Annotated in this window: 100 protein-coding genes, 1 other RNA gene and 6 pseudogenes (2 of these 107 running past the window's edge); 63 read left to right on the top strand and 44 right to left on the bottom strand. The window is 44.9% G+C overall.

Annotation, left to right across the window (positions count from 1 at the left end; translation table 11 throughout):
• Positions 1-485, top strand: partial view of a glycosyl hydrolase family 28-related protein gene (locus tag JXR92_RS16425; RefSeq protein WP_138345296.1) — the 3' portion only. It extends 2,518 nt beyond the left edge of the window; only the last 485 of its 3,003 coding nucleotides appear in the window; its start codon lies off the left edge, out of view; the stop codon is at positions 483-485.
• A gap of 108 nt (positions 486-593) precedes the next feature.
• Here JXR92_RS16425 and JXR92_RS16420 read toward each other — a convergent pair whose 3' ends face one another.
• The 5 genes from JXR92_RS16420 to lnb form a co-directional block, all read right to left on the bottom strand.
• Positions 594-1,040, bottom strand: coding sequence for a hypothetical protein (locus tag JXR92_RS16420; protein ID WP_117964189.1), 447 nt, complete (start codon positions 1,038-1,040; stop codon positions 594-596).
• A 66-nt stretch (positions 1,041-1,106) separates the two neighbouring features.
• Entirely contained in the window at positions 1,107-2,207 is a 1,101-nt protein-coding gene (locus tag JXR92_RS16415; protein WP_117964190.1) for a DUF6340 family protein, read from the bottom strand.
• Positions 2,208-2,377: 170 nt separating this feature from the next.
• Complete coding sequence (secA, locus tag JXR92_RS16410; protein WP_117964191.1) at positions 2,378-5,713, bottom strand: preprotein translocase subunit SecA; 3,336 nt, start codon at positions 5,711-5,713, stop codon at positions 2,378-2,380.
• Between the two features lie 97 nt (positions 5,714-5,810).
• Entirely contained in the window at positions 5,811-7,379 is a 1,569-nt protein-coding gene (locus tag JXR92_RS16405; RefSeq protein ID WP_138345298.1) for an alkaline phosphatase family protein, read from the bottom strand.
• A complete protein-coding gene (gene lnb / locus JXR92_RS16400; RefSeq protein WP_138345300.1) occupies positions 7,379-8,599 on the bottom strand; it encodes a lipoprotein N-acyltransferase Lnb in 1,221 nt (406 codons plus the stop codon). The genes JXR92_RS16405 and lnb overlap by 1 nt, the downstream gene beginning before the upstream one ends.
• A gap of 505 nt (positions 8,600-9,104) precedes the next feature.
• Here lnb and JXR92_RS16395 point away from each other — a divergent pair.
• From JXR92_RS16395 to JXR92_RS16325, 15 genes are all read left to right on the top strand, one after another.
• Positions 9,105-9,836, top strand: coding sequence for a type III pantothenate kinase (locus JXR92_RS16395; protein ID WP_117600440.1), 732 nt, complete (start codon positions 9,105-9,107; stop codon positions 9,834-9,836).
• Positions 9,823-11,085 carry a porin family protein gene (locus tag JXR92_RS16390; RefSeq protein WP_117600439.1) on the top strand — a complete coding sequence of 421 codons (1,263 nt, stop codon included), beginning with the start codon at positions 9,823-9,825 and terminating at the stop codon, positions 11,083-11,085. Before JXR92_RS16395 ends, JXR92_RS16390 begins: the two co-directional genes overlap by 14 nt.
• A 46-nt stretch (positions 11,086-11,131) precedes the next feature.
• Positions 11,132-12,457: a tetratricopeptide repeat protein gene (locus JXR92_RS16385; RefSeq protein ID WP_117600438.1), complete on the top strand. Its 1,326-nt coding sequence runs from the start codon at positions 11,132-11,134 to the stop codon at positions 12,455-12,457.
• Positions 12,458-12,461: 4 nt separating this feature from the next.
• Positions 12,462-13,088 carry an LPS export ABC transporter periplasmic protein LptC gene (gene lptC / locus JXR92_RS16380; RefSeq protein WP_117600437.1) on the top strand — a complete coding sequence of 209 codons (627 nt, stop codon included), beginning with the start codon at positions 12,462-12,464 and terminating at the stop codon, positions 13,086-13,088.
• A gap of 4 nt (positions 13,089-13,092) precedes the next feature.
• Positions 13,093-14,349, top strand: a complete 1,257-nt coding sequence (locus JXR92_RS16375; protein WP_117964194.1) for a hemolysin family protein — start codon at positions 13,093-13,095, stop codon at positions 14,347-14,349.
• Between the two features lie 122 nt (positions 14,350-14,471).
• Positions 14,472-16,610 (top strand): peptidylprolyl isomerase, encoded by a 2,139-nt coding sequence (locus JXR92_RS16370; RefSeq protein WP_138345302.1) that lies wholly within the window; start codon positions 14,472-14,474, stop codon positions 16,608-16,610.
• 152 nt (positions 16,611-16,762) lie between these two features.
• Entirely contained in the window at positions 16,763-17,803 is a 1,041-nt protein-coding gene (gene rlmN / locus JXR92_RS16365; protein ID WP_117600517.1) for a dual-specificity RNA methyltransferase RlmN, read from the top strand.
• 70 nt (positions 17,804-17,873) lie between these two features.
• Positions 17,874-18,929 carry a DUF4837 family protein gene (locus JXR92_RS16360; protein WP_117600434.1) on the top strand — a complete coding sequence of 352 codons (1,056 nt, stop codon included), beginning with the start codon at positions 17,874-17,876 and terminating at the stop codon, positions 18,927-18,929.
• Between the two features lie 5 nt (positions 18,930-18,934).
• Positions 18,935-20,032 carry a 4-hydroxythreonine-4-phosphate dehydrogenase PdxA gene (gene pdxA, locus JXR92_RS16355; RefSeq protein WP_117964196.1) on the top strand — a complete coding sequence of 366 codons (1,098 nt, stop codon included), beginning with the start codon at positions 18,935-18,937 and terminating at the stop codon, positions 20,030-20,032.
• A gap of 1 nt (position 20,033) precedes the next feature.
• Entirely contained in the window at positions 20,034-21,284 is a 1,251-nt protein-coding gene (locus JXR92_RS16350; RefSeq protein WP_117964197.1) for a sigma-54 interaction domain-containing protein, read from the top strand.
• A complete protein-coding gene (locus JXR92_RS16345) occupies positions 21,271-21,795 on the top strand; it encodes an LptE family protein (RefSeq protein ID WP_117600431.1) in 525 nt (174 codons plus the stop codon). Before JXR92_RS16350 ends, JXR92_RS16345 begins: the two co-directional genes overlap by 14 nt.
• Positions 21,796-21,799: 4 nt before the next feature.
• The gene (locus JXR92_RS16340) at positions 21,800-22,573 is read left to right on the top strand and encodes a tetratricopeptide repeat protein (RefSeq protein ID WP_117964198.1); all 774 of its coding nucleotides are present in this window, start codon (positions 21,800-21,802) and stop codon (positions 22,571-22,573) included.
• A gap of 4 nt (positions 22,574-22,577) precedes the next feature.
• A complete protein-coding gene (secG, locus tag JXR92_RS16335) occupies positions 22,578-22,967 on the top strand; it encodes a preprotein translocase subunit SecG (RefSeq protein ID WP_009038088.1) in 390 nt (129 codons plus the stop codon).
• 153 nt (positions 22,968-23,120) lie between these two features.
• Positions 23,121-24,512: an MFS transporter gene (locus tag JXR92_RS16330; RefSeq protein WP_119961318.1), complete on the top strand. Its 1,392-nt coding sequence runs from the start codon at positions 23,121-23,123 to the stop codon at positions 24,510-24,512.
• A gap of 19 nt (positions 24,513-24,531) precedes the next feature.
• A complete protein-coding gene (locus tag JXR92_RS16325) occupies positions 24,532-24,885 on the top strand; it encodes a PqqD family protein (RefSeq protein WP_138345304.1) in 354 nt (117 codons plus the stop codon).
• A gap of 7 nt (positions 24,886-24,892) precedes the next feature.
• Here JXR92_RS16325 and JXR92_RS16320 read toward each other — a convergent pair whose 3' ends face one another.
• The 3 genes from JXR92_RS16320 to JXR92_RS16310 all read right to left on the bottom strand — a co-directional run bounded on the left by JXR92_RS16320 (position 24,893) and on the right by JXR92_RS16310 (position 30,062).
• A complete protein-coding gene (locus tag JXR92_RS16320) occupies positions 24,893-25,942 on the bottom strand; it encodes a DUF4831 family protein (protein WP_138345306.1) in 1,050 nt (349 codons plus the stop codon).
• 70 nt (positions 25,943-26,012) lie between these two features.
• Positions 26,013-27,140, bottom strand: coding sequence for a lactonase family protein (locus tag JXR92_RS16315; protein ID WP_138345307.1), 1,128 nt, complete (start codon positions 27,138-27,140; stop codon positions 26,013-26,015).
• 93 nt (positions 27,141-27,233) lie between these two features.
• Complete coding sequence (locus JXR92_RS16310; protein WP_138345309.1) at positions 27,234-30,062, bottom strand: glycoside hydrolase family 3 N-terminal domain-containing protein; 2,829 nt, start codon at positions 30,060-30,062, stop codon at positions 27,234-27,236.
• Between the two features lie 819 nt (positions 30,063-30,881).
• Between JXR92_RS16310 and ssrA the strand changes: the two genes are divergently transcribed.
• Positions 30,882-31,280, top strand: a transfer-messenger RNA (tmRNA) gene (gene ssrA / locus JXR92_RS16305).
• A 203-nt stretch (positions 31,281-31,483) separates the two neighbouring features.
• Positions 31,484-31,969: a helix-turn-helix domain-containing protein gene (locus tag JXR92_RS16300; RefSeq protein ID WP_118696432.1), complete on the top strand. Its 486-nt coding sequence runs from the start codon at positions 31,484-31,486 to the stop codon at positions 31,967-31,969.
• A 199-nt stretch (positions 31,970-32,168) separates the two neighbouring features.
• Here the strand turns inward: JXR92_RS16300 and JXR92_RS16295 are convergent, their stop codons facing one another.
• From JXR92_RS16295 to JXR92_RS16275, 5 genes are all read right to left on the bottom strand, one after another.
• Positions 32,169-32,966 carry a class I SAM-dependent methyltransferase gene (locus JXR92_RS16295; RefSeq protein ID WP_138345315.1) on the bottom strand — a complete coding sequence of 266 codons (798 nt, stop codon included), beginning with the start codon at positions 32,964-32,966 and terminating at the stop codon, positions 32,169-32,171.
• A gap of 81 nt (positions 32,967-33,047) precedes the next feature.
• Positions 33,048-34,688 carry a sigma-70 family RNA polymerase sigma factor gene (locus JXR92_RS16290; protein WP_118696433.1) on the bottom strand — a complete coding sequence of 547 codons (1,641 nt, stop codon included), beginning with the start codon at positions 34,686-34,688 and terminating at the stop codon, positions 33,048-33,050.
• A 71-nt stretch (positions 34,689-34,759) separates the two neighbouring features.
• On the bottom strand, positions 34,760-35,194 hold the full coding sequence (locus tag JXR92_RS16285; RefSeq protein WP_138345311.1) for a Fur family transcriptional regulator: 435 nt from the start codon (positions 35,192-35,194) through the stop codon (positions 34,760-34,762).
• 5 nt (positions 35,195-35,199) lie between these two features.
• On the bottom strand, positions 35,200-37,140 hold the full coding sequence (locus JXR92_RS16280) for a heavy metal translocating P-type ATPase (protein ID WP_119961313.1): 1,941 nt from the start codon (positions 37,138-37,140) through the stop codon (positions 35,200-35,202).
• Between the two features lie 97 nt (positions 37,141-37,237).
• On the bottom strand, positions 37,238-38,119 hold the full coding sequence (locus JXR92_RS16275; protein ID WP_138345313.1) for a hypothetical protein: 882 nt from the start codon (positions 38,117-38,119) through the stop codon (positions 37,238-37,240).
• A 112-nt stretch (positions 38,120-38,231) separates the two neighbouring features.
• Here JXR92_RS16275 and JXR92_RS16270 point away from each other — a divergent pair, with 112 nt between their 5' ends.
• The 6 genes from JXR92_RS16270 to JXR92_RS16245 all read left to right on the top strand — a co-directional run bounded on the left by JXR92_RS16270 (position 38,232) and on the right by JXR92_RS16245 (position 44,743).
• Positions 38,232-39,689, top strand: coding sequence for a DUF5690 family protein (locus tag JXR92_RS16270; protein ID WP_117600419.1), 1,458 nt, complete (start codon positions 38,232-38,234; stop codon positions 39,687-39,689).
• A 14-nt stretch (positions 39,690-39,703) separates the two neighbouring features.
• Positions 39,704-40,498 carry a phosphonoacetaldehyde hydrolase gene (gene phnX, locus JXR92_RS16265; RefSeq protein WP_117964202.1) on the top strand — a complete coding sequence of 265 codons (795 nt, stop codon included), beginning with the start codon at positions 39,704-39,706 and terminating at the stop codon, positions 40,496-40,498.
• 36 nt (positions 40,499-40,534) lie between these two features.
• A complete protein-coding gene (locus JXR92_RS16260) occupies positions 40,535-41,623 on the top strand; it encodes a 2-aminoethylphosphonate--pyruvate transaminase (protein WP_117600516.1) in 1,089 nt (362 codons plus the stop codon).
• A 223-nt stretch (positions 41,624-41,846) separates the two neighbouring features.
• Entirely contained in the window at positions 41,847-43,193 is a 1,347-nt protein-coding gene (locus JXR92_RS16255) for an MATE family efflux transporter (protein WP_044469012.1), read from the top strand.
• A 31-nt stretch (positions 43,194-43,224) separates the two neighbouring features.
• Positions 43,225-44,331 carry a DNA polymerase IV gene (dinB, locus tag JXR92_RS16250; RefSeq protein ID WP_117964204.1) on the top strand — a complete coding sequence of 369 codons (1,107 nt, stop codon included), beginning with the start codon at positions 43,225-43,227 and terminating at the stop codon, positions 44,329-44,331.
• A 37-nt stretch (positions 44,332-44,368) separates the two neighbouring features.
• A complete protein-coding gene (locus JXR92_RS16245) occupies positions 44,369-44,743 on the top strand; it encodes a YccF domain-containing protein (RefSeq protein WP_005832831.1) in 375 nt (124 codons plus the stop codon).
• 96 nt (positions 44,744-44,839) lie between these two features.
• Here JXR92_RS16245 and JXR92_RS16240 read toward each other — a convergent pair whose 3' ends face one another.
• On the bottom strand, positions 44,840-44,980 hold the full coding sequence (locus JXR92_RS16240; RefSeq protein ID WP_165491341.1) for a hypothetical protein: 141 nt from the start codon (positions 44,978-44,980) through the stop codon (positions 44,840-44,842).
• Between the two features lie 232 nt (positions 44,981-45,212).
• Between JXR92_RS16240 and JXR92_RS16235 the strand changes: the two genes are divergently transcribed.
• From JXR92_RS16235 to JXR92_RS16200, 8 genes are all read left to right on the top strand, one after another.
• Positions 45,213-46,103, top strand: coding sequence for a LytR/AlgR family response regulator transcription factor (locus JXR92_RS16235; protein ID WP_117964205.1), 891 nt, complete (start codon positions 45,213-45,215; stop codon positions 46,101-46,103).
• A 138-nt stretch (positions 46,104-46,241) separates the two neighbouring features.
• Complete coding sequence (locus tag JXR92_RS16230; protein ID WP_117601688.1) at positions 46,242-48,167, top strand: TonB-dependent receptor plug domain-containing protein; 1,926 nt, start codon at positions 46,242-46,244, stop codon at positions 48,165-48,167.
• Between the two features lie 26 nt (positions 48,168-48,193).
• Entirely contained in the window at positions 48,194-48,607 is a 414-nt protein-coding gene (locus JXR92_RS16225; protein ID WP_117601676.1) for a DUF2141 domain-containing protein, read from the top strand.
• Positions 48,608-48,658: 51 nt separating this feature from the next.
• A complete protein-coding gene (locus JXR92_RS16220; protein ID WP_117964207.1) occupies positions 48,659-51,346 on the top strand; it encodes a transglutaminase domain-containing protein in 2,688 nt (895 codons plus the stop codon).
• A gap of 51 nt (positions 51,347-51,397) precedes the next feature.
• Complete coding sequence (locus tag JXR92_RS16215) at positions 51,398-52,195, top strand: TrmH family RNA methyltransferase (RefSeq protein WP_117964208.1); 798 nt, start codon at positions 51,398-51,400, stop codon at positions 52,193-52,195.
• Positions 52,196-52,221: 26 nt separating this feature from the next.
• Positions 52,222-53,259, top strand: coding sequence for an alcohol dehydrogenase (locus JXR92_RS16210; RefSeq protein ID WP_117601679.1), 1,038 nt, complete (start codon positions 52,222-52,224; stop codon positions 53,257-53,259).
• Between the two features lie 218 nt (positions 53,260-53,477).
• On the top strand, positions 53,478-53,621 hold the full coding sequence (locus JXR92_RS16205) for a hypothetical protein (RefSeq protein WP_226791205.1): 144 nt from the start codon (positions 53,478-53,480) through the stop codon (positions 53,619-53,621).
• 524 nt (positions 53,622-54,145) lie between these two features.
• Complete coding sequence (locus tag JXR92_RS16200; RefSeq protein WP_226791203.1) at positions 54,146-54,379, top strand: transposase; 234 nt, start codon at positions 54,146-54,148, stop codon at positions 54,377-54,379.
• A 433-nt stretch (positions 54,380-54,812) separates the two neighbouring features.
• On the opposite strand, the pseudogene JXR92_RS16195 reads toward JXR92_RS16200, so the two are convergent.
• Positions 54,813-54,950, bottom strand: a pseudogene (locus JXR92_RS16195) (GGGtGRT protein); the annotation flags it as partial.
• 20 nt (positions 54,951-54,970) lie between these two features.
• Here JXR92_RS16195 and JXR92_RS16190 point away from each other — a divergent pair.
• The 4 genes and pseudogenes from JXR92_RS16190 to JXR92_RS16175 all read left to right on the top strand — a co-directional run.
• Positions 54,971-55,426 (top strand): annotated as a pseudogene (locus tag JXR92_RS16190) (transposase); the annotation flags it as partial.
• Between the two features lie 160 nt (positions 55,427-55,586).
• Positions 55,587-55,736, top strand: a complete 150-nt coding sequence (locus JXR92_RS17600) for a phage tail protein (RefSeq protein WP_117601680.1) — start codon at positions 55,587-55,589, stop codon at positions 55,734-55,736.
• Positions 55,737-56,429: 693 nt separating this feature from the next.
• Positions 56,430-58,595, top strand: a complete 2,166-nt coding sequence (locus JXR92_RS16180) for a hypothetical protein (RefSeq protein ID WP_117601682.1) — start codon at positions 56,430-56,432, stop codon at positions 58,593-58,595.
• Between the two features lie 17 nt (positions 58,596-58,612).
• A complete protein-coding gene (locus JXR92_RS16175; protein ID WP_117601683.1) occupies positions 58,613-60,391 on the top strand; it encodes a S41 family peptidase in 1,779 nt (592 codons plus the stop codon).
• Between the two features lie 366 nt (positions 60,392-60,757).
• On the opposite strand, the gene JXR92_RS16170 is transcribed toward JXR92_RS16175, so the two are convergent.
• Complete coding sequence (locus JXR92_RS16170) at positions 60,758-60,931, bottom strand: hypothetical protein (protein ID WP_165491354.1); 174 nt, start codon at positions 60,929-60,931, stop codon at positions 60,758-60,760.
• A 68-nt stretch (positions 60,932-60,999) separates the two neighbouring features.
• Positions 61,000-61,629 (bottom strand): transposase, encoded by a 630-nt coding sequence (locus tag JXR92_RS16165; protein WP_117601684.1) that lies wholly within the window; start codon positions 61,627-61,629, stop codon positions 61,000-61,002.
• Between the two features lie 30 nt (positions 61,630-61,659).
• Here JXR92_RS16165 and JXR92_RS16160 point away from each other — a divergent pair, with 30 nt between their 5' ends.
• The 3 genes and pseudogenes from JXR92_RS16160 (at position 61,660) to JXR92_RS16150 (ending at position 63,314) form a co-directional block, all read left to right on the top strand.
• Positions 61,660-61,809, top strand: a complete 150-nt coding sequence (locus JXR92_RS16160) for a hypothetical protein (RefSeq protein WP_165491353.1) — start codon at positions 61,660-61,662, stop codon at positions 61,807-61,809.
• A 174-nt stretch (positions 61,810-61,983) separates the two neighbouring features.
• Positions 61,984-62,370 carry an ISAon1 family transposase N-terminal region protein gene (locus JXR92_RS16155; RefSeq protein WP_117601685.1) on the top strand — a complete coding sequence of 129 codons (387 nt, stop codon included), beginning with the start codon at positions 61,984-61,986 and terminating at the stop codon, positions 62,368-62,370.
• Positions 62,336-63,314 (top strand): annotated as a pseudogene (locus tag JXR92_RS16150) (ISAon1 family transposase). Before JXR92_RS16155 ends, JXR92_RS16150 begins: the two are co-directional and overlap by 35 nt.
• A 578-nt stretch (positions 63,315-63,892) precedes the next feature.
• On the opposite strand, the gene JXR92_RS16145 reads toward JXR92_RS16150, so the two are convergent.
• The 3 genes and pseudogenes from JXR92_RS16145 to JXR92_RS16135 form a co-directional block, all read right to left on the bottom strand.
• Positions 63,893-64,741, bottom strand: a complete 849-nt coding sequence (locus JXR92_RS16145; RefSeq protein WP_131225363.1) for a 5' nucleotidase, NT5C type — start codon at positions 64,739-64,741, stop codon at positions 63,893-63,895.
• Between the two features lie 440 nt (positions 64,742-65,181).
• A pseudogene (locus JXR92_RS16140) lies at positions 65,182-65,417 on the bottom strand (transposase); the annotation flags it as partial.
• A 984-nt stretch (positions 65,418-66,401) separates the two neighbouring features.
• Positions 66,402-66,590 (bottom strand): annotated as a pseudogene (locus JXR92_RS16135) (DUF4372 domain-containing protein); the annotation flags it as partial.
• Positions 66,591-66,756: 166 nt separating this feature from the next.
• Between JXR92_RS16135 and JXR92_RS17595 the strand changes: the two are divergent.
• Both JXR92_RS17595 and JXR92_RS17590 read left to right on the top strand, forming a co-directional pair.
• Positions 66,757-67,260, top strand: a complete 504-nt coding sequence (locus tag JXR92_RS17595; RefSeq protein ID WP_206897514.1) for an IS4 family transposase — start codon at positions 66,757-66,759, stop codon at positions 67,258-67,260.
• On the top strand, positions 67,233-67,697 hold the full coding sequence (locus JXR92_RS17590; protein WP_250646929.1) for a transposase: 465 nt from the start codon (positions 67,233-67,235) through the stop codon (positions 67,695-67,697). Before JXR92_RS17595 ends, JXR92_RS17590 begins: the two co-directional genes overlap by 28 nt.
• A 395-nt stretch (positions 67,698-68,092) precedes the next feature.
• Here JXR92_RS17590 and JXR92_RS16125 read toward each other — a convergent pair.
• The 15 genes and pseudogenes from JXR92_RS16125 to JXR92_RS16055 all read right to left on the bottom strand — a co-directional run.
• Positions 68,093-68,269 (bottom strand): annotated as a pseudogene (locus tag JXR92_RS16125) (GGGtGRT protein); the annotation flags it as partial.
• Between the two features lie 166 nt (positions 68,270-68,435).
• Positions 68,436-69,026: a putative polyvalent protein kinase domain-containing protein gene (locus JXR92_RS16120; protein WP_120137694.1), complete on the bottom strand. Its 591-nt coding sequence runs from the start codon at positions 69,024-69,026 to the stop codon at positions 68,436-68,438.
• Positions 69,027-69,432: 406 nt separating this feature from the next.
• Positions 69,433-70,311 (bottom strand): penicillin-binding transpeptidase domain-containing protein, encoded by an 879-nt coding sequence (locus JXR92_RS16115; RefSeq protein ID WP_138345634.1) that lies wholly within the window; start codon positions 70,309-70,311, stop codon positions 69,433-69,435.
• Between the two features lie 12 nt (positions 70,312-70,323).
• Positions 70,324-70,827 carry a hypothetical protein gene (locus JXR92_RS16110; RefSeq protein WP_117711367.1) on the bottom strand — a complete coding sequence of 168 codons (504 nt, stop codon included), beginning with the start codon at positions 70,825-70,827 and terminating at the stop codon, positions 70,324-70,326.
• Entirely contained in the window at positions 70,824-71,477 is a 654-nt protein-coding gene (locus JXR92_RS16105; RefSeq protein ID WP_138345632.1) for a hypothetical protein, read from the bottom strand. The genes JXR92_RS16110 and JXR92_RS16105 overlap by 4 nt, the downstream gene beginning before the upstream one ends.
• A gap of 10 nt (positions 71,478-71,487) precedes the next feature.
• Positions 71,488-71,940, bottom strand: a complete 453-nt coding sequence (locus JXR92_RS16100) for a hypothetical protein (protein ID WP_138345630.1) — start codon at positions 71,938-71,940, stop codon at positions 71,488-71,490.
• A gap of 621 nt (positions 71,941-72,561) precedes the next feature.
• The gene (locus tag JXR92_RS16095) at positions 72,562-73,236 is read right to left on the bottom strand and encodes a recombinase family protein (protein WP_138345628.1); all 675 of its coding nucleotides are present in this window, start codon (positions 73,234-73,236) and stop codon (positions 72,562-72,564) included.
• Between the two features lie 98 nt (positions 73,237-73,334).
• Positions 73,335-73,781 (bottom strand): JAB domain-containing protein, encoded by a 447-nt coding sequence (locus JXR92_RS16090; RefSeq protein ID WP_120137710.1) that lies wholly within the window; start codon positions 73,779-73,781, stop codon positions 73,335-73,337.
• A gap of 86 nt (positions 73,782-73,867) precedes the next feature.
• A complete protein-coding gene (locus JXR92_RS16085) occupies positions 73,868-74,887 on the bottom strand; it encodes a DUF3871 family protein (protein ID WP_171030434.1) in 1,020 nt (339 codons plus the stop codon).
• A gap of 357 nt (positions 74,888-75,244) precedes the next feature.
• A complete protein-coding gene (locus tag JXR92_RS16080; protein ID WP_138345626.1) occupies positions 75,245-76,051 on the bottom strand; it encodes a hypothetical protein in 807 nt (268 codons plus the stop codon).
• 1,042 nt (positions 76,052-77,093) lie between these two features.
• On the bottom strand, positions 77,094-78,302 hold the full coding sequence (locus tag JXR92_RS16075; protein WP_138345622.1) for a hypothetical protein: 1,209 nt from the start codon (positions 78,300-78,302) through the stop codon (positions 77,094-77,096).
• A 283-nt stretch (positions 78,303-78,585) separates the two neighbouring features.
• Complete coding sequence (locus tag JXR92_RS16070) at positions 78,586-79,428, bottom strand: hypothetical protein (protein ID WP_138345619.1); 843 nt, start codon at positions 79,426-79,428, stop codon at positions 78,586-78,588.
• Between the two features lie 80 nt (positions 79,429-79,508).
• Entirely contained in the window at positions 79,509-80,726 is a 1,218-nt protein-coding gene (locus JXR92_RS16065) for a site-specific integrase (protein WP_138345617.1), read from the bottom strand.
• Between the two features lie 345 nt (positions 80,727-81,071).
• Positions 81,072-82,082: a GGGtGRT protein gene (locus tag JXR92_RS16060; protein ID WP_138345615.1), complete on the bottom strand. Its 1,011-nt coding sequence runs from the start codon at positions 82,080-82,082 to the stop codon at positions 81,072-81,074.
• A gap of 18 nt (positions 82,083-82,100) precedes the next feature.
• The gene (locus tag JXR92_RS16055; RefSeq protein WP_005831848.1) at positions 82,101-82,802 is read right to left on the bottom strand and encodes an iron-sulfur cluster assembly scaffold protein; all 702 of its coding nucleotides are present in this window, start codon (positions 82,800-82,802) and stop codon (positions 82,101-82,103) included.
• A gap of 577 nt (positions 82,803-83,379) precedes the next feature.
• Here JXR92_RS16055 and JXR92_RS16050 point away from each other — a divergent pair.
• From JXR92_RS16050 to metH, 5 genes are all read left to right on the top strand, one after another.
• A complete protein-coding gene (locus JXR92_RS16050) occupies positions 83,380-83,877 on the top strand; it encodes a DMP19 family protein (protein ID WP_117964215.1) in 498 nt (165 codons plus the stop codon).
• An 81-nt stretch (positions 83,878-83,958) separates the two neighbouring features.
• Positions 83,959-84,888: a hypothetical protein gene (locus JXR92_RS16045; protein ID WP_138345613.1), complete on the top strand. Its 930-nt coding sequence runs from the start codon at positions 83,959-83,961 to the stop codon at positions 84,886-84,888.
• A 4-nt stretch (positions 84,889-84,892) separates the two neighbouring features.
• The gene (locus tag JXR92_RS16040; RefSeq protein WP_117601624.1) at positions 84,893-85,465 is read left to right on the top strand and encodes a Yip1 family protein; all 573 of its coding nucleotides are present in this window, start codon (positions 84,893-84,895) and stop codon (positions 85,463-85,465) included.
• 8 nt (positions 85,466-85,473) lie between these two features.
• Positions 85,474-85,926: an SsrA-binding protein gene (gene smpB / locus JXR92_RS16035; RefSeq protein ID WP_005831836.1), complete on the top strand. Its 453-nt coding sequence runs from the start codon at positions 85,474-85,476 to the stop codon at positions 85,924-85,926.
• A 1-nt stretch (position 85,927) separates the two neighbouring features.
• Positions 85,928-88,693 (top strand): methionine synthase, encoded by a 2,766-nt coding sequence (metH, locus tag JXR92_RS16030; protein ID WP_119961306.1) that lies wholly within the window; start codon positions 85,928-85,930, stop codon positions 88,691-88,693.
• Positions 88,694-88,770: 77 nt separating this feature from the next.
• Here the strand turns inward: metH and JXR92_RS16025 are convergent, their stop codons facing one another.
• Both JXR92_RS16025 and udk read right to left on the bottom strand, forming a co-directional pair.
• Complete coding sequence (locus JXR92_RS16025; RefSeq protein WP_171030433.1) at positions 88,771-90,195, bottom strand: MltF family protein; 1,425 nt, start codon at positions 90,193-90,195, stop codon at positions 88,771-88,773.
• A 54-nt stretch (positions 90,196-90,249) separates the two neighbouring features.
• A complete protein-coding gene (gene udk, locus JXR92_RS16020; RefSeq protein ID WP_022401974.1) occupies positions 90,250-90,861 on the bottom strand; it encodes a uridine kinase in 612 nt (203 codons plus the stop codon).
• A gap of 102 nt (positions 90,862-90,963) precedes the next feature.
• Between udk and JXR92_RS16015 the strand changes: the two genes are divergently transcribed.
• The 4 genes from JXR92_RS16015 (at position 90,964) to JXR92_RS16000 (ending at position 94,939) form a co-directional block, all read left to right on the top strand.
• Entirely contained in the window at positions 90,964-91,272 is a 309-nt protein-coding gene (locus JXR92_RS16015; protein WP_117601620.1) for a Dabb family protein, read from the top strand.
• A gap of 24 nt (positions 91,273-91,296) precedes the next feature.
• Complete coding sequence (locus JXR92_RS16010; RefSeq protein ID WP_117601619.1) at positions 91,297-93,330, top strand: protein-disulfide reductase DsbD family protein; 2,034 nt, start codon at positions 91,297-91,299, stop codon at positions 93,328-93,330.
• 62 nt (positions 93,331-93,392) lie between these two features.
• Positions 93,393-94,052, top strand: coding sequence for a CatA-like O-acetyltransferase (locus JXR92_RS16005; protein ID WP_117601618.1), 660 nt, complete (start codon positions 93,393-93,395; stop codon positions 94,050-94,052).
• Positions 94,053-94,276: 224 nt separating this feature from the next.
• Entirely contained in the window at positions 94,277-94,939 is a 663-nt protein-coding gene (locus tag JXR92_RS16000) for a DUF2490 domain-containing protein (protein ID WP_117601652.1), read from the top strand.
• A gap of 27 nt (positions 94,940-94,966) precedes the next feature.
• On the opposite strand, the gene JXR92_RS15995 is transcribed toward JXR92_RS16000, so the two are convergent.
• Positions 94,967-96,070, bottom strand: a complete 1,104-nt coding sequence (locus tag JXR92_RS15995; protein ID WP_370528660.1) for a DUF4421 domain-containing protein — start codon at positions 96,068-96,070, stop codon at positions 94,967-94,969.
• 162 nt (positions 96,071-96,232) lie between these two features.
• Between JXR92_RS15995 and JXR92_RS15990 the strand changes: the two genes are divergently transcribed.
• The 6 genes from JXR92_RS15990 to JXR92_RS15965 all read left to right on the top strand — a co-directional run bounded on the left by JXR92_RS15990 (position 96,233) and on the right by JXR92_RS15965 (position 103,922).
• Positions 96,233-96,724, top strand: a complete 492-nt coding sequence (locus JXR92_RS15990; protein ID WP_016272848.1) for a PaaI family thioesterase — start codon at positions 96,233-96,235, stop codon at positions 96,722-96,724.
• 355 nt (positions 96,725-97,079) lie between these two features.
• Positions 97,080-97,931: an ATP phosphoribosyltransferase gene (hisG, locus tag JXR92_RS15985; protein ID WP_044467625.1), complete on the top strand. Its 852-nt coding sequence runs from the start codon at positions 97,080-97,082 to the stop codon at positions 97,929-97,931.
• Between the two features lie 61 nt (positions 97,932-97,992).
• Complete coding sequence (gene hisD, locus JXR92_RS15980; protein ID WP_119961303.1) at positions 97,993-99,291, top strand: histidinol dehydrogenase; 1,299 nt, start codon at positions 97,993-97,995, stop codon at positions 99,289-99,291.
• A 66-nt stretch (positions 99,292-99,357) separates the two neighbouring features.
• Positions 99,358-100,401, top strand: a complete 1,044-nt coding sequence (hisC, locus tag JXR92_RS15975; protein WP_119961302.1) for a histidinol-phosphate transaminase — start codon at positions 99,358-99,360, stop codon at positions 100,399-100,401.
• A gap of 13 nt (positions 100,402-100,414) precedes the next feature.
• Positions 100,415-101,566, top strand: a complete 1,152-nt coding sequence (gene hisB / locus JXR92_RS15970; protein WP_138345611.1) for a bifunctional histidinol-phosphatase/imidazoleglycerol-phosphate dehydratase HisB — start codon at positions 100,415-100,417, stop codon at positions 101,564-101,566.
• An 85-nt stretch (positions 101,567-101,651) separates the two neighbouring features.
• Positions 101,652-103,922 (top strand): monovalent cation:proton antiporter family protein, encoded by a 2,271-nt coding sequence (locus JXR92_RS15965; RefSeq protein WP_117601648.1) that lies wholly within the window; start codon positions 101,652-101,654, stop codon positions 103,920-103,922.
• Between the two features lie 21 nt (positions 103,923-103,943).
• Here JXR92_RS15965 and JXR92_RS15960 read toward each other — a convergent pair whose 3' ends face one another.
• From JXR92_RS15960 to JXR92_RS15940, 5 genes are all read right to left on the bottom strand, one after another.
• A complete protein-coding gene (locus JXR92_RS15960; protein WP_117601647.1) occupies positions 103,944-104,930 on the bottom strand; it encodes a Gfo/Idh/MocA family protein in 987 nt (328 codons plus the stop codon).
• A 15-nt stretch (positions 104,931-104,945) separates the two neighbouring features.
• Entirely contained in the window at positions 104,946-105,365 is a 420-nt protein-coding gene (locus tag JXR92_RS15955; protein ID WP_117601646.1) for an RNA-binding S4 domain-containing protein, read from the bottom strand.
• Entirely contained in the window at positions 105,362-105,925 is a 564-nt protein-coding gene (gene pth / locus JXR92_RS15950) for an aminoacyl-tRNA hydrolase (RefSeq protein ID WP_117601645.1), read from the bottom strand. The genes JXR92_RS15955 and pth overlap by 4 nt, the downstream gene beginning before the upstream one ends.
• A gap of 162 nt (positions 105,926-106,087) precedes the next feature.
• On the bottom strand, positions 106,088-106,678 hold the full coding sequence (locus JXR92_RS15945; RefSeq protein WP_117601644.1) for a 50S ribosomal protein L25/general stress protein Ctc: 591 nt from the start codon (positions 106,676-106,678) through the stop codon (positions 106,088-106,090).
• Between the two features lie 138 nt (positions 106,679-106,816).
• Positions 106,817-107,224: a PUR family DNA/RNA-binding protein gene (locus JXR92_RS15940; protein WP_117601643.1), complete on the bottom strand. Its 408-nt coding sequence runs from the start codon at positions 107,222-107,224 to the stop codon at positions 106,817-106,819.
• A gap of 219 nt (positions 107,225-107,443) precedes the next feature.
• On the opposite strand from JXR92_RS15940, the gene nusB reads away from it, so the two are divergent.
• The 5 genes from nusB to JXR92_RS15915 all read left to right on the top strand — a co-directional run bounded on the left by nusB (position 107,444) and on the right by JXR92_RS15915 (position 110,914).
• A complete protein-coding gene (gene nusB / locus JXR92_RS15935) occupies positions 107,444-108,370 on the top strand; it encodes a transcription antitermination factor NusB (protein ID WP_117601642.1) in 927 nt (308 codons plus the stop codon).
• A gap of 38 nt (positions 108,371-108,408) precedes the next feature.
• Complete coding sequence (gene yajC / locus JXR92_RS15930; protein WP_009038121.1) at positions 108,409-108,744, top strand: preprotein translocase subunit YajC; 336 nt, start codon at positions 108,409-108,411, stop codon at positions 108,742-108,744.
• 15 nt (positions 108,745-108,759) lie between these two features.
• Positions 108,760-109,776, top strand: a complete 1,017-nt coding sequence (locus JXR92_RS15925) for a CdaR family protein (protein WP_119961300.1) — start codon at positions 108,760-108,762, stop codon at positions 109,774-109,776.
• Positions 109,766-110,374: a dephospho-CoA kinase gene (gene coaE, locus JXR92_RS15920; RefSeq protein WP_119961299.1), complete on the top strand. Its 609-nt coding sequence runs from the start codon at positions 109,766-109,768 to the stop codon at positions 110,372-110,374. Before JXR92_RS15925 ends, coaE begins: the two co-directional genes overlap by 11 nt.
• 108 nt (positions 110,375-110,482) lie before the next feature.
• A complete protein-coding gene (locus tag JXR92_RS15915; RefSeq protein ID WP_005831788.1) occupies positions 110,483-110,914 on the top strand; it encodes a DUF5606 family protein in 432 nt (143 codons plus the stop codon).
• 86 nt (positions 110,915-111,000) lie between these two features.
• Here JXR92_RS15915 and clpB read toward each other — a convergent pair whose 3' ends face one another.
• Complete coding sequence (gene clpB, locus JXR92_RS15910) at positions 111,001-113,595, bottom strand: ATP-dependent chaperone ClpB (RefSeq protein ID WP_117601639.1); 2,595 nt, start codon at positions 113,593-113,595, stop codon at positions 111,001-111,003.
• A 543-nt stretch (positions 113,596-114,138) separates the two neighbouring features.
• Between clpB and JXR92_RS15905 the strand changes: the two genes are divergently transcribed.
• Positions 114,139-114,735, top strand: a complete 597-nt coding sequence (locus tag JXR92_RS15905) for a DUF6621 family protein (protein ID WP_119961298.1) — start codon at positions 114,139-114,141, stop codon at positions 114,733-114,735.
• 14 nt (positions 114,736-114,749) lie between these two features.
• Positions 114,750-115,343, top strand: partial view of a LysR family transcriptional regulator gene (locus tag JXR92_RS15900; RefSeq protein ID WP_035448955.1) — the 5' portion only. The gene runs 294 nt beyond the window's last position; only the first 594 of its 888 coding nucleotides appear in the window; it begins with the start codon at positions 114,750-114,752; the stop codon falls past the right edge of the window.

The following is a 115,343-nucleotide window of genomic DNA, read 5'->3' as shown; positions in this document are numbered from 1 at the left end:
CAGCCGGTATGAAGAATATACAGAAAGTCATTCACCCTTCCAGTCGCTGGAGAGGTGACTTTGACAAGGTGGTTGCCAGTATGCCTGAGTATAGTTTTGTCGCTCCGGATGGCGTGACAATTATTCCGGATACCTATGATTTGGGACGTTCTTGTGCTTTGACTGTTACAGTGCCCGGTCAGTCAGAACCGGTTTATATTGTAAATGAGATGAATAAAACGACAGTACAACTTTCCGTTGGTGTGGATGGCCGTTTGACAGAACAAGGAATAATATGTCCTTATGGCCAATACAGTAATGTGACCGATGCTGATGGGAATGTCTATGTTGCTGATGGTGAAATATTTGTCTATGACAAATATGGTAAAGAGCAGAGACGTATTCAGATAGAAGAACGCCCGATTTCCTTGGCAATTGGTGGAAGGCAGAAGGATATACTTTTTGTTACCACCTCAAGTTCTTTCTATGGAATTAAGATACGTTAGGTATTGGTGTAGGTAAAAAAAGAATTAGCCCCTGCGGTTGTTTTATATCGTAGGGGCTAATTTATTATAAGAAGGTATCTTTTCCTTATAGGCTGATTACTTGGAATATTATTTTTCCAGCAGCTCTTTCAGAAAAGAATCCAGTTCCTCATCCAATCCTTTCAGTAGCTCCTCATTGACCAATAGAGTATCATCATCCATCAGCAGCAGTTCTGCTATTGTTTCTCTATCGTCATCCACCAGTACAAAAGAGAATGGTTTCAGAATTGTCAGCTTGTCGAACTTTCCTTCATTTTTCATGCTGCAGAGCAGTGAGGATAAGATACGCTCTACATTTTCGTAGAAATCATCTCCCTCGTATGTCATCCATTCTTCAATGGTGGTATTGGCTAGCTCCTTGTCTTCATCATCAAAGATAGACAGTTCGCCCGAATTCTGATTCGGTTGCAGATGAATGTCTGTAACGATAGTCTGTTCGCAACCGCAGGTGTATTTGCCGATTGCTTTTTTAAGAGTGTCCTCTAAGAGTGCTAATGACGATTGACTGAGCTTCATAATAACTTTCTTTTCTTAATGGTTGTTCAAAGGTATAAAAAAAACGGTTATCTCTGCATCATTTGACTAAAAATCATCATCAAATCTGTTCATTTGCATGTTCAGGCGTGCCATTCCCTCTTTTCGTTTCTCCAATTCGTCTACATACATGCTGATAAAGATGTAATAGGAGATGGTTCCATCATGTATTTCGCCTGTCTCTTTTTTGTCTGTCTTGCTTTTCTCACGGGCAAGGTTTTGCGCTTTTAATGCCCATTCCAAGGCAGTATCTATGCTGTCTTGCATTTCGTAGCCCAAAGCGGTGTTATAGGCTGCATACATTTTCTGTTTTCCTTTTTTTGTTTCGTAGGTCTGCTTCCAGAGCTCTACTGCTTTACTCCAATTTTCTTCTTTGGCATATACGGCTGCGTCACGCATATTTACAGAACCACCACTGAAGAGATAGCGGTTACCGGTTTTCCAATAGGGGAGTAGATGTCTTACCGGAACCGTTCCTGCAAATTCAGATGCTTGCTTCACCATGTCTTCTTCGCTGATGAGGCGGGAACGTACTGACGCTTCACCATTTCCTGCCTCTTCCCAGAAAATACTGTCATTGCTGTTGACGGTTACCATAGGACCTTTGCGGTTAGGTAAATATATTCTGACGGTAGGATATACCTTTACATCCACTGTGCCGAGGAACACACCCCAGTCGGGCATATAACTTATCTTGCGATTGGAACGCATTTGTATGTTTTCCAGGGCTATCAGGAAATCTACGTCCAAATTCTGTGTAAGTTCCAGTACTTCATCCCTCGATAATGTGCTTTCGCGGGGATTGATGTCTTTACTCCGGAGGGCAGAGTCGCATATCACAACCTCTTCAAAGTAGTTTTCGTTGGCAAGGGCCTCTGCAAGGGATTCGGTTGTTATTGCGGCGTCTCCATTGTAGTAGTTGGTGAGGCGTGCCACCTCATTCTCACTTTTTTTCTGTTCTTCCTCACTGATGATGAGTTTGTTGTCCGGTACGTTTGGCATGTTGTTGACAACAGCCACACGTTTCAATGTTGCCGGGAAACTGACTTCTGCCGGAAGCATGTAATCAATGGACAGTTGTTCTACACTCTGGCAGCTGCCTAACAGCAGAGAACCCATCAATAACAGACAATAGTGATATTTGGTCATAGTCTTTGGTTTTGTTCTTTGGAGCAAAAGTACTCTTTTAGCTGAATATTCAAAAGCTGGAACGAATAAAAAATGTGATAATGTGGCAGGAGAAAAAGTGATAGGGTGATAAAAGATACCTGACGGTATCATCTTATCACCCTATCGCTTTATCATTTTATAGCTTTGATTTATGCATTCCTTCCGTGGCAGTTTTTGTATTTCTTACCGCTTCCGCAAGGACAAGGATCATTGCGTCCTACGGTCTTCTCGGCACGGATAGGTTCGCGTCTTGGTTGTTCACGTGTATCTTGTGCCGCAGCGGCCTGCTGGTTCGGGTCATTCAAATCAACCTTCTGTTCGCGATACTTGCTCATATCCTGGCGTTGTTCCGGAGCAGCCTGGCGCACCTCTACTTGGCGGGGAGCCTGGGGAGCCTCAGGGGCTTCAGCCGGAGCCTCTTGTACCGGGATTTGTCCACGCATCAGGATAGAGATGGTCTGGTTATTGATTTTGTTGACCATTGCATCAAACAAGTTCACAGATTCCAGCTTGTAAATCAGTAGCGGGTCTTTCTGCTCGTAACTTGCATTCTGCACGGAGTGTTTCAGCTCGTCCAGCTCGCGCAGGTTTTCTTTCCATGCTTCGTCGATAACATGCAGCAAGATGGATTTCTCGAATGACTTCACCACCTCCTTACATTCTGTCTCGTAAGCTTTCTTCAGGTTGCAGGAGATGTTGTACATACGTTTTCCGTCTGTGATGGGGATAAGTATGTTTTCGTACATGTGTCCCTGCATTTCGTATACTTGCTTGATGACCGGATAGGCTATCTGTGCCATACGTTCTGTCTTGCGTTTGAAGAGTTCCATGGCAGCGTCAAAAGTTCTGTCTGCCAGTTTTTCTTTCTTCTCATTACGGAATTCCTCTTCGGTGAAAGGTACTTCCATGGCAAGCGTCTGGAGCACATCCATCTTGCAGTTTTCATAGTCGGGTGCTTCGACGGCGTTGGCACAACGGTCCCAAATCATGTTCACGATATCCATACCGATACGTTCGCCCATCAAAGCGTGGCGGCGTTTGGTGTAGACTACTGTACGTTGCTTGTTCATCACGTCGTCATATTCCAACAGACGCTTACGGATGCCGAAGTTGTTTTCCTCAACTTTCTTTTGCGCACGTTCAATGGATTTGGAAATCATGCCGTGTTCAATCATTTCACCTTCTTTGAAACCCAGTTTGTCCATTACACTGGCAATGCGGTCACTGGAGAACAAACGCATCAGGTCATCTTCCAAAGATACGAAGAATACAGAAGAACCCGGGTCGCCTTGACGTCCTGCACGACCACGTAACTGACGGTCCACACGGCGTGATTCGTGGCGTTCTGTACCGATGATGGCAAGACCGCCTGCAGCTTTCACTTCCGGACTCAACTTGATGTCGGTACCACGACCGGCCATATTGGTAGCAATGGTTACAGCACATTTCAAACCGGCAGTAGCCACAATATCCGCTTCTTTCTGATGCAGTTTGGCATTCAATACACTATGTTCAATCTTACGCATGGTGAGCATTTTGCTCAACATTTCAGAGATTTCAACAGAAGTGGTACCCACCAGTACGGGGCGTCCTGCTGCCACCATTTTTTCTATCTCTTCGATGACTGCTTTATATTTTTCACGTTTTGTCTTGTAAACGCGGTCGTTCATGTCGTTACGGGCAATGGGGCGGTTGGTCGGAATAACCACTACATCCAGTTTGTAGATGTCCCACAACTCGCCGGCTTCTGTTTCTGCCGTACCGGTCATACCGGATAGTTTGTGGTACATACGGAAATAGTTCTGTAATGTAATGGTGGCAAAAGTCTGGGTGGCAGCTTCTACTTTCACGCCTTCTTTGGCTTCGATGGCTTGGTGCAAACCGTCAGAATAACGACGTCCTTCCATAATACGTCCCGTCTGCTCATCCACAATCTTCACTTGGCCGTCGATTACCACATATTCGTCATCTTTCTCGAACATGGTGTATGCCTTCAACAGTTGGTTGATGGTATGCACACGTTCGCTTTTGATGGCATAGTTGGTCATCAGGGCATCCTTCTTTTCAAGGCGCTGTTCGTCTGTCAGCTCTGTTTCGTTTTCCAAGGCAGAGAGTTGCGCTGTGATATCGGGGAGTACGAAGAAAGTGGGGTCCTCTACATTGCTACTAATCAAGTCTACGCCCTTGTCTGTCAAATCCACGCTGTTCATTTTCTCTTCGATAACGAAGTACAGCGGGTCAGTCACCTCGTGCATGCGCTTGTTGTTCTGCTCCATGTAGATTTCTTCGGTCTTCAGCATACCGGCCTTGATGCCTTGTTCGCTGAGGAACTTGATGAGTGCCTTGTTCTTGGGCAGGCACTTGTGACTGCGGTACAAAGCGAGGAAGCCTTCTTCCTGGTCTTTCTTATCGTTCGATGCAATCAGGCGCTTGGCATCGGCCAGGTATTGGGTAGCCAGTTTTTTCTGAGCTTCTACCAGACGTTCTACTTGTGGGCGGAGCTGTTCGAAGAGTTGGTCATCGCCTTTGGGAACCGGTCCGGAGATAATCAGCGGAGTACGGGCATCATCAATCAATACTGAGTCCACCTCATCGACAATGGCATAATTATGTTGGCGTTGTACCAGGTCTTTGGGGCTGATAGCCATGTTGTCACGCAGGTAGTCGAAACCGAATTCATTGTTTGTACCGAACGTGATATCTGCCAGATAAGCTTTGCGACGGGCATCAGAGTTGGGCTGGTGCTTGTCGATGCAATCTACACTCAAACCGTGGAACATGTAAAGAGGACCCATCCATTCGGAGTCACGTTTTGCCAGATAGTCGTTCACTGTTACCACGTGCACGCCGTTACCAGTCAGGGCATTGAGGAATACCGGTAGGGTAGCTACCAATGTCTTACCTTCACCGGTTGCCATTTCGGCAATCTTACCTTTATGTAGAACCACACCACCGAATAGCTGTACATCATAATGTACCATGTTCCATACAGTATCGTTACCACCTGCTATCCAATGGTTCTGGTAGATGGCTTTATCGCCTTCGATGCGTACAAAGTCTTTAGTGGCAGCCAGTTGGCGGTCAAAATCGGTAGCTGTAACCACTATTTCTTCATTTTCAGAGAATCGTTTGGCTGTTTCCTTTACAATAGAGAAAGCGGTGGGTAATACTTCGTCCAGCGCTTTTTCATAAATCTCCAATATCTCTTTCTCGATTTTGTCGATTTGGTTGAAGAGGTCTTCGCGTTTTTCCAGTTCGGTATCTTCAACGCTGGCTTTCAGTTCTTCCACTTTGGCGCGTTGTTCGGCTGCCGAATCGTGGATGTAGGCTTTCAGTTCTTCTGTCTTGGCGCGTAGGGCGTCGTTGTCGAGTTTGGCTACTTCCGGGTAAGCGGCTTTGATTTTCTCCACCCACGGTTGTATCTCTTTCATGTCGCGTGTGGATTTGTTGCCGAAAATCGAGCTTAAAAATTCATTAAATCCCATTATATATTTGTTTTTATTATTATTGCTGAGTTAGTTGAGCGTGCAAAGTTACTGATTTCTATACAGATTATCCAGATTTGCACAGATTATTTTAGAATCAAAAGTCGAGGGGAGATGCTGTACTTGCATTAGGGGCGCGGATGCGCATTACACTTGCCAGGGTAGGGGCAATGCGGTCGATACTGATGGGTATACGGATGATTTCAGCCTTCATTCCTCCTCCCAATAAAATGAGGGGAGCAGGAATATCGGCCGTACGTACTACACGGTTATCAATACTATTTTCCTGCATGATAGTCCAGCCCGGAAGTATTTCAATGAGCAAATCGCCAGAGCGCTTGCGGTGAAAACCATTGCGTATACGTTCTATTTGCGGTGACCAGGGGCCCAAAAGCAGGCGATGAGCTGAATATACTTCGCTCACGCCACTGAACTGAACCAGAAATTCGGCAGATTTTTCTTGAATTTCAGTCAGGCTCAGCTGCTTGTTCTCAATAAGTTTATGGTTGAGATAGATTTGTTGGTCATAATAAGCTTCCACATATTGTCCCTCGCCATAGGATGCCATGAGGTACATGTTCAGCAGGGCGGCACAGCGGTTCAGGTAGAATTCACCACCCGGTATCCGATATACGCCCGGGTCGGCAGCTTCCAGGTCGGCATAGCCGGTGGAGGTGATGCAGAAAAGTACGTTGTGGAGCCCAACTTTACGTTCTATGAGCTCTAATAAGGAAGCTATACTACGGTCCAGCCGTACGTAGGTATCTTGCATTTCCATGGCACATTCCTGCGTACTCCGGTGGTTGTAATTTCCTGCGTAGTAAGTCAGCGATAATAGGTCGGGTACGTCATCTTGTCCGATAGTGCTCTTGTTCAGCAGCTCTTCGGTCAGCAGGTTGACTTCCTCATTGATGAAAGGACTGGTAATCAGGCGGCGAAATTTGTTTGCCCGTTCACCGTCCAGCTTGTATTTGAATGGTTCGTTACGCCATTCGGGCAGAAATGTATAGTTGGTAAAAGGAAGTGCAGGTGTCCATACCATATCCTTGATACGGTAGTCGGGAGATTTCCGGTCGTTGTATTGACTCAGCCACCACGGAAATTCATTATAATAAGTTGTACTGCACCATTTTCCGGTATTGTTATTAAGCCAGAAGGCACCGTTCCCCGCGTGTCCGGCACCCAATATGGCGGCATCGCGGAAAGGCGCAATGGCATAAACCAGACCTTTGTTGCGGGTAGCTATTTTTAGCTCGTCGGCAATGGTGGAGGTCAGTAATTGGGAGGGGGAAGTGCTTTCGTCGGTATAGTTGCCCATGAAGTTGGGGTCTTCTACACAGTCTATGGGGCGTAGTGTACCTGCATCCAGCCACTGCTCTGCAATGATGCCGTTCATGGACGGTGTTGTCCCGGTATAGATGGCGGCAATGGCCGAGGCTCGGTCCGTTCCGCAAAAAGGAAATTCTGCTTGACGGAAGACTTTACCTTCACGCAGTAAGCGCTTAAACCCCTTTTCTCCGTATAAGGACGAAAATGCTTCCATATAGTCTGTACGCAACTGGTCAATGGTCAATGTTACCACCAGCTTTGGGGAGGCAGGCAGCGGTTGGGCTTGCAAACCACTGAATGTAAGTGCGAGTATGGAAGTTATCAGTCCTTTTTTCATTACTTTCGTTTGTATGTCAGAATGAGGTTGCTTGCAGAACGTATCAGCAAACACAGTGCCAAAGGTAATATTGCTGGCGGAATTCTCTGCGGAATTATTGCCCAAAGCCCTATAAAAAGTGTTAAAATTGCAAAGTTAACCAGCATATAGCGGCTTATTTCCCTTTTTCGTACCCTGGATAGCATGAATGGAAGGCAAAAAAGGTGAAATGGATGGAATACAAATAGTATATAATTGGGACTTACTGCCGGATGCTGTGAGAATAGTGCTAAAAATGCCAGTATACATCCAGCCATTCCGGCAACCAAGAAGAGTATGAGGTCCATGCCCCAGAGAGTTTTTCCTCTTCGTATGCCGTAAATGCTGATGCCTGCTACAAGTATCAGTAATAGCGAAGCCGACTGCATCGGTGTGATGCCTCTGCTGACGAAGTCGGCTGGTGTTTTACCCGTTACTACGATTTTTTCTTCTTTGGCAACCAGTGGCCGTGCTTGTCCTTCTTTGTCCACAATCTGCGCTTTATTGAAATACTCCTGCATGTAGAAGGGGACGAACATTGCCAGCCGGCGGTTGATGGGTTCGTCTGCTTTGCTGCCCATGCATAAGTCCATGCCGAAACGTGACCACAAATGGCCTTCACTGTATTTATGCAGCAAATCCCTGAAAGAGATTCCCGTACTGTTATCAGTCATATTGTCAGCGTATTGCAGCGTGCCGTTGATGGCACGTTCTATCTGGTCTCGCGGGCGGGTGGCGCAATTGTCGTAGAAAAAATTGTAGCGGTATACTCGGTTTTCGGGGCGGTAGTTCTCTGTCAATAGTGTTATCAGGCGTTCTTTTTCTTCTTCTGTTAGGTTTAACGTCTGTTGCCAGACATCGCGTCCCAGATAGTTATATTCGGCGGCGAAATGCTCATAATCGGTCACTCCAAGTTGATAATCCGTTTCTCCCAAGGCAAAACGGAAGATGAAGTTAGGGGCGTTGAAGTTGAACATGCCGTAATTGAAGACGGCGTCAATGCCGCGCGTATAGTTCTCGTACCGTATGGCAGTGTGTCCGAATAGGGAATAAATCTCTCCTCCTGCAGCGCAAGTCAGTAGACTGACGCGCACGGAGTCTGTTGCAGCACTCTTTTGCTGTTGTGTCACCTGGGCATTCGCTGCAGGCAAACAGAAGAAAAAGATTACTATATATATATGTATAAGTAGGCTTCGTTTCATGCTGCAAACTTACGGAAAAAACTAATATTATCCCAATTTGTGATGAGGAACTAAAGTGGTTATTCGTGTTATCCCAGTCATCTGTGTCCGAAGAATCTTTTTTAATTATGAACTTGATACAATTCTTGATTCGCATAATTGGCTGTTTTGAATCAACTGCCAAGTACGAGCGGTAAGTGTTTTCTATTTACAAATGATATAGGTGAAAGAATAGTGGTATATTGAACCTGGTTCAGCCGTATACTGAATGCCATTCAATCGTATACTGAATAGGGATCGGTCGTATACTGAATGTAATGCATCTCAACTATATTGATAATCAGGTGGTTGTGGTATGGTGTTGTGGTTTTAATAAATCTCAACAAATTATTGGAGTGGCATTGTGCTTGTTTGGTACGGATATGAATAAGAATTCTTGTGCGGTTGCTCTTCTAATAAAGAGGCAGTTTCTGCTGAATTTCAATATTAATGTTATATCTTTGCGCCGCTAAATTTATGCAATACGGTGAATCTCATTATTGATATAGGAAATACAATTGCCAAGATGGCGGTGTTTGATGGTGGACGTATCGTAGAGGTGGTGTATGACTCCAATCTGACGTTGGAACGATTGCCTGAAGTGTGCCGTACATATACGATTGAAAAAGCGATAGTGGCTACTGTCATTGATTTGAGCAGAGAGGTGTTGTCGCAACTGGAAGGTATGGCTGTTCCCATTCTGTGGCTCAATGAAAAGACTTCTCTTCCGGTAGAAAACCTCTATGAAACTCCCCGGACGCTGGGGTATGATCGTATGGCGGCGGTGGTAGGAGCCAATGAGCAATTTCCTGGCAGGGATATACTGGTGATTGATGCCGGTACTTGTATCACTTATGAGTTTGTCGATGCTGCTGCCCGTTATCATGGCGGGAATATCTCTCCCGGCCTGCAGATGCGTTTCAAGGCGCTTCATCAGTTTACCGGACGGCTTCCAATGGTGACTCTTGAGGGGCGGATGGTGCCCATGGGGAAGGATACCGATACGGCTATCCGTGCCGGAGTACTGAAGGGTATTGAATATGAAATTTCAGGTTACGTTACGGCTATGAAGCATAAATATCCTGAACTTTTGGTTTTTTTAACGGGCGGGGATGATTTTTCTTTTGATACAAACTTAAAAAGTATCATCTTTGCAGACAGATTTTTAGTGTTGAAAGGATTAAATAGAATTTTAAACTATAATAATGACAGGCTATAGACAAACACTGTTAGTGCTCTTGCTTACGATATTATCAGGAGCGGCAGTCGCTCAAAATAATACGAATTCTCCCTATACACGATATGGATATGGACAGTTGTCTGAACAAGGCTCAAGTAACAGCAGGGCGATGGGTGGTATTGCCTATGGTTTACGGGACAAGTACCAGACTAACTTTGCTAATCCGGCATCCTATACGGCGGTAGATTCGCTGACTTTTATCTTTGATGGAGCAGTCTCTCTACAGAATACAAACCTCAGTAACGGCACTCTGAAACAAAATGCCAAGAATTCCAGTTTTGATTACATCACGATGCAATTTCGTGCAAGTAAATGGGCTGCCATAAGCTTGGGGTTATTGCCTTATTCGAATGTGGGATACAGCATGGGAGAGTACCGGGAAGATACGGAATTCCCAGACAAATCTACGACGGTAAGCTATTCGGGAGAAGGAGGTCTGCACCAGCTTTATTTAGGTGCAGGCTTTAAAATAATTAAAAATCTTTCCGTCGGTGCGAATTTTTCGTATCTTTGGGGAGATATAACAAGAACCGCTGCGGAAACCTTTCCGTCCAGTTCTAGTGTATTTCCTATTACAATACAGTCTAATGTGGCTGTAAAGAGCTATAAATTGGATTTTGGAGCACAGTACACCCACCAGTTTGGAAAAAAGCATGTTGCAACATTGGGAATCGTATTTTCTCCGGGGCATGATTTGAGCAACGATGCGTACGAAGTTACGCAGACTGGCAATAGTAATACGGGAGTTACCTCGGTAACAAGGGACACTATTGTTACTTGCGGCATTCCAACAACATTTGGAGCAGGTGTGACATACGTGTACGACGATCGTCTGACGGTGGGAGCGGATGTGATGTTTCAAAATTGGAGTAAAGTGAGCTATATGAATAATGACGAGGCGTTTTGCGACCGTGGAAGAGTATCCGTTGGTGCAGAATATCTGCCGAATCCTATGGGACGAAGTTATTTGTCTCATGTGAAGTATCGTTTGGGAGCTTATTACTCCAAGCCTTATTATAAGATAGACGGTGTACGTGCCGCTGATGAATATGGCATTACTGCCGGTTTTGGATTACCTATACCGAGAACCCGTTCCGTATTGAGCCTTTCTGCGCAATACGTGCGAACCAAAGGAACCCAAGCTGCGTTCTTGAACGAAAATACATTGCGTATTTGTATCGGAGTAACCTTTAACGAACGCTGGTTCTTCAAGCGTAAAGTGGATTAATGGAAATTGAATAGACAAAAAATATAACAACTAAAATTTAAATACAATGAAAATTAAGACGCTTGTGGCTGTCTTGCTCCTTTCGGGTGGAGCGACCAGTACTTTCGCACAGACTGAAAATTGTAATTCGAACAGTAGTATCTCTCATGAAGCAGTGAGAGCTGGTAACTTTAAGGATGCATACGCTCCTTGTATGGCTGTATTGAAGGATTGCCCTACACTGCGGTATTATACATTTACAGATGCTCAGAAGATTTTAGTGGGTTTCTTGAGTCAGATTAAAGATAGAAATTCTGCTGATTATAAGAAGTATTTTGATGAGCTGATGGATGTGTATGACTTGAGAATGAAGTACATTCCTGAATTTGTTAACAAGGGAATGAAGGGGGTGCCGAGTGTAGCTGATGCTTTGGGTGCCAAAGCAGTGGATTATCTTCAATTTGCTCCGACTCCGGACCTTAATACAGCTTACAATTGGCTGAAAGAATCTGTCCAAGCAGAAAAGGGCGGCTCCAAAGGTGCGGTTTTACACTATTTCTTGGATGTTTCTATGCAGAAGGTAAAGGCAGATGACAATCATACTGACCAGTTCTTCCAAGACTATATTGATGCTTCCAAGTATGCGGATGATGCTATCGCAGCTGAAACCAAAGAGGCAAAGAAGGCAAACCTGCAAACTATCAAGGATAATTTGGTAGCTATGTTCATCCAGAGTGGTGTGGCTGATTGTGAATCTTTGCAGAATATCTATGGCCCTAAAGTAGAAGAAAATAAGACAGACTCTACTTTCTTGAAGAAAGCATTGAATATTTTGAAATTGATGAAGTGTAACGAAAGTGAAGTTTATTTCAAGGCTTCTGAATACATGTATCAAATTGACCCGACTGCCGATGCTGCTGTAGGTGTAGCATACATGTACTATAAAAAAGGTGACTATGACAATGCCGTGAAATACTTTGACGAAGCATTGGCTAAGGAAACCGATAATGACAAGAAAGCTGAAATGGCATATGCCACTGCTGCTGCTTTGATGCAGGCTAAGAAACTTTCTCAGGCAAGAGCATATTGCCAGAAGGCTATTAGCTTTAAGGAAAACTATGGTGATCCTTATATCTTGCTGGCACAGCTTTACGGTTCCAATCCTAATTGGACTGACGAGCCAGCTCTGAATAAGTGTACTTACTTTGTAGTAATTGATAAGTTGCAGAGAGCTAAAGCGGTGGATCCTTCAGTTACAGAACGTGCTAACGAGCTGATTAGTACTTATTCCCGTCACACTCCCCAGGCTAAAGACCTCTTTATGTTGGGTTACAAAGCTGGTGACCGTATCACTATCGGCGGATGGATAGGTGAATCTACAACTATCAGATAAAACTATGTTGCTACAACTCATCAACGTTGTTTATCATAAAAATGCGAGCATAACCATTGTCTTTGGGGCAATGGTTATGCTTCTTTTATTTTCTTCATGTTCCGGGAAGAAGAAGGAGCTGGGCGATGCCATTACCGAGCGTGATTCTATGGCGGTGATGGACACCCGCGGGGTGACTACGCTAGTGTCTGATTCCGGTGTAACACGTTACCGCATCAATACGGAAGAGTGGCTGGTCTTTGACCGGAAGAATCCTCCATACTGGGCTTTTGAAAAGGGGGTCTATTTGGAAAAGTTTGACTCTATCTTCCAAGTGGAGGCAAGTATCAAGGCCGATACAGCCTATTTCTTTAATAAGGAAGAGTTATGGAAACTGATGGGGAATGTGCATATACAGAATTTGAAAGGTGAGCAGTTTGATACAGAGTTGCTGTATTGGGACCAGCGGACACAAAGAATTTATTCGGATGAGTTTATCCGTATCGAACAGCCTGACCGTATCATTACGGGACATGGCTTTGAATCCAATCAGCAAATGACTGTTTACACGATTCGCAAGCCGGAGGGCATCTTCTATGTTGACGAAGAGGCTGCCGCAGCAGATAGCTTGCAGACTGATACCATAAATTGATAAAATGGATACCGTTATTTTTTTATTGATAACCATGGCTTTCTCCGCTTTCTTTTCAGGAATGGAGATTGCCTTTGTTTCCGTAGATAAACTGCGCTTTGAGATGGAAAGGAAGTCAGGCGTCACTTCCGGTATCATTTCCTATTTTCTTCGCAACCCGAATAACTTCATCTCGACCATGCTGGTTGGTAATAATATCGCGCTTGTCATTTATGGTATCTTGATGGCACAAATCATAGAGGTGAATCTTCTTGCCGGAATTATTTCCAACCATTTTGTAATGGTGTTGGTGCAGACTATAATTTCCACTCTTATTATTTTGGTAACCGGTGAGTTCTTGCCGAAGACTTTGTTTAAAATCAATCCCAATCTGATGCTGAGGGTGTGTGCCATTCCTTTATTTATATGTTATGTCATTCTGTTTCCTGTTTCAAAATTTGCATCGGGATTGTCGTATCTGTTCCTTCGGATATTTGGGATGAAAGTAAACAAGGAAGCGTCGGCCAAGGCTTTTGGCAAAGTGGATTTGGATTACTTCATCCAGTCGAGCATAGAGAATGCGGAAAGTGAAGAAGAACTGGATGCAGAGGTAAAGATATTCCAAAATGCGCTTGATTTTTCGAATATAAAGATACGCGACTGTATTGTACCGCGTACAGAGGTGGTAGCTGTAGATCTGACCACCACATTGGAAGAATTGAAATGTCTTTTTGTGGAGTCGGGTATTTCTAAAATCATAGTATATGATGGAAATATAGATAATGTGGTGGGATATATTCACTCGTCGGAAATGTTCAGGAATCCGGCAGACTGGAAGAATAACGTGAAGGAAGTGCCTATTGTACCCGAAACGATGTCGGCTCACAAACTGATGAAACTGTTCATGCAGCAGAAAAAAACGATTGCTGTAGTGGTGGACGAATTTGGTGGTACGGCAGGCATCGTTTCTTTGGAGGATTTGGTGGAAGAAATTTTCGGCGATATTGAGGATGAGCATGATAATACGTCCTATGTATGTAAGCAGCTGGGTGAACGTGAATATGTGCTTTCGGCCCGTCTGGAAATAGAAAAGGTAAATGAGACTTTCGGGCTCGACCTGCCGGAATCGGACGATTATCTGACAGTGGGCGGTCTGATTCTGAACCGTTATCAAAGTTTCCCGAAGCTGCATGAAGTGATTGAAGTGGATAATTATCAGTTTAAAATAATCAAGGTGACAGCTACTAAAATTGAGTTGGTAAGACTGAAAGTCATTGAATAATTTCATTTAGGCGTAATTTTTTAAAGAATAAATGGATGCGTATTAGCATTTTTTGTATCTTCGTGCGCTAAAATGAACATGTTAGGAAAATAATAATAAACAAATAAATCATATTAACTAAAATGGCAACATTACAAAACATTCGGTCTAAAGGACCTTTATTGGTGATTGTTATTGGTTTGGCGCTGTTTGCTTTCATCGCAGGTGACGCGTGGAAAGTGCTTCAGCCACACCAGTCACAAGACGTTGGTGAAGTGAACGGGGAGACAATTTCCGCTCAGGATTTTCAAGCATTGGTAGAAGAATATACAGAAGTTATCAAGTTCTCCAGTGGCAACAGTGCATTGAGCGATGAACAAACCAACCGAATCAAAGATGAAGTATGGAGAACATACGTCAATAATAAACTGATTGAAAAAGAAGCTAAGAAACTTGGCTTGTCTGTATCTAAGGCGGAAGTTCAGGCTATCATTGATGCCGGTGTGCATCCGATGCTGCAACAGACTCCGTTCCGTAATCCCCAGACCGGTGCGTTCGATAAGGATATGTTGAAGAAGTTCCTAGTAGACTATTCCAAGATGAACAAGGCACAGATGCCTTCCAATTATGCAGAGTATTATGAGTCTATGTATAAGTTCTGGTCTTTCCTTGAGAAGTCTCTTATCCAGGCTCGTCTTCAGGAAAAGTATCAGGCTTTGATTACGAAATCTCTCTTCTCCAATCCTGTGGAAGCTCAGGATGCATTTGATGCAAGAGTGGATCAGTCAGACCTGTTGCTTGCAGCAGTTCCCTATTCTTCTATTGTTGATTCTACTATTGTCATCAAGGATTCTGACTTGAAAGCTGCCTACGATAAGAAGAAAGAGCAATTCAAGCAATATGTGGAAACCCGTAACATTAAGTTTATTGATGTGCAGGTAACTGCAAGTGCAGAAGACAGAGCTGCTCTCCAAAAGGAAATGGAGGAATATACGGAGCAACTTATTGCCAATCCTTCTGACTATACTACCTTCATCCGTTCTACCGGTTCCGAAACTCCTTATACAGACTTGTTCTACACTACTAAGTCTCTGCCCGCTGATGTGACTGCCCGTTTGGACTCTGTTGCGGTGGGTGGTGTGTTCGGACCTTATTATAACGTATCGGACAATACTCTCAACTCTTTCAAGAAATTGGCTACTGCTGCCATGCCGGACTCTATCGAGTTCCGTCAGATTCAAGTGGTTGCTGAAGATGCTGAAAAGACGAAGACTTTGGCCGACAGCATCTACAATGCTATTAAGGAGGGTGCCAGCTTTGCTGAAGTTGCGAAAAAATACGGTCAGACCGGTGAGCCTACCTGGATTTCTTCTGCTAATTACGAAGGCGCACAGATTGACGGTGACAACTTGAAATATATTACTGCTGTCACTACTTTGGGACAGAACGAGCTGACCAACTTGGCGTTGGGACAGGCAAATGTCATTTTGCAGGTAACCAACAAGAAGGCTGTCAAGGATAAATATAAGGTAGCCGTTATCAAGCGTCCGGTAGAATTCAGTAAGGAAACTTACAGTAAGGCATACAATGAGTTCAGCCAGTTTATTGCTGCAAACAATACTTTAGAGAAAATGATTGCTAATGCGGAAGATGCTGGTTATAAGTTGCTGGATAGAGCCGACTTGTACAGCTCTGAACATGGTATCGGTGGTATCAGAGGTACCAAAGATGCTTTGAAATGGGTGTTTGAGGCAAAAGCCGGTGAAGTTTCCGGTTTGTACGAATGTGGCGAGAGCGACCATATGCTGGTAGTAGGTGTTGCAAGTATTGTTCCTGAAGGCTATCGCCCACTGGCTTTGGTAAAAGACCAGTTGAGAGCTGAAATTCTCCGTGACAAGAAAGCAGAGAAGATTATGGCTGATATGAAGGCTGCCAATGCAACTTCGTTCGAGCAGTATAAGAATATGGCAAATGCTGTCAGTGATTCTGTAAAGCACGTTACTTTCTCTGCTCCTGCCTATATCCCGGCATTGCGTAGCAGCGAACCTCTGGTAGGCGCATACGCTTCTATTGCCGAAGTGAACAAGCTGAGTGCTCCTATCAAGGGTAATGGTGGTGTATTCGTTCTGCAACCTTATGCAAAAGAGAAACTGAACGAAACATTCAACAAGGAAACTGAAGAGGATAACTTGGCCAACATGCATGCACGCATGGCAAGCCAGTTCATCAGTGACTTGTATCTGAAAGCCAACGTAAAAGACCAACGTTATTTATTCTTCTAAGAATAGAAAAAATATATTGAAAAGCCGTCCGGTACTTCCGGGCGGCTTTTTCATTGTCTGTACATTTCATTTTCTACACTCTCCGTTGTCTTTGTGCAACTTTATTCCTACCTTTGCATTCTTGAAAGAGTTTTGTTTTAATGAAAAACGATATGCAGAAACGACCTCTATTGGGCTTGACGCTCTCTGAATTGCAGAATGTGGTGAAGAATCTGGGAATGCCCGGTTTCTCTGCCAAGCAGATAGCTTCCTGGCTGTATGACAAGAAGGTGATTTCTATAGACGAAATGAGCAATCTTTCGTTGAAGCATCGGGAATTGCTGAAAGAAATCTATGAGGTAGGTGCCAAAGCGCCGGTAGATGCCATGCGCTCTGTAGACGGTACGGTGAAATACTTGTACCGGGCAGGCGAGGGACATTTTGTGGAAGCTGTCTATATACCCGACGAAGACCGGGCTACGCTTTGTGTCTCCTCCCAGGTGGGCTGCAAGATGAACTGTAAATTCTGCATGACCGGCAAGCAGGGTTTTACCGCCAATCTGACATCTAACCAGATTATTAACCAAATCAATTCGTTGCCCGAAAGGGACAAGCTGACCAATGTGGTAATGATGGGTATGGGTGAACCACTTGATAATCTGGACGAGGTATTGAAAGCGCTGGAAATAATGACCGCCTCTTATGGGTATGCGTGGAGTCCCAAGCGTGTTACACTTTCTTCTGTGGGACTGAAGAAGGGCTTGCTGCGTTTTATTGAGGAATCGGATTGCCACCTGGCTATCAGCCTTCATTCGCCGATACCTTTGCAACGCCGCGAGCTGATGCCGGCAGAGAAGGCGTTCTCCATCACGGAGATTGTAGAATTGTTAAGAAACTATGATTTTAGCAAACAGCGCAGACTATCTTTTGAATATATTGTTTTCAAAGGAGTGAATGACTCGTTACCGTATGCAAAGGAACTTCTGAAGCTGCTACGCGGGCTGGACTGCCGGATTAACCTGATTCGTTTTCATGCCATACCTGGGGTGAATCTTGAGGGAGCCGATATGGAAACCATGATTGCGTTCCGTGATTATCTGACTTCTCACGGTCTGTTTACCACTATACGGTCATCGCGTGGAGAGGATATATTTGCCGCTTGTGGCATGTTGTCCACTGCCAAGCAGGAGGAGAATAAAGAAGAATTAATATAAATTATTAACTTAGGTAGGGAGGATATTACGCATTCTTCGTAGCTTTGTGAAAAACTAAAATGATAGAGATATGAGAAAGCACTTGTTTTATTTAAGTATGGTTCTCGTACTGACACTTTTTTCCGCCTGCGGTGGTGGTAAAAAGGGTGTGTTTACTCCGACCTCCAGCGGTCGTGCGTATGAAGTTCTGGTAGTGGTGGAGCCCGGCTTGTGGGAACGTCCTGCCGGTAGGGCGCTTTTCGATGTGCTTGATTCTGATGTTCCGGGGCTTCCCCAGTCAGAACGTTCATTCCGAATCATGTATACTGCCCCTTCCAATTATGATGCCACTTTAAAACTGATTCGCAATATCATTATTGTCGATGTGAACAAGGATCTCTATACCCAGCCTAAATTCAAGTATGCAAGGAATGTATATGCCGCTCCTCAGTCTATTCTCACTATTCAGGCGCCGGACGAGGTTTCGTTCGAGAAATTTGTGGAGGAGAACAAGCAGGTAATCATCGATTTCTTTACCCATGCGGAAATGAACCGTCAGATTTCAGTATTGAAGGACAAGCATAGCGACTATATAGCAACGAAGGTGAAAAGCCAGTTCGATTGCGATGTATGGGTGCCGGGCGAACTGACATCTACCAAGGAGGGGGAGAACTTCTTCTGGGCAGGTACGAATGCGGCTACCGGTGATCAGAACTTTGTAATCTACTCTTATCCTTATACGGATAAGGATACGTTTACTAAAGAATATTTTGTTCATAAACGCGATTCTGTGATGAAAATCAATATCCCGGGTGCCCAAGAAGGTATGTATATGTCGACGGATTCTCTGATGACCGATGTACGTCCCATCAGTGTGCAGGGAGACTATGCACTGGAGGCCCGCGGCTTGTGGCGTGTGAAGGGTGATTTCATGGGTGGTCCGTTCGTATCGCATGTACGTTTGGACAAAGCCAATCAGCGTATAATTGTATCTGAAATATTTATTTATTCACCTGATAAAATGAAACGTAATCTGGTGCGTCAGATGGAGGCTTCGCTCTATACCTTGAAACTGCCCGGCAGTAAGCAGGAAGGTGAGGAGATTCCGGTAGGTGTAACCGCAAAAGATACTACTAATAATAAGTAATAAAAATGGAAGATAACAAAATAAGAGTCGGCATTACACAAGGCGACATTAATGGTGTAGGGTATGAAGTGATTTTAAAGACGTTTGCAGACCCGGTGATGCTGGAATTGTGTACGCCGATTATCTACGGTTCGCCTAAAGTGGCAGCTTATCATCGTAAATCATTGGACTTGCCTGCCAACTTCAGTATCGTCAACTCCGCTTCCGAAGCGGCTCCCAATCGCTTGAGTGTAGTGAACTGTACGGATGATGAAGTAAAGGTTGAGTTTTCTAAACCTGACGTTGAAGCTGGTAAAGCTGCACTTGGTGCACTGGAAAAAGCCATTGAGGAATATAAGGAGGGGATGATAGACGTGATTGTCACAGCTCCCATCAACAAGCACACCATCCAGTCGGAGGAGTTCGCCTTCCCCGGACATACGGAGTATATAGAGCAGAAATTGGGAGATGGCGAGAAGGCCCTTATGATTCTGATGAAAGATGACTTCCGGGTAGCATTGGTGACCGGACATATTCCCGTTAAAGAGATAGCCGGAAGCATCACCAAAGAACTGATACAAGAAAAACTGAAGATATTCAACCGCTCCTTGAAGCAGGATTTTGCTATCGGCGCACCGCGTATTGCAGTGCTTTCACTGAATCCGCATGCAGGAGATGGTGGATTGCTGGGAACTGAAGAGCAGGAGATTATCATTCCGGCCATCAACGAAATGGCTGCTAAGGGTATGCTTTGCTATGGTCCTTATCCGGCAGACGGGTTTATGGGCTCAGATAACTTTATCCATTTTGATGGTATCCTGGCCATGTATCACGACCAGGGGCTGGCACCGTTCAAGGCATTGGCTATGGACGAGGGCGTAAACTATACTGCCGGCTTGCCGGTGATACGCACTTCGCCTGCTCATGGAACGGCCTACGATATCGCCGGGAAAGGAATTGCCTCTGAAGATTCGTTCCGGCAGGCTATCTATGTGGCTATAGATGTGTTCCGTAACCGCCAGCGTGAGAAAGAGGCACATGCAAATCCGCTGCGCAAGCAATATTACGAGAAACGTGACGATAGCGACAAACTGAAACTCGATAGTGTAGAAGAAGATTTGTAGGATGACAAAAGCGGAAATACAACAAGTAAAATTACGTTTTGGCATCATCGGCAATAACGAAGCGCTGATGCGTGCCATTGATATCGCTATCCAGGTAGCGCCTACCGACTTGTCTGTACTGATTACTGGAGAGAGTGGTGTGGGAAAGGAGAGCTTTCCGCAGATAATACACCAATACAGCCGGCGCAAGCATGGACAGTACATTGCCGTGAATTGTGGGGCCATTCCCGAAGGAACGATTGATTCGGAACTGTTTGGCCACGAAAAAGGTGCATTCACGGGGGCTATCGGTGAACGGAAGGGGTATTTCGGTGAAGCCAACGGCGGAACAATCTTCCTTGATGAAGTCGGCGAATTACCTTTGCCTACCCAGGCACGCTTGCTGCGTGTGCTTGAGAGCGGTGAATTCATCAAGGTAGGTTCTTCTAAGGTGGAAAAGACCGATGTGCGTATTGTTGCCGCTACCAATGTAAACTTGACACAGGCCATTGCTGACGGACGCTTTCGTGAAGACTTGTATTACCGTTTGAACACAGTACCTATTCAGGTTCCTCCATTGCGCGAACGCGGTGAAGACGTGGTGCTGCTGTTCCGCAAATTTGCTTCGGACTTTGCGGAGAAGTACCGTATGCCTGCCATTCAGCTGACGGAAGACGGCAAGCAAGTATTGCTGAGCTACTCATGGCCGGGTAATGTGCGCCAGTTGAAGAATATCACCGAGCAGATATCCATCATTGAGACCAATCGTGAAATCAATGCATCCATACTGAAGGGCTATCTGCCTGAGCAGAACAATATGCAGCGCCTGCCTGCCTTCTTTGGAGTGAAGGAGGACAAGAGCTTCGGAAGTGAACGGGAAATTCTCTATCAGGTTCTGTTTGATATGCGTCAGGATGTAACGGACTTGAAAAAGCTGGTGCATGAGATTATGGCTGAAAGGGGAACGGTATCCAATCCGACGGTTGCCACATCTACCTATTATGCGCCGGTCACTCCGGCGGTGGTACCTCCGGTGACATCCAGTGTCCCTACTATTATACATCCTTCGGTGAAGCCGGTTACTCCAGTGGACGATGACTTCCAGGATACGGAAGAATATGTGGAGGAGTCACTCTCCCTGGATGAAGTGGAGAAAGAAATGATACGTAAAGCGCTTGAAAAACATCACGGCAAGCGTAAGAGTGCGGCTCAGGATTTGAATATCTCTGAGCGTACGTTATACAGAAAGATAAAAGAATATGGATTGGATTAAAAAAGCGGCATTTGCTTCCTTGTTGGTAAGCTTGTTATTTCTGGTGAATTCATGTAGTATGAAGTTGGGACTTGCTCCGATAAGCTCTATTGACTATACAAAGGTAAAAACGATTTCCATTGCCGATTTCCAGAACCGGGCAGAGTATGTATATGCACCGTTGGCAACAGAGTTTAATCAGAAAATGAAGGATATGTTCATTCAGCAGACTCGCCTGCAATTGGTGAACTCCGGAGGAGACTTGGACATAGACGGAGAAATAACCGGTTACAACCAATATAATGAATCGGTGGATGCCAGCGGTTTCTCTTCGAAGGTGAAGGTGACACTGACAGTTAACGTGCGCTACACCAATAACACGAACCATGAGGAGGACTTTGAACAGCAGTTCTCGGCTTTCCAGACCTATGATTCCTCACAATTGTTGACCGATGTGCAGGACCAGCTGATAACCCTGATGGTGAAGGACATTGCTGAACAGATTTTCAATGCAACTATAGCTAACTGGTAAACTCATGACGCCTACCCATTTGCAACAATGGATTCAGCATCCCGAGACGCTGAATAGGGATACTTTGTACGAGCTTCGCACATTGGTGGCACGCTATCCTTATTTCCAGTCGCTCCGTTTGCTCTATCTGAAAAACCTCTATCTGCTGCACGACATCAACTTTGGCGCGGAGCTGCGCAAGGCTGTGTTGTATGTGGCAGACCGTCGTGTGTTGTTTTACTTTATAGAGGGTGACCGCTATACTTTGAAATCCCAGAAGGTCTCGTCGCTTTTTTCCGGCGATTCGGAGAAAGAGCCGAGTGTAGACCGTACCCTTTCCTTGATAGATGCGTTTTTGGCTACTGTTCCCGAAGAGCATTCACAGCATACAGAGCTGGATTATGCGGTGGATTATACGGCCTATTTAATGCAGGAAGAACCTGGTGTAGATGCAGAAAATGAGCAGGAAGTACCTAAACTGCGCGGACATGAATTGATAGATGACTTTATTCAAAAGAGTGAGTCTCCAGATGTCGCGAATACGAGAAGAGAGTTTCTTGTAGAGAAGGAGGAAGAGACTGAAGAAGAGGAAGAGCGCTCCGTATCGCCGGTAACGGAAGAATTGGACGATAGCTGTTTTACGGAAACTTTAGCCAAAATCTATATAAAACAGCACAGATATGACAAGGCACTTGAAATTATTAAAAAATTAAGTTTGAATTATCCAAAAAAAAATGCTTACTTTGCAGACCAAATCAGATTTTTGGAGAAATTGATTATTAACGCTAAATCAAAATAACAAAATGTATTTATTATTAGTTATCTTAATGCTGATTGCATCTGTGCTGATGTGCTTCATTGTATTGATTCAAAATTCTAAAGGAGGCGGTCTGGCATCAGGCTTTTCATCATCCAACCAAATTATGGGTGTGCGCAAGACTACGGATTTTTTGGAAAAAGCAACTTGGACTCTGGCAGCTGTCATGGTAGTCTTCAGTATTGTTTCTGCTTACACTATTCCTTCTTCCACAGGTAAGGGCGGTGATGTGATTCTGGAACAGGCGCAACAAGAAGAAAAAACTAATCCTTATAACATGCCCGTAGGTACAGAAGCTCCGCAATCGGAGGCCCCTGCAGCTACAACTCCGGCTGAAGCTCCTGCTCCTGCAGCAGAAGCCCCAGCAGCAGAATAAGATAAGGATATTGCGGATGACTCCCGCTTGGAAAAATAAGAGAAAGGTTGATACTGAAAAGGTGTCAACCTTTTTTCGTTTTAATGAAGTATTTATTTACCTTTGTCAGCAACTTATGTAATCTGATTAATAAATTGAAATTTAAATAGTGCAATGACAGAACAACTCAAACTTAAATTGAATGATTCCAAGGCTACCCGTTGGGGGGCATTGGTGATTGTTGCCTTCACGATGATGGCAGCTTATTATGTAAACGACGTGGTAGCGCCATTGAAGACAATGTTGGAAACGGACTTGGCTTGGTCGAGTACTGATTTCGGATTCTTTACCGGTGGTTATAGTTTCCTGAATGTTTTTTTCCTGATGCTGATTTGGGGAGGATTAATCCTCGACCGCTTTGGCATCCGCTTCACCGGAAAGCTGGCAACTATCTTGATGGTAGGTGGTACAGCACTTGAATACTATGCAATGACGGGACTTGCCGGTACCGACGCGACTTTATTTGGAATCAATGAAATATTTGGCTATAAAACAGGGGTGTTTGTTGCTTTTGCCGGTTATTCCATCTTTGGAGTAGGAGCGGAGGTCGCTGGTATTACAGTTTCCAAAATCATAGCCAAGTGGTTTAAGGGGAAAGAGCTTGCCACGGCTATGGGGGTACAAGTTGCTTTGGCACGTATCGGTTCGCAGGCCGGTTATGCAGTAGCCATTCCTTTGGCCCGTGCTTTCGGTATTTCCACACCGGTGTTGTTGGGCTTGGTTCTGTTGTTGGGTGGTATGATTGCTTTCTTCGTCTTTACAGTGATGGACAAGAAGCTGGACAAACAGATGGAAGCTGCTGCCATTGCTGCCGGTACGGAAGATGAGGAAGAGAAGTTCTCCTTTAAGGATGTGAAGAATATTCTGGTCAATCCCGGTTTCTGGCTGATAGCATTGCTGTGTGTATTGTTCTACTCTTGTGTATTCCCATTCCAGAAATTTGCTTCCGAGTTGATGATTATCAAATACGGTATCAATGAGAATGTAGCTGGTACGTTTGCCGGACTTCCGGCATTGGGGGCGCTGATTCTGACCCCGGTCTTTGGTGGTTTTATTGACAAGCGGGGCAAGTCCGCATCTATCATGCTGCTGGGTTCAGCCATGCTGATATGTGTACATTTTATTTATGCTATTCCCGATATAAACTATTGGTTGGTAGCTATTGTGCTGATGATAATTTTGGGCATCGCTTTTTCGCTGGTACCTTCTGCCATGTGGCCGGCTGTGGCCAAGATATTCCCGGTAAGTCAGCTGGGTACGGCATACGCATTGATTTTCTTTATCCAGAATATCGGTCTTTGGGGTATTCCTACATTGATAGGGTGGGTGCTTGATGCCTATTGTATATCCGGTAAGAAACCTGATGGAACGAATATGTATGACTATACGGTGCCTATGTGCATATTTACCGGTATTGCCTGCTTGTCCCTTGTAGTGGCCCTACTGCTGAAGAAGGCGGACAGGAAGTATGGTTATAAGCTGGAAGAGCCTAATATTCAGAAATAATAGGAAAAGCGGATACCATATGATGGAAATACCCGAAGGAAAAGTAAGTCTGTTGGACGCTGTTCCGGTCCGCTGTGGACATATAACAACCGAATGGGAAGGTGAGTGCGCCGTACTCGCCTACCCACGGTTTAAATACGAATGGATGCGTCGTTTTTTATTGCCGAAGGGGATGTCTCCTGACATCCATGTGAGGCTGGAAGAACACGGCACAGCCGTCTGGGATCTGATAGACGGACATCGTACCGTGCGCGAAATCATTTCTCTACTTGCCAGGCACTTCGGGGAGGAAGAGAATTATATTCCCCGGGTCACCGCCTACGTAATGCAATTGCGTAAGGATGGATTTATCCTGTTGACCATCCGGGATTAGAATTTCTTTATTCCCTATCTACTTTTATCAGTCCTCCCGTTGCCGTATCAAACAACACTTTGATGGTTGAATTCTTGTTGAACAGTACTGGTGCGAGATATTCTACGGTGCCGAATTGGGTAATGGGAAGTTGGTCATCAAACAATTTCTTATTGTTATACACCAATGTCACTTGTGCCTTGCCCGGAAGGTTATAGGCTACACCGTCCACTTTCTTTTTACTTTCTTCGGTGGCAGATACATCGGGATTTTTGAGGTCTGTGACACTGATGTAATACGGTTCACCTGCAAGGTCATTATTAGCTACCACTCCTAACTTTTTGGAGAAACGGAAAGCCACTTCATCTTTCATCTCTTTAGGCGTCAACCGGATAGTGAATGTCTTGGGTTCTTTCTTTATTTTGCCCGAGAACATTTCCGTCATGGCCGTTTCCTGCTGGTTCAGATTGTCGAGCATCAGCTTGAGCTGGGCGCCGTCCTTGGGCATATTGTCTGCCTCACCGCGCAGGATGGCATTCTTGCTTTCGCGGATGCTGTATATTTCCTTGGCCACCAGCTCGGCCATCTTGGCACTGGAGTTGGACATCAGTATTTCTTCTGTCAGAAAACTGCGTGGGTCAATGTTGCTTTCGGTGGCTTTAGCTACGGGCATCTTGGCAGCAGGCTTGTCACTGAACGGAATGTTGATGGAGCGGACAATCCCGTCTTCAGTAAGCTCCATAAGGGGTGCCACGGTTTTGTCTTTCATTTTGACGAAATAGACATTGTCCTTATCCGGTATACCGGCTATACGGGTTTCTATCTTATCCAGTGTCCAGAACTCTTCCGGTTCGGCAGACACGTTGTTGAGACGCAGATAGCGGTCGGCATATCTGCAAAATTCTCCGGGAGTGTAGGTATGCTTGGTGGTTTGCAATACGATTTCTATTTCTGTTTTGGGCAACATATAGGTTACTCCATAGTCTTTGCCACGCATCACACCGGTGGTTACGTCTGTTTGCGCTATGGCAGTGGTAGACAAGAACAGAGCTGAGAGTATCAATATATTCTTTTTCATAATCTACATTCGTTTAGACTGATTTAGCTAAGGGACAAAGTTAATGAAGTTATCTTTGCTAAATATTGCTTTATAAATTATTAACAGATCTGACGAATTGTACGCAAACCGGCATGTCGACTACAATGTCCTGATGAGTGTCTTCTAAAAGTCCGGTAACTTCGTTTCGTTTATACACCTGAATGACATTGCTGTCACGGCAGGCGGCAAGCAAGTATTTGCCGTTGGGTGTAATGTTGAAGTTGCGAGGATGGATGCCGGTTGGCTGATAACCTACCTTTGTCAAGGTCCCATTTTCGGGATTAACGGCAAAGATGGCGATGCCGTCTTCTTTCAGCCGATTACTGGCATAGAGGTATTTCCCGTCCGGACTGAGGTGGATGTCTGCACTTCCACGGGCGGCTACGGTGTCGGCTGTAGTGGTTTGTATCTGTTCCAGGCGGCCGTCATCGTAACTGAAGGCGATGACTTTGCCGGACAACTCGGTGATGAGATAGGCAAACTTCCCGTTGGGACTGAATGTCAGGTGGCGCGGGCCGGAATCCTCCTCAATGTTAACGGCTTCCAAAGAAGCATGAGGAATAGGGTTGTCGGGGTGCATCACAAAGCGCAGGATGCGGTCGGCACTGAAGTCGGTGGCGAAGATGTACTTTCCGTCCGGTGAAAAGACCGTGCAATGGATGTGGGGAGTGACTTGTCGTATGGCGTCGGGACCGGTGGCAGAGCCTTGAAAGAGCGTGTCTGCAGGGGCCAAAGTGCCGTCTTTCTGTAAAGGAAAGACGGACATGGTTCCACCGCTGTAGTTGGCAGTCAACACTTCCCGGCCATTGGTGGCCACGTAGCAGGGGGCGGCGCCGAAGGTGGGAACGGTGTTCAGCAGGCGCAGTTCTCCCGTTTCCCGATTGAAGGAAAGGGAGCTGAGGGCTGCTGTGCTGTCGTTCATTTCACTGACGGCATAGACAAATTCGCCATCTTCCGAGGGAACGAGGTAGGAGGGATTGGGCAATGTCGCTGAACTGAGCGGGACGGCTGTTCCCGTCTCCTGATTAAAGCGGAAGGTATAGATACCCTTGCTTGAACCATTCGTGTAAGTACCTACCAGCATGGCAAGTTCGTCCTGGCCACCGTTAGTGCCCTTTGGAGAAGAGCCACATGCTGTCAAACCTAATCCGAGCATACAGAAAAGAAGTGTTTTCATTAATTTAATGTGCTAATATGTCAATATGCTAATGTGCCAATGCCCCTGCGGCATATACAGCGCAGCCAATTAGCATATTGGCACATTAGCACATTAAAATTTAACTTCGGCAATACCGACGCGGTCATCGTTCAGCACGATGCGGAGGTCGCTGGCGGTAGTGCCTTTGAACGGATAGGAAATCAGCTTGCCATATTCGCTGACGGTGCCCGAATATACGGTGAGGAACTGTCCGCCACCGCCCGAGAGCTGGATTTCGAAGGTTGCCGGTAGGTTGTTGTCGCGTGTAAAGGCGATGGCAACTTTATCTACCTTGGCTCCGTTCTTTAGGGCAAAGGTAATATAATCTCCCTTATTTCCTTGCCATACGGTATTGATTTTTTCGTCGAGCACGTTTTCGGCATCCTCTGGGTTAGTGCTGGCGTTCACACGCTTTGTCGGTTTTTGGACTTCAATGGCTTTGGCTCGAGTCTGATAATCCTCTACGGTCAGCGTTCCGTTTAAGCGGATGTCTTCGGAAGAGGCGCCGGCCATGAGCACGAAGTCGCCGGGTTCCACCACCCATTTCATGTCGGCGTCCAGAAGCTCCAAGTGCTTGCGGTCGATGGTGAAGGATAGTTCCTGGGTTTCGCCCGGTTCAAGGTGGATGCGCTGGAAACCTGCAAGGTTCTTTTCGTAGGTGGTGATGCTGCTCAGTACGTCGCGGATATAGAGTTGCACTACTTCATCTCCGGCGCGTTTGCCGGTGTTGGTCACCTTCAGGCGGACGGTGGCAGACTCGTTTGGGGTAATGACTCGGGGGGTGATGTCGAGGTCGGAGTACTCGAAGGTGGTGTAGCTCAAGCCGTAACCGAAGGGGTACAGTGCTCCGTTGATGCGTGACATATTGCCGTTGAGTCCCGGATTCTTACCGCCGTCTATCTGTGAAGAAGGCTTGCAGGGGAAGTTGAAGGGTATTTGCCCTACGCTCTTGGGGAAGGTCACTGTCAGCTTTCCGCCGGGGTTGTAGTCGCCGAAGAGGATGTCGGCCAGGGCTGTTCCGCCTTTGGAGCCGGGATACCAAGCTTCGAGGATAGCGGGGACGAACTTGTTTGCCCAGTTGATGGAGAGCGGGCGTCCGTTGATGAGTATCAGTACGACGGGCTTGCCCGTGGCTTGTATGGCTTGAAGCAGTTGCAACTGCCGGCCGGGCAGGTCGAGGCTGGTGCGCGATTTGTTTTCGCCGCAGGTGCGTTGTCCGCCGCCTAATACTACGATGGCAACATCAGCTTGACGGGCATTTTCTACGGCTTTGTCTATCTCGGCTTGCTCGTCGTCGGTCAGAGGATAGTCTATGATTTCACTTTCGGGCCAGTGGGCATCCACTAGGTTGCAGCCTTTGGTGTAGAGCACCTCTGCCTTGCCTTTTGTCTTTTCTTGAATGCCTTCCAGTACAGTGGTCACCTCTACGGCAAGGGGGCCGTAATGGGTCAGCGCGTAGCCTTCTTCGTTGGCATTGGGACCACAGACGGCAATCTTCTTGGTGGAGTTGATGTCTAAGGGCAACAGCTCACCGGCATTCTTCAGCAGAACGATGGACTCGCGGGATGCCTGCAAGGCGATGGCTTCGTTCTCTTCTTTTTCCACTTCACGGTCGGCACCGGTAAGGTCTGTCTGGTAGGGGGCATCGAACAGACCAATGAGGAACTTTACCCGGAGGATGTCGCGCACACGGTCGTTAATGACTTCTTCGCTCAGCCCGCCTTCCTTCACCAGTTTGCGGAGGGGAAGGACGAAGGAGTCGGGCGAGCGGAAGGTACAGCGTACGTTCAGCCCGGCTTCCACGCTTTGGCGGACGGCTTCTTTCATGTCTTTGGCGGTGCCGTGCTTGGTGTAGAGGTATTCTACGGCGTCACTGTCGGATACGACGTAGCCACGGAATCCCATTTCGCTACGCAGGCGGGTGGTGAGCCAGTAGTAGCTGCCCTGCACGGGGATGCCGTCGTAATCGTTGTACGAACTCATTACGCCCAGCATGCCAGCTTCCCGGATGACGCGTTTGAAGGGGTAGATGTGTATGTTCTCCACTTCGCGCGGCGACATTTGCGGGTCCACACGTGCCATGCCTTCGCGGGCGCCTTTGTTGTTACTGTAAGCGGCAAAGTGCTTGCCGGTGGCGGCCACTTGGTGGTTGTGCTGCAAGCCGCGCACCATTTCGATGCCCAGTTCGGCTACGAGGTAGGGAGATTCGCCGTAAACCTCCTCGTAGCGTCCCCAGCGCTGGTCGCGTCCTACGTCGAGGATGGGGGCGTAGACGTTGGTGTAGCCCAGCATGCGGGCTTCGCGTCCGGTGATGAGTCCTACTTGGCGAATCAGTTCACGGTTCCAGGTATGTCCCAGTCCCAGTTGGGTGGGGAAGTTGGTGGCGCGGTAGCTTTCCACGCCGCGTATGCCTTCGTTGGTAAAGTCTACAGGGATGCCGAGACGGGTATCTTCCACAAAGAACCGCTGTACCTCGTTCAGTGCCCAGGTGTGGCGCGAGGCGGGCCAGACGTAGGCATTGTCCGAGGGGGGGAGTCCCCATTGCTGGAAGCCGTTCAGGTGTTCGTCGATGGCGCCGATGCCGTCTTTCCAGAGCAGCTCTTTCCATTCGGGGGTGGGGAGGTCGTCTTTCAGTACACGTTTGTAACCGTAGAGGGTGACCATTTGGCAGGTCTTCTCGTCCAGCGTCATCTGTTGCAGCAGGTTTTCGATGCGTGCTTCGAGCGGGGCGGAGGGGGCTTCGTACACGTCTTTCACTCCGTTTTTGTTGAAGTCTATCCAACCTTTGCGGTATATTTCACTTTTCACCGGCTTGTAGGTTGCCGGTGTTTTGGCAGGCTTTTGTGCGCAGAGCAGTGTGCTTCCTCCAAGCAGCAGGGTTAGGGCAATAAGGTTCTTCATGATATGTTCTAAAAATCTCTTGGTTATTATTGTTTCTTTTGTTGACAAAAATACGGCTAATGTGTGAAATAAAGGGATAAAATAGTCCGAAGTATCGGCTTTTATTGTCCGAAGGGTCTTCCTCTTACTAAAAATATCCTCCAAGACGCTACCGGGGAATTCAAATCATTATTAGACGAAACATATCATTCACTTTTAAAAAGAAAGAGAGAACACTATAATAACCTGAAAAGTAGATGCAATCGCGGGTATACAAGTATTACGGCTACATCTGTTAAACGAGGGTGTATTTATATAATAGGAATCTGTTGGCGGAATTGTTACTTGTACGGAAGAACTTTCTTTTCAACCTTGGGATGTCTAAACCAAGGTTTGGTTTAGACATCCCAAGGCTGGGTATGAAAAAACCAAAGTTTGGGATAGATTGCTTCCTTAATTCTTTCCGGTTTTTCAGTTAACTTCAGAGACTTTTTCCGTTAACTTCCCATCTCTTCTGTGCAAATATCCATTACAGAAGATAGAGATTCCCTCTTGCAGGGGTTAATTCCGTCAACGGATACTGGCTTTGGTAGCTGTTTGAACATTGATGACAATGGGGTGCACATATTGTATGTATGGAGGATTATTGTTTTTATCACGAAAAGTCAGTATTAGCTAATATTTGTAAATATATGGTGATTGCTAATAAAAGAATATGTATCTTTGTGCCAAAGAAAGCGGTAGAGGATGAAAAATAAAGTAGCATTTATCCCTTTTTCACCCTCCCTACTTAGCAATGAGTTACGCAATCTTTTAAATTTCAGACTGTTACAAAGTCATGGGGTTGACTGGATTTGACAGCGGGCAGAAATGGTAAGTAAGCATGCAGTGCGTCGTTGATTTGCACTTTAATCTCAGTCCTCAAAATTTTATCTGGCGAAACTCGTTACGCTCTCGCTGCTTAATCGAAGTATAGTAGATTGAAGCTTAATCCCGGCACCAGGTGCTGGGACGTGACATCACTCGGAAGCTGTTGCTCCGAAGCATTCCGATAAAGTGGTGCAGTCAAATCGGGGATAGTTCGTGTCAGCCTCGTGGCGCGGGTGAAAATTTAGAGGATAAGGCAACGGTTGATGGCTTTGGTTCTGCCGCTGCACGAAAATTTAGGCAAAGATAAGCATGTAGAAAGCTTATGATTTCCTCGTTTGGACGAGGGTTCGATTCCCTCCAGCTCCACGAAAAATGGGAAAATAAGTTTTTAATTCCTTGAATTTCAATGATTCAGGGAATTTCTTTTTCTACTACTTCCTCTATCTTTTATATTCATTTAAAAATAATTGTAGTAAATGTGCTACAATTCAAAATTAATATCTACTTTTGTCTGTTCAAAAATCAATAACTATTAGAAGTGGGGGCAACACTTTAAATTCTGCAACAGATTTATGAAAATTCACGAAGGAAAATGTACAGAGAAGATTTTGAAAGAACGTGAACGGATTGGTAACCGGTTAGCCATTCTTCGCAAGAAGAGAAATATGACCCAAGAGGAATTGGCTAATCTTTGTGGTGTTAATCGTGTTAATATAGCCAAGATAGAGAAAGGGGCTTATAATGTGAGCATTGATATACTATCTAAGGTAACATCCGCTCTTGGTTTTGTGATAGATATAAAAGTGGATAGCTCTGTTTGTCCGATTCATTTCTCTCAACGTAAACCTGTAAAGCTGGTAATAGGGGAAGACTATTATGTCAGTTTTGGCAATAACGAAGCCCATAGATGTAAGCTGGTTGATATTCCGGAGATGTACCAAGGTCAAAGAATTAAAATCGAAACTCCGACCCCGAGAGGGTCTATCACCCACATATTATTTGCCGATGAAATAGGAACGACACCTGACGAGGCTGTAATGAACCAAGTAACGATGTAAAAACATTAAAAGGGAAGAAGTGCAAGTTCCTCTTTTATTGAAATCCCCCTCGCTACAACCATCTGCAGCGAGGGGGATTTTTTAGTTTATGAGGGTTTCTACACCCACTCTTTCATCAGAGCTATTCAAAAAATTAATGGTTTCTTCTGAATATATAATCTTAAATTGATGGTTCGGAATCAATTCTAAAGCTGGGAAATCAGTAGTGATTAACAGTTTTAGTCCCTTTCTTTAATATGTAAAAGCAACTTGTACAAGAGAAGTTTCTTATATACGGGATAGCAGCAATAACTCCGTTGAGCCTTCGTGGGGACAAGCCGAATTTGATTTTATAATGTGGGTTTATAAGGTACAGTCTCCGGTCAATGATTTGATAGTTGGCTTGCCGGGCGATACGATTGAACAGTTCTATGGTGCATCCGGTGCTCTTTATATCCAGTAGCTCCGTAATTGCGTGTTCCTGCTCGCCGCATAGTCTTAATATCCATTTGTATAAAGTGCGGGGAAGGAGGTGGAGAAAAGGGAAGTGTGAAACAATGCGGCTGTGTGCTATCTGCTGGTGGCCTCCGAATGGCATTTGCCAGGCGGGAAACCCTACAAATATAGCTCCATCGGCAGACAAATGTTTTTGTAGGCCGGAGAGGAACCGTTCTTTGTCTCTGATATGCTCTATCACATCGTGTAGAAGAATTAGGGGAAAATTCGTAGCCTTGTCCTTAAGCTGGAAAATGTCGGTGGCAATGAACTGTCCCTGCTGATGCCTTTGGGCGAAGAAGGTTCTGGCTTGTTCTATTCGCGTGGCATCAATGTCTACGCCCATCACCCGGCAACCGGCTTCGGCAAAGGGGAGCAGATTGCCTCCCTCTCCACAGCCCACTTCCAGCACTTTATCGGGGATGTGTCCGATGACTTCCTTTATGTAGGGGATATAATAGTTCTTGCTGGTCTGTGACTGTTCACCAAAGTAGCTTTCCCGGTCGGTATGTCGTTTCTGCATGTTCTTTGTTCCTTCTTGAGTTTGATTATCCATATAAATAGATAATCAGTCGGGTAAAAGACTGCGTGGCACATCGTTTTTTTACCAGGAAATGCGGAGGCCTACCGGGAGGGTGAATGTGAACGGATGTTCCTTTCGGATGGTGCGCAGTTGGCTGCCGTCGGGGATGTAATAGTTTACAGTCGGCTCCAGATAGATGCCTGCCTGGGGTGTGAGGTGATATTGTATGCCTATACTTGTGTTGACCGACCACTGCCAGGGAGCACTTACCGGATGACTGCCGAGCTTGTGTGGAATACTGTCCGTGACATGGAAGCTTTGGAGTGTCCCTTTTATGGGGATATCCACCTGCATGCCTGCCGTGGCATAACCGGAGAAACGTTTGTAATGCCAGAAACGGTAGGAAAGCCGGAGAGGGATGCCGATATAATGTAGCTTCTGGTTGTCTTGAATGCGGAATGCTTCGCCGGTAGTGAACTCCGACCTGAGAAGCGTATATTGCAATCCGGTTTCCAGACTCCAACGCTCATTCAATTTCTTGCTGAGAGAGAGTCCCACGACGATGGGGGCATGATGCTGCTGGTTCTCAACAATCCTGCCGCTGTTATTCTGGGCAATCTGCATGAGTCCGATGGAATCTTTTCCCAGAGTACCCTGCTGATAGCGGGTGTGCAGATAAGAATAATACTCTTCCCACGTACTGACTTGTTGAGGGAAGTCACTTGAAATGCCGTCGGTATGTGGAGTGGCAATCAGCTTATATAAGTTCTGTGCCAGTTGCGGTCCGAGTGAACCTGCCAGCATCAACTTCCATTTCCCGGATTTCTTCTTGCGGGTTGGCAGCATCGGGGAAGGGGAGGAGGCGAAAGCCATCTGCCGGTTGGTGATGGTCTGTCCGGTGAATGGAGAGGGTATGGGATATTTGTGGATGCTATCTTTCATTTTGGGTATGGTAAGGGGCCATTCTGTGGAAACAGGAACGGGAGGGATGATTCGTTCCCTTTTGTTCAGATTTTCTTTGGTATAGCATTGTTCGTCGTTTCGGGGAGTATCGGTTTTCTTTGTTAGTTGCGTACTCCCGGCTTGCCTGGAAGAAACTTTGGACAAACGGTTTTCCCTGATACTCTTTTTCTCTCTGTACAGATAGTCATACAGCGTTGGAAAGAGAAGCAATACTGTCAAAACAATGAATACACGGTATCCTGCCAGCATCTTTTTAAGTAAAATTTTCGCCCGGAACAATTGGGAGGAAGAGGAGTGTGGCGCTATACCCAGTAAATCTCCGATTTCTTTGTGGGACAATCCTTCCAGTACTGCCAGTTTAAATACCTTGCAGTAGCCCTCCGGAAGGCTCTCCACTATATCCAGCATCTTATCGTACGAAATGAAATCCGGACAAAAAGGATTTTCAGCAGGCTCTTCCTCTTCCGGAATATCTGTCAATGGGATGGTGGGGTTGGCATTGGCATGGTTGAGGTATTGCAGTGCCAGGTTTCTCATAATCTTTTTCATCCAGTATTCCAGTTTCTCCGGGTTGCGCAGCGAATGAATGGAAGTGAATATGATGACAAAACCGTCGTGAAGAAGATCTTGGGCTATCGTTGGGTCGGGAATATAGCGTAGGCATACTTTCAGCATTTTCTCTGAATAGTTTTCGTAGAGCAGGCTCAAGGCCTGCCCGTTTCCCTTCTGGCATAAAGTGACAAGAGCTTTTGTATCCATGTGTTTGTCTCAATGTTATTTCTTAAAGATAGAGAAGAACATGAATGACTGCATGGATTTTTATTTTTTAACTAAGCCTCCCGGTTGGCTTCTGCTGCACAGTCCGGACAAATGCCTTTCAGTACATAGTTGATGCTGTTCAGTGTAAATCCTTGAGGCAGCTTCACCACCGGAGTGGGAATGTTGGTGAAGCAGAAGGTCTTGTTGCATTTCTCGCAATGGAAATGGGTGTGCAGGTCGCTTACGTCGCAAGAGCAACTGTCACTGCACACGGCATACTTGAAGGAACCCGTCCCGTCATCTATACTGTGTATCAGATGATGGGAGAGGAATAGGGTAAGGGTACGGAAGATGGTGGATTTGTCCACCGTATCCAGCATGGTTTCAAGGTCGAGCAATGAGACGGAACGGCCTGCCTGCATCATGGTGCACAATACCAGGATGCGAATGGCAGTGGGCTGTATGTCTCTTTTGGCCAATAGGTCCAAATATTTCTTTTGTTCCATTTTTTCTATTTAATAAGTTTCTGTATGCGTATGGCGTTCACTATCGCAATGAGGGCGACGCCTACGTCGGCAAAGACAGCTTCCCAAAGTGTGGCGATTCCACCGGCACCGAGGATGAGGACAAGCAGCTTCACTCCGAAAGCCAGCGAGATGTTCTGCCAGACAATCCGGCGGGTTTGCCTGCCCGCATGAATGGCGGTGGCCACTCTCGAAGGCTGGTCTGTCTGTATCACTACATCGGCGGTTTCGATGGCGGCATCGCTGCCAAGTCCGCCCATGGCGATGCCCACATGACTAAGGGCAAGAACCGGGGCATCATTGATGCCGTCGCCCACAAAGGCTATCCGGTTGGCAGGGTTGCTGCGGAGTGCCTCGATGTGCTTCACCTTTCCGTCCGGCAGCAGGTCTCCGTATGCCTGGGTGATGCCTAGCTTTTCTGCAAAGTTAGTAACAATGGCTTGTTTGTCTCCCGATAATATCTGAATATTATTGATATTTAAAGCTTTTAATTCTTTGACGGCGTTGACGGCGTCTTCCTTCAATGTGTCTGATAATAACAGATAGCCGGCATATTTGGTTCCGATGGCGCAGACCACAATCGTATCGACAATTGATGACAGTTCATCGGGATATTCTATCCCGAACTTAGTCAGCAGGCGGGTGTTGCCCACCAGGACACGCGTTCCATCCATAGTGGCTTGCAGTCCGTGGCCGGCAATCTCCGTAACGTCCGTTGTGGCAATCAGCTCTATATCCCTTTGTTTGGCATAGCTTACGATGGCTTTGGCTATGGGGTGCGTACTGTTTCGCTCTGCCGAGGCGGCAAGCTGTATCAACTTCTCTTCCGTAACTCCCGGTTGTGCCTGGCAGGATTGTACATCGAAGGTGCCTTTGGTCAGCGTACCCGTCTTGTCGAATACCACCGTGTCGACTTGGGTGATGGCATTGAGGTAGTTGCCCCCTTTGAAGAGGACACCCAGGCGGGAGGCGGCACCGATTCCTCCGAAGTAGCCTAACGGAATGCTTACGACGAGGGCGCACGGGCAGGAGATAACCAGAAAGACCAATGCTCTGTATAGCCAGTCATTGAAGATGAACGAGAATTGTGCATCTGCCAGCGAATAGAGGAAGGGGAGCAGTACAATCAATGCCGCCAGTCCGGTGACGGTGGGCGTATAGATACGGGCAAACTTACGGATGAAAAGTTCTGCCGGCGCTTTGCGCTCGGAGGCATTCTGCACCAGTTCCAATATACGGGAAAGAGCACTTTTCTCGAAGGGTTTGGTGACTTGGATGCGTACGACTTTGTCGGTCGCAATCATTCCGGCAAGCACTTCCCCGCCTTGGCGGATGTTGCGGGGAACACTTTCTCCCGTCAGTGCGGAGGTGTTGAAGGCGGCAACTTCGTCCAGCATCGTTCCGTCCAGGGGGACGCGCTCTCCGGCTTTTACTTCGATGGTTTCGCCTACCTGCACACGTTGGGGAGCTTCGACAAGCGTACTGCCGTTTCTGATGACCGTTGCCGTTTCGGGACGTACGTCGAGCAGGGCGCTGATGTTACGCTTGGCTTTGTCTACGGCTTTGTCCTGAAAGAGCTCTCCCAAGGAGTAGAAGAGCATGACGGCAACGCCTTCGGGATATTCGCCTATATAGAAGGCGCCGAGGGTAGCGATGGACATAAGGGTGAATTCGCTGAACACGTCCTTTTGCAGGATGCTTTCCCAGGCTTCCCTCATCACCGGGAGGCCTACGGGGAGATAGGCAAGCAAGTACCATATAAAAGGTACATACTCTCCCTTGAAGAAGGTGGCGTCAGTAGCATTCAGGATGAGCCCTCCGAAGAGCAATAGGGCAGAGAGGATGATTCTCCAATAATCTTTCAGCAGACTGTTTCTTTTTTCTTGTATCGCTGTATGTCCGTGTGTGCAGCAGCATTTGCAACTCATATTGTTTCCTCCTATTTTCTATTTTCTGCAGCAAAGGTAGCGGAAAGGAGATGCAACTTGGTTGCAAAGTGAAAATTCCCGGACTGTCCGGGCTGTCTTAGATTTCCAGCATCCGTTTCTCCCGTTCCAGGTCTTTCTCGTTCAGCAGGGGAGAGGGGACGGAACAGGTTTTGATGAAGTCGCCCGGCTGGCAGGTGTAGTTGTAGTAGGGGCGTTGCTCGTCGGTCAGCTGGTCTTGGGGGATGAGTTGGCCTTTCAGTTCCAGGAAGTCGTCCATGGAGGTGCTGTCCGAGTGTTTGATGAAGAGGATGCGGCGGGCTATGGGGTTGCGGTTGTAGTCCAGACAGAGGTAGAGCCCTTTGAGCAGGTGGGGAAAGTCGTACATGGGCAGTTGCAGGTAGATGGTGAACAAGGCCAGTTGGGGCGCCTCGCGTTCGTTGAAGAAGATATAGGCATTCTGGTGGTTGTTGAAGATAGCAGTGCCGAAGTGGGTGGTGTTGTAGGCGCTCATGTGCACCACTTTGACGTGGTCGTTGCTGTCGGCAGGGGTTATCAGGTAAGGCTCCACCTTTAAGGCATTGGAGGAGGAAGAGAGGCTGTAACTGATGTAGATGCCGCTGTAATTGTATACTTCCTGCGCCGAGTGGAGTATCTCTTCGGTCAGCATGTCGAGGAAAGGGTTGGCTTTTTGCCCCGTGGCTGGAGCAGGCTCCAGCTCAAAAAGTTGTTCCTTCAGTTCTTTGAGGGAGCCGAGGAGGCGCTTCTTCGATACGTTGTTCACTTGGGAGAGGGCGTAGTCCAGGGATTCTTCCTCCGTACTGCCTTTCCGCAGGGTGCTGATGTAGGTGGGGAGGACGCTGGAGTAGAGGGAGGAGAGGACGCTCGCCGCCATGTTGGTGTGGTCTGCCATTTCTTTCATTTTCACTCCTTTGTTGCGGAGGTATTCGATGCGTTTGTATATGTCTAAAAGGTCGTTCATAAGGGTGTGCTTCTATGATACATTACTTAAATGGGTGCAAAGAAAAGGTGCGGATGTTATGCTGGCGTTACATAAATATTTCATTAATGTTACATAATAAAGGGCTGTTTTCATGAAGTTTATTAATAATGGAAATTCATTTTTGCTGTCAGCGCCCGCCTCTATCTTTGCCACCGAAATCAAGAACGAATTTAAACAACACACTATGTTCAACGGTGAGAAAAAACAGATAATACAGAGCAAGAGACTGGCTGATGCCTTATTCATCCTTTGGGCGGGTGGAGCGGCTTTGCTTTCCTATTCACTGGTCTATGCGCTGCGCAAGCCGTTTACGGCTGCGGGCTTCGACGGGCTCGACTTCTTCGGGATGGATTACAAGACGGCAACCAGCATCGTGCAGATTTCCGGCTATTTTATTTCCAAGCTGATTGGCATCAAGGTAATTTCGGAACTGAAGAAGGAGAACCGTCTGAAGTTCATCATCCTCTCGGTGGCGGTGGCCGAGCTTTCGCTGGTGCTGTTCGGAGCGTTGCCCCGGCCGCTGAATGTCTTTGCGCTGTTCTTCAACGGGCTTTCGTTGGGATGCATGTGGGGAGTGATTTTCAGTTTCCTCGAGGGGCGGCGGGTGACGGATCTGCTGGCGAGCCTGATGGGGCTGAGCATTGCCATCAGTTCGGGCACGGCAAAGTCTGTCGGGCTGTTTGTGATGGAGCATCTCCACATCAGTGAGTTCTGGATGCCTGCCTTTATCGGTGCCTTTGCCTTCCCGCTGCTGTCGTTGCTGGGCTGGCTGATGACGAGAATGCCGCAACCTACCGCGGCAGACCGGGCACTGCGCTCGGAACGGGTGACGCTGGACGGCAGGGCGCGTGCGGACCTCTTCAAGAGCTTCATGCCGGTATTGCTGATGCTGTTTGCGGCAAACTTGTTCATCACCGTCTTGCAGGACATCAAGGAGGACTTCCTGGTGAAGATTCTGGATGTGGAGGCGGTGGGGCTGTCGTCGTGGGCATTTGCCAAGGTAGATGCGGTGGTGACACTGATTATCTTGTTGCTTTTCGGGCTGATGTCCGCGGTGAGGAGTAATATAAAGGTGCTGTGCCTGCTGCTGGTGCTTGTGACGTGCGGCACAGCGACCTTGGGATTCGTGGCCTTCAATTACGATGGGTTGCAACTGCCACCCATGACGTGGCTGTTCCTCCAGAGTTTGTCGCTCTATACTGTTTACCTCAGCTTTCAGACGTTGTTCTTCGAGCGTTTCATCGCCTGCTTCCGCATCAAGGGGAATGTGGGGTTCTTTATCGTCACACTCGATTTTATCGGGTATACCGGTACGGTGGTGGTATTGGTATTCAAGGAATTTTTCAATCCGGACATCAACTGGCTGGATTTCTATAACCTGATGTCGGGCTATGTAGGCATTGTGTGCAGCGTGGCTTTCCTATGCTCGGCTGTCTACCTGGTGCAGCGCTATCGCAAGGAGAATGCTTCGGGACCGTTGGGCTCTTCCCTTTTCCGTTTGCGCCGTTGGTCCCGGCCGGGCAATTCCTTGCTTCTTGAGACTGAATAATAATAATATATCGTATGAAAAGAATTGAATGTATCATTATGGACTGGGCAGGAACTGCCGTCGATTACGGTTGCTTTGCTCCCGTCGCCGCCTTTGTCGAGAGCTTTCGGGCCATCGGCGTTCCCGTCACTGCTGCCGAAACACGTGCGCACATGGGGCTGACCAAAGTAGAAGAAATCCGTGCGCTGTTCAATATAGAGCGTGTCCGTGCGGAATTTGAACGGAAATTCGGCCGTCCCGCCGGTGAGGAAGACGTGCAGGCACGTTATGCCGAATTCCAACGGGTGTTGTTTGCCTCGCTCGAAGATTATACCGACCCTATTCCCGGTGTGGTGGAAACGATTTCCGCACTGCGTGCGCAAGGCGTCCGCATTGGCTCCACCACCGGCTATACCCGCTCTATGATGGATGTTGTGCTGCCTGCCGCCACTGCCAAAGGCTATGCGGTAGATAATTGTGTCACTCCCGACGGGTTGCCTGCAGGCCGTCCTGCTCCCTACATGATATATAAGAATATGGCAGACCTCGCCATCCCCTCCGTAGATTGTGTGTTGAAGTATGGCGATACCATCGCCGACATCAAGGAGGGTATCAATGCCAAAGCATGGACCGTCGGTGTAGTCCTCGGCAGTAACGAACTGGGACTGACACAAGAGGAAGTCTCCTCCTTGCCTGCCGATGAGCTCGAAGCCCGTAAGGCCGATGTCCGCCGCCGCATGCTTGCCGCCGGTGCCCACTATGTGGTCGATACCATTGCCGAGCTTCCCGCAGTCATCGCCGAGATAAACCGTAAACTTGAGATTTTGTAACCCTTATAAACGTATAAACTTAAAAACTCAATGCATATGAAACCCTACATTCTCCTTACCCCCGGCCCCCTTACTACCTCACAAACTGTCAAGGAAGCCATGCTGACCGACTGGTGTACCTGGGACGAAGACTACAACCTCCACATTGTGGAAGAAATCCGTAAGTCCCTCGTCTCCCTCGCCACCCAGCATACCGGCGACTATACTTCCATCCTCCTGCAAGGCAGCGGCACGTACTGTGTGGAAGCCGTCATCGGTAGCGTCATCAAGCCTGGCGACAAACTTCTCATACTGAGCAACGGCGCCTATGGCGACCGCATGGGCAACATCGCCGAGTATCACGGCATCTCGTACGACATGCTTGCTTTTGACGAAACGGAGCAAGTCTCCGTCAGCTACGTTGACGACTATCTTTCGCACAATGCCGAAATCACTCACGTTGCCGTGGTGCATTGCGAAACCACTACCGGCGTGCTCAATCCCCTCAAGGAGATAGCCCACCTCGTCAAGATGCACGGCAAGAAACTGATTGTAGACGCCATGAGCAGCTTCGGCGGTGTTCCCCTCGATGTACACGAACTGGGCATAGACTTCCTCATCAGCAGTGCCAACAAGTGCATCCAGGGCGTTCCGGGATTTGGCTTCATCATCGCTCGCCGTTCCGAGCTGTTGCACTGCAAGGGCGTCTCCAAGTCACTCTCTCTCGACATTTACGACCAATGGGAAGCCATGGAGAAAGGACATGGCAAATGGCGTTTTACTTCTCCCACACACGTGGTCCGCGCCTTCAAGCAAGCCATGGACGAACTGGCAGAGGAGGGCGGTGTGGAGGCCCGTCACAACAGATATTGCGAGAACCACCGCGTGCTGGTGGACGGCATGCGTTCCCTCGGTTTCCAAACGTTGCTGCCGGACGAGATTCAATCGCCCGTTATTACTTCTTTCCTCTATCCTCATGCCGATTTCAATTTCAAAGCTTTCTACACACAACTGAAAGAGCGTGGATTTGTCATCTATCCGGGAAAGATTTCGCAAGCCGACACTTTCCGTATCGGCAATATCGGAGATGTTCATCCCGAAGATTTCTGGCAGCTGATAGAGATAATTCGCGAGTGTAAATACTAAGCTCCGAATCTGCATAGATTTAATCGTTCCATCGTGGAGGAAAAATCGTTCCACCATGGTGGAACGATTTTTTCCTAGTGGTGGAATAATATTTCCCCCACGATGGAACGATTTATCCTTCGCCTTCCTTCTCCTTAAGCTTCCCTATTAAATTTGACTTTCGTCAAGTCTGTAAACGCTATCTTTTCGTATTTTTGCACCCAATTTCGGAGGTATCAGATTTATGGCAACATCCAGAGAAATGACGGAAGGACGGGCTCTTCCGTTGATTTTCAACTTTACTTTGCCTTTACTGCTCGGCAATCTGCTGCAACAGACCTATTCATTGGTGGATGCAGCCATCGTGGGGCGCTTTCTGGGTATCAACGCCTTGGCTTCAGTCGGGGCAAGCACTTCGGTCGTTTTTCTTATTCTGGGATTCTGCAATGGCTGTTGCGGAGGTTTCGGCATTCCCGTGGCGCAAAAGTTCGGTGCGCGGGATTATGTCACGATGCGCCGTTATGTGGCTGTCAGCCTGCAGCTGGCTGCGGTGATGTCTGTTGTCATTGCCGTGGTTACCAGCATTTACTGTGCAGATATTCTGCACATGATGAGTACGCCGGAGAACATATTCACGGGAGCCTATTATTACCTGCTTGTCACGTTTATCGGGGTTCCCTTTACTTTCTTCTATAATCTGCTGTCCAGTATTATCCGTGCATTGGGTGACAGCAAGACGCCGTTTTGGTTTCTACTTCTCTCTACGGTACTGAATATCCTGCTCGATTTGTTCTGCATTCTGGTACTGGGTTGGGGAGTGGCAGGAGCTGCCATCGCTACCGTATTTTCACAAGGCGTCTCGGCCATATTGTGCTACATCTATATGATGCGTCGTTTCGACATTCTGAAGACAACGCCTGCCGAGCGGAAATTCGACGGTGCTTTGGCACGCACACTGATGTACATCGGCGTACCCATGGGACTGCAATTTTCCATTACTGCCATTGGCAGCATTATGCTGCAAAGCGCCAATAATGCTTTGGGTACGGCTTGTGTGGCTGCATTCACGGCAGCCATGCGTATCAAGATGTTTTTCATGTGTCCTTTCGAGAGTCTGGGCATGGCAATGGCCACCTATAGCGGGCAAAACTACGGTGCGGGCAAGCCGGAACGTATCTGGATGGGAGTCAAGGCAAGCACCCTGATGATGATTGTTTATTGGGCGTTCACTTTCTGTGTACTGATGTTCGGTGCCAGGACTTTTGCCCTGCTCTTTGTAGATGCCTCTGAGTTGGAGATTTTAAAGAATACGGAGTTGTTCCTGCACATTTCCGTTTCCTTTTTCCCGGTTCTGGGACTGCTCTGCATCCTGCGATACACTATCCAGGGGGTGGGATATACCAATCTTGCCATGCTTTCCGGTGTCTCGGAAATGATTGCCCGGATACTGGTCAGCCTGCTGGCTGTTCCGGCTTTCGGCTATCTGGCCGTTTGTTTTGGTGACCCTACTGCATGGATTTTTGCAGATGCCTTTTTAATACCAGCCTTCATTTATGTCTATCGGCGGATACTTCGGATGAAGAAAAATTAGTGTATCTTTGTATCGGGGAGTTGAAAGAAGAATGACCGGACGAAAAATTATACACATCGATATGGACGCATTCTACGCCTCCGTAGAACAGCGTGATAATCCTGCATTGCGGGGCAAGCCCATTGCCGTGGGCCATGCGGAGGAGCGGGGAGTGGTGGCGGCAGCCAGTTACGAGGCACGGCGTTTCGGGGTGCGTTCTGCCATGTCGTCACTGAAGGCAAAGCGGCTGTGCCCCCAACTTATCTTTATCCCGGGACGGATGGAAGTCTACAAATCCGTTTCCCGCCAGATACACGAAATCTTTCATGAATATACGGATGTCATCGAGCCCATTTCGCTGGACGAGGCTTTTTTGGATGTGACGGAGAATAAACCGGGCATTCCGTTGGCTGTGGACATCGCGAAGGAGATAAAGCGGAAGGTGCGGGAGAGGTTGAATCTGGTGGCTTCCGCCGGCATATCCTATAATAAGTTTCTTGCCAAGATAGCCTCGGACTACCGCAAGCCGGACGGGCTTTGCACCATACATCCTGCCCAGGCACTGGACTTTGTTGCCCGGCTGCCCATTGAAAGTTTTTGGGGAGTGGGACCGGTAACGGCGAAGAAGATGCACACCTTGGGGATTCACAACGGGGAACAGCTGCGCATGCAGTCTTTGGAAATGCTGACCCGCGAGTTTGGCAAAGTGGGGACAGTCTATTATGATTTTGCCCGTGGCATCGATACCCGTCCGGTAGAGGCTGTCCGTATCCGCAAGTCTGTGGGCTGTGAACATACGTTGGAGAAGGACATCAGCAAGCGTTCATCCGTCATTATAGAGTTGTACCATGCGGCAGTGGAGCTGGTGGGGCGACTGGAGCACGCCAATTTCCGCGGGAATACGCTGACGCTGAAAATCAAGTTTCATGATTTTAGCCAGATTACCCGCAGTATGACCCAAACAAAGGAGCTGGTTGCCCTTGACGTGATTCTGCCTTTGGCAAAGCAATTGCTGCAGGAAGTGGATTATGAACATCATCCTATCCGTTTGATTGGGCTTTCCGTTTCCAACCCCCGTGAAGAGGGGGAGGAGAAAGGAGTCTGGGAGCAGCTGAGTTTTGAATTTAGTGACTGGGAGACGGACCATTCAAATAAATAATGCTATATTTGTGTTCAGTATTAAAAAAAGGAAAGCTATGGGCTGTTTTATGAATATTTTGTGGTTGATGTTTGGAGGTATCATCACTGCTGTGGAGTATCTTATTGCAAGTTTATTGATGATGTTCACCATTATTGGCATCCCTTTCGGCATGCAGACCTTGAAAATGGCAAGCCTTGCCTTGTGGCCTTTCGGCAAAGAGGTTCGTAGCGGGGAACGTTCCAACGGTTGCCTCTATGTGCTGATGAATATTCTTTGGATATTCTTGGGCGGCATTTGGATTTGCCTTTCGCACTTGGGATTCGGGTTGTTGCTGTGCATCACTATTATAGGCATTCCTTTCGGTATTCAACATTTTAAGTTGGCAGGGCTGGCATTGACTCCTTTCGGGAAGGATATTGTTGCGGCTTGAGTTATTTTCTGTTGGTTTGGAATATGCCAGAGAAGAAGAAGGGCGGGGAATTTTTCAGTTCTCCGCCCTTCATTCATTGTATTTAAAGGTGTTTTTTTACATGGTTACAAGGGGCTGCTTTGCAAGCAGTTTTTGTAGTTTACCGTTCAGTGTTTGGCACATTGTTCCATTACCCATTGCTTGATAGCGTTTGATTTGGTACTGTAACATAAAAATTTCATTTGCATTCTTTTTCATAATTCTCATCTTTTTGTGCTCTCCGCGTTTCGGAAAGCGGGTTTTATATCTTTTCTTTTATCTTATAACGCTGCAAAGATACGAAATGTTTGCGATAAATATGTTCTATAACATAAAAACTTATGTTTCTTTCTTCATTTTCTCTAGAAATACTGTATTTTGCAATCCGTATATAACAAATATATTACATATCTTTGCATGTACTACCATGTAAAGAAGAGAGGTAATACTTATGAATAAACTGACAGAACTTTGGCGGAGCCCCTATCCCATGTTTTATCAACGTTGGAAAGCGGTGGTGATACCTTCGGTCATTATATTTCTGATACTATATATACTCCAACCTTTCGGTATTTCCCGGATAAAGGAAGGTGTATTTTGGGTGGTTGCCGGTTCGGCACTTATAGCGGCGGGTGCTTCGAGCATCTTCACTTACCTGCTTCCGGCATTGTTTCCCACCTATTATAAAGAGCAGAACTGGACGTTGGGTAAACACGTGTTGGACGTGTTGCTGATGCTGTTACTGATAGCGGTGGGAATTTGGGTCTATCATTCATGGTTGATGGGTATGTGGCTGGACAAGCGGTTGTTTTTTCTGGCTTTGTCTTGGGTAATGGTACTGGCACCTTTTCCAGTCGTGTTTTTCTTGCTGTGGAATCGCAATTTGCAACTGACCCGTAATCTGCAAGAAGCCATGGAGATAAATTGCCACCTTTCAAAGAGGGCATCTCAAGAGGTTGGGGCGGAAAGTAAGGAGTTTTCTCCGGAGGAAGTGTTGGTGTTTTCCGGTGGCACCAAAGATATGCTGGAAGTGAAGGCCGTAGATTTTCTTTATGCGGAGGCTGAAGGAAATTATGTGAAGGTGGATTATCGACTGAAGGGAGAGAGTACCCGGAAGATGTTGCGTGCCACGATGAAGCAGGCAGAGGAGGCGGTTGCTGCCTGCCCCTTCATTATCCGGTGTCATAGAGCCTTTCTGGTGAATGCCCGCAAGGTGGTGAAAGTGGACGGAAACTCTCAAGGATACCGGTTGAGGCTGGAGGGAGATGGAGAGGAGATTCCTGTTTCACGTGCCTATGCCAAGGAGGTGAAAGCACTGATAGAAAACAAGATAAAGCGGTAGCTATTCGTCACAGAGATACGCCATTCGTCACAAGTCGTTGGTTGTTCGTCACATATCCGGGTCGTCTGTCCCGGATATTTTTTTTGTCCGTGTCCTTCCTTTATGTTTGTGGCAGGAAAACATAACGAACATGAAGATATGAAGTGGAAAATAATCTTTTTAATGACGGGCGGACTTCTCTTTGTACAAGCTTCCGTAGCGCAGAAGTCGGTGACGGATACCGTGCGTCTGACATTCAATATCGATAGTATAGGTCTGGACGAAGTGGTGGTAAGAGGGAAAAAGACTCCTGCCGCCAATAGCAGGTGGAGCGATATGCATCCGGTGGAACTAGTCACGGTGGGCGGTGCAAACGGTGATTTGTACAAGGCATTGCAGACCTTGCCCGGTACGCAGGTGCAGGGGGAGACCGGCGAATTACTGGTACGTGGTGGGAGCAGCTATGAGACACAGACCTTCATTGATGGGATGCATGTGTTGAATCCCTATACCTCCAATGGAATAAATACCCCTTCGCGTAGTCGTTATTCCACCTTCATGTTCAGTGGGGTGAATTTTGCTTCCGGCGGGGCTTCGCAGGAGTACGGAGAGGCTCTTTCGGCTGTTCTGCCCTTAGAAACCAAGGATTATAGTAAAGTGGATAAGGTGGGCGTGAATGCTTCCGTAGTCGGTGTGGGCGGGGGCGGTACCAAGACTTTGGACCGTGGCTCCTTGTCCGTCGATCTGAATTACCAGAATCTGAGCTTATATGACAAGGTTTATTCCGGACGGACAGAATTTGAGCGGCCCTACCGGATGTTTTCCGGTGCCACCCAGTTCCGTCATACCCCCGGCGATGCGACGGTTTTTAAGATCTATGCGCAATATGACCGGACAGACTTTTCTGCCTATGAGGGGGATGAACGCAGATTGTTCGCTCTGGCCGAAGACAACATCTACGTCAATGCTACCTTTCGCTATCGTGCGGCAGGTGGATGGGACTGGTTTGCAGGGGCTGCTTATTCCTATTATAATCGGGAGGTCAACGCTGCTGCTGTTTCGGGAGATAATTGGCTGGAACGCCAGTGGGAGTTGCATTTGAAGACTAAGATGTCTAGGCGCTTCTCGTCAGTATTCCACCTGGATATGGGGGTGGAGAGTTATATCCGTAACTATCGGAATTGTTATCTATACTCCGACATAGACGATGCCAACCAAATGTCCCCCACTATCAGTGCAGGTTTCTTTTCGGCTGCTTACTATCCGCTGGAGCGCTTGAAGGCAGAATTGTCTTTCCGTACGGAGTATACTTCTCTGAACCGGAAGATGAATTTTTCTCCGCGTCTGGCGGTAAATTACTATTTGGGGGATATGATGCTCTCTGGCATAGTGGGCCGCTACACGCAATTGCCCGAAAATGACTGGTTGGTACGTAACCGGAAGTTGATGTCCGAGGTGTGCATGCAATATAATCTGGGGATGCAATACGGTTATGAAGGACGTTTCTATAAGGCAGAACTTTATTATAAAGACTATAGCCGCTTGGTTCTGGAAGAAACAGATGCTGGAACGGGGAGTGTACTTCTGACTTCCGGTGGATACGGATATAGCAGAGGTGTAGACTTGTTCTTCCGCGACCGGATTTCGATAAAGAATCTGGAATACCAGTTGTCCTATACGTATAACATTTCCAAGCGTAAATATCAGAGTTGTTCCGAGCTGACCATTCCCCAGTATGCCACTCGGCATAACGCGGCATTGGTTGTGAAATATTCCTTGCCCCGTCTTCACTCCATCATCAGCTTAACGAACCGTTTCAGCACGGGGCGTCCCTATCATAATCCATTGCTGCCGGGGTTGATGAACGATGAAGTGAAGCCTTATAATAGCTTGGATTTAGGGGTGACCTTTCTGGCGAGCAAGAAGGTGATTATCCATGCTTCCGCCAGCAATATCCTCGGTCGCAAGAATGAGTTTGGCAAAGTAGACAACAAGGCTGTCCTGGCTTCCCAAGACCGTTTCTTTTATGTAGGAGTGTACGTCACTTTGGGGAAGAAGGCTGCTTACGATGTATCCAATTTCTAATGATAACTCTTTAAAAAAGAACAAAGATGAAAGCAATGATTATTTTTTTAGTGTTTGTGTTACAAAGTGTTGCCCAGATGCTTTTTGCTCAGAACCTGACCATTGAAGTGCGTGACATTGAAAAGGTGGAGGGACATCTCTACGTCGCCCTCTATAACTCGGAAGAGGCGTTCATGAAGAAACCCTTGACCGCTTTCCGGATAGATGTAAAAGATACGTCGCTCTCCATCCCTTGCCAGGGACTTCCTGCGGGCACGTATGCCATTTCCCTTTTCCAGGATGAGAATGGAAACGGGAAGCTGGATAGCGGGGCTTTTGGCATCCCTACGGAGAAGTTTGGTTTCAGCAATGATGCCGAAGGCATGATGGGGCCTCCGTCCTATGCCAAATGTAGCTTCATTTTCTCCGGAGACATGACTTTGGTGATACATCTGAAGTAAAAATTGAAATATAATCCTTATTTTTGTGGCTCAACCTCAATAATAAGGATTATGAAACGAGTTGCACGACTTCTGGGATTTCTTGGAGTGGTATGTCTGCTGTCCTCTTGTGGCGGACGTTCTTTCATTACAGACGCTTCTTACCGCCAACGTGTGGAGCAGGACTTCAATCAAAAAAAGGAAAGGTTACCGCAGGGTGATTTGTTCGCTATTTTCGATGCGGACCTGACGCCGTATGAGCGTGAGGCACTGGAGTTTCTCTATGCCTATATGCCTTTGGCAGACATAACCGACTACCCCGGCGAATTTCATCTGATGAATGTGCGAGCCTCTCGGAAGGCGGCCGAGGAAATGCCTTGGGGAGAAACGGTGCCCGAGGAGGTGTTCCGTCATTTCGTGCTTCCGGTGCGGGTGAACAATGAGCATCTGGATAGTGCACGGGTAGTGTTTTACGAAGAACTGAAGAATCGTGTCAAGTCTCTGTCCCTTTATGATGCCATTCTGGAGGTGAACCACTGGTGCCACGAGAAGGCTATCTATACTCCCTCCGATGCCCGTACCAGTTCGCCTTTGGCAACGGTACGCACGGCATACGGGCGTTGTGGTGAGGAATCTACCTTGCTGGTTGCCGCCTTGCGTTCGGTGGGCATTCCTGCCCGTCAGGTCTACACCCCCCGGTGGGCGCATACGGACGACAATCATGCGTGGGTAGAAGCATGGGCAGACGGGAAATGGTATTTTCTTGGAGCCTGCGAACCGGAACCGGTACTCAACCTTGGCTGGTTCAATGCTCCGGCCAGTCGCGGTATGTTGATGCATACCAAGGTCTTCGGACGTTATGAAGGAGCGGAGGAAGTGATGTCCGTCACTCCTACTTATACGGAAATCAATGTAATCGGTAACTATGCAGCGACAGCCAAGTCCACCGTTACGGTAACGGATGGGCAAGGCAATCCGGTATCTGATGCCTGTGTGGAGTTCAAACTCTATAATTATGCGGAGTTCTATACTGTGGCCCGGAAACAGAGTGATGAAGAGGGAAAAGCTTCCTTGACGGCTGGCAAAGGCGACATGCTGGTATGGGCCTCCAAAGACGGAAAGTTCGGTTATGCCAAACTGTCTTTCGGCAAGGACCATGAACTGACAGTGAAGATGGACAAGACTGTCGGTGACGGCCATGCGGTAGATTTTGAACTTGTGCCGCCACCCGAAAATGCGGAGTTACCGACGGTTACGCCCGAACAGCGTGCGGCGAACGACCGCCGCATGGTTCATGAAGATTCCATCCGCAACGCTTATGTGTCTATGTTCATGACGGATGAGACAGCACGTTATTTTGCCCGGCAGTACAAGCTCGACGAAGATGCCGTTTCACGGATACTGGTCGCTTCCAGAGGAAACCACCGGGTCATTGCCGACTTCATGGCACGGTTGCGCTCTGAAAAGTCCAAAAGAGGAGGTCTGGACCTGCTCCAACGGATTTCGGCAAAAGACCTCCGCGACGTTACGCTGGAAGTTCTGATGGACCACATGCAATCCCGTATGTGCAAGAATGCCGACCATTTCCGCAGATATGTGCGCAATCCACGCGTAAGCAACGAGATGCTGACCCCCTATAAAGGCTTTTTCAAGAAAGCCGTCTCAAAGGAAGATGCTGAGGCATACAAGGCAGAACCGATGAAACTGGTGGCATGGGTGGCCCAAAATATCCGGGTAGACAATGACTGTAATCTGGGAGGGGCTCCCATTTCTCCAGAAGGGGTCTGGAAGGCCCGTGTGGCTGATGCCCATAGCCGTGACATTTTCTTCGTCTCCATGGCACGCAGCATGGCAATCCCTGCCCGTATCAACGGAGTGACCGGCAAAGTACAGTTGATAGGGGATGATGGTGTGACGGATGTGGACTTGAACCATCATCCGGAAGAGCCGGTCTTTATGGCGGAAGGAATTGCTTCGAAGGGAAAGTTAGTGGCTTCCTATAAGCCTATCCGTTCGTTGGACAACCCGAAATACTATTCTCATTTCACCCTTTCCAAACTGACTCCGCAGGGTAGTTTACAGTTGCTTTCTTATGACGAAGGCGATACGGATATGGGCGGTGGTACTACCTGGAATAGCCTGCTGAGGGAAGGAACTGCTCTGGAGGCCGGAGGTTATGTTTTGGTGACAGGTACACGCCTTGCCAGCGGTACGGTACTTTCTAAAACCACCTTTTTCAATATTCTGCCGGAGAAGACAACGGAAATTGAATTGGTGATGCGCGAGAGCGAGGATGAGGTGCAGGTTATCGGGAACTTTAATTCGGAGTCTCTCTTCACTCCGCTGCCGGACGCCGGCTCCGCAGCCCGGCAGAGTCTGCTGCAGGCTTGTGGGCGCGGTTACTTTGTCGTAGGCATTCTGGGTGTCAACCAAGAGCCAACCAATCATGCGTTGCGCGATATCGCTTCATTCAAGGCTGATTTGGAGAAGTGGGGGCGTAAGATGGTGTTGCTGTTCCCTAATGAGGCCAAAGCCGGCAAGTTCGCCCGCGAGTCATTCCCCGATTTGCCCTCTACCATTATTTATGGTATAGATACGGACGGTATCGCTGCGCAGATTGCAGAAAGCATGAAGTTGAAGCATAAAGAGAGCCTGCCGATATTCATCATAGCCGATACTTTCAATCGGGTGGTCTTTGTATCGCAAGGATATACCATCGGACTGGGAGAACAACTGATGAAGACAATAAAGGGGTTATAGGGCTTTCTGCTATGAATTGTAAATAGTAATTGTCAAATAATAAATCATCCGATGCCTATTATCGAAATATCATCTTTGACTCATCCCGGTGTGGAGATCTTCAGTACCCTTACCGAAGCCCAGTTGCGCAACCGCCTTGAGCCGGACAAAGGGCTGTTTATAGCTGAGAGTCCTAAGGTTATCAAGGTGGCTCTGGATGCCGGCTACGAGCCTTTGGCCCTTTTGTGTGAGCACAAGCACATCTATGGGGATGCTGCTGAAATCATTGAACGTTGTGGCGATATACCCGTCTACACAAGCGGTAGGGAATTGCTTGCCGAGCTGACCGGTTACGTCTTGACACGTGGTGTTCTTTGTGCCATGCGCCGTCCGGTTCCGAAGAGTATGGAGGACATCTGCCGGGGAGCCCGGCGTATTGTGGTTATTGACGGGGTGGTGGATACCACCAATATCGGGGCCATCTTCCGTTCGGCAGCAGCTCTTGGCATGGATGCCGTGCTGTTGACGCGTAATTCCTGCGACCCTCTGAACCGTCGTGCGGTCCGAGTTTCAATGGGAACGGTTTTTCTTGTGCCGTGGACGTGGATGGACGGTCCTTTGGATACGCTTGGTGAGTTGGGCTTCCGCACGGCGGCCATGGCGCTTACGGACAATTCCATTTCCATAGACAATCCCGTTTTGAAGACCGAGCCCCGGTTGGCTATTGTGATGGGTACTGAGGGAGATGGTCTTTCGCACGAAGCGATTGCGGGAGCCGACTATGTGGTTCGTATCCCCATGGCGCACGGTGTCGATTCTCTGAACGTGGCGGCTGCGGCGGCCGTTGCTTTCTGGCAACTTCGCGTTTAAAAGTGATAACTCAAAAAACATATATTATGTTGGCATATACTTATATTGAACACGGAAAGTTTGGATTGCTTGAGAAACCGATACCAGTATTGGAGGATGCACGCGATGCTATTGTGCGGGTGACATTGGGTAGCATATGCACCAGTGACTTGCATATAAAGCATGGAAGCGTACCGCGTGCTGTACCCGGAATTACGGTAGGACACGAAATGGTGGGCATCGTAGAGCAGGTGGGTGCCGACGTTGAGTCGGTAAAGCCCGGCGACCGTGTGACTGTGAATGTGGAGACTTTTTGTGGTAAATGTTTCTTTTGCCGTCGCGGATATGTGAACAACTGTACCGATCCCAATGGCGGTTGGGCTTTGGGGTGCCGTATCGATGGCGGCCAGGCGGAATATGTACGTGTGCCCTATGCCGACCAGGGGCTGAATCGTATTCCCGATACGGTAAGTGACGAGCAGGCGCTCTTGGTAGGCGATGTGTTGGCCACCGGCTTCTGGGCCGCCCGTATCTCCGAAATAACCGAGGAAGACACTGTACTCATCATCGGTGCCGGGCCGACGGGTATTTGTACCCTGCTTTGTTCCATGCTGAAGAAGCCCAGTCGCATTATTGTCTGCGAGCAGTCGGCCGAAAGAATCCGTTTTGTCCGCGAGCATTATCCGGAGGTGCTGGTCATTGGGCCGGAAAACTGCAAAGACTTTGTGAGGAAGCATAGCGACCATGGTGGGGCAGATGTCGTACTTGAAGTTGCCGGCACGGAAGATACTTTCCGCTTGGCATGGGAGTGTGCCCGTCCCAATGCCATTGTCACCATTGTGGCGCTTTATGACCAGCCTCAGTTATTGCCCTTGCCGGAGATGTATGGTAAGAATCTTGTCTTCAAGACCGGTGGTGTGGATGGGTGCGATTGTGCCGAGATACTGCGCCTGATAGCGGCGGGACAGATAGATACCACACCACTTATCACACATCGTTTCCCATTAGAGGAAATTGATGAAGCCTACCGTATTTTTGAGAATAGGCTGGAGGGGGTGATAAAGGTGGCGATTGTGGGTAGATAGAAAAAAAGGCTGTCTCAAAATGAGTTTGAGATGGCCTTTTTTGTGTCTGCAAAAAAATCGGACAAGCCCTAACTTCTCTCAGCCAGAACTTGCCCGTGTCCCTAATTTTTCGTATCTTAGGGAATCAAGTCAAGATATCCCAAGGATAATGTTTAAAAGTTACACCTCCAACGATAATCTGCTTTTGCCTCCATATTTAGGCGATTTTATTCCCCAAAATGATCCAGTTCGGGTTCGTCTGGGGCTCCGTCACCAAACAGGAACTGCGTGATTCCGCTCCGGTCACATATCAGGATATCACCCCGAAGAAAGTGGAAAAGGCACTCGTGCAGATAGATGATACCCTGAACGGGGGATGCTGACAGGAAAATGAAAGCAAAGGTAAGACGTCTAAGGAAGTCATGGCCTGAACAATTCAAAAAATATGAATCATAGGGAAAAATACTTGATGGACGTGACAGCTACTCAAAGACAGACAATGACGCCACTTTCATGCGCATGAAAGAGGAGCATATGAGGAACGGACAATTCAACTCCGGATATAATTCCCAGATCAGTACCAATAACCAGTTCATTTTGGGCTATAACTCTCCATCAGTGTGTGGGTGATACTTCCACCTATCCTCTCCCTTTATGGCAGATATCTTGACGTATCTGTCTGTGATGCCGGATACGGAAGTGAAGAGAACTATCTGTATGCTTTCAGACATGGCATTGCATGCTTCGTAAAGTACAATTATTTTCATAAAGAACAGAAAAGTAACTTCAGAAACAATCCGTTTCTGAAGTTACTTTTATTATAATGAAGAAACCGACGGCATGTATTGTCCGATGGGACAGAGAATGGAAAGACTCTCCGATGCAAGGTGGATAACAGGCAACGGTTTTGTGTAGACCAAGATACAGGGTATCTAACTGTAAGGGCTGCCCGTTAAGATGCCGGTGTCACAGAAGCCGCTCGGAAAGGATAGTACAGGTGAATCACCGTCTGAGAAAAATCAAGGAAATAGAACGTGAAAAGTTCATATCGCCGGAAGGCCTTAAATATCGCAATCAGCGACTGCAGGATGTGGAAGCCGTATTTGGAAACCTCAAGAACAACAAGCAGTTTGATAATTGATAATTGAATTAATCTGATACGAAGTTAACCATATTGCAGAAGGGAAACTAATGTAAACTAAATGTTCTTGAATTTGAAGGTAGAGGTGTAAAGTAAATAAAGTTGTATGATTGAAGTAATTTCATTACATGCCATTAATAATATAAGATAGGAGGTGTTTAATATGATTTTGATATGAGTTGATACAATAGTGACTTATGAATGTTTTACTTTGTTGTGACGGTATAGATACCCCGTCACAAGTATGTCACAGAATTAGCGATAATGTGGCAATTTATAGAGTATAATATAGGGCATCGTCACAATTGATAAGGTGATGATGCTAAAGGATGATGGGTATAGGTGAGTAGAGCAAGGATAGCGTGGAAGTCTGTTAAAACAAGAAGAGCCTTCCCTAAGGAGAGATCTTTGTCGTAATCTGTGTATCAGATGATTATCTACTTAAAGCCTGAGCTACGTCAACTGCACAAGCCACTGTACATCCTACTATCGGGTTGTTACCAATGCCGAGGAATCCTATCATTTCTAGGTGAGCAGGAACTGATGAAGAACCAGCGAACTGAGCGTCGGCACTATAAAATATTTTGTGTAAATGTAATCGGATGCTTTACGGTTTATAAAAGTTCTAAGGATTACCCCGAGAAACTTAGAAAACTCATCATTGAGAATCCTGAAGACGGTACACGATACATCTTCCTGACGAACAATCTTGACGCATCTGCGGAGTTAGTATCATCGCTTTATCGAAACAGATGGAGTGTTGAACTATTCTTCAAATGGATAAAACAACACCTGAGGATTAAGAAGTTTTGGGAAACATCAGAAAACGCAGTATTCATACAAATCTATTGTGAGATAATTACTTACTGCTTAGTAGCAATAGTACAACACGATATGAAATTAGAACGCAGCGCCTATGAAGTTCTCCAAATTCTCGGAATCTCTCTAACTGACAAAACACATCTTAGTGACTTGTTCGACAAATCGAATTTCAAAAATGCCAAAGACCAATATGATTCAAGTGAACCGAATTTATTTAATTTTTAACCTTGTCCATTTTTAGTGGACAGTAGTGACATATTATAAATCAATACTAAAATATAGATTTATATGTATAAAGAAAGTTCCCTAATATTTCTGCCCTCATTTAATTTAGTGACGAAAACCACCCACAGTGTTGAATTGTTTTTGAGAAAGGAGGTATAATATGGCATGGAATGATTTGGCGTCAAATGAATGTCCTACAAAAGCTGATATAGAAGACGTATTTGCCCGATTTGTATCAGGTATGATTATAGCCTTTAAAGGTAGTTCTATACCAAATGGATGGGCATTATGTGATGGGTCACTAATTTAATTGGAAAGTTTATATGCGGTGGAAGTACATTTAATGTTGGTGATACTGGCGGTAATGATACTGTAACTATACTTTGGTTTATATAATGAAATTGTGATATAAGATAGTATAAGTTGAATATAGATAAATAAAAACCGCATCTAAGTTTGAATTTGGGTGCGGTTTTTATTTTGTGTTATTAGTGCATTAAAGTATATAATTGGGAACTTATATTATCCCAACCCTTTATACAATTTAGTCATCATCCGGTTATATTGGCTGAAGGATTTTGTGGAGGGTATCCCATAGCAGGCTGTTTTTATCACGCCAGCATAACCGGAAGCCTGACATATCCCTTACCTTTGTTTAGCCATGATAACATATCCCCAATAATAAATCCAATCTCTCGTCTGGTCAGTGATGATAGGATGGGAGTTTTTTGTATGATTTTTGAGGATATCATTTGTATGTCTCGTCTGAATATCCTAATTTTCAGACATAGTTGACAACTTTCCCACCTTCTTTTGCTTTTATTGTCTAAAATTATATATCTTTGCATTATTGAATTACTAAAATATGAGTGCTACAGAAATTATACTGAATATCTGTCACAGGCTGGTTGAAAGAAGAACAGCCGGTGCCGTGCCGATTTATCATTTATTATCCGTTGTAATGATATTGTTTTTTTTATGTTTTTAATAGATTTTTTTAATTATGCGCACATCTTATTATTTTGGGGGCATGGTCGGATTTGTACTTATGTCCTTGATGGGTTTACTGGGATGCAGTGACGATGACGAAAGTAAAGTAGTTACTTCAATCCCTCCCTCAATAAATCTCGAGGTCAGTGATGTAACCAGAACTACCGCATCCTTTTCCATTTCGTCAAGCGATGCAACGGATTATGCCTATGTAATATTACCTGATGCAGAAAAAATAGCAGATGCAAAGACGCTCTTCAAAGAGGGCACAGCAGGTATATTTGAAAAGGATTCCCAAACGGCCAAAATTACTCTTACTGATTTAACAGGCGACTCTAACTATATGCTTTATGCAGCTGTCAGAACCATTAATCCTTTCGTTTATAGTGAAATTCTTTCTCAGCCCATAGATACCCATAAACCATATAGTGGCATGATTTCGTTGGAAAGCGTAGGAACCACTTCATTTTCCTATCATATCATGAAGCCAGAAGGTGCTGCTAAATACAAACATGTCTGTCTTTCTAAATCAGATTTTGATTATATCATCAACTTAGTAGGTGGTACTCCCACTTCCTACGTTAATGCTTTTGGGACAGAAGCCACTGAAGATAAAACTTACTTATTTGATACTACATTTCTTGATGCTTCGGGATTCCGCCAAGATATTTATTCAGATATGGAGTTTATCGTGATTGCCGGTGAACTCAACGAAGAAGGAACGGTTGATGAAAAGGCTGTAAAGACTCTGGTCTTTAAAACAAAAAAAGCGGGGAAGGCTCCTTACAACATAGAAGTCATGGTCAAGAACATAACTTCTATGACAGCAGATATTAATATTATACCAGAAGCTGGTATCGAACGTTTCCGATATCATGTAAATACAAAAGCCGAATTTGACTATATGTCATTTGAAGGCGAAGCTTCTGTACGCCGTATGATTATAGGACCTTGGAGTGAAACAAGCAACGAAGGCATAGGATCCATCGTGGTCAATGCAAAGGGATTAAAGCCGAATACTGATTATCAGGTAGGAATTGTAGGATTTGATAAAGACAACCGTGAAAAATTACTGCTGTATGATTTTAGAACCGGTGAGCCTATAGGTCCGCTGCCGGAACTGAGCGCAACGCCGGAATCGGTAGAAACACCCTGGAACAAGGCTGCTTTCCGCATCAAGACTACTCATACCGTTTCCATGGTAGCTGGAATCTTCCCGAGAGGATCTATTAATGAAGTACTTAGCCGTCCGGGTAATGAATCTTTGACTGCTGGCGATGTCATAGCCAATAATGGTTCATCGTTGACGCCAGAACAAGTAGCGGCAGCTATGACAGCAGAAGGTTTACTGCTCGAAAGCAGTGACAATTTGTCGCAAAATACCGAATATGAATTTGGCATCTATGCCGCCAATGAAGAAGGCGTAGGTGTTTCTGTAGTACACGACTTTACAACAGCCACATTGCCTCAGTATGATGGTAATGGAGTCCGGGCTAAACTTCCTGGGAAATATACTGCTACTACTAAAGATGTTACGGGCCAGAATGTAACCTTCCCTGTTGTTATAGCCACAGGGGTAAACGAAACTACCGAAAAGGCATATCATGATAAGAATCGTCTGGTTGTATTAGGATTTGCTCCGAGTGGTGTAGAGTATGCCTCTCCGGAAACTTTGTTAGCCAACGGATGGGCATCATCTCAAGACGAAGCTGATGCCAATTATGGTCCCAAATGGTTTATCGAATTTAATAAAGGCAATGCCATTTCAACAAGTGCTCCTGTAAATGGTGAACTGGATTATGCTATGGCAAAGTTCAACGGGCACGAAATATATTTTCATGGATTTGCTAAACGTCCTAACAGTGATCAATTCACTGATATGACCCTAAGTTTTCCGATAGAAGTAAGCGATGACCTTACCATAACTATCAAGAAAGCTGTTGATAATTCGTTTGAATATTATCCTGGTGTTCTGGCAGGTTCAAGCCAATGGTGGGGTGATATGACTTTTGCAGCCTCAGATGAAATCATCTTAACACGTGATACTAATCAAGGAGCTGTAATGCCTACCACAAAAACTGTAGATCACATTATGGTGCCGCAGCACGTTGTATTGACATTAGATAATATTTCTATGGCAGATAAACGTAGAATGGCCGTAGAACAAAGATATAAATAACTAAAAATAGATTAGTCATGAAAAAGATATTTAACAGGGTGCTGATAGTTATGCTCATGCTAACTTTTACTATGACATCATGCAGTGACGATGATGAATTGATTCAAGGCACAGGAGTCTCAGAGGCTTTATGGGAAAATGAAAATGAAGCCATTATAGAAGGGGAAACTATAGATTTTGAATTTATGGCAGAGGCTGAATGGACAGCCAGTAGTTCTGCTGAATGGTGCGTTGTGAAGACTCCGTCGGGTGTAGCGGGAGAATCTTTACTGCGATTAACTATAGAAAAAAACGAAGAAACGGCAGCCCGTGTAGCGACCATAACCCTTCAAGTATCAGGTTTTGCTAATTCTGTTTCATTTAACGTCAAACAAAAAGAGGGCTCCATAGAACAAGGTGATGGAAAGTACCGTACTGTTAATGAATGGGTAGCCGCTTATATGAAGCAGAATTATTTGTGGAATCGTCCGATTGATAATCTGTTCTTAGACTACAGTATCAACTACGATCAATTCTTCCAAAGTATATTAGACGGGGTATCTGACCAAGATGAGATCAACCACGATGATGGTTTTTGGGAAGGTAAAAAACGTATGTATTATTATTCTACCTTAAAAAGCGATGCTCCTACCACCCGGGTAGTAGGCCAAGAGCAATATGGTTCAGGTGTATATTTGCTCCAAGCCACTCGTCTTGGTGCAGACTTTATCGGATATGCCGTTATGGCGGTTACTCCAGGTACTCCGGCAGATCAGATAGGTTTAGTACGCGGAGACTTTATTACTGAAGTAGACGGTACAGCTGTTACTGATGCTAATTATAAAGCGTTGGGAGAACTTATATATAATGGTAATGTGAGCGTTACTGTGAATCGTGTAAAATGGGAGGACAATGGGTCTACGCCCATACTCATGCCGAAAGGCACTTTGCAGTTGGGCTCAGCAACCTTTATAGATCCGGCTATCTATCAGCATAAGGTAGTAGAAATGGAAGGTACCGGTAAAAAAGTAGGTTATTTACTCTATATGGGATTCAATATAAACTTTGATGAAGATTTGATGGCCGCCTTTGAATATTTCCGCCAGCAGCATGTCACTGATTTAATCCTTGACTTACGTTATAATAATGGTGGTGATGTGCTTTCTAGTGCTATGATGGGTACCCTAATTGTCGGTGCTGATTATAAAGGTCAGGTATATGCACATACTCAATTTAACGAAGACCGTACCAATGCAGGGGAAGGAGGAGATTATAAAATTGGTGTCAAGGAAACTGTAGAACGCGTTTATGAACCGTTGGAAATAGCACTTCAACATGCTGTGGGACTAAAAACTGTCTATGTTTTGACTAGTCAGACAACGGCTTCTGCCAGTGAAATGGTAATCAATGGTCTCCGTGGATTAGGTTTAGAAGTTAATCTTATCGGTCAAAGAACGAATGGAAAGAATGTAGGTATGGAAGGTGTGGTACGTAGTTTCTATAACTATGACTTTTATCTATACCCTGTCAGCTTCTACATTAAAAATGCTAAAGGTTTTGGAGATTATGCATCAGGATTTGTTCCCGATGTTGAAATTGATGATTCTGCCATTTACCCGGGTGAATTTGGTACGATGGAAGACCAGTTAGGCTACATTGCTTTGACGTGGATAAAAAATGGAGAGAAGCCGCAACTTCAAACTCGTTCTTCTTATAATGGAACAGTTCACTCAATGAATGTCTTCGGTGATCTGTGGGATAACAGACCCATCCAACCAATGGGCGGAGCTATCATACGACGCTATACAGAAAAATAATCAGATGTATTAATCAATAAAAGGTGTGTTATGTTGTCATTGTGACACACCTTTTGGGGTTTATTTCTGATCAGTTTCTTTGCCGCTACCAGCCGTTACGTTACAATTGTTACAATTAAAAACGGGACATGTACCTTTGTGGTATGTGTCCCGTTTGGCTGTTATGTGGTGTGGTAAGGGAATTGCTTCTTTTTCTCAAGGTTTCGGTTTTTGCTCAGATCTTTGTTCGGGTTGAATCATTTCGCACGGCCAGGAAGGGTAGATATTGGCATGGGGTTCGTTTATATTTTCTTTGGATGGTAATTGAATAACCTCGGTATTGTAGAACCAAAAGCCATTGAAATTTTCTCCATAAATTCTATTTTTTCAAATACCTAAATATCCACGGCATTCCTTGAATATGACCTCTATGCCCCAACGTCTTTCATACAGTTCAAAGGCCCTGACGGAGTGCATGGAGGTGTCTGTTGTGAGTAGCACTTTCCGATGGGTGCTTCGTCCGTATTTGATGATGAAGATGCGTACGGGTTCTTCGTCCATCTTTACATGAAGCTGAATGTATTTGCACTTGTACTTTCTGCAATAGCAGAAAGCAGTGCGTTCATACCTTAAATCAATTCATGGATGTTCTGGGGACGTTTGGACTTATTTGTCTGATAACGCAACTTAGGATTCATCGTGGCTAAACCGATATAGTGTATCGCGCCGCCACATAACTCACGTACAGTATGAATGTACGATTCGCATGTAAACCAACTGTCAGCAAGCACATACTTGGAGTTAATGCCATGTTTAACTGAATGACGAAGCATTCGCTTGGCCATTTCGAGCTTGCTCTCATTACATTCCACCTTGCGTGCATAGTCCGGATTTTTTATGTTCCGCTTTTCCTTGAACTGCTCCTTCCGCTGCTTTAGAGTCAAACCGGAATTCTTATTCTTCCCTTTTTCCCGATGAAGGGAAAAGTCTATGGGATAGCAGCTTTTTCCGTCAGAGAGGGCGAGCGTTAGGCATTTTATTCCATAAATGAAACTGTGGGTGACATGGCCGAACACCTTGCTGACAGCTTCGATTCGGACACCGCTCTTTTGAAAGGCCGTATCATCAAGGATGGCACAAGTGTCATTTTCGTCAGTATCTACCTGATGCTCCTGAAAGATGGTATGGAAGCGCAGGGTGATTTTGGTAAGGAATATCCGCCAGTCGATGCGAGCGTTCAATAGCGTGCGGTATAACATGTTCTTGGAAACAGTGCAAAGTCCCTGAAAATGATTGGAGGTTGCACTGGCAATCGTTTTTCCTCACAAGCGCACGATGACGAACGTGATGAAGAGGGAAGTCAAAGTATAGCCTTGAACCTTTTCAAACTTGAGATTACGAACGATTTTACCGATGCTCCACGCCTGCATGATGACTAAAAGTTGTTCTTGGGCTTGTCTTTTAACGGATAAAACAAAGCCTTGGTAAGTTCGTTCAAATTAGCTATTTCTGCATCTATAACAGTATTCTTATTTCCCATTGTAAATCAGGGCTCAGTAGATTTTTAGTGGGGATTATTTTTTATACTCATGAAGTATTGCTTACTTCGCATTATGAAAAACGATTATTTGAACATGCTAGCCAGCCTCGTGTTGCCGGCTCAGATATTAGATTACTTTTTCATCTCTGGAGTCGAACAAACCTCTCAAGAGATTCATATCAGTCTGGATGAAAAGATGAATCCCAAGTTAAGCAATGACGTACATTTTGAGTCCAAAGGTTTTATGGAAGCTGTGAATGTGACGGACTTTCCTATGCGGGACCATAAGGTAATCCTCAAGATCAGATGTCGGCGTTGGACGGACTTGCGCACAGGTAAAAGTTTCAGCATTCCCATCTACCTCGGCGTTGTGGCCAAGGGAACCAGATACTCCAAAGAATTTGGGGCTTTTTTAAAAGAAACGTATGGAGACATCCCCAGTGACCTGCCGTACGCTTGAGGAATTCTATCATATAGATGGTCATACATTCGAAAAACAGTACAAGGAGGCCCTCAGCGGATATCGTAATTGGGAACAGTTATCTCATGCCGATGAATAGATGCTGTTTCCTGAGAATATGGGACCGCGTCTGGCAATTGACGAAACATCGCTCTCAAACGGTGAACTTTACACCTTTGTGACAAATCGCGATGCCTGTACAAGGGAGTGTTCTCTTGTAGCAGTTGTGGCAGGTACCAAATCAGAGGATGTAATAGCTTTGCTTCAGCGAATTGACGAAGAAAGTCGTTATGCCGTTAAAGAAGTGACACTTGACCTTTCAGACTTCATGCGCAAGATTGTACGGACTGCATTTCCTAAATCCAGCCGTGTTATAGACCGTTTTCACATTCAGAAATTAGCTTATGATGCCGTGCAGGAATTACGCATCAAATACCGTTGGGATGCCATACAGCAGGTCAATGAGGAAATGGAGGAAGCTAAACAGAAGAACGAAGATTATGTCCCATACCAATATTCCAATGGTGATACTCGTAGGGAATTGCTTATACGCTCGCGGTATTTACTTTTCAAATCAGCTGATAAATGGACAGAGAGGCAGAAACAAAGGGCGGCAATACTATTCGAAGAATACCCTGACATTAAAAAGGCGTATGGTTTGTGCCATTCCTTGAGAATGGTATTCTCAAAGAATACCATAAAGGATGCTGCACGTCTAGCTATGGCAGGGTGGTATAGTAAAGTGGAAGAAGCAGGGATACATTCCTTTAACGTCATTGCTGCTACTTTTTATGAACACTATGAATTTCTACAACCATCGCTCTTCAAATGCAATGGCAGACTCTTTCAATGCTAAAATTAAACTATTCAGAGCAAACCTAAGAGGCATAGCTGACAAAAGGTTCTTCCTTTTCCGCATTGCTAAACTATATGCGTATCCCTAAAAATCTACTGAGCCTAAATCAGTTGATTGGATACCTCTAATTTGCGAAGAAAATTTGAATTACTGTTACTTCCCACCCCTCTTTATTGGGGTGGGAAACTTTAGGCATAGTTTTAGAATTTGTATCAAAGGGCGGTCTGGGTTGGTGTTTCTCCGTGAAATAAACTGTTTCATATTAACTGACCGCCCTTATGTATTGTACATATCCATCAGTTTTTCATCTCAATATATGGATACAATGTGTTTGAGTAGTATTTCACGCCCGTTCTGCCAGTGATGGTCGGATGAGTATTTGCTTATCTCATTCGGTTGCCTTATCTTTACAGATATTGTAAGGTAATTAGATTGAAGACAGCTTGAAGAGCCTCATTGTCTGTGAAGATAGCGTTTCATAAGCTTTATACTCGGGTCAGGCTTTCTTTCTCACTCTACAAAAAATAAAAGTCTTCCGGAATGCAGTGAACACTATTGATAAGAGATGTAACCATAGCCATTATACACCATTATTCGGAAGGCTTGGATGAATAGAATAGAAACCATGTGGGAAATGTTCAGTTATCTTAAGGCTCTTATTTTTTGTTACAATAAATACTTTGCTACAGACTTCCAATTTGGAAACTGTTCAGAACCGAATAATATAAGCTTGCCTTTAAAATTAGCAGCACCATTCTTCTTCCTATCATCTATTAAGTAATCACCTGCATTTAAGTTTTTATGATGCGACAAGATTAAACGCTTATAGCATACTTCACCCAAATAACGTTTTACCCATTCCAATTTATCAGACCATGCACTTGGGTTGTCCCATGGAGCTGTTGATAATATGTAAATGTCATATTTGTTCTTTAAACAATTTATAGCATCTATTGCCCCTTCATTGGGTTGCATTTTGGAAAATATATTAGGGACTCTATCATAGCACCCCGCGTATTGTTTTTTTAGCTTCTCACTTAAAGCGTCTATGCCAGATTGGAAGTTTACCAACACATTATCCATGTCTACATATAGAACTTTCTTATTTGAGCACTGTTCGAGGTAGTCCAATGCTTTTTTATATGTTTCCATTTTCCAATGTGGCTTACCATCCAAACGGGACAAATCCATATTGTCTTTCAAATCTTGTATTTTGACTTTTACGGCAAGTGGATTGGTTGCTACACGTTGGATGAATGTTTGGTAGTCCTCATCTTCTATTTGGGTCAGACACTTTAAAGCAGCCAACACTTCATTACTAAACCCTTGTGCTTTTAATTCTTCCAATGTCATAGAGGTATCTTCTACCACATCGTGTAACAATGCCACAATCTTTTCATCTTCTGTTTGGCAATGTAATGCCACCCTTGTAGGGTGAAGTTTGTAAGGAGTGCCAGCTTTGTCTGTCTGACCCCAATGAGCCTTGTAAGCAATATCTAAAGCCTTATTCAACATATTATTTTAGTTATAAATATTCATCGGGTAGTGGTGCACGTGGAATGGAAAATGTGCCTTCGTCCAAAAAGCCACCAGCCATTTCAATATAGTCATATATAATGTTGACAATATGTTCCAACTTACCATACGAAAACATAATCTTCTTTTTTTAAATTGATGGTCTATATAATTTACAGTTTCTTCAAAACTTACATAATTGCCAAAACCTATAACATCATTCCAGTAATTGCCGAAAGCCGTGTCAATTGCTTCCCTAATAATTATTGGAAGTTCAAATTTAATTCGATTATATACAGCAACTTTTACCCTATCTACATTTATGGAACCTGTGTCCATTTTAGTTTACGATATTGTTAAAGTTTGAACTATACCTGACACAAAGATAACCAAAAAAGTTAGGTCTGTCGATTTTTTAGCTAAATTAACGTGAAATAAAATTAGAAAATAGTGAGTTGCTTGTTATTGATGAATTTTACATCAATAGCGGGTTGCTTCTCAAAAAAGCAGTATGCTACGATAGTTAACAATGAATTGGCAATAAAATTACAGAAAGAACGATGTCTGAAGTGTCTATCTGTGCAATGTTCTTCAATTCGTCATTGACCGTCTCAATCAATGCTCTTTTTCTGAGCAGAATCTTGTCAGCTATGCTCATCGGGGAGTTTCCCATATTATAATACATGAAATATTCAAGTAGGGAATTTTTTTACCTTCATTATTATATTTCAATTCGAAGCCGGTAAGTTCTTTCAGATAAAGATTTATAATATTCATCTATTATTTCTTTTACTTGGTTTAATTAACCTTCCATCAAAATTGAAAAGTAAAATAGCTTAACCCATTGGCGAAATCAAGGTCTTAAAAGGCTCTTATATATATACTGTTGATATTTAATAAATTATAAAGGTATAATTATTTAATTTGCATTTTTTTCGACATATGCAAATGTATGGCTGGTAATTTAATCAATGGATTGGATTCAGTAATATTTTCAGTAGACATGTTGTACCCACTTTCCCATCATGAAAGCCATTACTCAGCTATTGCTGTCGCAAAGTACAGATATTAAAGAAACTTCAATATGTTATATAAGATTCGTCAAATAGGAGTTTTCTTCGTTGCCAGGGTAAAAAAATCATGTAGACTTGTCAGATGGGAACGGAGATTAACTAATAATGTATTTGGATATAACTATCATAGCAACAATGCTTTATATGGGTTGGTACTATATATTGCCTCTCCGTTTAGTTGGAACCGAGATCAAGAACAAAAACGCGAATTTGTTTTTAGCCAACTAGACGCACATATTTTCTCTACAACCAGCTGAACTTTACAAGAACCGTTGGAAAGAACTTTTCTTCAACTAGTTGCACCCCTCAGAATTAAGTTTTTTGGGGGAACTACTGAAAATACCATAAGAATATAAATCTGCCTATGTTGTCACTTGTAGTTGCTATTGTCCCAAAAAACATGCAACTCGACAGAAATATTCTTTAAGTTTTGCAAATTCCGAGTATATCATTTGATAGGCAAAACTCTCCTCAGAATCCTCTTCATCAAAACTAAATTTCAATATGACAAAGAACGGTTGATTAGACTTGAATGAGCCAAGCTTATTCGATTTTTAATAACGTTCCCATTTTAATAGTACACTCATGAGAGCAACTATCAAATCTCGCAGACTTTCACGATTAGAAAGTTGGCCAAATATCAAAGCAAGTAGTTGATTCCAGCAGGTGAAGTGCTTCACATATTTATCGCCATCATACTTGGTGACTATGCGGTTAAACTTACTTCGATTCAGAAATGAAGCCAATTGAGCGAAAACGTATTTGTCTTGGAACATATGCCATCGGATTAATCTGATGCAAAGCTACAAATTCAAGTCCGTTCGCTCGGAGAATAGCTGTAACTAACTAAATTTCAAATATTTCAAAGAACTCTTTTAGATTTTAATGGGACAGTAATGAGTTGCTCTTGAAGCTCATCATTCCAAATGTTATCATTTAGGAATGGGTAAAAATGTATCAAAGTCATCGCTGGCAAGAGCAAATCAAGATAGAGACTATCACATCTTTGAAGAATATGCTTACTACCTAGTTAGCGAAGCACGACAAAAGTGTGCTAATCATATTTTCAAACTTGGCGGTAACGTTTATGCTTTCGATTCGACAACTATTGACCTGTGCCTTTCAGTCTTTTGGTGGGCAAAATTCCGCAAAAAGAAAGGTGGTATTAAAGTGCATACATTATATGATGTGGAAACACAGATTCCTGCATTCTTTCATATCACGGAAGCATCCGTACACGATTCTAAAGTCATGATTGAAATTCCTTATGAACCAAGCTCTTATTACATCTTTGACCGCGGTTATAGCAACTTCAAAATGCTGTATAAAATTCATCAAATTGAAGCCTACTTTGTTGTCAGAGCAAAAAGAATCTCGGGTACAAATCCATCCAATGGAAACGTAGGCTGCCTAAGAATGTGCTTTCAGACGCGAGTGTACTTCTGACAGGATTCTATCCTAAACAATATTACCCAGAGCCACTTAGGCTGGTTAAATATTGGGATGAAGAACAAGAACGAGAATTTATATTCATAACCAATGCGATGCATATATCTGCGCTTCAAGTTGCTGAACTTTATAAAAATCGCTGGCAGGTAGAGCTGTTTTTCAAATGGCTCAAGCAGCACCTTAAAATCAAAAGATTTTGGGGAACTACAGAGAATGCTGTTCGAATACAGATATATGCTGCTATATGCGCTTACTGTTTGGTGGCAATCATTCAACACGATATGCAACTGGACAGAAGTACATATGAAGTGTTACAAATACTGAGCATCTCATTGACTGATAAGACTTATCTGAGAGACCTCTTTAATAAAACTAAATTTCAAAATGACAAAGAACGATTCGGACCAAATGGGCCAAGTTTGTTTAATTTTTAATTCGTCCCAATTTTAATGGGACACTAATGTTTAATCATTTAAAATTAGACATTAGGGAAGTCCTTTAAATTTGATATATCTATCTGTATATTAGAATAATATAGCTGATTTTGCGACCACTTGTCAAGATTTGGTAAAATGGTCGCAATATGGTCGCAAATAGCGCTTCAATTTAGCCTACTTTTAAGGATAATCAGCCACGTTTACCCTTAGAGATTCAAGCTCCATTTAAGCTATAATTTGCTTCAATTCCATTATCTAATCACAGCTAATTATAAGAAGAATAACAAAAGGAAATGAGTATTAGATAGGGGATAAGCATTGCAGTATAACTAAAATAAAAATCCCCATAACCATTACAGTTACAGGGATTTATATATTAGTAATGTATTATATTACTTGCTCAAAGCAGTAGCCACGTCAACGGCACAAGCCACTGTACATCCTACCATCGGGTTGTTACCGATACCCAGGAAGCCCATCATTTCCACGTGAGCAGGAACTGATGAAGAACCAGCGAATTGAGCGTCTGAGTGCATACGACCCATAGTGTCTGTCATACCGTAAGAAGCAGCGACACTGCATCCCTGTAAGTCTTTGCAATCTGTTGTTAATCAATGCTATAATAGCAATGGGTAAACTCCTTGTTAGTAAATAAAAGAACGAATTATCAAAAAGGGCTGCATCATGGGCAAATGCCTGTGCGTTACCCTTTAGATGAGAGTACTCCTAATGGAGTTAAGACCGTAATCTAATCTGCGTGTCAATGAAGTATAAATCTCTGTCTATGCCATAAAGTACATTATTGGGAACTGCATCAAACACTTCATAATCCGAATTATGATATTCGTCGTAATAGTCCATTTCAAAGCCTAATGCTTGCATATAAGCAGCTATCTCGTCTTCCGTAGCTTCTCGTTCAGCTAATATATAAGGTTGTACGAGAACTGCGCAAAATTCTTGCTGACTGTTATAAGCGAAGCCTATCATTTGATAAGGCACATTGCCAAAGAACTTGTTATGTGCAGCAATGCGGATGAAGAAGTTCTCTAAATCATCCCCTGCGTACTCAAAGTTATTTAATTTTACAACAGACACATTACCATCATGGAACACTTCATTCTCACCACCTCTATCCATATAAGTAATATTGAGGTGTGATAAGTCAATCCATAGACCATTGTCATTGGCAAACTTTATCAGTTCTTCTGTTTGTCTTCTCTTATAGCCCTCTGTTGATTCAGTTTCTCCTGCTGCTTCCTTACTTCTTCTGGCGATGCAGGTCGCTTGCTCCAAGAGGCTATTGATTGACGAGTGCGTTCTATCCATTCTTTGTGAAATTCGTTGATGTATTCCATAATTTGTTTGATTATGAGTTTAAGACAAAGGTAATCATTCCTCTTTTAATAGCAATGCTTTGGTTGTTATATTCTTGCGAATGGGGTGTTGTGGAACATTCTATAAAAAAGAAACAGCATAAGAGTTTCCTCAAATGCTGCTTGATAATAGTCGAATTGTAATGTTGATTATCTCACTTATCGCAGATATTGGTGCTGTTATGAGTAAATCTATCAACATTCCAGGATTGTCTATTATTCTATGATGCCATGTTGATTGACTTGCAGAAAAGTAGTAATAGGCAAATTGCCCCAATATGTACAAGTCAAAGACAATGTGATAGATTAAATAGTATTTCAATAGGCTCTTACCCACTTTGTATAAATCTACTTTCATGTTAATTTATGTGGTTTACTATCTGTCTAAACACATCACCTGCCATCAATCCACCACTTGCAGGTAGCCCCTCTTTATGGATGGAAACAATGATAGAATATTGGGGAGCATTGGCAGGGAAGTAACCACAGAACTCTACAATATAGCTTCCATCTTCAAGCTGTACTGTTCCTGTTTCACCTGCAATTTGTACCTTATCAGACTTGGCAGGTTGTCCTAAGCCATCAGTTACCACATATTCCAATGCCTGTTTCAGACTGTCAATATTGGCTTGGTTGTTCTTATTGTTCGCTATGGAATTGTAGGTAGTAAGTATTTGTAGAGGAGTGTCAAGGTTATTAATGCCCATATCCTTTAATTGGTCATAATATGCTTGGGTGTGACCATTAAAAGCCGTTTCCATTGCTTTATAAACAGCAATATCAGAACTGCTTGCTAATCCCTGCTTGATAGTAATCTTGCCATATCCACCCCTATGCCAATTATGGTCTTTGATGGTATCTCCCTTACAAATATAAATGCCGTCACCTACATCTACCGTATCAGCTAATTTGACTTTACCTGTTTCCAATGCTGCCAATATGGATATAGGTTGCATCAGTGCTGATTCGTATGCTTGGGAGAAGTTCTCGCAAGATTGGTAGTCCGCACTGTCTTTCCTTTCAAGTCCAACCATAGCTTTTATATTCCCTGTCTGCGCTTCCATAACGATAGCTTGCCCAGATAAGGCATTAAGTTCAGATAACTTGTTCTTTAAGATAGAAGTAATATTGACTTGTAAAGTGCTGTCTATGATGGAATCTGACTTTACTTTATGCTGGTTGGATTGGCAAGCCCATAAACAGCTGATAGTGAATATTCCTAAAACTAACGTTCTCATATTAAGACGAATTTAATAGTTAGAAAAATCAATGGAGCCTTCCATGTATCCTATGTATTCAGTTACATCAAGAGCTTCTGTAATTAATTTCAATTTTGAAACGATGCCTTGTGGTTTATAAATTTTGAGGAATTGCACTTTACAAGTACCTTTCTTAGAATCATAACTGTTTGAATAATTCCAATTGAAATAGAATATGTCAACTTTATAATCTTTGGCGGTTTCTTCTCTTGTCTCATTCTTGAATCCCCAAACTTTACCCCAACTCTGGTCATCATCAACATCTGAAACATTAGCCATATAAGGCTCATCATTAATAGTGTAAAATACTGTAAACACCTTTCTATTAACAGCCCACTCTGTTATATCATTTCCATTGTGGCTTGCATGGGTCACATAAAACCTTGCAATCTCTTTCTGTTGCTGGGCTGATATTGTGTTTAAATGAAGTAATGTGACACAAATCAAGAATATAAACCTCTTCATAAGCATTTTTGATAAGTTAATGGAATTCATTCTGATTTATTAGCTTTAAGAATTAGATAAGGCTTACCTACCTGTTGCCAACAGCTATCAAGAATAGGCATCTGTGGAAGATAATCAATGATGTAGTCTGCTACGAGGTTTAGAATATTATTCAGAGTATTTTTCTTTTTACCAGTCCATGTCTTATCAAATGTGCCATCACTTGATAACTTTCCTGTAGAATCTGTAAAAGAGCCATTATTGTTCATGGTGATAGTTCCATCTTGAATGCCCCCAATCATAATGCCTGCATATTTTCTAAACATTACAGCCTTGTCTCCTTTAAGGTTATTATTATGAATGTAGGTATCAATGTTGCGGTATAGACCTGCAACAAGTTTAGCCTTATCATAGAGTGCTACATCTTTCCATTCAAAGGTTTCGATGTAATCATATTCTATAATGTTATCGTTGGCTAAATCAAATCTAATCAACTTAATTGTATTATCAGATTTGCACACCATATAGTTAGTATCATCTTTCCCCTCTTTCACAATATTATAAGTTCTATCCTTGAAAGAGATTAGATTTGATTCCTTGTAAATTTTAAATGTACCTCCACTGGTAACAAAGGTATAAACGGTAGCACGCATTGTACTACAAAGAATAAGCATAATGCTCAATAATAATATCTTCTTCATTGTGATGGATTTATTTAAATAGTAATAAGCTGCTTTCTCCTAAAACTGCCAGATATGAGAAGTCTGACAAGTTTAATAAGAAGTCTTTTTCTTCTTTGGTCTTAGCTTGTGCTATTGATTGGGATATAGATATAAGGCTAATTTCATCTAAACTGTTCCACTTGTGACCTTGCTTGATGCCTATTAGTCCCAATGTTGTTGCTCCATTAGACAATGTTCTTATAATCACTTTAGTACCAATGGAAAAACTTTCTCCTTCTGTTTGTACACAGAGTGCCTCTGTTGTAACAATATCACTATTTACTATACTGACACTTGGTGTAGCAGGTCGTTTGAACTCAAAGTTAAAATTAGATTTGGGTATTGAAACATTAGGGCGTGGCACAGCCTCATAGGTCACAAACTGCGAGTGAGCAGTAATGGATACCAGGCTACTAATTGCAATCAGAACAAGCTTCTTCATTGTATTAATAATTAATATGCCTACCTGTTCCCTACGGTAAGCCATAAATAAAAAAGATGTGGGAACACTATTTGCTTTATCTTACTGACGGGCTTCTCGCATTGCCTTTGGAGTAGATAAAACAATAGCGACCCACACCAAAGGGCATATAGAAACCTCACAACTATGAGGTAGGTATATATCCAAGTGTGGGTGCTACTGCTATCATCTTCACTCCATTTCAAATTTTGCGAGAATTTGTCAGTAGAAGATAATTTCAATAACACCTTTCGTTAACTATGTCCTTCCAACTCCCTATCTCATTAGTTCATTGGAATTGATGCAAAGATAATGAAAGGTTCTAAATTAATAGGCATGAAGTGTGGATTAATAGTAAATTCTATGCCCTCAAACATGGTCTGAATAAGATATTTAAGCAGAATTGCATCCATACTCTGTAAATCCATGTGGGTATCAAAATGACAATTCCCCTTATAAGAATTGAATTTTAGAATTTGTTACCTGTATGAATTTATAAAGCTAAAGTCAATTTCTCCGACTGAATTTAGGGGTAGGACAAATTCAGATTGGGGTATATAAGACTGCCCTTGCTCTAAATTTGTCCTGCCTTTCAAAGTGACTTCACGACATCAACCCTGCTCTGACAAGCAACCTCTTGACTTGTGTAATCTGAAACTTGCATCCCTTAGATGTAACAAAACCTTGCTCATTCAACAGACAAGTCATTTCAGATAATGATTTGCCTTGTATTGTGAGTGACCGTAACAATGCTATTGCTCTCATGTTATTTGGATTGTTATCCGCTTTAGCCTTGTTGGTAACGATACTATGTTGAACGGCTTGTTCAAATTTGTTCATCAAGTTTTCCGATTTACCAAGCTGCACACCCCTTGCTTTTTTGGCTTGAAGTGATTGTTTGGTTCTCTGACTGATTAGCCCTGCTTCATATTCGGCTATGCTGCTGATGATATGCAGAATTAGTCTGTTGGCTTGGGGGAAGTCACAGAACACAATCTCAACATCGCTCTCCAACAGTTTGGAAGTAAACGCTACATTTCTTGACAACCTATCCAATTTGGCTACAATCAGAATAGAGTTGGTTTTCCTGCACATTGCCAAAGCTGCAAGGAGTTGAGGTCTGTTAGACTTCTTTCCACTCTCCGTTTCAATATATTCAGCAAGTATGGGTTTATTCTTCACATGGTTGTGAATAATCTCCCGTTGTGCTTCCACACCAAGACCCGATATTTGTTGTTTCATGGTGGATTGCCTTAGATATGCTATGTATGTCTTCATAATTCACAATTATTAATAGTTGGTTACAAGTGCTGAATGTTCGTTCAGCTTATGTAAGTAAGGACACCCAACTTAGAAATTGAGTGCCCTCTACCTTATTATAATTCTCCCTCATCAGCGAAGCTGTAATATCCTGCATCTGTTAATATGAGGTGGTCTAAAACTGTAATCCTCATAAGTTGGGCTGCATCCTTGACCTGCTTAGTAATCTCCATATCCTGCCTACTTGGTTTCAGATTACCGCTTGGATGATTATGTGCAAGGATAATGGCTACTGAATTGGTGAGCAATGCAGCTTGTAGAATTACTCTTACATCAACGGCTGTGTCTGTTATTCCTCCTTCTGATATAAGAGTGTAGCCTAAAACTTGGCTGGCTTGGTTCAAGAACAAGACTTTAAAATATTCCTTGTAACAGATAGTTCCCTCCTTATAGGTAGGAAGCAAGTATCTATAAGCATCCTCTGAACTGGCTACCTTATGCAGACTTTTGAATTTGGGTTTGTAGGACAGTTCCACTTCACCCACAGTATAATCTATATCCATAATGTACAATGTTTTAATAAGTTGGTAGAAATAAAGAAAGGACACCAACTTAATGATGTCCCTTCCTCTCTCAATCAACAATCCACTCAGCCCAAGAACCAAGCGTATTCACTATCTCCTAATTTGGCACGTTGGATGCCTTGTACAAACTCTGTACAGTTAAGATTCCTCTCCAAGAAGTTATCAATGTAACTTGACTTTACAGAACCATTGAGTAGGTTTAAGAGCTGCCAGCCTGTAATGCTGTCCCCTGTACTCTTAAAGTTCACATCAGAAACGAATGCTCTGCAAGCTGCATTAATTTGACTGTCTCCCAACAATAGACGAGGTAAGCGTTTCTGTTGGTTGGGTGTAAGAGCTTGATATAATCTCATCCTGCCTATTATCTGACAGAACTCGCTTGTGGAGATTGACATCTGTCCAAGTGTCCTTAACAGATGCAGGTCTTTGGATGGGTTGTAAGCATGGAACAGATTCAATGCTGCCGCATATAGTTCCTGTACGCTTAGGACTTCCACCTTATCCTGTAAACCGTCAGTAGTAAGCATTAAATTTGAGCACACACGATTACGAAAGCCTATGAAGATTTTAAATCTCTCAACAGATTTCTTACTGTATAGGTTAATCTCGTTATATGCTCTCACTCCACCAATGGATAACGCTAAACGATTACCGTATTCATCATGTACAATGGATGGGATTTCAAAGCAGAAGCACATTCTCTGATAGAACAGAGTCTTCTCTTCATCTGTCAGTTCAGATGCTTTCTTACCTAATGCTCTTGGTATTCTACCATTGATAGGGTGTGAGATTCTAATCTCTGGTATATCAAACTGTTCTCCATGAAAGTAATCCTTTGCTGCATCCACTACTGCACCTATAAAGGATTGGTGACTAATGGTTTCTTCCATTGATGCAAAACTTGGAATGATGCAGTCTTGTTGTAAGTGCTGCAAGGTTACTTCCTGCGTATTGGCTTCAATGAAATGGTTTACTCTCTTGGGTGCTGCAACTTCTTCCACAATGATTGCTTCTTCTGCAAACTCACCCATGTTTAATGATTCTCTACGCTGTGCCATAGCTGGCATAATTACTAAATCTCTCATAATGAAATTGAATTAAATGGTTATTGATTGAATGGATTAAATAGGAACGAACCTAAAACACAAGTGAATTTCTTCGCTTGCATCTTAGGCTGTCCTATGTCTTTCCCTAAAGATTCTTTCAAAGGAAATGAGGAGCATTAGTAAATTATTGGTAAGCAGTGGCAATAGTGCATCGTGCCTGTTCTTGGATTAATAAGAATGCTTATTCCTGCCAACTATCAGACTGCATTTCTAAAGCATTCTTTTTATTTAAGAGCTATGAGGGGGTGTTTATGTGGGTAGGGATGTCTCGTGCATAACTCTTTAGAATTGGGAACACTGCCAATGGTACGCTTATTGATAGTTGCTTAGGCTGATTCATAGGTATAAATCTGGAAGTTCCTCCTTGTCTTTTACCTCCTGCTTCCTGCCTACCAATCCACTTGATAATGATTTCATAAGAGCGTGCATATCCTTAACTTCCTCAAAGTTATTCTCCTTGTACTTCTTATAAATCATGCACTCCCTTGAAATGGGATTTCCTCTGCTCTCGTTAAATGCTATCATGTGTTCAAAGTCAGCTTTCACTTCCTCTACATATTTATCTTTGGGCAAGTCTATAATAAGACCTTTGGCTTTTAATATGATTGTATCTCCAACTTCATCCAATAAGTCCATATCCCTTAGTTGCTCTATATAGTTGGAGATAGTACCATGTCCCATGTGGATTAGTTCTTTCATTCTCCTTACAGATAAGGTAATAGTATGGCTGTGTGGTTCTGCTGCACTGAACAATTTAAGGATGAATCCTCTTAGTTTTAAATCCAGCGTATTGTTGTATGAATCGTAAAACTCTCTGTTGATTCTTCTGTAATGCCCAAAACTGACAGGAAAGAATATATAATCAGTCCAAGTTTTATCTTTCTTACCACTGTCTTTATTCTGTATGCTGACTTCTCCTGTGGCTCTTAACTTGTCATTAAATGATTTGGAACTCTTACCACCTTTATAGTTGGCAGGTTTATCACCAACGAATGATGCAAGTTGGTCTATTGTAGTGTCAGTGGTCAATGTATATTTGTCAGCTGTCAATAGTAACACGTATGTTCTGTAAACATCAGCACAACCTAACTTTTGAATCAGATTGTTGCTCATTACTGTATATTCCTTGAATGGTAGCTTCATAAGGCAATCGCTCAATATGCTTGATTAAAATGATTTGGTTGGTCTTTAATAAGAATCTCACTTTAGAGGAACTTAACCTGTTGGATTTTCTAAGTTCGCTCAGCTTGTCATAAAAATTGTTGTTATAAATCCACATATCATTAGTTTTAGTCACTCCCAGCTTACAGATTACCTGTGCGGTGTCCGTAAGGACATTGCATGGGTCTTATTGGAATGTAGCGTAGGAGTGTAGAGAGGGGGTGTTTAGACACGCAGTAAAAAGTGAATAAGCACACCCCAAAGATTTAACAATATGAATCTCTCTGCTTCAATTTTTATCTTGTCAGTAAGCCAACTTCTGCAATGAGATATAATAGGTAGTAACCTTTCCATTCTTCTTTCTCCTTGTCTTTAGATAGTTATTAAGATTAGCCCATAGTCCAATATGAACCTTGTTATCTTTCACTCCCTGTTTAAGAGCCTTAACCCTTATCTGTTCATAGGTAAATTCTTCCATTTTAGATATTCTGAATAGTTTGTAGTCCGTCAATCTGTATGGTGGGATTATCTGCTTGTAGTACTGTAAAGTTAGTAATTCCACAGGTGGGGAACTAATGATAAGACCACAATTCAGAAGTATTAAGTAAGGCAGGGAAACCTCTCACATTTCCCTGCTTCTTGTCAATCCTCCTTGTCATGTTCAAAACATAGAACTAAGTGTATAATTCCATTCTCATTCTTGAAAGCTATTCTTGGATTATCAACTTCCTTATATGTAATGGAAGTTATAATAATGGGGAACAGTTCATTCTCATTATAAAGTTTGAGGCTATTTGCAATATATTCATTAGAACTATATTCTGGGAGAATGAAACTGAACAAGTAGAGCTTGACATCATTGTATTGCTGCATTTTAGCTCTTAGTATTTCTTGCTTAGCAATTATTGCTTCGTAGATAGTGCTTAGATATAAGCTGGATTGTATGATATATGGATTCATTGTTTTATTATTTAATTGGTTAAGAATTAAGCCCACCTGTCACATGGGCTTTGCTGTTAGTGGCTTATGCAGCCTGTTCTTCTTTAATCACTCCATGATTCTTTAGATATTGGGTTAGCATTTCAGAATAAATGGTGTTCACATGGTCAGACTTCACTTCATTAATAATTCTAATGCTGCCCTCATTCAATGTCTTTATGGTGTTTAGAGTTTCATCCAATCCAATCTTCTTGTCTTCTCCATTCGGTGCGTAGTTGGCAAGCTGGGTAATTGCATCAATCATGTAGCGGTGTCTGATAGTGTCCTTAGAAATCTTCATGTCGCTTAAAGTCTTGATGATTGTATTTCCTATTGTCAGGTCATATTCTTCAAGTTTGGCTTCATAAACTCCCTGCATGGCACTGTTCCAGATTTTCAAACTTAGTGTCTTACCAAAATTGTAATATTTGGTGATTACGCTGATGTTTGCTTTTAATTCCAATGCCTTTTGGAACACTCTGTTAAAGAACTCCTGCTGTGTGGCTAATGCTGCGTTGCCAGCTTTCTCCAATCCGTTAAAGCCACGACTTAACACATTGTTCACTCCTCTGTACTTGCCAAACTCCTGTAAAGAATCAAACTTTTTAATTCTCACATTCTCTATGGTCAGTTCTGCATCATCCTTGACGATAGCATTGAGATTGTATTCATGGTAGCTTGACCATTGCCAATATCCGTTTGCTTTATCAACAGGAACATAAACATTAGGAGTACCTTTAGGTACGTTGTTTCCGTTGAGGTCTTTCAGCTCAATGTCTGCATTGTAAAACAGGGCGGCTTCTGTAATGTAGAGAGGAACTTTATCAAAATGTTCATTGGTTATCAAATCCTTGCCACATTCAAGGTTTACCTTGCTTACTGCCATGCTATAAACAGATGTAGCGATGATGATTTCCTTTTGTTCTTTAGTGAAGATTACCTGTTCGGCTGTATTGGTAACTTCATTCCAAACTTCTATTTTAGTGGTTGGAAGCTCCACTTTTTTAAGTGCTTCAAGGTATGCAGATTCAGCTTTACCAACATTAACTTGTGCAGATTTCTTAATATTGGCTTCTGCATCCTTGTTGGCTTCAAGCACGTTCTTAGCTTTCATCAAATTCTGACGGGCTTCTTCTACTGCTTGCATCTTGACTCCTACTGATGTCTTTTTTACTTCTTCCATGATTTCATTCTGATTTAAAGATTCAATTTCATTATTAACTTTCTCTGCTTTTACGTTTACTAATTCGCTCATAATTCTAATCTTTTAAGTTGTTGTTATTCATTCAGTGCAACCCTCAAACCTATGTACACTTGGTTATCTGATTACGCTGCAAAACTACTTGCTTCTGGGCTGATTAAAAGAGAGAAATTAATGAGTGGTTTTACTTCCCCTCTTAATTGTCAGCTCGTCCGCTATCGTTTTGACGATGCAAAGATGGGATATAATGGCAGGATTAAAAGAGAGAAAAAAAGTCCTGCTCTTATGTACCCTCTTAATGGTACGGAGCAGGACTGTATTAATTATCAGAAGTTTATTAGAAGTATATGCTGTTCGCAGTATCAATTCTCTTGTCTTTATATTGCTTGATGTAACCTTTTAGAACATCTTCATCCTCTGAGAATTTACTATGTTTGGATAGCTTGGTGAAGTAGATAAGCCTTGATATGAGCAATGTCTTACTAAGTGATATGGTGCTTCCTTTCTTCTGTCTGACATTAAACTGCTTGTTATATGGCTCTAAATTAAAGAAGTCATTGAACATCTTATAGAACAGCCATATCTGAACGGATTCCTTTTCTTCTGCATGGGTGCTTATGCTGACTTGTTGGCTCTGCATCCAAGGATGTTCTTCTATCTCTTTTAAGTTGTTGGCAATGGTAGTAGCCAAATATCCTATGGCATTGGCATTATCAATTACTATCTGATGCTTGCCTTCAATCTTTACAGAGACAGTAATAGGCTTTTTAAAAATTACTCCAAATTGGTTAATCTCCTTATGGTTGTCAGCTATGGCTTTGGCGAATTTGGTGAGCTGTTCTATTCCAATGCCTGTAGCTTTCATTCCATCCAAGCACGTTCCACAAGTATAGTCAAAGATGAACAGAAGTAGAAACCAGAACTTATCTATATCAACTCCCAAACCTTTCAATGTATTCTGTATGTCCTCATTGGCTATATAATCTTCGTATGTGCAGTTGCCATATAGTTCATTCTGATTGTATCTCCTTATGAATAGGGGTAAGGCAGTAGTGCCACAGACGTATCTTTCTCCTGTGGCTGGGTCTATATCTATGTCTGGAACATATTTAACGGCTATGGCTTCCATGTATTCCAAACGGGTATCAATGCTTATGTAATCTTCCTTTAGCTTCTCCATAATTATTAGTTTAAGGCAAAATTAAAAAATAATCCCCACCTGCATTGCTACAAGTGGGGAATTTGTGGGTAGGATATGCTTTAGTAATCAGAATCTCCTGTAAACGTATCCATAAGTTTATCCATCTGCTCACCAATGCACTTGTCTATTAGCTTTGCATAATGGGCAGTCATTCGTGTATTGGTATGTCCTAACATCTTAGAAACAACTTCCAGAGATATGTTATTGGCTAAAGTAACTGTACTTGCAAATGTATGCCTACTTGTGTGGAAGCAAATTCGTTTATTGATTCCACAGAGTATAGCTATATCCTTTAGATATTTGTTGATGTCCGCAGGGTCTTGAATAGGGAGTAGTTTCTCTCCACCTTTGTACTTATCCAATATCAGTTTGGCGATAGGGAGTAGGGGGATTCGTGATAGAACTCCTGTTTTAACTCTACGTTTCTTTATCCATATTCTGCCTGCACTGTCTTTCTCAAAGTGTTCTGGTGCCAAGGTCTTAATGTCAATGTAACTAAGCCCAGTGAAGCACCCAAATAGGAACATATCTTTAGCTCGTTCCAATCTTGGTAGGGGAGTATCAAAGTTGATAATCTTCCTCAGCTCTTCTTCATCCAAGAAATCCACTTCTACGGGTTCGCGTTCTACTTTATAAGCATTTACAGGATTGTAGGATATATAAGAGTTGGCGACAGCTAAATTTAGCAACTTCTTTAAGAACTTTAAATGCTTGGTGCAGGAGTTTTGTCCCATCTTCTTCTCTCCTAAAAGGAAAGCATGGAATCCTTGAATGAAGCCCAAGTTTATCTCTCTTAAATATAAGTCCTTACGTTCATATTTCTGCTGAATGAACTCTTTGAATAGTCTGCCTGTATATTCAAACACCCAATAAGTGGCAGGGGCAACAGTTTTACCTACCATTGCTTTGCGCTCTGTGTTATGTTCGTTCAGAACATCCAATAAAGTCTTCTCGTTTAGGGCTTCCACCTTGTCTGTGATAGCTTCTTTTAATAGTTCAGCAGTGATAAGGTAGCCCTTTTGAAGCAGCTCAATTTCTTTCTGATATATCTTATTCCGTAGTTGAATCAGATAACCGTTGATTAGCTGAGCTTCTTCACTCTTGCCTTTTACAGCTTGCTTCTCTTTGTTCCAATCAGCAGCAGGTACATGTTTACCTGTACTAAAGTAGATTCTCTTTCCGTTAGTGGTGATTGAAACCTCAATAGGTGATAGACCTTTCTTGTTTTGCTTACTTTCTCTTAATGAAAAGTAAACCATTGTACAATGTTTCTCCATTTTAAATTAAATGTTATATGGAGTGTATCGCATTGTATTATAGTTGATTATATCAATTCTTGCAGCCGTTTTTTAAGAATGGCAAATTCGGCTGCAAATCGGCTGCAAAAGTAACCTGTTTATGGCTTGATTTGAGGGGTAATTGGCTACTCTTCACATGAGCTGTTCGGACTTAAATAAAGCAGGATTTATCTTGTTAATCTCCTTATTGATTCACCATTCATTCACTCCAAATAACGAGTGATGCAAGGTGCTTCAATCTGTTATCTAAGCCAAGTTACCACAAATAAAAAACTCCTGCAACCACAAGGATTACAGGAGTTTATCTGTATTAAGTAACTTAAATTACTTAGCCAAAGCAGTAGCCACGTCAACGGCACAAGCCACTGTACATCCTACCATCGGGTTGTTACCGATGCCGAGGAATCCCATCATTTCCACATGAGCGGGAACTGATGAAGAACCAGCGAACTGAGCGTCTGAGTGCATACGACCCATAGTGTCTGTCATACCGTAAGAAGCCGGTCCGGCAGCCATGTTGTCCGGATGCAGAGTACGACCAGTACCACCACCAGATGCTACTGAGAAGTACGGCTTACCAGCCAATACGCGTTCTTTCTTATAAGTACCTGCAACCGGGTGTTGGAAGCGGGTCGGATTCGTAGAGTTACCAGTGATGGATACATCCACACCCTCTTTCCACATGATAGCCACACCTTCGCGAACATCGTCTGCACCATAGCATTTTACTTTGGCACGGGGACCGTCGCTGTATGCGATTTCACGAACTACTTTCAGTTCACCTGTATAGTAATCGAATTGAGTCTGAACGTATGTAAAGCCGTTGATACGAGAGATAATCTGTGCAGCGTCCTTGCCGAGACCGTTCAGGATGCAACGCAGAGGTTCTTTACGTACCTTGTCGGCTTTAGCGGCAATCTTGATAGCACCTTCGGCAGCAGCGAATGACTCGTGACCTGCCAAGAAAGCGAAACACTTGGTTTCTTCACGCAGCAACATGGCTGCCAAGTTACCATGACCGATACCAACCTTGCGGTCGTCAGCTACAGAACCCGGAATACAAAATGCCTGCAGACCGATACCGATAGCTTCAGCAGCTTCAGCAGCGTTCTTGCAGCCCTTCTTAATGGCGATGGCGCAACCTACAACGTATGCCCATTTTGCATTTTCGAAACAGATGGGCTGAGTTTCTTCACAAGTCTTATAAGGATCGAGACCATGAGCTTCGCAGATAGCATTGGCTTCTTCGATGTCTTTGATACCGTTTGCGTTCAATGCGGCAAGAATCTGCTTGATACGACGGTCTTGGCTTTCAAATTTTACTTCTCTAATCATATGTCTTTCCTCCTTATATTATTCGTGACGTGGGTCAATGTGTTTAACTGCACCTTGCTCTTCAGTGAAGCGGCCGTATGTACCGGTAACTTTCTTCAATGCTTCATTGGCGTCTGTACCTTTCTTGATTTCATCCATAAACTTGCCCAGATGAACAAATTCGTAACCGCAGATTTCGTCGTTCTTGTCCAAAGCGATAGTCTTGATGTAACCTTCTGCCATTTCCAGGTAACGAGAACCCTTAGCCAACGTTCCGTACAATGTGCCTACCTGGCTGCGCAGACCTTTGCCCAAGTCTTCCAAGCCAGCTCCAATCATCAAACCGCCTTCCGAGAAAGCAGATTGGGTACGACCATAAACGATTTGCAGGAAGAGTTCGCGCATAGCTGTGTTGATAGCGTCACAAACGAGGTCAGTGTTCAATGCTTCGAGGATAGTCTTTCCCGGGAGGATTTCTGATGCCATAGCAGCAGAGTGAGTCATACCGGAGCAACCGATAGTCTCAACCAAAGCTTCCTGGATAACGCCTTCCTTTACATTGAGGGTTAATTTACATGCACCTTGCTGAGGAGCACACCAGCCGATGCCGTGTGTCAGACCAGAGATGTCAACAATTTCTTTAGCTTTTACCCATTTACCTTCTTCGGGAATAGGAGCCGGTCCGTGGTTAGGACCTTTCTTCACAACACACATGTGTTCCACTTCGTGTGAATAAGTCATAATTAGCTCTTTTTTAAGTGATATAATTTAAAAAAAACGTAGTCTACTTTTATTAGTCGGGTGCAAAGTTAGTTGTTTTCCCCGTTTCTGCCAACTGTTCAATTTGACTTTTTTCTATAATAATGTGAAATTGTAGTTCGGCGGATGTTTTTCAGACTTTTGCTTTGTACGCCCGAAAGCAGATTTTGAAAAATGAGTTTGCGTTATCCGCTGTCATCCTGCGGCTGAAATGTTATGCCGGAACTTAGGATTAATTTGTTGGGAAAGTGCCTGCAACTGTCCTCAAACTCCCTACTTATTATTCTTACTACACTTGTGTTCCTTTCTTACAACAGCTGTGTCGTTTTCTTACAACGGCTGTGTTGTTTTCTTACAACAGCTGTGGTAAGAATAATAGGTGCCGATTCCGTACTTAGTTTTCAGGGAGTATGCGGCTAGTTTTTGGACATTTTCCTCTTAGATATGCTGAATCTGCTTGCAGCAGAACAGAATTGGTCCTTATGATTCCTTTTTTCGCAATTCATTTCTTACCTTTGCCACCCGATTCAATCAATGAGAAACAAATAAGATTCAGACTATGATAGAAGTTACAGATGTGGCATTGCGCCAGGCTGCCGGCGAAGGGATGGATGCGTTTATTGGCGTATTCACCGATGCTTATAAAAAAGAAATAGGCGGAGAAATGACTGCCGAGACGATGCCTTTGCTTACCGGTGAACAGCATTCATTGTTGGCCTATCAGATATTCCGTGATGAAGTGATGGAGGGAGGCTTCTGCCAACTGATTCAAAATGGTTATGGCGGTTATATTTTCGACAATCCGTTTGCCAAAGTGATGCGTTTGTGGAGAGTGGGCGATTTGAGTAAGTTGGTTTATGCTGCCAAGAAAGTATACGATAGCCATCGTGATGACTTGGAACGTGAACGTACAGACGAGGAGTTTATGGCAATGTACGAGCAATATGAGGCTTTCGATGAGCTGGAAGATGAATTTTTGGAAAAAGAGGAGGAATATACAGCTTTGGTTGCTGGCTATGTGGATGAACATTTGGAGCTGTTTGCCAAGATTGTGTAGGTGTGGATTAACTGATGTAAATGTTAAATGTTACTGTGATATGCAGTATTTAGATTAATCTTTCATTTAATCTTAAAAACAATGAAAAAACGAGGAGAGTACTATATTACTCAATTCTTTTATCTAAATTTGCAAACTCTAATATTTATAGAAAAAAAGATGAAACAATTAAAATTCTTGGTGGTTGCCTTGACATTGTTGATGGGCATTTCGTTTACTTCGTGTTTGAATTCGGATAGTGACCCTTACAATTATGGAGGGGGTATGGTTAAAGTTCAGAACTATATGGGTGTTTATTCTTTTAAAGGTGAGAACGGTGTAACTATAACTCCAACATCTGCCTCAATTTCGGCTTTAGAGGCCAATGGCTTTAAAATGTCTGATATGAGCGATAAGGTAGCACAGATATATTATCGTTGGGATCCTACTCAAGTAGATATACCTGCTGATGAGAAAGATGTTAAGGGGGTTGAATTGTACTCTATTGAATCATTAGATAATACAGTGGAAATAGTTGAACAAAAGGGAGTCGCTGCAAATGATTCTATCAGTAAATCCAATAATGCTGCTATCATTTCGTTAGGATATGATGCTGGTGGTATAAAATATGCTCCTAAGTTTTTCTATGACGATCATACGCTTCTACTTCCGATAAATTATTATATTACTAATAAAAGGCATTTTTTGACGTTAGTGTATTACCCGAATGAGGATAATGGAACAACTTTAAGATTATATTTGGGCCATAATTCTAATGGTGATTCGACATCCACTAATAGCACATCTTACACATTGACTGCAAATACTGGCGGTTATTATGGGTTGGGATTGTTCTATAAAGTATATGATTTAAGAAAGGTTTTTAAACGTTACAAACGTCAGACATCCACTTCTGAAAATCCGACTACTATTGAAATTGTTACGAAAGTAAATTCATATTCACTGAAGTTGGACGATTCTCAAACTAAGGAAGAAGTGTATACTGTTACAAAGGGAGAAACTGAAAAATAAGATATTGAATTACAAAGATTTATTTCATATAGCAATACTACTGATTTCCTCTCCGGCTCGTGCCTGGGAGGAAATTAGTTTAGAGGATAGGCGAAAAGTGTTTGCTGCTTTTGTCTATCCTATGATTGGTTTATGCGGGTTGTCCGTTTTCATCGGTTCTTTGATGAAGATGGGATGGGATGGGCCGCAAAGCTTTCAATATGCCATGACACAATGCTGTGCGGTGGCTGTATCCTTGTTCGGAGGATATTTTTTGGCAGCCTATCTCATCAATGGGCTGCGTGTCCGCATGTTTATGCTGGACAGTGATGTCCCTTTGGCGCAACAGTTTGCAGGTTATGCACTGGTTGTGGTATTCATGCTGAAGATTGTTATCGGCATATTGCCGAATTTCGGCATTATGGCTCTGTTGCTCCAATTCTATATTGTATATGTAGTGTGGGAAGGAAGCAAAAAGGTGATGCAGATAGAAGAAAAATACCGTTTGCGTTTCACCATTCTGTCTTCTATTTTGTTAATAGCTTGTCCGGTGGTCATTGAATGGATATTCAATAAGCTGACGGTAGTGCTAAACTGATAAATGTTATGAAACAAGCTCCTGTAAATATAAAGAATAAGCGTGCTACGTTCGACTACGAACTGACAGACACCTATACGGCTGGCATTGTGCTTACGGGCACAGAAATCAAGTCCATCCGGTTGGGGAAAGCAAGCTTGGTCGATACGTTCTGTTACTTTGCCAACGGCGAATTGTGGGTGAAGAACATGCATGTGGCCGAATACTTCTATGGTTCGTACAACAATCACAATGCACGCAGGGAGCGCAAGCTTTTGTTGAATAAGAAGGAACTTGAAAAACTGATGCGCGGTACGAAAGATCCGGGTTTCACCATTGTTCCCGTGCGTTTGTTTATCAATGAAAAAGGGCTGGCCAAACTTGTGGTGGCACTTGCCAAAGGTAAGAAGCAATATGATAAGCGCGAATCACTGAAGGAAAAAGATGACAAACGCGATATGGCGCGTATGTTTAAAAGATAATATGAGTAAACTTGGTAGTTTGGTGCGTGAGCGCATCCTTATTTTGGATGGTGCAATGGGCACTATGATACAGCAATACAACTTGACAGAGGAAGATTTTCGGGGTGAACGCTTCTCGCAGATTCCCGGACAGATGAAAGGTAACAATGACCTGCTTTGTCTGACACGCCCTGATGTGATACAAGATATTCACCGCAAGTATCTGGCGGCAGGTGCGGATATCATCGAAACAAATACATTCAGTTCCACCTGCATCAGTATGGCCGATTATCATGTGCAGGACTATGTGCGTGAGATGAATCTTGCCGCAGTGCGTCTGGCACGCGAAGTGGCGGATGAGTTTACTTCTCTTACTCCCGACAAACCCCGTTTTGTGGCAGGCTCCGTAGGACCGACGAACAAGACCTGCTCCATGAGTCCCGATGTGAACAATCCGGCCTTTCGTGCCTTGAGCTACGATGAACTGGCCGATGCCTACCGTGAGCAGATGGAAGCGTTGCTCGAAGGTGGTGTGGATGCTTTGCTGATAGAAACCATTTTTGATACGCTGAATGCCAAGGCTGCTATTTTTGCCGCCGGGCAGGCGATGGAAACTGTAGGAGTTCATGTACCCTTGATGCTCTCTGTGACTGTTTCTGATATTGGAGGGCGTACTCTGTCGGGACAAACTTTGGATGCTTTTCTCGCCTCCGTGCAGCATGCCGATATTTTTTCCGTTGGGCTGAACTGCTCCTTTGGTGCCCGCCAGCTGAAACCTTTCCTGGAGCAGCTTGCTGCCCGTGCACCTTATTATATCAGCGCTTATCCCAACGCCGGACTGCCCAACAGCTTGGGCACATACGACCAGACTCCTGCCGATATGGCACATGAAGTAAAAGAGTATATCCATGAGGGATTGGTGAATATTATCGGTGGTTGTTGCGGAACGACAGATGCCTACATTGCCGAGTACTCCTCGCTGATTGCCGGTGCAACGCCCCATCAGCCGGTTCCCAGACCGGAAAATCTTTGGCTTTCCGGGCTTGAACTTCTGGAAGTGAAGCCGGAAAATAACTTCGTGAATGTGGGTGAACGCTGCAATGTGGCGGGTTCGCGCAAATTCTTGCGTCTGATTAATGAAAAGAAATATGACGAGGCGCTCAGCATTGCTCGCCAGCAGGTGGAAGACGGTGCGCAGGTCATTGATATAAATATGGACGACGGACTGCTGGATGCTCAAGCGGAGATGACGACTTTCCTCCATCTGATAGCTTCGGAACCTGAGATTGCCCGTGTTCCCGTCATGATAGACTCCTCTAAGTGGGAAGTGATTGTGGCCGGATTGAAATGCCTGCAAGGCAAGTCCATCGTCAACTCCATCTCCTTGAAGGAGGGGGAAGATAAATTCCTGGAGCATGCGCGTACCATCAAGCAATATGGTGCGGCAGCCGTGGTGATGGCTTTTGATGAAAAAGGGCAGGCAGACACGTACGAACGTAAGATTGAGGTCTGCGAACGGGCATACCGTCTTTTGGTGGACAAGACAGGTTTCAATCCCCATGATATAATTTTCGACCCGAATGTACTTGCCGTGGCAACCGGTATGGACGAGCACAACAATTATGCTGTAGACTTTATCCGTGCCACCGGATGGATACGCAAGAATCTGCCCGGTGCGCATGTCAGTGGAGGAGTGAGTAACCTTTCCTTCTCTTTCCGCGGCAATAATTACATTCGCGAGGCGATGCATGCCGTATTCCTTTACTATGCCATCCGCGAGGGCATGGATATGGGTATCGTCAATCCGGCTACCTCCGTTCTTTACACCGATATTCCCGCTGATATATTGGAGCGCATAGAGGATGTGGTCTTGAACCGTCGTCCCGATGCTGCCGAGCGCTTGATAGAAACTGCCGAACGCTTGAAAGCGGAAGCAGAGGCGGCAAAAACTTCCGGAGGAGAGCGGCAGGCTGCCGCCCATTCCCAACTTGCCTGGAGAGAGGAGACTTCTGTGGAAGAGCGGTTGAAGTACGCCTTGACAAAGGGTATCGGCGATTATCTGGAAGCAGACCTTGCCGAAGCGTTGAAGCTGTATCCCAAAGCTGTTTCTATCATTGAAGGTCCGTTGATGGCGGGCATGAATCATGTAGGCGATTTGTTTGGGGCAGGCAAAATGTTCCTGCCGCAAGTAGTGAAGACGGCACGCACCATGAAGAAAGCGGTTGCCATCCTCCAGCCCATAATCGAGTCGGAGAAAGAAGAAGGTGCAACTGCTGCCGGAAAGGTGTTGTTGGCTACGGTAAAAGGTGATGTGCACGACATTGGAAAAAATATAGTCTCGGTAGTAATGGCCTGCAACGGGTACGATATAGTGGACCTTGGCGTCATGGTGCCTGCCGAAACCATTGTACAGCATGCCATAGAGGAAAAGGTAGACATGATAGGATTGAGTGGCTTGATAACCCCTTCGCTGGATGAAATGGTGCATGTAGCCATTGAGTTGGAAAAGGCAGGCCTGGACATTCCTCTGCTGATAGGTGGTGCCACGACTTCACCGCTTCACACTGCTCTAAAGATTGCTCCGGTCTATCATGCTCCCGTAATCCATCTGAAGGACGCCTCACAGAATGCTACAGTAGCAGCCAAACTGATGAATCCTGAGACAAAGGAGGAACTGGAAGAAGAACTGCATGAGAAGTATCGGCAGTTGTGCGAGAAGAACCGGGAGAAACAAGTAACAACCGTTTCCCTGGAAGAAGCGAGAAAGAACAAACTGAATCTGTTTTAAGAAGGAAGGAAAATAAGGATTAGGGATTAACATTCCTGCGGCATATATTCCTAATATTATGCGCAATTCGTTAACCCCTAATCCTTATTCTTTATCTTCTTCTTGTATTGCTCGAAACGTGACGTAATATCCCTTACGAAGTTATAAGTTTCGATGCCACGGAAATAGCCGTTTTTGCAGACGGGGTCGGTGAAGTATTCCTCATTGCTTTTTAGCAGGATGAAGTTTTCTACATTATCACGCCAGACATATTTGTTTTTGCCGTATTTTTCGGCCAGTGCCATGGCATCCAGCACATGGCCGATTCCGGAATTATAAGATGCCAGCACAAAGTTGATGCGTTCTTCCTGGGGTATCTTGGAAAAACTTTTGGCTGTGGCGCCTATGTATTTCACGGCAGCCTTTATACTCTCTTCAGGGTTCTGTTCCTTTCCTTCGGGTAGCCCCATAGCCCTGGCTGTGGCAGGCATCAGTTGCATCAGCCCCCTGGCACCGGCCCAGGATACGGCAGTGGAGTCGAAGTTGGACTCAGTATATGCCAGAGACGCCAGCAGGCGCCAGTCCCAGTCTATCTTGGGAGCATATTTCTTGAACAAATCATCGTAATGGGAAATTTTTCCTTCGCGCAGGGAGAGGATAGGAGAGTGGGGAATGGCCTTGCCGATTTCAAAATATCGTTTCATACTTGCCGTATAGGCAGGTGAAGTCATATTCTCCTCATGCCATTTGTTAGCGGCGGCTGCCAGTTGCGGACAGTCTTTCCGGACTGCCCACGATGCACGCTGGTCAAAGCTGATGGAGAGTCTGATATTCAGGTTGGGGTAATAGGTCGTATTAAGCTGTGCCACATCATTGTCTGCTACGGTATAGGGGATTTTCCCTTGTGCCACTTGGGTGATGAGGTCTTCTGCACTGATACTGTCGTTGGTCACTTTATGGATGTGGATACCTCCTCCGAGCTCTTCGTCCAGATTGACCAGCCGTTCATAATATTTTCCCGGCTTTACATATACACCTTTCCCGATGAGTTCCGTCACGTCTTTCAGTGGTTTGGTACGTCCGTTATTACGTTGCACGATGACTTGGTGCGTGATGACCTCTTCACCGCAATAAAGCAGACTGTCTTTCCATTCTTTAGTGATAGGCAGGTTGTAGGCGATGAGGTCTCCCTTGCCTGCTAATAACTTCTCTATGAGTTCGTGCACATTCCGGGCTACCTCTATTCTCAGCTTTACTCCCAGGCTCTTGGCAAACTGCTCGCTTAGCTCATATTGGAATCCCATATCCTGGCCACGGTAGATGAAGTAGGAAGTGGAGCTGTACAGAGTCAATACAACCAGTTCTCCGCTGTCCTTTATCTGTTGCAGGTCATCCGCTTCTTCTTTTTCGGCAGGATGTCCTCCACGGCATCCTGCGATACAGCACAACAACAGTAAGATAATTGAGACGGGAGAATTGATAATGGATGATTTATGTTTGGCGAGAGAAAATAAACTGTTCATATCTCATAGATTTAGTGTGTTCTTAATCCTCCATTATCAATTCTCCATTACAAATTAACTTCCCAAGTGCTTCTTGATATACATGGTCAATATATCGATGGCTACCTGGTTGTTTCCGCCTTCCGGTACAATGAGGTCTGCATATCGTTTGCAGGGCTCTATGAATTGCTGGTGCATGGGTTTTAGTATACGTGTATAGCGTTCCATAACGGCTTCTGCCGTGCGTCCGCGTTCCACTACATCACGCTGGATTACACGAATTAGGCGTTCGTCGGGGTCAGCGTCTACAAATATCTTGAGGTCCATCATGCTTCGCAGTTTCTTGTCGCACAAGGCAAGGATACCTTCTATGATGATGACTTCCCGGGGGGCGATATGGATGGTTTCGGGCTGGCGTGTACACGTCAGGTATGAGTAGGTGGGCTGTTCTATGCTTTTTCCTTCGCGCAGCATGGCGACATGTCTGGAAAGAAGGCTCCACTCAAAAGCGTCGGGGTGGTCGAAGTTGATGTTCTGCCGTTCTTCCACGGGCACATGGCTACTGTCCTTGTAGTAAGAGTCTTGTGGCAATAATACCACTTCACCAGCCGGTAGGCTTTCGATAATTTTACGTACGACGGTGGTCTTTCCTGAGCCGGTTCCACCTGCAATTCCTATTATTAACATCCGTTTAAGTGTATATTTGAAACAAAACCAGTATTTTTGCAGTTGTTAAAACAGCCGCTTAGGCTGACAAATATAGTGATAAATCATTTAAATGGCAAAGTTATGGTAAAGCACATTGTATTATTTAAGTTAAAAGATGAGGCACCGGCTGACGAAAAGTTGGCTGCAATGAACAGTTTCAAGGCAGCTATCGAAGCGCTTCCGGCTAAAATATCCGTTATCCGCAAGATTGAAGTCGGGCTGAATATCAATCCAGGCGAGGCTTGGAGTATCGCTCTTTACAGTGAGTTCGATACGTTGGATGACGTGAAATACTATGCCACCCATCCCGACCACGTGGCTGCCGGCAAGCTTATCGCTGCTGTGAAAGAGAGCCGTGCCTGCGTGGACTACGAGATAACTGAAAATTAAAAATTAAAAATTAAATCAGAGAACATGAAGAAATTGTTGTTCCCTTTATTTCTGTTGCTTTTCGCTGTGGCAGTGCAGGCACAGATACAAGACCCAGTCAAGTTCAAGTCCGAGCTGAAGACTTTGGCTGCCGATGAAGCGGAGGTCGTTTTTACGGCTGCTATTGACAAGGGCTGGCATGTCTATTCCACCGACTTGGGCGATGGCGGTCCTATCTCGGCGACTTTCAATGTGGAGAAAATCTCCGGAGCGGAAGTGGCTGGCAAACTGAAGCCTGTAGGCAAGGAAATCTCTACTTTCGATAAGTTGTTCGAAATGAAGGTACGCTATTTTGAAAATACGGCCCAATTTGTGCAGAAGCTAAAATTGACGGGTGGTGCCTATCAGCTGGAAGGATATCTGGAGTATGGCGCTTGCAACGATGAAAATTGTCTGCCGCCCACACAAGTGCCTTTCCAATTCTCCGGTGAGGCAGAAGGGGCTGCCAAAGAAGCTGCTGCAGCTACGGTTGAAACGAAAGTTGAAGAACAGCCCGCAAAGCAGGAGGCTGCCACCGACATGGTTTCTGTGGCTGTTGTCGGTGGTGCGGACGGACCGACGGAAATCAATGTGACGGACAAGGTGAACTTTTGGAAACCGGTTATCAATGAACTGCAATCTTTGGGCGAAACCACTTCGCAGGAAGATATGTCTTGGATTTATATCTTTATTACCGGATTTGCCGGCGGACTGTTAGCGCTCTTCACCCCTTGTGTATGGCCCATCATCCCGATGACTGTCAGCTTCTTCCTGAAGCGTAGCAAGGATAAGAAGAAAGGCATCCGTGATGCATGGACGTATGGTGCTTCCATCGTAGTGATTTATGTGACGCTCGGGCTGGCCATTACGCTGATTTTCGGAGCCAGCGCACTGAACGCACTCTCTACGAATGCAGTATTCAATATTCTTTTCTGCTTGATGCTGGTTGTGTTTGCGGCTTCCTTCTTCGGAGCGTTCGAAATAACGTTGCCCTCCAAATGGAGTACGGCTGTAGACAGTAAAGCCGAGGCGACAAGTGGTTTGCTCAGTATCTTCTTGATGGCGTTTACCTTGTCGCTGGTATCTTTCTCCTGCACGGGACCTATTATCGGATTCCTGCTGGTTCAGGTTTCCACGACGGGTAGTGTGGTGGCTCCCGCTATTGGCATGCTGGGCTTTGCCATTGCATTGGCATTGCCTTTCACGCTGTTTGCCTTATTCCCGTCCTGGTTGAAGTCCATGCCCAAATCCGGTGGATGGATGAATATCATCAAGGTGACGCTTGGCTTCCTGGAGCTGGCTTTTGCCCTGAAGTTCCTTTCGGTAGCCGATTTAGCTTACGGTTGGCGCATCCTCGACCGTGAAACGTTCCTTGCTTTGTGGATTGTACTTTTTGCACTGCTTGGTTTCTACTTGCTGGGCAAAATCAAGTTCCCGCACGATGATGACGATTCAAAGGTTAGTGTGCCCCGTTTCTTTATGGCGTTGGCCTCACTGGCATTTGCAGTATATATGATTCCCGGTTTGTGGGGAGCTCCGCTGAAAGCTGTCAGTGCTTTTGCGCCGCCCATGCAGACGCAAGATTTCAATCTTTACAATAATGAAGTGCATGCCAAGTTCGATGATTATGACCTCGGTATGGAGTATGCCCGTCAGCATGGCAAGCCCGTGATGCTCGACTTCACCGGTTATGGTTGCGTGAACTGCCGTAAGATGGAGCTTGCCGTATGGACAAACCCTAAGGTGAGTGACATTATCAACAACGACTATGTGCTTATCACGCTTTACGTCGACAACAAGACACCGCTTCCTTCTCCCGTGAAGATTGTGGAGAACGGCACGGAACGTACGCTGCGTACCGTAGGCGACAAGTGGAGTTATCTGCAGCGTGTCAAGTTCGGTGCCAATGCGCAGCCCTTCTATGTGTTGATTGACAACGAAGGTAAGCCGCTTAACAAGTCTTACTCCTACGACGAAGATATACCTAAGTATATCGAATTTCTGCAGACCGGACTGGAGAATTATAAGAAAGAGAAATAAATAGAATCGGAAAAAGGATGCTTGTAAAAAGGCATCCTTTTTTCACTAAATCCCCTTTTTGTATGAAACACATTATAGACATTGATGCTTGGGAACGTCGGGATAACTACGGCTTTTTCCGCAGTTTTGTAAATTCCTGGTATTCCGTCACTACAGAGATTGACTGCACGGAAGCCAGTGCTGCAGCCCGGGCTGCAAAGCGCTCCTTTTTCCTTTATTATCTGTATGCTGTGGTGCGTTCGGCTAATGAAGTCGATGAACTCCGTTACCGTACCGACAAGGAAGGCCGGGTTGTTTTTCACGACCGGGTGGACATCATTTCTCCGATAGCTGTTCCCGGAAAGACATTCTATACCGTGCGCATTCCCTACCACGAAGACTTTGAGCGTTTCTATGCCGAAGCTTACGCCTTGATAACAAACATACCCGAGGACGGTGACCCTTATGGAGCCGAAAAGATTCTTGCCGGGCAAGGCGATTACGATGTGGTCCATCTGAGTGCAGTTCCCAAAATGTATTTCACCTCGATAACCTATACACTTGCCGAAGCAGGCAACGGTTGCAGTTATCCGTTGATGACTGCCGGCAAGGCTGTATCCCGTGAAGGTCGTCTGGTATTTCCTCTTTCCATCTATGTGAACCATGCTTTTGTCGACGGTTCTCATCTGACCTCCTTCTTCGGAAAGGTGGAGGAGTATTTGAAAGAGATTTCACATAAATGAATCCCCCAAAATAAATAATCTATGAAACGCTTATAAGGGTGTTTTTTCATGCTACAAATATATATGATGCCATACATATATGGCAACTTTGAGTTGTTTTTTGTATCTTGGTTTCTGTTTTTTAAGTATCATTGAAAAATCGGAAATGTGCAGACAAGATTTGTAGTATTACAGAATTGTTACAGAATTTATCCTTACCTTTGACACTTTAACAGAATAAGCGTATGGTAAGTAATATATCTTCATGCACGAAAGTACTTGTTTTGCCGATAGTTCTATGGGTTGTTTCGTCTTTTTCCCTGCGGGCGCAGGAGAAGGATTTTGCCACTTGGGCGAATGCCGGTTTCGAATATAAGTTGAAGCCGGCACTTACTGTTTCCGGTGGGCTGGAGTGGCGTACAAAGGATGATTTGGGAAAGACAGACCGGTGGGGGCTGAAGGTGGGGGGAAGCTATAAGCTGTTGCCTTTCCTGAAGCTTGGAGCCGGGTATGAGACGCATTACCGCAATCGGGGGGCGGATGGCTGGAAGTTCCGGCACCGCTACCGTTTGGAAGGCACTCTGTCTGCCCGTGTGCAAAGGGTGAAACTGTCCTTGCGTGAGCGCTTTCAGCATACGTTCGATGGACATACGGACGAGTTGCGTTTGCGCTCACGTGCGAAGGTGGCATATGACATTCCGAAGTGCAAGGTGGAGCCGTATGCTTCGGCCGAGATGTATAATGGTTTGAATAGGACAGAGCACTTCGGAGTAAAGCGGATGCGTTATCGCGGAGGCATTACGTTGCCCTTGTCCGAGCGCTGGGAGGCGGACATCTTCTATTGCAGACAGTGGGAGAAGGATAAGCGGAAAGATATAGTAGGGGTGGAGTGTGTTTATAGCTTTTGAGGGGAGATGAGGGCTGAAAGCCTTTTTTTACTTTTTGTTCTTCCGGTACTCCTTTTTCAGATAAAAGTTGAATCCGGCATATATTTGGAGGGTGCCGAACCCGTTGTTCAGGGAGAAACTGTTTTTGTAGTAGTCGTATGTCCGTCCTACGAATGAGGTACCCACGAAGTATTTGCTGTTGTTGTATACCACACCTGCACGCAGAATGAAGTCGATATTGAAATTCTTGTACCAGTCGTCCGCTTCCCGCTCTTCTGTCTTCTCTATGCGTGATGTCTTGTAGGCGACAGCCGGATTGAACGATAGGCATGCGAGGCAGTTGCGGGCAAACACCCAATTGTAGGCATAGCCGGCGTTGAGGCTGATATTCGTGTATTTGATATGTTTCACCTTCATACCCGGGTTCATGGCTCTCTGAATTATTTTGGGCAGCTTGGTATAGTCGAAGTTCAGATTGTGGGTGGATACGGAGAATCCGGCAATAAAAGAACCTGCATTGCGGCGCTGGTTGGTGGACTGGCTGAAGGCAGCCGGATAGGAGAAACGTCGGTTGTTGAAAATGTAATATAGATTCACCCCCTTCATTTTTACTTTCAATCCGTTGAAGTCTTCGGAATAATTGGAGGGAATCTCGTCGGAAAAGCCGGATACCTTGTGTATCTTATAGTCGTTTCCGGTGCTGCGATAGAAAATGTCGACTCCCAGTTTGGAACTGTAAAGACTGAGATCAAACTCCGTACCGCGCTTTTTCTTGCTTTTCTTTCCGTAGAGCCAGTCCGTATCGACAGCCCATCCCAGGAATATCCAACGCCATCCGAAGTAAGCGCCTATCTTGTTGTGCGGGTTGGGCGAAAAACGGAGCCGCTGACCGTCATTGCCCACGGAGTAATACTCGTAATTGGTGAAATGGTCGAGCATCAGGGCGTAATTGTATCGGTTGGGACTGATATAGGTAGTGTCGAAGTCACTGAAGTCGAGGAATTTCTTCAATGCTTTTACGAAGGTATTTTTATGTACGATGCTGTCGCATGTGACGGAACCGTTCTCCTTGTTTTGCGCAAACAATGAGAATGTAAATAGTATCCATAAGCAGAAAAAGACCCCTTTTTGCATCTTGTTGTTCTCTCTCATTTATACAAAGCTAAATAAAATAACCGGTTTAGAACAGCATCCCACTAATTTTTCGATGAAAAAGGCATTAATAATTTGTAGTTTTCAATCGGAATGACTAATATTGAACGTTTTATTGAGAGAATATATGAATCAGAGCCAGATAAAAAAGAAGAATACGATATGAAGAAGATTATCAATCCGTGGAAAGATATGGAGGGGTACAACTGTTTCGGTTGCTCTCCCGACAATGAAGCAGGTGTGAGAATGGAGTTTTATGAGGACGGTGACGAGGTGGTGAGTATCTGGAAGCCGCGTCCGGAGTATCAGGGATGGCTGAATACGTTGCATGGAGGCATCCAGTCCGTATTGCTGGATGAAATCTGCGGTTGGGTAGTGTTCCGCAAGCTGCAGACTGGCGGGGTGACATCGAAAATGGAGACTCGGTTCCGCAAATCCATATCGACCAACGACACGCATGTGGTGCTGCGGGCTTCACTTCGGGAGCAAAAGCGGAATATCGCCATCATAGAAGCACGTCTGTACAATAGCATGGGAGAACTTTGTACGGAAGCTACCTGCACTTACTTCACCTTCCCGAAAGAGAAAGCGGAAACGGAAATGCATTTCCATAGCTGCGAAGTGGAGCAGGAGGAAATATTGCCGTTGATTTGATTGTTTTACCACAGATTACACAGATTTGCACAGATTGAAATAAAAATAATCTGTGCAAATCTGTGTAATCTGTGGTGAAGTAAGATGAATTTGAAAGAAAAAATAAACTTTTTGTGATAAATCTTTTGAAGTTTCAAACTTTTAGTTTACTTTTGTCGCATTAAAACCAAAAAAATATGAAGAATATCGTTGCACATCATCACCATCATCATCCTGACGAATAACTCGGTGGGCGTATGAGTGTATATGTACAACAAATGACATAAATGACGAGGCTTGCCGAATATTGGTAAGCCTCGTTTTGTTTTCTGCCATCTCATTCAAAATAGTAAATCGTAAAATAGTAAATAGCCTTATGTTAAGAATTGCAGTACAAGCTAAAGGTCGTCTTTATGACGAGACCATGTCATTTTTGGGAGAATCGGATATTAAGTTAAGTGCCATGAAGCGTTCGTTGTTGGTGCAGTCGTCAAACTTTCCTCTTGAAGTGTTGTTTTTGAGGGATGACGACATTCCGCAGTCTGTGGCTACTGGAGTGGCTGATATAGGCATTGTGGGTGAGAATGAATTTGTTGAGAAGAATGAGGATGCGGAGATAATCAAGCGTCTGGGATTCAGCAAGTGCCGTCTGTCTCTTGCCATGCCGAAGGATATTGAGTATCCGGGGGTGAAGTGGTTTCATGGAAAGAAGATTGCGACATCTTATCCGGGCATCCTTTCCGGCTTTTTGAAAGAGAATGGGGTGAATGCGGAGATACACGTCATTACGGGGTCAGTAGAAGTGGCGCCGGGCATCGGTCTGGCAGATGCTATTTTCGATATTGTAAGTTCCGGTTCTACGCTGGTGAGCAACCGTTTGAAGGAAGTGGAGGTTGTGATGAAGTCGGAAGCGCTACTGATTGGCAACAAGAACATGAGCGAGGAAAAGCAAGAGATATTGAGGGAGCTGTTGTTTCGTATGGATGCCGTGAAGACAGCCGAAGATAAGAAATATGTGCTGATGAATGCCCCGAAAGAGAAACTGGATGAGATTGTCTCTGTACTTCCGGGCATGAAGAGCCCCACGGTGATGCCGTTGGCGCAAGAAGGCTGGTGCTCGGTACATACCGTACTCGACGAGAAATGTTTCTGGGAGATAATTGGAAAGCTGAAAGCGTTGGGGGCGGAAGGCATTCTGGTGCTGCCGATTGAGAAAATGATAATTTAAAGCCTCGACACACCTCCAAGAATATCATGGCTTATGCATAAATCTTTAAAAACATGTCATTATGATATTGATTAGTAATCCCGATAAATTCCAGTGGCAAGAGATTCTGAAACGTCCGGTGATGAATACGGAGAATCTGTTTGATACGGTGCGGAGCGTTATTGACCGTGTGAAAGCGGAGGGAGACTGTGCTGTACTGGATTATGAAAAAAAATTTGATAAAGTGGTGCTGACTTCGCTGGCTGTGTCGGAAGAGGAACAGCAGGAAGCGGAAAACCTGGTGAGTGAAGACTTGAAAGCAGCTATTCGACTGGCAAAGCAGAACATTGAGACTTTCCACGCGGCACAACGCTTTGAGGGCAAGAAAGTGCAGACTCGGCCGGGGGTGACCTGCTGGCAGAAAGCGGTTGCTATAGAAAAGGTGGGATTGTATATCCCCGGAGGAACGGCTCCGCTGTTTTCTACGGTACTGATGCTGGCCGTTCCCGCCAGGATTGCCGGATGCAAGGAAATTGTTCTCTGCACCCCTCCGGGACGTGACGGAAAGGTACATCCCGCTGTGCTGTTTGCCGCAAAAGTGGCAGGTGTCAACCGGATTTTCAAAGCTGGCGGCATACAAGCCATTGCCGCTATGGCATACGGAACGGAAAGTGTGCCTAAAGTTTACAAGATATTCGGTCCGGGAAATCAGTATGTCACGGCTGCCAAACAGCTTGTGAGCTTGCGTGATGTGGCGATAGATATGCCGGCAGGACCTTCGGAAGTAGAAGTTCTGGCTGACGAAACAGCTAATCCGGTTTTTGTCGCCGCCGACTTATTGAGCCAGGCAGAACACGGAGTGGACAGTCAAGCTATATTAATTACGACCTCTGTCGAATTGCAACAAGCTGTAAAGGTGGAAGTGGAATGCCAACTGGCCTTACTGCCACGTAAAGAGATTGCCGAAAAGTCTCTTGCCAATAGCAAACTGATTGTAGTGGACAGCATGGAAGAAGCCATCGAACTGACCAACGCGTATGCTCCCGAACATCTTATCATAGAAACCGAGGATTATCTTTCTGTGGCAGAACGTATCGTGAATGTCGGTTCTGTATTCTTGGGTTCTCTTACTCCGGAGAGTGCGGGAGATTATGCTTCGGGCACAAACCATACCTTGCCGACAAACGGCTATGCTAAAGCATACAGCGGTGTCAGCCTCGACAGCTTTATCCGCAAGATAACTTTTCAGGAGATAAAGCCGGAAGGATTGAATATCATCGGCCCTGCCATTGAGCTGATGGCTGCCAATGAACAGCTGGATGCGCATAAGAATGCTGTGAGTGTGAGACTGGGGCAGTTGGAAAATGGAAATGAAAATTGAAAGTTGAAAATTGAGAGTTGATGGCTTAAAGTAATTTTAATCGTAAATTGTCAAATCATAAATAACATGGTGAAAACATTACAAGAACTTACCCGTCCGAATATCTGGCGTCTGAAGCCTTATTCTTCAGCACGAGATGAATATAATGGTGCTGCGGCATCCGTTTTTCTCGATGCAAACGAGAATCCTTATAACATGCCGCACAACCGTTATCCCGACCCCATGCAGCGGGAGTTAAAGACTGAATTGTCTAAAATTAAAAAGGTGAGTCCCGATTCCATCTTCTTAGGGAATGGCAGTGATGAAGCTATCGATTTGGTGTTCCGTGCTTTTTGTGAACCCCGTGTGGACAATGTAGTGGCCATCGACCCTACTTACGGCATGTATCAAGTCTGTGCCGACGTTAATGATGTGGAGTACCGCAAAGTGCTGCTCGATGAGGATTTCCAGTTCTCTGCCGACAAGCTTCTGGCTGCTGCGGATGAGCATACCAAACTGATTTTTATCTGTTCTCCCAACAATCCTACCGGCAATGACCTGCTCCGTAGCGAAATTGAAACGCTGATTCGCCGGTTTGATGGGTTGGTGATACTGGACGAGGCATACAATGACTTCTCCGAGGCACCTTCCTTCCTTGAAAATTTGAATCAATATCCGAATCTCATTGTGCTGCAAACCTTTTCCAAAGCATGGGGATGTGCTGCTATCCGTCTAGGTATGGCATTTGCCTCACCGGAGATTATCGGCATCCTCAATAAAATAAAATATCCCTATAACGTGAACCAGTTGACACAGAAGCAGGCAGTGGAAATGCTTCACCGCTATTATGAAATAGAACGTTGGGTGAAGACCCTGAAAGAAGAGCGGGAGAACCTGGAAGCCGAGTTCGCCGCACTGCCATGTACGGTGAAGATGTTCCCCTCTCATGCCAATTTCTTCCTGGCCCGTGTGACGGATGCTGCGAAGATTTACAATTATCTGGTAGGTAAGGGTATCATTGTCCGCAACCGTAACTCCGTGTCACTCTGCGGAAATTGCCTGCGGGTGACGGTAGGAACGAGAGGGGAGAATGAAAAATTGATTGAAGCGTTGAAAGTTCTTACGATTTGAGCATTTAGCATTTATGAAGAAGAAAGTACTTTTTATAGACCGTGACGGAACTTTAGTCATTGAGCCGCCGATTGATTATCAGTTGGACTCCCTGGAGAAGCTGGAGTTCTATCCGAAAGTGATGCGTAATCTTGGCTTCATCCGCAGCAAGCTGGATTTTGATTTTGTGATGGTGACCAATCAAGACGGGCTCGGCACAACTTCCTTTCCAGAAGAGACCTTTTGGCCGGCACACAACCTGATGATGAAGACATTGGAAGGCGAAGGCATCACCTTCGACGACATCTGCATAGACCGCAGCATGCCCGATGACAATGCACCAACCCGTAAGCCGCGTACCGGGATGCTTACCAAATACCTTGATAACCCGGACTACGATTTGTCCCACAGTTTCGTCATCGGTGACCGGCCTACGGATGTGGAGTTGGCAAAGAATTTGGGATGCCGCGCCATTCTTCTGCAAGATGATATGGCTTTATTGAAACCCATCTCCGAAGGTGGCAGTGCCGCTTGTGACGGACTTAAAGATTACTGCGCTCTCGCCACCAAGGATTGGGATAAGGTGGCCGAATTCCTCTTTGCCGGTGAGCGTACAGCGGAAGTACGTCGCACTACCAAGGAGACAGATATATATGTATCTTTGAATCTGGATGGCGACGGGTATTGTGACATCGTGACCGGACTGGGCTTCTTCGACCACATGTTGGAACAGATAGGCAAGCACGGTGGTATGGACCTTACCATCCATGTGAAAGGTGACCTTGAAGTGGACGAGCATCACACCATCGAAGATACTGCCCTTGCCCTGGGCGACTGCCTTTATCAAGCCTTAGGAAGCAAACGAGGCATTGAACGCTACGGCTATGCTCTTCCTATGGACGATTGTCTTTGCCAGGTGTGTCTCGATTTTGGCGGACGTCCGTGGCTTGTATGGGATACCGAGTTCAAGCGCGAGAAGGTAGGAGACATGCCTACGGAAATGTTCCTGCACTTCTTTAAATCCTTGAGCGATGCTGCCCGGATGAATCTCAATGTAAAAGCCGAAGGACAGAACGAACATCATAAGATAGAGGGCATCTTCAAGGCGCTGGCACGTGCGCTGAAGATGGCGGTGAAGAGGGATATTTATCACTTTGGGCTGCCAAGCTCGAAAGGAGTGTTGTAAAAAGGAAATAGAGGATGAATTGTTCCTCCATCTTATTAAACTTTTCACTATCTTTGTCAACAAAAAGGTATACAGACGAAGAATTATGTCACACTTGGCTCCCCTTATAGCTGATTTAGCTCTGATATTGATTTGTGCGGGGATTATGACCCTGCTTTTTAAGAAGTTGAAGCAACCATTGGTATTAGGATATGTAGTTGCAGGATTCCTTGCCAGCCCTCACATGGCTTATACACCGTCGGTGATGGATACGGCTAATATACAGACCTGGGCGGATATAGGTGTTATCTTCCTGTTGTTTGCACTGGGATTGGAATTCAGCTTCAAGAAGATTGTGAAGGTGGGAGGGGCAGCGATTATTGCTGCGTGTACCATCATCTTTTGTATGATATTGTTGGGTGTGGCGGTAGGTACCGGTTTCGGCTGGAAACGGATGGACTGCATATTTCTGGGCGGTATGATTGCCATGTCGTCCACCACCATTATCTATAAGGCGTTTGATGATTTGGGGATGCGCAAGAAGCAGTTCACGGGTCTGGTGCTCAGTGTGCTTATTCTGGAGGATATTCTTGCCATCGTATTGATGGTGATGCTCTCCACGATGGCAGTCAGCCATAACTTTGAGGGTACGGAGATGCTGGAGAGTATTGCCAAACTGCTGTTTTTCCTGATACTTTGGTTCGTGGTGGGTATTTACCTCATCCCCGGATTGCTGAAGCGGTGCCGGAAGTTGATGAGCGAGGAAACTTTGCTGATAGTCTCTCTTGGACTCTGTTTCGGTATGGTGGTGATGGCTGCGCATACGGGATTTTCGGCTGCTTTCGGTGCATTTATCATGGGCTCCATTCTCGCCGAAACGGTAGAGGCGGAGAGCATAGAGCGCCTGGTGAAGCCGGTCAAGGACTTGTTTGGCGCCATCTTTTTCGTATCGGTCGGCATGATGGTAGACCCGGCTATGATTGTGGAGTATGCGGGACCTATTGTCGTGATTACTTTGGCGGTCATTTTCGGACAATCCCTCTTCGGGACGCTGGGGGTGCTGCTGGCGGGGCAACCGCTGAAGACGGCCATGCAGTGCGGTTTCAGTCTGACGCAAATCGGTGAGTTTGCTTTTATTATAGCTTCGCTGGGCGTGTCGCTGCATGTCACCAGCCATTTTTTGTATCCTATTGTGGTGGCGGTGTCTGTCATCACTACTTTCCTTACTCCTTATATGATTCGTTTGGCAGAGCCCGCTTCCAATCTTGTGGATACGCATTTGCCGGAAAAATGGAGAAAGTTCTTGACCCGCTATGCTTCAGGTTCGCAGACCATGAACCATGAAAGTCTGTGGAAGAAACTGATATTTGCACTGGTCAGGATTACGGTTGTATATTCCATCATTTGCGTGGCGGTGATAGCTTTGGCGTTCCGTTTTCTGGTGCCTTTCGTGCACGACAGTCTGCCCGGGGTATGGGGCTCTTTGTTGGCTGCCTTTATCATCATTCTGTGTATAGCTCCGTTTCTGCGTGCTATCATGATTAAAAAGAATCACTCGGAAGAGTTTGTGACTTTATGGAAGGATAACCGTGGAAATCGGGCGCCGTTAGTGGCTACCATTGTATTGCGCCTGCTGTTGGGTGTTTCGTTTGTCATGTTCGTTATAGCCGGTTTATTCAAGATGTCTGTGGGACTGGTATTTGGGGTGGCGGTGTTGCTGGTGACTTTAATGATACTTTCCCGTCAGTTGAAGAAGCAGTCCATAATGATAGAAAGGACATTCTTCCAGAATCTGCGGTACCGCGACATGCGTGCCGAGTATATGGGAGAGAAGAAACCGGAGTATGCGGGGCGTCTGCTGTCACGCGACTTGCACCTGACAGATTTTGAGATTCCCGGCGAATCGGAATGGGCAGGCAGGACATTGGCAGAGCTGAATTTTGGAAAGAAATACGGTATCCATGTGGTCTCTATCCTTCGGGGCAAGAAACGGATTAATATTCCTGGAGCGTCTGTCCGTCTTTTTCCGCAGGACAAGATACAAGTAATTGCTACGGATGAGGAATTGAGCATTTTCGGTCAGGAGATGGATAAGGTGTCTGCCATGAATGCGGATGTGATAGAGAAGAGTGAAATGATTCTACGCCAATTCTGTGTGGACGGGCAGTCTCCTTTCCTGAACAAGACCTTGAAAGAAGCAGGGATACGCGAGAAATATCACTGTCTGATTGCCGGTGTGGAGCGGGGAGGGGAGACCTTGCATGCTCCCGACCCGCATGAACCTTTTGTAGAGGGAGATGTGGTATGGATTGTAGGCGAGAGTGTCGATGTGTACAAACTGGTCGGCCGAAAATGCGAAGGTTTCGACATGGGGTAAGATTTACCCCATGAACGCTAATCAGAGTTTGTTCAGTATTTTGTCCATTACCCAGTTGGTAAGAGTGGCGCTTTCACCGTCACAGCTGCAGATTGACTTGCCTAGCAGGTGGTCTACCACTGCCTGGATAAGCGGTTGCTGGACGTAAGTGGGATTTTCAACAATGATTTCCTCACGCCCTCTTTCTGTGTGCAGCGCAATGGGGTCATAGGTGAACACGGAGAAACAAATCATGCCTTTGTCTCCAATGATTTCTATACGATCTTCGCGGGCAGATTCGTGGGCGACGAAACACCAGGAGCCGCTGCCCACCAGTCCGCTGTCAAACTGGAAACATGCGCTTAGGGTGTCCTCGGCTGGATATAGTCCGCCACGGTTGCTCTTGTAGCCGCTGGCTTCAAGGATACATCCGAAGATTTCCTGCAACAAATCTATCTGGTGGGGTGCAAGGTCATAGAAGTATCCTCCACCGGCAATATCCGGTTGCACGCGCCACGGTAGGTTTTCCTTGTTATGGTCGAGGTCGCGGGGAGGCTGGGCGAATCGGATTTGAATGTTGATGATGTTGCCAATATGTCCTTCCTCTACCAGTGACTTTACCTTTAGGAAGTAGGGCAGATAGCGGCGGTAATACGCAACAAAACATGGAACACCCGTTTCTTTGGAAATGCGGTTGATGCGGCAGCACTCTTCGTAGGTAACAGCCATCGGCTTCTCTATGTAGACCGGTTTACCTGCCTTCATGGACATGATGGCGTACGTAGCATGTGAAGAAGGAGGAGTGGCAATGTACACGGCGTTCACCTCTTCGTCGTCAATCAGCTCCTGGGCATCGTCGTACCATTTGGGAATCCCTCTTTCCTTGGCGTAGGTCTTGGCCTTGTCACCATTTCGACTCATGACGGCCACAACTTCGGAGTTCTCTATTTTCTGAAATGCCGGTCCGCTTTTGTATTTGGTCACTTCTCCGCAACCGATGAATCCCCATTTAATTATTCTCTCGCTCATAATCTTTCCCTTATTTTACTCTTCCTCGAAATCGAATTCAAAGTCGAAATCATCCAGAAATTCCGGTTCTGTAAATTCTTCCAGGCTCCGGCGGTCTTTTTTCGTTGGCCGTCCAGTACCTTTGGCACGGTTGACGAAACCGCTGACACGGCTCATTTCCAGCAGTTCATACTGTTCCGGAGCCGTTACATTCTCCATCATTTCAGCTACTAACTTTGCGCCGACACGCTTTTCAATGGGTTGCAGTACTTTGAAGGAATAGGTGACGGGGGGCTTGCGCACTTGGATGACGTCTCCCGGTTTCACCGTACGGGCAGCCTTTGCCAGTGCGCCATTGATGCTGATGCGCCCTTTTTTGCAGGCTTCGGCAGCTATGGTACGTGTTTTGAAGATGCGTACAGCCCACATCCATTTGTCAATTCTGGCTTCGTTCATTTCTTGTTATATTGATTCATGGTGATATCTATTCCCGCCAGACAGAAACTTTTGATGATTTCTCCGGCTGTTTCCAATCTCTCGCCCATTGTTTTCCAATCTTCATCGGTAAAATGTCCCAGCACATAGTCAATCTGTCCGCCACGGGGAAAGTCATTGCCGATTCCAAAACGCAGGCGTGCATAGTTCTGGGTGCCCAGCGTTACTGCAATATGCTTAAGGCCGTTATGTCCCGCATCGCTTCCCTTACCTTTCAGGCGCAGTGTACCGAAAGGCAGTGCAAGGTCATCTACCACTACCAACACATTCTCCAATGGAATGTTTTCCTTTTGCATCCAGTAGCGTACGGCGTTACCGCTGAGGTTCATGAAGGTGGAAGGCTTCAGTAGTAATAGTTGGCGTCCCTTGACTGACAGCGTTGTGGTGAAGCCATAACGTCCGTCGGTAAAAGTGGCACCTGCTGCTTTTGCCAGAGTATCTACTACCATGAATCCGATGTTGTGACGGGTTTCGTGATATTCGGGGCCGATATTGCCCAATCCTACAATTAAATATTTCATTGTTAGTGCTTCAAGTCTATTCTCTTTCTCCTTTCAGAGGAGAAAGAGCAGTAAGAAAAAGAACGCGGATTATCGCAACTTTCCGCGGAAATCAGTATGAAATCTGCGTTGGCTGCGTTAATCCGCGTTCCCCAATATTTAGTCTTTCTTGGAAAGAATTGATTAGTTGCCTGCAGCAGCAGCGGCACCTCTTGCAGCACGAGTCAGCTTAACGGCGCATACAACAGCTTCTTTGGCATTCAGCAATTCCAATCCTTCGTATTGCAATTCGCCAACTTTAACAGTCTTACCAAGTCCCAAGTGAGTAACGTTGATAGTCAGTCTTTCAGGAATTACGTTATACAAAGCTCTTACTTTCAGTTTACGCATCTGGAGTACCAGCTTACCACCAGCCTTAACACCTTCTGCCAAACCTTCCATCTGTACCGGAACTTCCATAACGATAGGCTTAGCCTCGTCAATTTGATAGAAGTCAACGTGTAGGATGGTATCCTTTACGGGGTGGAATTGGATATCTTTCATGATAGCGTTTACTTTCTTGCCATCAATCACCAAGTCAACTACGTAGATGTGCGGAGTATAAACCAAATTGCGCAGACCTTCTGCAGGTACAGTGAAGTGAACATTTTCACCTGCACCATAAAGTACGCAAGGTACACCGTTGTTTTTACGAATAGCTTTCAAAGCTCTTGCTTGTTCCGAAGAACGTTCTGCAATAGTTCTTGCAGTTCCTTTTACTTCAATTGATTTCATTTCTAAAAAAATTGTGTTACTCTAAATTAAGTAAATTTTTTGCTTAATTCACCATCACACGATGTGGTTTACCACACGATGTTGCAAAAAAGCGGTGCAAAAATACAGCTTCTTTTTGAATTATCAAAAGGTTATAACTTAAAATTCAATGTCTATTTTGATTTCTCCGTCCAGGGGGCAAGCTTTTTCCTCTTGTGGTACTTCTTCTTTGTGTGTTTCGGGAGTTTCAGCCTCGTCGTCAGCGGTATGTCTTGTGTGGAAACCCTGTTGCTCCTGGATGAAGCCGATGGCCTGCTGGAGTCCGTTCATGAACTTTTCAAAATCTTCTTTGTATAGAAAGATTTTGTGCTTTTCGAAACTTACCTGCGAGTCGTCACCCTCGCCCATCACGATTTTCTTGCTTTCCGTAATGGCGAGAAACATTTCGTCTTTTCTGTTTTTCTTGACGTCTAAATAGTAGATGCGCTTACCTGCTTTGATGGATTGGGAGAATACAATCTCCTTGTCGTTCATGTCCGCTGCGTTTTTCTTCTTAAAGTCTTCCATATTATAATAGGTCTCAATTTTGATATTATCACCTTAAAACTTGTATCTCGTAGCTTTTAGCTCTTTATCGGGCTCAAAATTGACGATTTTTTTTAAACTGTCAAAAGAAAAAGACCGGATAATCAATATCTGCATTAAAAAATGTGATTTATTTATGTAAACTCATTAAAAATGCCTACTTTTGCGCCTTGTTAAAACACTAGTATTTACTTTAGAATTATGATCAACAGAGTTCTTATTCGTCTTAAGATTATACAGATTGTATATGCTTATTATCAGAATGGCAGTAAAAATTTAGACTCAGCGGAGAAAGAATTATTCTTTAGCCTTTCAAAGGCATACGACCTCTACAACTACCTGCTGATGCTGATGATAGCTTTGACGAACTACGCACAAAAACGTATTGATGCGGCAAAAGCTAAGCTGGCTCCCACTGCCGAGGAGCTGTATCCCAACATGAAATTTGTGGAAAACAAGTTTATAGCCCAGTTGGAAGTGAACAAACAATTGACGGAATTCATCGCCAACCAAAAGCGCACGTGGGCCAATGATGAAGACTTCGTCAAGGGATTGTATGAGAAAATTGTGGAATCAGATATATATAAGGAATATATGGCTTCTTCGGACGATTCTTACGAATATGATCGTGAATTGTGGAGAAAACTGTATAAGACTTTTGTTTTCAACAACGAAGCCTTGGACAGTGTGCTCGAAGACCAGAGCCTTTACTGGAACGACGACAAGGAGATTGTGGATACTTTCGTGCTGAAAACCATCAAGCGCTTCGAAGAGAAGAATGGTGCCAACCAGGAGCTTTTACCAGAGTTTAAGGATGAGGAAGACCAGGAATTTGCACGCCGTTTGTTCCGCCGTGCCATCTTGAACTGTGACTATTACCGTCATCTCATCAGTGAGAATACGCGTAATTGGGACTTGGACCGTGTAGCCTTTATGGATGTTGTAATCATGCAGTGTGCATTGGCCGAAATATTGAGTTTCCCGAACATTCCGGTGAGTGTTTCGTTAAACGAATATGTCGATATTGCCAAAGTTTACAGCACGGTCAAAAGCGGCAGCTTCGTGAACGGTACATTGGACGGAATAGTTAATCAATTAAAAAAAGAAGGTAAGTTAACGAAAAACTAATACCTTTGTTTAATAATAGAAACCAAAACTGAGTATTTATGAACTTAATGACTGTATTCTTCCTGCAAGCTCCTGTTGCAGGGCCTGCTGGTGGTGGTAGCATGATGTGGATTATGCTGATAGCCATGTTCGTTATTATGTATTTCTTTATGATTCGTCCTCAAAACAAGAAGCAAAAGGAAATCGCAAACTTCCGTAAATCGCTTCAAGTGAATCAGAAAGTAATCACAGCCGGTGGCATCCATGGTGTTATCAAGGAAATCAACGACAATGATGTGGTGCTTGAAATCGCTTCCAACGTTAAGATTCGTATAGACAAGAATTCTATTTTTGCTGCAGCTGCTGATGCGAATAGCAGTCAGGCATCTAAATAATAGAAATGTGAGCCTATGTTTGAACGTAGGAACATACAACGTACATATCTGAAGATATCAAGAGAAGTGAAGGACTTTCTGCTTAGCGATAAAAGCAGAGAGTTCTTCATTTTTTTGTTTTTCTTCTTTGTGGCCGGTGGCTTCTGGCTCTTGCAGACCTTGAACAACGACTATGAGGCGGACTTCTCTATACCGGTGCGGCTGAAGGGAGTACCCAATAATGTGGTGATTACTTCTGAACCTGTTTCAGAACTCCGCATCAAGGTAAAGGATAAGGGAACGGTACTGCTCAACTATATGTTGGGAAAGAGCTTCTATCCTGTTATTCTCGATTATGCCGATTATACGGGTGTGGATAATCAAGTAAGGATATATCCCCCGCAGTTTGAAAAGAAAGTGCTGAACCAGCTGAATGCTTCTACCCGCCTGCTTTCCATGAAGCCGGATACATTGGAGTACATCTATTCGACGGGAGCCTCCAAACTGGTGCCGGTGAAGCTGCGCGGCACGCTGAGTGCCGGACGTGAGTATTATCTTTCGGATACGATATTCAGTCCCGATTCCGTATTGGTGTATGCGCCGCAAGGCGTGCTGGATACGATTACTGTTGCCTATACGCAACCGGTGAAGCTGGAAGATATATCGGATACCTTGAGACAGCAAATCCCCCTGCGTGTTCAGAAAGGTGTGAAGTTTGTGCCTTCTTCCATTGAGATGATGCTTCCGGTGGATATTTATACAGAAAAGACAGTGGAGGTGCCGTTGCGTGGCGTTAACTTTCCTGCCGACAAGGTGCTGCGCGCTTTCCCTTCTAAGGTGCAGGTCACGTTTCAGGTTGGTCTGAGTCATTTCAGGCAGATTAACGCTGATGATTTTCATATTTACGTGTCTTATGAGGAACTGCTTCGTCTGGGTTCCGACAAGTATACGGTAAAGATCAAGAATCTGCCGAAAGGGGTGAGCCAGGTGCGCTTCAATCCGGCACAGGTGGATTTTTTGATAGAGCAAATTTCTCCTGATTATGGCGATTAAGATAGGTATAACCGGTGGTATCGGTAGCGGAAAGAGTATGGTATCCAGACTGTTGGAAGTGCTGGGTGTTCCCGTCTATATCTCGGACTTGGAAACGAAAAAGCTGATGGTATCCGATTCATTTATCCGCGAGGAATTGTCTGCCTTGCTTGGTGCGGAAGTGTATGCCGGTGGTACACTGAACAAGCCTTTGTTGGCGTCTTATCTTTTTGGCAGTCCGGAGCATGCCCAAAAAATCAACGGTATTGTGCATCCTCGTGTAAAGGAGGATTTCAGGCGGTGGACACAATGTCGCGCCGCTTCTTCCATTGTCGGTATAGAATCGGCCATTTTGGTTGAAGCGGGGTTTGCAGGTGAAGTAGATGCTATTGTTATGGTCTATGCGCCCGAAGAGGTGCGTATTTCACGTGCCGTCTGGCGGGATGCTTCCTCGCGCGAATTGATAGAAAAGCGTATCCGTAGCCAGATGGATGACGAAGAAAAGCGTAAATATGCAGATTTTGTCATTGTAAATGATGGCGAAACTCCATTGATTCCGCAAGTTTTAGAGCTAATCGGTTCGCTATCTGAAAAAATGCACTATCTGTTACGAAAATAGGCATCTTCTTAACAATAAAAATAAGCAAGCTTATTTTGTATTGTCTTCGGCTTACATTATCTTTGCCTCCCGAAAAAATAACTACTAATCATCAAAACAGAATATATTATGTTGAAGACTATTTTGTCCATTTCCGGTAAACCGGGATTGTATAAGCTTGTTTCTCAGGGAAAAAATATGTTGATTGTAGAGTCGCTTGCAGACAAGAAGCGTTTTCCTGCCTATGGTAATGAGAAGATTACTTCTTTGGGCGATATCGCCATGTATACAGATACGGAAGATGTTCCTTTGAAGGAAGTGCTTCTTTCCATGAAGAAAAAGGAAAACGGCGCTGCCGTAGTGATGGACTTAAAGAAGGCTACTGCCGACGATTTGCGTGCTTACCTGGCAGAGGTATTGCCTACCTTCGATCGCGACCGCGTATATCCGTCCGACATCAAGAAATTGATTGTTTGGTATAATTTGCTGGTGGCAAGCGGTATGACGGATTTTGAAGAAACTCCTGCGGCAGAAACGAAGGAGGAAAGCAAGGCCGAGTAATCGGAGAAGGATTGAAATACAAAATAAAAGAGGCGATTCTCAATAGTCGGGAATCGCCTCTTTTATTGGGGGGATACGGATTGCTTTTAATTTCTGAAAACCAGTCCGTCGTCAGTGGTATTGGCATCCACTGTAATAGGCTTGCTGCGGTCTACTTCCTGGGACAGCAACTTCTTCGACAAATCGTTCAGCAAATAGTGCTGTATGGCACGTTTCACCGGACGGGCGCCGAATTCAGGGTCATAACCTGCATTGGCAAGGAAGTCTATGGCGGCATTTGTCAGAACAAGTTCCACACCGTTACCGGAAAGCATCTTCTGCACACTCTTGATTTGGAGCATTACAATCTGTTTGATTTCGGGCTCTGTCAGTGGCAGGAACATGATGGTTTCGTCGATACGGTTCAAGAATTCCGGGCGGATGGTCTTTTTCAGCATATTCATCACTTCCTTCTTGGTTTCCTCTACGATTTGCTCCTTATTGCTACTGTTGAGCTTCTCCATCTGGCTTTGGATATAGCCGCTGCCCATGTTGGAGGTCATGATGATAATCGTATTCTTGAAGTTGACCGTACGTCCTTTATTGTCTGTCAGACGTCCGTCATCCAGCACTTGCAGCAAGATGTTGAATACGTCCGGATGCGCTTTCTCGATTTCGTCGAACAGGACGACAGAATACGGTTTCCGCCTTACGGCTTCTGTCAGTTGTCCGCCTTCATCGTAGCCCACATATCCCGGAGGCGCTCCTACCAGACGGGAAACGCTGTGTTTCTCCTGATACTCGCTCATGTCGATACGGGTCATCATCGTCTCGTCGTCAAAGAGGAACTCCGCCAGTGCCTTTGCCAATTCCGTCTTACCTACACCGGTGGTTCCCAGGAAAAGGAAGGAGCCGATAGGACGTTTCGGGTCTTGCAGTCCGGCACGGCTGCGGCGTACGGCATCGGATACGGCCTCGATGGCTTCGTCCTGCCCGATAACCCGCTGGTGCAGTTCCGCTTCCAGATGCAACAGTTTGTCCTTTTCGCTTTGCAGCATCTTGCTTACCGGTATGCCGGTCCAGCGGGATACTACGTCGGCAATGTCTTCAGCGTCCACTTCCTCTTTAATCATGGCCTTGTCGCCCTGCATTTCGTGCAGTTTTTGCTGAGTTTCTTCAATCTCCTGGTTCAGCGCTTGCAGTTTGCCGTAACGGATTTCGGCCACCCGGCCATAGTCGCCTTCCCGTTCCGCCTTGTCGGCCTCGAACTTCAGGTTCTCTATTTCCACCTTATTCTGCTGGATTTTGTTGACAAGGGTCTTTTCACTTTGCCATTTCGCCTTGTACGAGTTTTCCTGCTCCTTCAGCTCGGCAAGTTCTTTGCCGATTTGTTCCAGCTTGGGCTTGTCGTTTTCGCGCTTGATGGCCTCGCGTTCAATCTCCAGCTGCTTTATCTTACGCGAGATTTCGTCCAGTTCTTCCGGAACGGAATCGACTTCCATACGTAGCTTGGCAGCGGCTTCGTCCATCAAGTCGATAGCCTTGTCCGGTAAGAAACGGTCGGTGATGTAGCGGTTGCTCAACTCTACGGCGGCGATGATGGCATCGTCTTTAATCCGTACATGGTGATGGTTCTCATAACGTTCCTTCAGACCACGCAGAATGGAGATGGTGCTCAGCGTGTCCGGTTCGTTCACCATGACAATCTGGAAGCGGCGCTCCAACGCTTTGTCCTTTTCGAAATACTTCTGATATTCATCGAGGGTAGTGGCCCCGATGCTCCTCAGTTCACCGCGTGCCAGGGCGGGTTTCAGGATGTTGGCGGCATCCATGGCGCCTTCGCCCTTGCCTGCACCCACCAGGGTGTGGATTTCATCAATGAAGAGGATGATGTCTCCTTCGGACTTCTTCACTTCGTTGATAACGGCCTTCAGGCGTTCTTCAAATTCGCCTTTGTATTTAGCGCCCGCCACCAGTGCACCCATATCCAGGGAGTAGACTTGTTTGTTCTTCAAGTTCTCGGGGACGTCTCCACGCAAGATACGGTGGGCAAGTCCCTCTACGATAGCTGTTTTACCGGTACCCGGTTCACCGATAAGAATCGGGTTGTTCTTGGTACGCCGGCTCAGAATCTGCAGGACACGCCGTATCTCTTCGTCACGGCCGATGACGGGATCCAGTTTGCCGCTGCGGGCTGCTTCGTTCAGATTGATAGCGTACTTTTCCAATGACTGGTAAGTGTCTTCGCTGGATTGTGAAGTTACTTTTTCTCCTTTTCGCAGTTCGTTGATGGCTTCCCGCAGTTCGCGTTCCGTCATCCCGGCATCTTTCAGAATGGTGGATGCAGTGCTTTTCACATTCAGCAAAGCCAGCAGTACCGGTTCCAGGGAGACGAATTCATCACCCATTTCCTTGGAATATTGGGTGGCCTTCTGGAACACTTCGTTCGTTTCACGGCTCAGGTATGGCTCTCCGCCGGATACCTTGGGCAGAGAATCAATTTGCTTGTCCAGTACAAGTGCTATCTGCTGACCGTTCATGCCCAGTTTCTGGAAGATGAAGTTGGTGACATTTTCACCTACTTTCATCACGCTTTGAAGTACATGCACGGGCTCGATGGCCTGCTGTCCACGGCTTTGTACCAGGTTCACAGCCTCCTGCACTGCTTCTTGCGCTTTAATGGTAAAGTTGTTAAAGTTCATATTTTGTTCTCCTTTCTATTTTATCAGTTTCATAACACTTGGGAAGGCGCAAAAGATTTGCCATTGGCACATTTCGGACAAATTGTCTGCATATAAAATATATAAAATGACAAATTGTCTGTAAATCAGTCGTTTTGTTTCTTTCTACTTCTTTAGATAAGAAGTTGGAGCAAAGTTCCTTTTCGTATTAAACTCTATTGGTTAAAGAGAAGGGCAAATAAGGATGTCATGCATGAGATGTGCATCTCATGTAGTACGAGGTGTACATCTCATGTAGTACGAGATGCACATCTTATGTAGTGAGGGGCTATATGTTTTAGTAGCTAAGTCTTCGTGTTCCAGCTCCAAGGTTTCCGTGTTGTGGGGGAAGGATATTCTCTTTCCGCTTCGGAGATATAGATTAATTGCTTGGGATGATACAAGTTATTGATAAATTTGTCGTACTTTTACTGCTTCAAAGTTTTGTGCTTTCTGTGTGGTAGGTTTTCGGAGCTCCGCTTGCAGAGGAGCATTATGTATAATTATGTATTAAGATAGGAGATAATGGAGGATAAGATAAAGTTTCCGGCAAATGTGATATTGATAGATGTTGCATTTCTGAATGAAGTGGTATATGGTGCAAAGAACTTTTTGGAAGGTAAGTTGGGAAGGAAGCTACCCGATGTTGACCTGCCGGCATGGTTGAGCTATCTGGCATTGGATGCCGGCTTGAGAGAACAAGAAAATGAGGTAGAAGTGTTGTTGGTGCATACTCCTGCAGCGGACGTGCTGAAGTGTTGTGAACCATCCGATGTGAATAGACTGAATCACCAGGCATGCCGTACGCCACTGGGCGAATTTACATTTTCTTCCGTCACCTCTTCTGGTTTAGTCTCTACCGAAGAGTTGTTTCTTGACCTGATGAACCTGGCGCTTGATTCTGCAGATGTGAAGTGTTTGATGTTGTTGCCTTTCCATCAGGTATATGGTAATGGAGTGGAGGAAAAGCTGGCGGGTTTCTTCAAAGACAAGAATGAAGAAGAACGGGGCAAAGCTGTGTATTTCATTACGGAGGAACCTCTGAGCCCGGTGTATTGCCGCCTGGAGCCGGTGTTTTATTCTTTGGCGCATGCTTTCGGCATCAAGTCTGACGAGTTATAGGATATAAGAAGTATATGAGTGATTTCCGTTTAAAAGTGTTTCAGTCTGTTGCCAAGAACTTGAGTTTTACAAAGGCTTCGCAAGAGTTGTTTGTTAGTCAGCCGGCTATAACCAAGCATATCCAGGAGCTGGAGGCCACTTACCAGACGAGGCTTTTCGACCGGCAGGGAAGTAAAATCAGTCTGACCGAGTCGGGCCGGCTGCTTTTGGAGCATTGCGAACGGATATTGGAGGACTATAAACGGCTGGAATATGAAATGCACTTGTTACATAACGAATATATTGGAGAACTCAAGTTGGGAGCCAGCACTACCATTGCGCAGTATGTGCTTCCTCCGTTGCTGGGCAGTTTTATCGGCAAGTTTCCGCAGGTCAACTTGTCCTTGCTCAATGGAAATTCCCGGGAAATAGAAGCCGCTTTGCAGGAACACCGCATTGACTTGGGATTGGTGGAAGGGGTTTTCCGCCTTCCCAATCTGAAGTATACTACTTTTCTTGAGGATGAACTGGTAGCGGTAGTCCATTCCAAAAGCCGTTTACAATTGCCCGAAGAGATTACTCCCCAGGATTTGCCCGCTATTCCTTTAGTGCTTCGTGAACGTGGTTCT

The organism is Bacteroides parvus (assembly GCF_017309675.2).
Taxonomy (GTDB): Bacteria; Bacteroidota; Bacteroidia; order Bacteroidales; family Bacteroidaceae; genus Bacteroides; species Bacteroides uniformis.
This window is presented reverse-complemented; position numbering and strand designations above follow the sequence as displayed.

What these genes read in the sequence shown, in the direction of transcription:
- JXR92_RS16390 (WP_117600439.1), top strand. Translation starts at nt 9,823, where the DNA reads ATGACAGGCTATAGACAAACACTGTTAGTGCTCTTGCTTACGATATTA.
- JXR92_RS16255 (WP_044469012.1), top strand. Translation starts at nt 41,847, where the DNA reads ATGGCAACATCCAGAGAAATGACGGAAGGACGGGCTCTTCCGTTGATT.
- JXR92_RS17600 (WP_117601680.1), top strand. Translation starts at nt 55,587, where the DNA reads ATGGCATGGAATGATTTGGCGTCAAATGAATGTCCTACAAAAGCTGAT.
- JXR92_RS16325 (WP_138345304.1), top strand. Translation starts at nt 24,532, where the DNA reads ATGATGGAAATACCCGAAGGAAAAGTAAGTCTGTTGGACGCTGTTCCG.
- JXR92_RS17595 (WP_206897514.1), top strand. Translation starts at nt 66,757, where the DNA reads ATGGGTAAAAATGTATCAAAGTCATCGCTGGCAAGAGCAAATCAAGAT.
- JXR92_RS16005 (WP_117601618.1), top strand. Translation starts at nt 93,393, where the DNA reads ATGAAACACATTATAGACATTGATGCTTGGGAACGTCGGGATAACTAC.
- JXR92_RS16045 (WP_138345613.1), top strand. Translation starts at nt 83,959, where the DNA reads ATGAAAAAACGAGGAGAGTACTATATTACTCAATTCTTTTATCTAAAT.
- yajC (WP_009038121.1), top strand. Translation starts at nt 108,409, where the DNA reads ATGAACTTAATGACTGTATTCTTCCTGCAAGCTCCTGTTGCAGGGCCT.
- JXR92_RS16235 (WP_117964205.1), top strand. Translation starts at nt 45,213, where the DNA reads ATGAATAAACTGACAGAACTTTGGCGGAGCCCCTATCCCATGTTTTAT.
- metH (WP_119961306.1), top strand. Translation starts at nt 85,928, where the DNA reads ATGAGTAAACTTGGTAGTTTGGTGCGTGAGCGCATCCTTATTTTGGAT.
- JXR92_RS16320 (WP_138345306.1), bottom strand. Translation starts at nt 25,942, where the DNA reads ATGAAAAAGAATATATTGATACTCTCAGCTCTGTTCTTGTCTACCACT.
- dinB (WP_117964204.1), top strand. Translation starts at nt 43,225, where the DNA reads ATGACCGGACGAAAAATTATACACATCGATATGGACGCATTCTACGCC.
- JXR92_RS16165 (WP_117601684.1), bottom strand. Translation starts at nt 61,629, where the DNA reads ATGTTATACCGCACGCTATTGAACGCTCGCATCGACTGGCGGATATTC.
- JXR92_RS15940 (WP_117601643.1), bottom strand. Translation starts at nt 107,224, where the DNA reads ATGGAAGACTTTAAGAAGAAAAACGCAGCGGACATGAACGACAAGGAG.
- JXR92_RS16015 (WP_117601620.1), top strand. Translation starts at nt 90,964, where the DNA reads ATGGTAAAGCACATTGTATTATTTAAGTTAAAAGATGAGGCACCGGCT.
- JXR92_RS16095 (WP_138345628.1), bottom strand. Translation starts at nt 73,236, where the DNA reads ATGAAGACATACATAGCATATCTAAGGCAATCCACCATGAAACAACAA.
- phnX (WP_117964202.1), top strand. Translation starts at nt 39,704, where the DNA reads ATGAAAAGAATTGAATGTATCATTATGGACTGGGCAGGAACTGCCGTC.
- JXR92_RS16120 (WP_120137694.1), bottom strand. Translation starts at nt 69,026, where the DNA reads ATGGATAGAACGCACTCGTCAATCAATAGCCTCTTGGAGCAAGCGACC.
- JXR92_RS16155 (WP_117601685.1), top strand. Translation starts at nt 61,984, where the DNA reads ATGAAAAACGATTATTTGAACATGCTAGCCAGCCTCGTGTTGCCGGCT.
- JXR92_RS15905 (WP_119961298.1), top strand. Translation starts at nt 114,139, where the DNA reads ATGGAGGATAAGATAAAGTTTCCGGCAAATGTGATATTGATAGATGTT.
- JXR92_RS16290 (WP_118696433.1), bottom strand. Translation starts at nt 34,688, where the DNA reads ATGGATACAAAAGCTCTTGTCACTTTATGCCAGAAGGGAAACGGGCAG.
- JXR92_RS16050 (WP_117964215.1), top strand. Translation starts at nt 83,380, where the DNA reads ATGATAGAAGTTACAGATGTGGCATTGCGCCAGGCTGCCGGCGAAGGG.
- JXR92_RS16175 (WP_117601683.1), top strand. Translation starts at nt 58,613, where the DNA reads ATGAAAAAGATATTTAACAGGGTGCTGATAGTTATGCTCATGCTAACT.
- JXR92_RS16085 (WP_171030434.1), bottom strand. Translation starts at nt 74,887, where the DNA reads ATGAGAGATTTAGTAATTATGCCAGCTATGGCACAGCGTAGAGAATCA.
- JXR92_RS16405 (WP_138345298.1), bottom strand. Translation starts at nt 7,379, where the DNA reads ATGAAAAAAGGACTGATAACTTCCATACTCGCACTTACATTCAGTGGT.
- JXR92_RS16260 (WP_117600516.1), top strand. Translation starts at nt 40,535, where the DNA reads ATGAAACCCTACATTCTCCTTACCCCCGGCCCCCTTACTACCTCACAA.
- JXR92_RS16075 (WP_138345622.1), bottom strand. Translation starts at nt 78,302, where the DNA reads ATGAGCGAATTAGTAAACGTAAAAGCAGAGAAAGTTAATAATGAAATT.
- JXR92_RS16065 (WP_138345617.1), bottom strand. Translation starts at nt 80,726, where the DNA reads ATGGAGAAACATTGTACAATGGTTTACTTTTCATTAAGAGAAAGTAAG.
- JXR92_RS16230 (WP_117601688.1), top strand. Translation starts at nt 46,242, where the DNA reads ATGAAGTGGAAAATAATCTTTTTAATGACGGGCGGACTTCTCTTTGTA.
- JXR92_RS16245 (WP_005832831.1), top strand. Translation starts at nt 44,369, where the DNA reads ATGGGCTGTTTTATGAATATTTTGTGGTTGATGTTTGGAGGTATCATC.
- JXR92_RS16295 (WP_138345315.1), bottom strand. Translation starts at nt 32,966, where the DNA reads ATGCAGAAACGACATACCGACCGGGAAAGCTACTTTGGTGAACAGTCA.
- JXR92_RS15995 (WP_370528660.1), bottom strand. Translation starts at nt 96,070, where the DNA reads ATGAGAGAGAACAACAAGATGCAAAAAGGGGTCTTTTTCTGCTTATGG.
- JXR92_RS16210 (WP_117601679.1), top strand. Translation starts at nt 52,222, where the DNA reads ATGTTGGCATATACTTATATTGAACACGGAAAGTTTGGATTGCTTGAG.
- JXR92_RS16010 (WP_117601619.1), top strand. Translation starts at nt 91,297, where the DNA reads ATGAAGAAATTGTTGTTCCCTTTATTTCTGTTGCTTTTCGCTGTGGCA.
- JXR92_RS16025 (WP_171030433.1), bottom strand. Translation starts at nt 90,195, where the DNA reads ATGAACAGTTTATTTTCTCTCGCCAAACATAAATCATCCATTATCAAT.
- JXR92_RS16370 (WP_138345302.1), top strand. Translation starts at nt 14,472, where the DNA reads ATGGCAACATTACAAAACATTCGGTCTAAAGGACCTTTATTGGTGATT.
- udk (WP_022401974.1), bottom strand. Translation starts at nt 90,861, where the DNA reads ATGTTAATAATAGGAATTGCAGGTGGAACCGGCTCAGGAAAGACCACC.
- hisG (WP_044467625.1), top strand. Translation starts at nt 97,080, where the DNA reads ATGTTAAGAATTGCAGTACAAGCTAAAGGTCGTCTTTATGACGAGACC.
- JXR92_RS16280 (WP_119961313.1), bottom strand. Translation starts at nt 37,140, where the DNA reads ATGAGTTGCAAATGCTGCTGCACACACGGACATACAGCGATACAAGAA.
- JXR92_RS16310 (WP_138345309.1), bottom strand. Translation starts at nt 30,062, where the DNA reads ATGAAGAACCTTATTGCCCTAACCCTGCTGCTTGGAGGAAGCACACTG.
- hisB (WP_138345611.1), top strand. Translation starts at nt 100,415, where the DNA reads ATGAAGAAGAAAGTACTTTTTATAGACCGTGACGGAACTTTAGTCATT.
- JXR92_RS15925 (WP_119961300.1), top strand. Translation starts at nt 108,760, where the DNA reads ATGTTTGAACGTAGGAACATACAACGTACATATCTGAAGATATCAAGA.
- JXR92_RS16090 (WP_120137710.1), bottom strand. Translation starts at nt 73,781, where the DNA reads ATGGATATAGATTATACTGTGGGTGAAGTGGAACTGTCCTACAAACCC.
- JXR92_RS16415 (WP_117964190.1), bottom strand. Translation starts at nt 2,207, where the DNA reads ATGACCAAATATCACTATTGTCTGTTATTGATGGGTTCTCTGCTGTTA.
- JXR92_RS16060 (WP_138345615.1), bottom strand. Translation starts at nt 82,082, where the DNA reads ATGATTAGAGAAGTAAAATTTGAAAGCCAAGACCGTCGTATCAAGCAG.
- JXR92_RS16160 (WP_165491353.1), top strand. Translation starts at nt 61,660, where the DNA reads ATGATTGGAGGTTGCACTGGCAATCGTTTTTCCTCACAAGCGCACGAT.
- JXR92_RS16215 (WP_117964208.1), top strand. Translation starts at nt 51,398, where the DNA reads ATGCCTATTATCGAAATATCATCTTTGACTCATCCCGGTGTGGAGATC.
- rlmN (WP_117600517.1), top strand. Translation starts at nt 16,763, where the DNA reads ATGCAGAAACGACCTCTATTGGGCTTGACGCTCTCTGAATTGCAGAAT.
- JXR92_RS16070 (WP_138345619.1), bottom strand. Translation starts at nt 79,428, where the DNA reads ATGGAGAAGCTAAAGGAAGATTACATAAGCATTGATACCCGTTTGGAA.
- JXR92_RS15945 (WP_117601644.1), bottom strand. Translation starts at nt 106,678, where the DNA reads ATGAAATCAATTGAAGTAAAAGGAACTGCAAGAACTATTGCAGAACGT.
- JXR92_RS16315 (WP_138345307.1), bottom strand. Translation starts at nt 27,140, where the DNA reads ATGAAAACACTTCTTTTCTGTATGCTCGGATTAGGTTTGACAGCATGT.
- JXR92_RS16330 (WP_119961318.1), top strand. Translation starts at nt 23,121, where the DNA reads ATGACAGAACAACTCAAACTTAAATTGAATGATTCCAAGGCTACCCGT.
- JXR92_RS15915 (WP_005831788.1), top strand. Translation starts at nt 110,483, where the DNA reads ATGTTGAAGACTATTTTGTCCATTTCCGGTAAACCGGGATTGTATAAG.
- smpB (WP_005831836.1), top strand. Translation starts at nt 85,474, where the DNA reads ATGAAACAAGCTCCTGTAAATATAAAGAATAAGCGTGCTACGTTCGAC.
- JXR92_RS16110 (WP_117711367.1), bottom strand. Translation starts at nt 70,827, where the DNA reads ATGAATTCCATTAACTTATCAAAAATGCTTATGAAGAGGTTTATATTC.
- JXR92_RS16375 (WP_117964194.1), top strand. Translation starts at nt 13,093, where the DNA reads ATGGATACCGTTATTTTTTTATTGATAACCATGGCTTTCTCCGCTTTC.
- JXR92_RS16420 (WP_117964189.1), bottom strand. Translation starts at nt 1,040, where the DNA reads ATGAAGCTCAGTCAATCGTCATTAGCACTCTTAGAGGACACTCTTAAA.
- JXR92_RS15955 (WP_117601646.1), bottom strand. Translation starts at nt 105,365, where the DNA reads ATGAACGAAGCCAGAATTGACAAATGGATGTGGGCTGTACGCATCTTC.
- JXR92_RS16055 (WP_005831848.1), bottom strand. Translation starts at nt 82,802, where the DNA reads ATGACTTATTCACACGAAGTGGAACACATGTGTGTTGTGAAGAAAGGT.
- lnb (WP_138345300.1), bottom strand. Translation starts at nt 8,599, where the DNA reads ATGAAACGAAGCCTACTTATACATATATATATAGTAATCTTTTTCTTC.
- JXR92_RS16360 (WP_117600434.1), top strand. Translation starts at nt 17,874, where the DNA reads ATGAGAAAGCACTTGTTTTATTTAAGTATGGTTCTCGTACTGACACTT.
- JXR92_RS16115 (WP_138345634.1), bottom strand. Translation starts at nt 70,311, where the DNA reads ATGAGAACGTTAGTTTTAGGAATATTCACTATCAGCTGTTTATGGGCT.
- JXR92_RS16225 (WP_117601676.1), top strand. Translation starts at nt 48,194, where the DNA reads ATGAAAGCAATGATTATTTTTTTAGTGTTTGTGTTACAAAGTGTTGCC.
- JXR92_RS16145 (WP_131225363.1), bottom strand. Translation starts at nt 64,741, where the DNA reads ATGTTGAATAAGGCTTTAGATATTGCTTACAAGGCTCATTGGGGTCAG.
- JXR92_RS16100 (WP_138345630.1), bottom strand. Translation starts at nt 71,940, where the DNA reads ATGAAGAAGCTTGTTCTGATTGCAATTAGTAGCCTGGTATCCATTACT.
- JXR92_RS16270 (WP_117600419.1), top strand. Translation starts at nt 38,232, where the DNA reads ATGAAGTTTATTAATAATGGAAATTCATTTTTGCTGTCAGCGCCCGCC.
- JXR92_RS16180 (WP_117601682.1), top strand. Translation starts at nt 56,430, where the DNA reads ATGCGCACATCTTATTATTTTGGGGGCATGGTCGGATTTGTACTTATG.
- hisC (WP_119961302.1), top strand. Translation starts at nt 99,358, where the DNA reads ATGGTGAAAACATTACAAGAACTTACCCGTCCGAATATCTGGCGTCTG.
- secG (WP_009038088.1), top strand. Translation starts at nt 22,578, where the DNA reads ATGTATTTATTATTAGTTATCTTAATGCTGATTGCATCTGTGCTGATG.
- JXR92_RS16385 (WP_117600438.1), top strand. Translation starts at nt 11,132, where the DNA reads ATGAAAATTAAGACGCTTGTGGCTGTCTTGCTCCTTTCGGGTGGAGCG.
- JXR92_RS16275 (WP_138345313.1), bottom strand. Translation starts at nt 38,119, where the DNA reads ATGAACGACCTTTTAGACATATACAAACGCATCGAATACCTCCGCAAC.
- secA (WP_117964191.1), bottom strand. Translation starts at nt 5,713, where the DNA reads ATGGGATTTAATGAATTTTTAAGCTCGATTTTCGGCAACAAATCCACA.
- pth (WP_117601645.1), bottom strand. Translation starts at nt 105,925, where the DNA reads ATGAAATATTTAATTGTAGGATTGGGCAATATCGGCCCCGAATATCAC.
- JXR92_RS16205 (WP_226791205.1), top strand. Translation starts at nt 53,478, where the DNA reads ATGATCCAGTTCGGGTTCGTCTGGGGCTCCGTCACCAAACAGGAACTG.
- JXR92_RS15990 (WP_016272848.1), top strand. Translation starts at nt 96,233, where the DNA reads ATGAAGAAGATTATCAATCCGTGGAAAGATATGGAGGGGTACAACTGT.
- JXR92_RS16240 (WP_165491341.1), bottom strand. Translation starts at nt 44,980, where the DNA reads ATGAAAAAGAATGCAAATGAAATTTTTATGTTACAGTACCAAATCAAA.
- JXR92_RS16220 (WP_117964207.1), top strand. Translation starts at nt 48,659, where the DNA reads ATGAAACGAGTTGCACGACTTCTGGGATTTCTTGGAGTGGTATGTCTG.
- JXR92_RS16080 (WP_138345626.1), bottom strand. Translation starts at nt 76,051, where the DNA reads ATGAAGCTACCATTCAAGGAATATACAGTAATGAGCAACAATCTGATT.
- JXR92_RS16285 (WP_138345311.1), bottom strand. Translation starts at nt 35,194, where the DNA reads ATGGAACAAAAGAAATATTTGGACCTATTGGCCAAAAGAGACATACAG.
- JXR92_RS16340 (WP_117964198.1), top strand. Translation starts at nt 21,800, where the DNA reads ATGACGCCTACCCATTTGCAACAATGGATTCAGCATCCCGAGACGCTG.
- JXR92_RS16105 (WP_138345632.1), bottom strand. Translation starts at nt 71,477, where the DNA reads ATGAAGAAGATATTATTATTGAGCATTATGCTTATTCTTTGTAGTACA.
- JXR92_RS16170 (WP_165491354.1), bottom strand. Translation starts at nt 60,931, where the DNA reads ATGGACGAAGAACCCGTACGCATCTTCATCATCAAATACGGACGAAGC.
- JXR92_RS15965 (WP_117601648.1), top strand. Translation starts at nt 101,652, where the DNA reads ATGTCACACTTGGCTCCCCTTATAGCTGATTTAGCTCTGATATTGATT.
- JXR92_RS16345 (WP_117600431.1), top strand. Translation starts at nt 21,271, where the DNA reads ATGGATTGGATTAAAAAAGCGGCATTTGCTTCCTTGTTGGTAAGCTTG.
- pdxA (WP_117964196.1), top strand. Translation starts at nt 18,935, where the DNA reads ATGGAAGATAACAAAATAAGAGTCGGCATTACACAAGGCGACATTAAT.
- JXR92_RS16350 (WP_117964197.1), top strand. Translation starts at nt 20,034, where the DNA reads ATGACAAAAGCGGAAATACAACAAGTAAAATTACGTTTTGGCATCATC.
- JXR92_RS16000 (WP_117601652.1), top strand. Translation starts at nt 94,277, where the DNA reads ATGGTAAGTAATATATCTTCATGCACGAAAGTACTTGTTTTGCCGATA.
- JXR92_RS16300 (WP_118696432.1), top strand. Translation starts at nt 31,484, where the DNA reads ATGAAAATTCACGAAGGAAAATGTACAGAGAAGATTTTGAAAGAACGT.
- coaE (WP_119961299.1), top strand. Translation starts at nt 109,766, where the DNA reads ATGGCGATTAAGATAGGTATAACCGGTGGTATCGGTAGCGGAAAGAGT.
- JXR92_RS15960 (WP_117601647.1), bottom strand. Translation starts at nt 104,930, where the DNA reads ATGAGCGAGAGAATAATTAAATGGGGATTCATCGGTTGCGGAGAAGTG.
- nusB (WP_117601642.1), top strand. Translation starts at nt 107,444, where the DNA reads ATGATCAACAGAGTTCTTATTCGTCTTAAGATTATACAGATTGTATAT.
- hisD (WP_119961303.1), top strand. Translation starts at nt 97,993, where the DNA reads ATGATATTGATTAGTAATCCCGATAAATTCCAGTGGCAAGAGATTCTG.
- clpB (WP_117601639.1), bottom strand. Translation starts at nt 113,595, where the DNA reads ATGAACTTTAACAACTTTACCATTAAAGCGCAAGAAGCAGTGCAGGAG.
- lptC (WP_117600437.1), top strand. Translation starts at nt 12,462, where the DNA reads ATGTTGCTACAACTCATCAACGTTGTTTATCATAAAAATGCGAGCATA.